The sequence below is a fragment of the Psychrobacter sp. UBA3068 genome, from assembly GCF_002366815.1.
Taxonomy (GTDB): domain Bacteria; phylum Pseudomonadota; class Gammaproteobacteria; order Pseudomonadales; family Moraxellaceae; genus Psychrobacter; species Psychrobacter namhaensis.
Map to the genome: position 1 here is coordinate 1 of NZ_DFBY01000045.1, position 108,577 is coordinate 108,577.

The following is a 108,577-nucleotide window of genomic DNA, read 5'->3' on the forward strand; positions in this document are numbered from 1 at the left end:
TCTTTTATCTTGGATTGACTATATGGGTATCTCCCGTAAAGATCTTGAATATATGCAAAGAATTGCTGGTTCTAAAAATAATAAAGAGAAACAGAAAATTATTCGTCAGATGCCAGAATGGATGCAACCGTCAGGTGAGTTTGGTATTGGCCTTCATAGTGCTTTTCTACTTATGAAAGACTTACCAGTTGAAAAGCAAAAAATAATTCTCTTTACAAAAATTCGCCTCACTCATGAAAGTTTAAAAGTAGAACTAAACTCTCCTTTGTCTGGCAAAGCAGGATACTGTTTTATAGAGAAAGTAGATGACTTAGATCATTATGGTACTAAATTAATCATTAATGTAAGAATGAAAAACAATAGTGTTTTTGAAAACGATAGATTTTTGATGGAGGAATTTGAGAGTAGAATTTATTATGAATACGATAGCGATGAATTAGTAGTGTTGAGAAAAATTCAATCAATATATAGAAATGTAAACAACAATACAGTCAGTTTTAAATTAAACTCAAATTTAAAATTTAACAGTCCTATTTCAAAAAATATAGATAATAGAGTAATATTAAATAGAAGTAATATGTATTGGGATGATGAAAAACAATCAGCTATAAAGCCTCTGTTGCTAGAGTATGGTGAAGCTTACGATAGAAAATCTTTAACTAGATTTATAAATTCGAGGTCTAGAAAAAGTATTATTACTTTCTACAAAGGTCAAATATTGAATCATAGTAGTACATATAGTATAGACTACTTTCCAACCAATATTAGAGAAAGCGTTCTACTAGATGGTTTATTTCATTTGATTATAGACATATATAGCTCTAATACTAAAGATATAGTGACTCTCAGTCGCGATGAAGTAAAAGATATAAATATTGTAAAAGATAAATTTTTAAAGTCTTATGGTAAATTGTTATATTCCATTGAACATAAAGATTATGATTCAATCCAGCTATTTGATGGAAATATAAGAAAAAACTCTCTTTTCCTTAAACTTAACGACTTCAGTACAAATGATACTTGGAAGGGTTTTAAAATTAGCGATACATATACTATTAATGACCTATTAAATAAGGAAAAAATAACTACTTATGACTCGGATAATACTGAATATTTGGAATTAGTCAAAGTAGAAGAAATAGAGATTTTAAAATCTAGAGTATTTGACAAGTTAATGACTAATAGAAATTTTAGAAAAATTTTGAATGATTATGGTTTTAATATATATTACCTACATAAAAAACCATCTTTTGGTAGTTTACTCTCCAAAAAAGACTTAGAAAATGATTTATTTTATAGGTCATTCGAGTTTGACGAAGTTTCTTTTTCTGAATCCATGTTTGAAAACTCAAAATTCAATCTAAACGATATCTTGAAAGCTTATACCCACAGGTTGAGTACTTATACCCACAAGCTAAGCTCTATAAATTATAGAGAAAACTTAACTCATAACTTACTAGCAATTGAGGATATAAAAGAGAGTTTATCGTTAAGTATTGAAAACAAAAATCTATTTCAATTTATCAAAATAGAGGTGAGTCAAAGACATTTTATTGTATTTCCTTTTGTGGTTATAGAAAATAACATAGTAGAAATAGCTAATAAAAAACTGTATGAAATTTTTAATAATATGATAACTTCAAAATTTGAGGATTATGATGAAGCTTATAATGTATTAAAAGATATAATCATTAACTATGCTAAAGATAAATACCCCAAGTGGTATGAATCCTATATTGCTGGTAAGAACTTTACACCCATAGACCTCACACGCTTAAACAAATTACATGAACCTTCCTCTAAATAAGGTATATTAGGAGGTGCGTTTTAGCCCTGATTGTAGCGGATATACTTGGTTGGTCACTGGGCTGCGAAGGCTGGGCTAGAGGTGGTCGCTCGAATGTTGGAACGCCTATAGCCTTAGCCACCGCCCCAGTGGATGACCAAGATAGTAGCGAAAAGCAGGATTGGCTCCCACTATCTTTAAATACCTAAATCTCAAACACAAAAAAGGTGAGCTTTACGCTCACCTTTTTTATGCTTACAACAATACTCTAAACCAACTTAGTCTATCTTAACCAAGCTCGCGCATTACGGAACATACGCATCCACGCGCCGTCCTCATCCCACGCTTCTGGTTTCCAGCTGTGGTTATACGCACTCAAGTTACGCTCAGGGTGCGGCATCATGATAGTGACGCGACCGTCGGTACTACATAGACCCGTGACACCGCCGAGCGAACCGTTTGGATTGAGCGGGTACGTCTCAGTTGGATGGCCTTGGCTATCGACATAACGCATCGCTAGCTGACCGTGTTTTGCCATACCGTCGATCTCAGTACTGTCTAGCGTGGCATAGCCTTCACCATGAGCGATGGCGATTGGCAAGATGCTATCTTGCATGCCTTTAAATAGGATCGACTTGGTACGCTCGATTTTTACGTTGACCGTACGCGCTTCAAATCGTGCTGACTTGTTAGCGATAAAACGTGGGAAATTTTCCGCGCCTGGGATCAGATCTTTGAGCTGCGCCATCATCTGACAACCGTTACAGACGCCAAGGCTAAAGGTATCAGGACGGGCAAAGAAGCGCACAAACTGCATGCGTAACTCGTCATGGAACAAGATAGAGTTCGCCCAGCCAGAGCCTGCACCGAGGACATCACCATAACTAAAGCCACCACAAGCGACCAGACCGTCGAAGTCACGTAGATTGATGCGGCCGCTGAGTAGATCGCTCATGTGGACATCGACCGCTTCAAAGCCCGCTTGCGTAAAGCCTGCTGCCATTTCTGTCTGACCGTTGACGCCTTGCTCGCGCAGGATTGCGACTCTTGGTTGAGTCTCACGACTGGCTAAATATGGCTCTTCCACCTTCTGATTGAGATCAAAGTTTGGCGTAGCGATCAGGCCTTTATGGCTCGCATCACTGATCAAGTCATACTCTTGCTGTACGCACGCTGGATTATCACGGCGACGCGCGATTTGATAGCTGACCTGCGTCCACGCTTGCTGCAATTCGCTACGGCTAAAGCGTAAGGTGTCATCACCCATACGTGATGGCGTTTGGATCAATAAGCTGTCTTCTTCCGAGCTTTGACCCACGAGGCTCAGCATATCGCTGACGTTAAACTCTTCTGCCAATTGCATGAGCGCCGCGACGTTTTCTGGCAATACTTGAATGACCGCGCCCAGCTCTTCACTGAACAGCTGACCAAGTAAGTTGTCATCGGTCAATGCCAGCTTGATGCCTTGGCGGCTGGTGAATTGCATCTCAGCGATGGTGGCAAGCAGGCCACCGTCACCGATATCGTGATAGGCGCTGATGACGCCTTGCGCGTTACCCGCTTGGATAAAGTTAAAGAAGTCGATTAAGTCGCTTGGCTGCGCAAGATCTGGGCAGTCATTACCAAGCTGGCTGAGGGTTTGCGCAAGGATGGAGCCGCCCAGACGCAGTTTACCTTTGGACAAGTCAATACGGTAAAACGCACTGTCACCATTGATCAGCTCAGGCGTTAGGGTTTTTGCCACATCAACGACAGGGGCAAACGCCGTCACGACCAAGCTCATGGGCGACACGACTGATTTGTCTTGGTTTTGATTATCAGCGTCCTCGTCACTCCAGTTGGCACGCATCGATAGCGAGTCTTTCCCAACTGGGATCGCAATGCCAAGGGCTGGACACAGCTCTTCACCGACAGCATGTACGGCATCAAACAAGGCTGCGTCTTCTGCATCATCGCCACATGCAGCCATCCAGTTCGCTGACATGGTGATATCAGACAACTGAGCGATACGCGCGCCAGCGATATTGGTAATCGCTTCGCCCACGGCCAGACGTGCAGAGGCTTTTGGACTGATCAAGGCAACAGGCGTACGCTCACCGATACTCATCGCCTCCCCGCTCATGGGCTGACTGTCAATCGCCATCAAACCAGATGCGGTCACCGCACAGTCTGATACAGGCACTTGATAGCGACCCACGTACTGATCGCGCACGACCATACCTGTGATCGAGCGGTCACCAATGCTGATCAAGAATGATTTGCTCGCCACCGTTGGGTGACGCAAGACATCGGTGATTGATTCAGCTAGATTAACATCACCCAATTCTAATGCTGGTAATGTATTGTCGCTACGCTCAAAGCTACGCTGCATTTTTGGCGTACCACCGAGCAATACTTGCATTGGCATATCAACAGGCTGCTCTGGGAGCAATTCATCATTGACAACCAGCTGACGGATATCCGTTGCCTCGCCTAAGATCGCATATGGGCAGCGCTCACGGGCACAGATAGCATCAAACTGATCTTTGCTCTCTGGACGAATCGCCAGCACATAACGCTCTTGCGCTTCGTTTGACCAGATGGCCATTGGCGACATGCCCGCTTCTAATGATGGAATCTTACGCAAGTTCAGATGCGCGCCCATTTCATGGTCATTGACCAGCTCTGGCATGGCATTCGATAGACCACCTGCTCCTACGTCATGTAGTGAGACAATTGGGTTGCCGTCTTTACTGTTATTACTCGTGTCTACATCGTTACCAGCTAAGGCCCAGCAGCGATCGATAACTTCTTGGCAACGGCGCTCCATCTCAGCGTTGTCACGCTGCACTGAGGCAAAGTCCAAGCCTTCATCAAGCTCACCACTATCGACAGAAGAAGCCGCGCCGCCGCCCAAACCAATCTGCATCGCAGGGCCACCAAGGACGATTAATAAATCACCTTTTTGAATGGCATTTTTTTCAATGAGGTTGCGTTTGATATTGCCGTAGCCACCTGCCAGCATGATGGGCTTGTGATAGCCACGCATCTCGCTGCCATCTTTTGCCGCAGAGGTATCCAGCTGGAAGCTGCGGAAGTAACCGCACAGATTAGGACGACCAAACTCGTTTGAGAAATTGGCTGAACCTAATGGCGCTTCGGTCATGATCTCAAGGCTGGTGGCCATACGATCAGGCGTACCATACGCTTGCGTGCTCAATTGACCGGACTGCTCCCACTTCTCGGCCAGCTCTGGAATGTGCAAATGTGACACGTGAAAGCCTGTCAGACCCGCTTTTGGCTTACCGCCGCGGCCCGTTGCGCCTTCATCACGTATCTCACCGCCAGCACCTGTCGCCGCCCCTGAATACGGAGCAATCGCGGTTGGGTGATTATGCGTCTCGACTTTCATCAAGATATCGATATTTTCTTGATGAAAGTTATAAGGATGGATTGAATCAGCATCCATCGCGTCCGTCGGGATAGGATAAAAACGCATACCATCAGATCCAGCCATCACAGCGGCGTTGTCTTTATAAGCCGACAAAATACCTTGTGGGTTTGACTGGTAAGTGTTTTTGATCATTTGGAACAGTGATTTTGGCTGCACATCCCCATCAACGGTCCACTGGGCATTAAAGATCTTATGACGGCAATGCTCTGAGTTGGCCTGTGCAAACATCATCAGCTCAACGTCCGTTGGGTTACGACCCAACTCATTGACGTACGCATTCATCAGATAGTCGATGTCTTCAACTGATAGCGCAAAGCCAAATGCCGTGTTGGCTGACTCTAGCGCCGTACGACCTTGGCCGATGACATCGATATGATGGAGCGATGCTGGCGGCTCGTCATCAAACAGTTTATTCACGTCATTTAAGTCATAGACCAGACTTTGGGTCATACGATCAAACAATAATTGCTCAGCAGCAGCGGGCAGTTTTTTGTCAACCACACTATCGGCCGCTGTATTATCAAGCGTTAGCGTATAAACAATGACGCGCTCAACGCGATTGATCTTAATTTCACAGTTGTTAAAGATATCGGTCGCTTTACTGGCCCATGGCGAAATCGTACCAAAACGCGGACTCACGATGACTTGTCGTTGGTTGTCTTGCGGCGCTGCAAGCTCAATGCGGTCACGAATCCCAAACAAGTTCAACGCTTTTTTATGCTCATCACCAGAGAGCGTGCGTGATAGCACATACACCTGCTGCGTATGGATTTGGCTAACATTTAACTCGGTTTTTTGCTGAAATTGACTGATGAGTTGCTGCGTCTGAAAATCGGTAAGTAACGGTTGTCCGGCGATGGTCATCATAAAGGCATAATCCGTAAGATCAAGGCATCACTGCCATGCTAAGTAAATGGTCTGCGTATTATAACAAGAAGCCATATAAGAAGCAGGTCTAAACCAAGATAAATTGTTGAAAGGATCGTCGTCACGCCACTATTTGATCCAAATAAAATACCGCAGTACGCCTGCTTCATATGACGCTTGTTTTCATCCATTTACACCAAAGCAGTTCGGTCTATAAAAGCGCTTTACTGCTATAAGTTCTCTCACCTTGCGACGTCGTTACAGGCAGAGGCATAGAAAACTTCAATCAGCCACCCTCACTCCTTTATTCAGGTACGTCGCCTGTAACCATGAAGGCTTTTAAAACTTAGGATGAAGGGGATGGCGTCACAATTTTTACTTAACCCTTATATTCCTTACAAACACTCACATCGCATTACTGGGCGCCTATATAAATAGCCTGCTACAAATCGGTATTCTAGAAACCAGTTGCCGATGAGCTGTTTGTTTTTACTCCTTAAGTTTTTAACTTTGTTTTTAACTTTTAAGCCATTAGCACTTTTTTCTGAACAAAAATTATTTTTCTAAAGCATTCAGATTCAATGAACACCATCCAATCATTATAAAAAAGGAAGTTCCTATGAGTAGACAAGACCATATCGATAAAGTCCAAGAGTTGGTAAAAGACGTTAAGTTTGCCATGATGACCACTCGCACACACGAAGATCATTTACATGCTTGCCCGATGACGACGAGTGAGACCAGTCTTGGGGCAAAAGAGATTTGGTTCATCGGGGATAAAACGACTGAAACCGTCAAAGACATTAAGCAAAATCCGCAAGTGAATTTGGCGTATGTCAGTCAAGATGCCAAAGACTATGTCTCAATCAACGGTAAAGCAGAGCTGGTCGATGACCAAGACAAGCTTGATGAGCTATGGTCGCCAGTTTACAACGCTTTTTATGAGCAAGGTAAAGAGGACCCAAATGTCCAACTGATTAAAGTGGTGCCACACGGGGCAGAATACTGGCTCAGTGGCAGCTCGGTTGCCAATATGTTTAAAATGACCACGGCTGCGGTTATGGAAGGCAAAAAAGCGACCAACTTGGGTGAAAACAACTCAGTCACTCTTTAATCAGCTAAATAACTAAGTTGTAAATAAGTTAAGTAAGTTAGATAGCACTATTTTTTAGTCTAACGAAGTGAGATCTCATAAAAAACGCCAGTGGCTCATGCGACTGGCGTTTTCTCTTTTTCTCATATGATACTTTTTATTCTGCTCTCTTAACACTACGTCCCATCACCTTAGGGCTAGCCACTCTGCTTTAGATACGGCCATGCTGCTTTTAAGTAAATCAGCATTGACCACAAGGTGAGAATAACGGCTGCAACCATCAACACATAGCCAATCGTTTCAAGCGATTGCCAGTTGAGTAACAGTACGGTGATCGCTATCATTTGAAACGTCGTTTTAAGCTTGCCAACATAAGAGACGGCGACACTGGTACTTTTGCCCAACTCCGCCATCCATTCACGTAGCGCTGACACAGCAATCTCACGTGAAATAATCACAATGGCGGCTATCGCCATGATGATATTGGGATGCCATTGTACTAAGACAATCAGCGCTACCGCCACCATCAGCTTATCAGCGACCGGATCTAAGAAGCGGCCAAAGGCAGACACCACGTTTAGCTTACGGGCAAAATAGCCATCAAGCCAATCGGTAATGGCCGCAATGATAAAAACACCCGTCAATAGCAAATGGCGCAATAAGCTATCACTAAACTCACTCATGCCTACTCGAGCAATGACATTGTCTGAGATGGCAGGCATGCCAATCCCCATGGCAGGTGGCCAATAGGCAATCGCTACAAACAGCGGAATCATTAAGATACGTGCAATCGTGAGGTTATTAGGCAAATTAAAAATACTTTTTTCACTTTGCCCTGGTAACGGTTTTTGCTCTGGCGTGTGCAGATGTGTACTCTCGGTCATGGCAAACCCAGTTTATAGTGGACGTAAGAATGTTGCTAGCTTAGCATTTTTCACAGATGCCGTCATGCCATCTCTGCATCTTCCTCAACACTAGCAATCTTGTGCAGCTTGTGTGGTTGCCGGATTTTTTCTTTAAAGCAGCCTTAACCGTTATTCTGTTTTAACCGCCATTTTCATCACTGATATCTATGACCCCCAGATGACCTCAATACAGTTGTACACTAGAACTTGTAAGCAGATGTAAGAATTTCTTGAATTCTGAGCGTTTGCCACTATCTTTACGGTAAGAATAATAAATTTTTATCTACTTACTTGTGGTTTTATCACCTGTTAAGTTTTCCTCAGTCCACAGTTCCTCCTCTGTGGGCTTTTTTTTGACTAAATTATGACTGTCAATCCTTAAGATTTTTTGTCCTCATTTCCCGTCTCCTGCAGTTTGTCGTCTTTCTTAAACGGTTCTGAAAATTGCAGGATTAAGAAGCCAACAACCGAGAGTATAATAGCAATCTCGTAACGATTGTATGCCACAGAAATACCGATAGCGCCCGTATTCCATAAACTGGCTGCCGTCGCTGTGCCCTTTGAGCCCTGTTCATTTTTAAAAATAGCCCCACCACCGATAAAGCCCATGCCCGTGATGATGGCATACATAATTCTCGCTTCACCTGCAGATTCATAAATATCCATACCCACCAGCATAAAGGCACACGAGGCGATGGTGACTAATGGAAATGTTCTGAGTCCTGCCCCATTGTCTTTCATCTCACGGTTCAGAGCGATCGGTAATGAGAGGATAAAGGCAACGCCCAGTTGAAAAAAGTGATAGCCCATCAGCTCTAAATCTATATCGAACCCAAACATGGTTTACCTCCCTCCCTTAACAGGCAGCACTCTCATTGTAGAAACCATGGCTTCTACCGTTTTTTGTGCCATCTGGTAGCCGCTTTCAATGTTACCTTGCCCGCACCAATCACCACTCACGATCCAATGATGCTCCTGATCCAGCAAAATACCTAGTACTTCATCATTGTCTCGGCTGTCAGTATCCAACATCGTTGCCGCATAACGCCAGCGATGACAATCAATTTGAGTGGGCGCACTGTCAGCACGCCAATTTAGTGCTTGCTGTGCGGCTTGTAGTAGGTGCGCTTTTACCGCTTCAATATCATCATCGACATGCGCTTCTGACCAATCATTACGGGCGTGAATAGTCATACTTGGTAGTAATTTATTATGCGCAGGCTTTTGGTGTTCGATAAACATTCTGTCTAGGGGCGAGTCACTCACGTAAGCCACATCCCAATTGGGCGTCTGATGGCTGATAGCCTGAGGCAATGGTTGCTCGTGATCCCAGCCTAACATCAAGGTATAGCACGCCAACATTTTCGGTTTAGAGATTTTTGTTTGCAGTCCAAAGCCACTATTTGCCATAAGCTCGGCAGCCTGTCCGTTGGGTACCGTACAAATGACCCAATCAAACCAGCCGAGACTGGCGCCACTGTCATCAAACAGTTCGGTTTTTTTATTCACACGGTCGTAGGCATCTTGATTCAATGGTGCAACACGCGTCTGAAATTTTATGGTGGTATGTCCCAATTCATCGGCTAACACCCGTCCCCAACTGGTCATTTTGGGCGTGCTGATATAGCGAGCTTGCGTGGTATTCCATTGCTCTTTATCTTGGATGTCAGGTGATTGAGTCTCGTCATTGATGGGGGTTAAGCTGACCACTTGCGCACACCACGGCTGGAGCAACCCAGTCTCTAACCAAGGCGCAATGAATTTCTGAAAATCAGCGGTCTTGGCAGTAAAAAACTGCGCGCCAAATGCCCATTGCCAATGTTGCGGACTACTAGTAGCTGTCTGGCTCTTGGTACGATAACGCGTCGCCAACCGCCCAACACTGCGTGACTTCTCAAAAATGGTAATTTGCGGAATGCGCGAGATAGCTGGGCTATCTTTTGCCTTGTGGTTTGCCGTAGGGTTTTGAGGTTGGTCTTGCTGGAACGCCCGCTCTAGTAAGGTGGCAGTAAATAGTCCCGTCACCCCCCCACCGATGATAGCGATTTTTGGTGAGGTGGTATCAGCAGGACGCGGTGCATAATTGGACATAATGACAGTGGGCCTTATAGAGCATTGAGTAAAATTGAATGTATAGTCAATTTCCTATAAATCGGATACGATGTCAGACTCGATTAGTCTACTATTTGTAGTACCTTCACTCGTCTTCCTTGTATCCAACTTATGTTGAAACGACTATGGATAAAAGTAGGTTTGCTTTACATAATATTGAACCTTGAAACCGCTGGTATAGCAATATCATCTACGTAAAAAAGCCATGCTATCGCTAGTAACATGGCTTTTTTAAGGTTAACCGTGAGGCTTTAAGGCCAGACTTTAGCGACAGTTTTTAATAATAGCCTTTGATGAGGTATAACCAAACTGTCAGCGACTTAGCCTATTCCCCACGCTCAGCCTTAACCACCTCGACCAGTTTGTTAATCACCGAGCTATCAGCCAAAGTAGATAAGTCGCCCAGCCCCACATATTGTCCTGCCGCCAGGTTACGTAGGATACGGCGCATGATTTTCCCCGAGCGCGTTTTTGGGAGCGCATTGACAATATGGATCGTGTCTAGATTGGCAATCGGACCAATCTCAGCACGTACATGTCGATTCAGCTCAGCCCTTAGTGACTCCGTCTCGTTTTCACCAGATTTTAGGATAATAAAAGCACAAATACCCGTACCGCGAATCTCATGTGGCATACCGACAATAGCGGCCTCAGCCGTAGCAGGGTGAGCGACCACGGCGCTTTCTATTTCTGCGGTACCCAGACGATGGCCTGAGACATTGAGCACATCATCCACCCGCCCCGTAATCCAATAATGGCCATCTTCATCACGCTGGGCGCCATCACCCGTAAAGTAAAAGCCTGGATACTCACTAAAGTAAGTCTGCAAAAAGCGCTCATGGTCATTGTAAATCGTCCGCATCTGTCCCGGCCAGCTACTATTAATTGCCAAGTTACCTTCAGCAGCGCCTTCTAATACCGTACCGTCGCGATCAATGATTTCTGGTTTGATACCATATAGTGGGTTCATCGCCGCGCCCGGTTTGAGAGCCACCGCACCTGGAATCGGTGCCATTAGGATACCGCCAGTTTCGGTCTGCCACCACGTATCGACGACAGGACAATGGCCGTCGCCGACGACGTTATAATACCAGTCCCAAGCCTCTGGATTAATCGGCTCACCGACTGACCCAAGTAAGCGTAGGCTTGAGCGATCCGACTCACGAACAAACGCATCGCCCTCTTTCATCATCGCTCGAATCGCCGTCGGTGCCGTATATAAAATCGTGATATTGTGCTTATCAATAATATGGCCAACACGTGCCCACGTCGGATACTCTGGCACCCCCTCAAACATCACGGTCGTCGTGCCATTGGCAAGCGGCGCGTAGGTTGAGTAAGTATGGCCTGTGATCCAGCCTACATCTGCTGTACACCAGTAGATGTCATCGTCTTTGACATCAAAGACATCTCGGAAGCTTGAGAGGGCATAAGTTATATAGCCACCAGTTGTATGCACCACGCCTTTCGGTTTGCCCGTAGAGCCCGAGGTGTATAATAAAAACAGCGGGTCTTCAGCATTCATGACTTCAGGCTCGCAATGTACCGATTCCCCATCCACCAAACTATGATACCAAACATCACGGCGGCCACTCATGGGGACAGAGTTACCCGTACGATGGACGACAATGACATTGGTAACGCTGTCCGTACCATCCATATCTAATGCCCGATCGACATTGGCTTTGAGCGGCGTACGCTTGTTACCCCGTATGCCTTCATCAGCAGTGATGACGATTTTTGAGCGGCTGTCTATCAGACGATTGCCCAAGCTCTCAGCAGAAAAACCCCCAAAGACCACGGAATGCACCGCGCCAATACGAGCACATGCCAGCATCGCAACCATCGCCTCCGGTATCATCGGCATATATAGCGTCACACGATCGCCTTTTTTGACGCCAAGCTTGCGCATTGAGTTCCCTAAGCGGCAAACCGCTTCATGCAGCTCTTTAAAAGAGATAATTTTATGGAGTGAGGGATGATCGCCTTCCCAAATAATGGCGGGCTTGTAGGGATTTTTTTTGACATGTCGATCAAGACAGTTGGTAGAGATGTTTAACTCACCATCTTCAAACCATTTGATGCGAAAATCGTCTAAATCATAGTTCACATCGCGGATCTTGGTGGGTTTTTTTATCCAATCAATCAGCTCGGCACGTTGCGCCCAAAAGGCTGCATTGGAGTCAGGCGATTCGATCGACTGCTCATACTCTTTGGCGTATTGTTCAGCTGCCGTATTGGCAGCAGCGAGGAACTCGGCGGCAATAGGAAATGATTTCTGTGTCATAGTGCTCATCCTTTTTAATTATTACAAACTGTACTCACAACCGTCGATAACGACTGTCTGTACCGGTAATAAGAGTCATCTTCCATAACGTGTAACACCTATCAGTAGTGTGACAAATAAGCAGGATGGTTGCAAGACATCAACCGCCAATCATAACAATTTCACTGCACAGGTGTACACTTGGTAACGCGCGGCCGCTTATGACCGTAGAACGAGGTTAAACACCTCCTTTACTTCAGCCTCAATATCGTGGCTACCAAGACTGAGTTGGGCTAACATTTGAATCTGGCAAATTTAACCCTTGTAACCTGATATGAAATATGGACAATAGCTACACAAACGTTATCGCTTAAAACGATCAACCCAATCTGACTTTTTAACATAAGCAATGGTTAACATACGCTATTGGCTTTATTCTTACCTTTTTATACCTGTCATTTTACGAGACCACAATGAGTAATCATCACAACACCCCACCCCTCACTCACTATGATGTCATCATCATCGGCGCGGGCGCGTCCGGGTTATACTGTGCGCTCACGGCCGGTCGGCGTGGTCGGCGCGTACTGGTGTTAGACCATGCCAATAAAGCCGGTAAAAAAATTCTCATGTCAGGCGGTGGCCGTTGTAATTTTACCAATTACTTTGTTGAGCCTGAGCACTTTATCGGCACCAACCCTCATTTCTGCAAATCTGCGCTCAGTCGTTATCCCAGTTGGGAATTTATTGCTATGGTTGAGGGTCATAAGATCCCTTATCACGAGCGTGAACACGGACAGCTTTTTTGTGATGATTCTGCACAAGATATTTTGACCATGCTACTTGATGAATGCCGCGCAGTCGGTGTACAAGTACGGCTCAACACCAAAATTGACAGCGTCAACACTGTCGAGCGGGATAACAACACCCGTTTCCAGTTAGCGACCAGTAAGGCGCTCAATAAAAAAGACATGGCGAGTGGGGCTAAACCCTCTCAAGTCAGCTATAGCTGTGAGTCGTTAGTCGTCGCTACGGGCGGGCTGTCTATCCCCACCATGGGGGCAAGCGGTTTGGGTTATGAGCTGGCACAACAGTTTGGCCACACACTGATAGCCACTGACGCAAGCTTAGTACCCTTTACCTTTACCGATAAAACAGGCGAGCTGATTCGATCGCTAGCGGGTATTAGTCTGCCCGTGATTGCCAGTAACGAGCGCATCTCTTTTAAATTGCCAGTGTTATTTACCCACCGCGGACTCTCCGGCCCTGCCATGCTACAGCTGTCAAACTACTGGCATACGGGCGAAACCATCAGCATCAATTTACTACCAGAGACCGATGTGACCGCGCTGCTGCTTGCGCACAAAAAATCGCACCCAAGACAACTGATTCGTACGGTACTGACCGAAAATACGAACAGCGCGCTACCCAAAAAACTACTGGCAGCACTGCAAACGCAACTATGGGACGATATAAAAGACACGGAACTTGCCAATATTAAAGATGAGCGGCTGCTTGAGCTGGGCACCACTCTCAACGGCTGGCAACTAAAACCTTCTGGTACAGAGGGCTATCGCACAGCGGAAGTGACGCGCGGCGGTGTCAAAACCGATGAGGTATCCTCTAAAACCATGCAAAGCAAATTGCAAGAGGGATTGTACTTTGTCGGCGAGGTGCTTGACGTTACAGGCTGGCTTGGCGGTTATAATTTTCAATGGGCGTGGGCAAGTGGTTTTGTCAGTGGTGAAGTCGTCTAACGCTAAAGCATGCATTGGTCATTGTAGAAAAAATAGAACATAAGTCGATTTTACTGTAGAATTACTAAATATTGTTGAGTTGTTGATATTTGTTTTACTTAGACTGATGAGATGAGCAATGCGTCCAATTAAAAATATACATGGTGACAAAGCGCCACACTGGGTAGGGGATGGTTTTTTTGTAAAAACCCTTATCAATCATATTGAGGATAACCCAAATTTTAATTATAGTCACACTGATCCATTTTTGTTGTTCGATTACGGCACGCCAACCACCTTTGCACCCAACCCTCATTATCAGTCGCAGCCGCACGGCATCGGGCAGCATCCACACAAAGGGTTTGAGACCGTCACTATTGCCTATTCAGGCGAAATCAGTCACGCAGACTCAACGGGTGGCCGCGGTGATATTTTAGAAGGTGATGTACAGTGGATGACCGCAGGGCGCGGTATCTTGCATGAGGAGTTTCATTCAGAGGCGTTCGGTCAGCGCGGTGGCGTTTTTAGTATGGTGCAAATGTGGGTAAATCTGCCAAGCGCCCATAAGCTTACCGCGCCAAAGTATCAATCCATCAAGCGCGCCGAGATGCCTATCATCGAGCTGATAGACAGTAGTGACGCTGACCATCAAGCGCCGATTGGTCAGGCTGCTATCATCGCTGGCGACTGGCACGGCGTCACAGGGGCAGCCAGTACGTTTACGCCCATTAATGTGTGGGATATCGAGCTGCATACCGCTGGAGCGACGACCCTGCACGTCCCCAGCACCCATAATACGCTCTTATTAGTGCAAGAAGGCGAATTGCTGGTCAATGGCACACGAGTAAATGCAGGCCGTTTGATTCAATTTGCAGCGCCCTCTCAAAGCCGCCTAGACGCTCAAAACAAGCAAGCCTCTGACGCATCCTGCCCTGCTACCGATACGATTGAATTACATTACCCCCGCACCACTGCTGACGGGCAAACGCTAGCGCCTGTCAAGCTATTGTTGCTCAGCGGCGAGCCTATTGGGGAACCAGTGGCCGGTCATGGCCCTTTTGTCATGAATACCCAAGAAGAGCTGCGCCAAACGTTTCGTGATTATCAAACGGGGAAGTTTGCAAACGAAGAAGTTTGTTAAGCGATCAATGTCTCGGTAATTGTTTCTACATAAGAAAAGCCCCCTAACTATGATAGTTAGGGGGCTTTTTACTTGTATGCTCAGGATGTTACACATTAGCCCTGAATAGTGGCTGATAAGCGATTACGCCTGATCCAAAAATGGATAGTCGGTATAGCCTTCAGTACCGCCACCATAAAATGACTCTGGATGCTGCTCATTAAGCGGCGCCCCTGTACGAATACGCTCAGCCAAATCAGGGTTGGCAATATAGTCACGACCAAAAGCAACCGCATCAATATAGCCTGCCTTGATGTTTTGTTCCGCTTTTTCGGCCGTATAGCCGCCCGCCGCGATAATCAATTGACCAAAAGCATCACGGGCGCGCTGACGGAACGCATCGCTATAAGGCGTGCCTCCTGCCCAATCAGGCTCTGACAAATGCAGATACATGATACCGCGTTTATTGATCTGCTCGATCATCCAGATATTTTCGTCTTCATTATAGCCCGCTTCTACATTATTAAACGTACCAAGCGGTGAAATACGAATACCGACATGATCAGCGTCCCAAGCAGCCACACAAGCATCGATGACATCCAGCGTTAAGCGCGCGCGGTTCTCACGGCTGCCACCATACTCATCATCACGCTGGTTGGTTTGCTCAACCCAAAACTGATGCAAGAGATAGCCATGAGCCCCATGAATCTCTACCCCATCAAAACCGGCTTCTTTGGCATTTTTGGTGGCTTGAGCAAAATCAGCAATCACTTGCTTGATCTCATCAAGCGTCGCCGGACGTGGCGGCGTCGCCTCAACACGAATGGCCTGATTGTCGCTATCGCGTAGCGAGGTGCGCACACCAACATTCACATCAGAGGCAGAAATTGGCGCTTGGCCATCAGGCTGTACGCTTTCGTGCGCCACCAGACCGGTGTGCCATAGCTGTACAACGATCTTGCCGCCTTTGGCATGGACATTATCAACGATGGTTTTCCACGCAGTGACTTGGTCTTGAGTGTGAATACCAGGCGCGCCTGCATAGCCTTTTGCCTGAAAAGAAACCTGCGTCGCCTCAGTAATAACCAGTCCGGCCCCAGCGCGTTGTGAGTAATATTCACCAGCAAGGGCGGTCGGTACATCACCAGGCTCGATCGAGCGTAGACGGGTCAGGGGTGCCATGATGATGCGGTTTTTTAGGGCTTGGGTGCCCATTTTGACGGGTTCAAATAAGTTATCGTGTGCCATAAAAAAGCCTTGTTTGTTGTTATAAAACGCTAGCAATAGGTTTATTAATCTTTTGGAAATAGCGGTCAGTTTTGTGGCTCTGATTGAATCAATCCGCTATTAATAAGCCGTGATCTTTATAGGGGTAAACGTTATTATTCCAAGTCAAATTTACAAACAAAAACACTGACTTAAGCACATCCTTGGTATTTAAGTAGCGATTAATTATCACTCCTTATAAGGCTATTAAGCTAATAAAATCAATCCGGTTTCATGCTAATGGTATTTTTTGGCACCCAGTGGCGGTTACGACGTTTTTCGAGGAGTTAGGCTGAGTTAGATGAGACCAAACTTACACACGTCCTATGAGGTCAGCATCTTTTTAATCGAAATTTCTAAAGACAGATAGGTGCCAAACAGTATCACCACCGAACCAATAATCGCTGGCGTGTCCAAGGCCTCACCAAGCAATAAGTAACCCAAAATAATCGCAAAAATAGGAATGACCAGCGTGATACTGGTCGCCCGCATCGGGCCAATACTTTTAATCAGCTGATTCATAAAGATCAGAGCGATAGCCGTCGAAAACACACCGATACAAATCACAGAAACCCAAGCCGTGAGACTGATGCTTTTGCCATAAGGGAACTCATACAACGCAATGGGTAGCATGATAACACTGGCAATAATGAGCGAGCCTGCGGTAATCGCCACTGGCGTGACATTGTCCAAGTAATTTCTGGTGATGTTTGCGCCCACGGCATAACCCACGCAAGCCAGCAGTGCGTAGCCCATCGGTAATAACCCAGATCCTGAAGTCGCACTCTGCTCGCCAAATAAGCTCTCACTCATCAAAATGACCACACCAACAATCCCAATAACCAAACCAAGAATTTGCTTCTTTGAGAGTCTGTCTTTAAAAAACGTGCTGGCGATAAAGCCACTCATCATCGGTACAGAGGCATTGAGCACCGCCAATACCCCAGCATTGACGGAGCGTGCCGCAAAGGCAAACAGCATAAAAGGTATGGCTGCTGAAAACAGACCGACCAGCGTCAACACTTTCCAATTATCACGAATGCCCTGCCTGTTTTTCTTCTTTAGTAACACAAAAACCAACATGGTCAGCCCCGCCAATACTACCCGCAGACTGGCAAAGGCTAAGGAGCCAAACTCAGGCACGCCAATACGATAAAAAATAAAAGACAGCGACCACATAAAGGACAGCGTTAAAAAAATCATGAGGTCACGGTTGGTCATGGGTACATCCTATCAAGCGTTGGACGGCATTTGTTTATAAAAAATGCTCAGTCATAAAAGTGGCATGGGCTAAAAAAACCACGATGATAACTTTTTAAACGCTCAATGGGTATGGTATTTTCTGTATTTATCGTAGGTTTTTTGGCTATAAATCAACCTTGTCCAAAATAAAGTCAATGTCCTTATCGCCGCGGCCCGATAAATTGACCAAAATGGTCTCATCTGCCGACATATCTTTGGCAACTTTCATGGCATAGGCGATGGCATGCGCCGACTCTAGAGCCGGAATAATACCCTCAAGTCGTGACAGCGCCATAAACGCCTCTAAGCACTCACTGTCTGTCGCCGACTCGTAAGTGGCCAACTGTAAATCTTTTAAATGTGAGTGCTGCGGACCAACGCCGGGGTAATCCAGACCCGAGGCGATTGAGTGCACAGGGGCGGGCTCACCTTTTTCATCCAGTAAGACGTAACATTTAAAACCGTGGATTTCCCCTTTCACACCCAGCGACATAGTGGCAGCATGATTGGGCGTCTCTAAACCCTCGCCCGCTGGCTCAACGCCTATTTTTTCAACGCCGTCATCCGCCAAAAACCCGCTAAACATCCCAATGGCGTTCGAGCCACCACCCACACAAGCCACGACTTTATTAGGCAGCTTGCCCATGGTCGCCAAAAACTGCTCCCGCGCTTCGTGCCCGACCACAGACTGAAAATAGCTGACCATCTCAGGATATGGCGCAGGCCCCAATGCGGAGCCAATCGCAAACATACTGGTATCCAGCTCGTTTAGGTACGTCTCAAAGGCACTATCGACCGCTTCTTTTAATGTCCCTGCGCCCCGTGAGACAGGCACGATGTTGGCACCCAAAATTTTCATACGGCTCACATTTGGGTGTTCTTTTTTAATATCGACAACACCCATGTGTATCTCACACGCCATGCCCATTAAGGCCGCTGCCGTTGCTAATGCGACGCCGTGTTGCCCTGCGCCCGTCTCGGCAATGACTTTGGTTTTGCCTAATTTCTTGGCTAATAGCACTTCACCCAAGCAGTGATTAATCTTGTGCGCGCCAGTATGATTTAAATCTTCCCGCTTAAAATAAATCTGCGCCCCGCCGCAGTGCTCACTCAAACGCTGGGCATGATAAATCGGACTAGGGCGGCCAACGTAAGTCTCACGCAAACGCTTCATCTCGGCGATAAAGTCATCCTCTTTGATAATCTCACGAAAACCTGTCTCGATTTCGGCCATCGCTTTGGCAAGCTCAGGATGGCCGATTTTGCCACCAAACTCGCCATATAAACCGTCGTTACTTGGTAGGATTGATTGATGTAACCCATAGCTATTGGCTGTATTGTGCTTCGTCATAGTTAAGCCTTATTATTTTAAAATGAGAATTAATATTGGCACTTTTGCCGTATTGTTTAGCATGTTTGATGATAAAAATATTTTGATGTATTTACGTTCTAGTACATTGAAACAGAGTTTAAGGTAAGTTTTAGAGCAGGTCAAGTTTCAGTATAAGAAATAGCACCTATGCCACTAACACGCCAAACCATCTCTCTACCAGACAGCCATTGAATTAAAGCCTCGCTTCGGTAAGAATAGCGTTACCGCACCATAAGCCTATTGATAAACCCTAAATCAAAGACACTCCCTAAAAAGGACAATAAATAATGAAACTACGCATTTTAAAATCAAGCGTTACCAACCCTTGGTTTAACCTCGCCACCGAGGATTGGATCTTTCAAGCACTTGACGCAAATTCACACACCCTATTCTTATGGCGTAACAGCGAAACCGTGGTCATTGGACGCTCGCAAAACCCATGGGTGGAATGCAAAATTGATAAGATGGAAGCAGATGATATCTTTTTGGCGCGGCGCCAGAGCGGCGGTGGCGCGGTGTTTCATGATTTGGGTAATACCAACTTTACCTTTTTATCGCCTAAAGACAGCTACGACCAAGACGCAAACTTTACCATCATCATCAATGCGCTAAAGAAGTTAGGCATAGAGGCGGATTTATCTGGGCGTAACGACATGCAGGTCGGTGATAAGAAAATATCAGGCAGCGCTTTTAAACATGCAGCGGATCGCAGCTTCCACCACGGGACATTATTGGTCAATGCCAACATGCAAAAGCTGGGCGATTATCTCAATCCACATCCGCTAAAACTCAAAGCCAAAGGCATCAAATCTGTACGTGCGCGCGTTGCCAACCTAAAAGAGTTTAACGAAGACATCAATCACGAGAGGTTATCCGATGCCATCATCGAGGCGTTTTGTGAACATTATGGTGACACTGCGCCAGTAGAAGAACTCGATGAAGCGAGCCTCGCCAAGCAGCCGGCGCTCAATACCTACTATCAGCAAATGGCAGACTGGGAGTGGCGCTTTGGCAAAACCCCTGAGTTTAGCCATCACATCGAGACGCGCTTTGATTGGGGCATTATCGATTTGCACCTTGATGTGAAGCAGGCAGTGGTTAGCGAGGTCGTTATTTTCTCTGATGCGTTAAACGTTGAATTGATTGATCTGCTCAAAGAGACATTAACGGGTGCTAAATACAATAAGAAAGAGATCAAAGACAAACTTGACGGATTAGCAACAGCGCGACCTGAATTGGCAGCGCAGGTGGAAGATGTTGAGAAATGGTTGGCTTCTGAGATGGAAGGTTAGAGTTACTGAGTTTGCCTGTCAGATAAGCAATCTCATCCTTCTTCTAATCCAACCAATATTTTTTTGACTTCAGTGACATACTGCCCCAAATCCGGCTCTAAATGAAAGCCTTCTACTGGAGTGGGTAAGCCTTTTTGCTTGCCCAGTCGGACAATAATAGCGTTCTCCTCCGGTAGCACTAGAACCCGTTGTCCCAAATGGCCAAGCATGGCATAGAACGGAACTGGGCTGTCCATATCCGTCCATACCGAGTGGCCGTATGTCTGAGCCTGCCCAGCTGCAAAGGCCGCTGCATTAGGAGTAATCATAAAGTCAACGTGCTCTTTGCTGAGTAGTTGCTCACCTTGCCACTCGCCACCATTCAATAATAACTGCCCAAACTTGGCAAAATCTAAAGCATGGGCGTTTAGACAGCAGTATACTTTTTCGATACTCTCTGAGCCGTCAAGCGACCAGTAAGCGTCGCCTTTCATGCCTAAGGGTTGCCAAAACTTCTCTTCTAAGTAACTAGAGAGAGTATAACCGTGAGGTTCTAACGCACGCGACAAAGCAATGCCAAGCATTTGCGTATCACCTGATGAATATTCAAACTGACCATCACATTTTTCAACAAAATCTCGATCGACCATCTGCTTAACTAAATCATGACCATAATAAGATTCAGCCGTTGGATTAATAGGAAAATAGTAGTCCTCGGTCCAATCATAGCCTGAAGTCATCGCGGATAAATCCGCTAGGGTACAATGCTGCGCGTACTTATTGTCTGTGTATTCAGGCAACCATTTGGTAATCGGTTCATCGACGCTAGCAATATAGCCATCCTCTACCGCTTTTAAATACAGCATGGTCGTCACTGTTTTTGCCATCGAAAAGCTATTGGTATGCGAATCACTGCTGTAGCCTTGCCAGTAATTCTCGTACAGTAGCTTGCCGTCTTTGATAATGGCAAAGGCCACGGTCTCATCGGTATCTAAGGCGTTTTGTAAGGTAGGCGTGAGTTTGACTTGCTCAAAATTAGCGACTCTATCCCAAGCAATATTGTCTTTTGCACGGATAGTACGATTATCAAAATCCTTATAATCGTCTATATTGGCAGTGCTTTCACCTTTAAGATAAGTGAGCTGTAAGCCGCGAAAGATATAAGCATTGCCGCTCACCACTAAACCCAGACTGATAAGAATAAGTAGGGCTAAAATAGGTAAAACGACCCATTTAAAGAGTGTTTTTAACACTATCATTGCTAAGTCCTTTTAATAAGCATTCGTCATTTAATCAAATTACCCGCAAAATCTAAAAGATGCAAAGCATCCTTCCAATCCATGATATAGATTTTGTCTCTAACCATCTCCGCACCACTTTTGCCCTCTTTTTTAACAAAGATAGTAGAATCTGAGTAGCATCCTAGTATATTGCCTGCAGAGTCAATTTTCGATCATTCCAACTCTCTAAATACCCTTCACATCACGTTACTCATGAATATATCGCTGATTATAATTATGGTTAATATTACCAGTCATACTGTCAAAGCTGATGCTTGAGATTGACGCAAGGGTTTTTAGCATACTGATAGTAATTTCAATGCGGTAATCCGCAGCCCAACTAGAAACGCAGATATAAAAAAACGGCAGGAAATTGCTCCCCTACCGTCTGATTCTCTTAACTTCAAACTTCAAGTTAACCCTTAAATCTGAGCCGCCACTTCTGCCCCATCACGAATCGCGCGTTTGGCGTCCAGCTCAGCGGCCAGTTTTGCACCGCCGATTAGATGATATTGCGCGTTTGGTGCATCACCGACGTTTGGCATCAGCTCAACCACTGATTCTTGACCTGCGCAGACCACGACACTATCGACACGCAGCAGTTGGGTTTGACCTTGATTATTGGTGATCCAAATCCCTTCGTTGGTGATTTTGTTGTACTGGGCGCCTGATACTTGGATGACACCGTGCGATTTGACATGGGCACGATGTACCCAGCCCGTGGTTTTATTGAGGCCACTACCCAAGCGTCCTTTGGTACGCTGCATGAGATAGACTTGGCGGATCGGTTGTATGGCTTCAGGCTTCGTCAGACCTCCATCGGTTTGATAATCAGTGTCCTCAGTCACGCCCCACTCTTCACGCCATTCGCTAACCGACTGGGCTTTTGGCCGGTAGCTTGGATCTTTTAACAGCTCAGGACCTAACTCATCAAGTGGCTGGCCGTGGCGCGCCGTGAGATATTCACTGACATCAAAACCAATACCACCAGCACCGATGACGGCCACGGTATCGCCGACAGATTTTTCACCAGAGAGCAACTCTGCATAGCTCATTACTTGTGGCAAATCAGCCCCTTCAAGCTTACCGGTTAGGCTTCTAGGTACGACGCCAGTAGCGACGATGACATGATGGAATTTGGCTTTCTCTAACATGGCTTTATCGACTTTGGTATTGAGTTTAATCTCAACGCCTAAGTGTTCAAGCTCATTGATATAGTAGCGAATGGTTTCAAAAAACTCTTCTTTACCAGGGATAACTTTGGCATAGTTAAATTGCCCGCCCAAGATATCTTTGGCTTCAAACAGCGTCACATCATGACCGCGCAGCGCTGCCACGTGCGCCGCCGACATGCCAGCGACACCGCCACCGATGACCGCCACCTTTTTCGGTTTCTTGGCTTTTTTATAGACCAATTCAGTCTCATAGCACGCTTGCGGATTGACCAGACAGGTCGAGCGCTTATGCTCAAAAGTATGATCAAGACAGGCTTGATTACAGGCGATACAAGTATTGATGCGATCGGCTTGACCGTTTTTGGCTTTATTGACCCAATGCGCATCAGCCAAGAACGGACGCGCCATTTGAATCATATCCGCCTGACCACTGGCGACGATATCTTCTGCTGTGTCTGGCATATTGATACGGTTGGCCGCCATCATAGGAATATTGATGTGCTTTTTAATTTCAGCGGTAAAGTCAACAAAGGCGGCACGCGGCACGCTCGTCACAATGGTTGGTACGCGCGCTTCATGCCAGCCGATACCTGTGTTCATGATGGTCACGCCCGCCGTCTCCAAGGCTTTGGCAACGGTGATCACTTCGTCCATGACATTGCCGTCTTTGACCAAATCAATCACGGATAAGCGAAACAGGATAATAAAATCCTCTCCCACTGCTTCGCGCACCGCTTTCACCACATCGACAGCAAACTTCATACGACCCTGAATATCGCCACCATATTGATCAGTCCGTTTATTCACGTGACGCGATAAGAACTGATTGAGCAAGTAGCCCTCAGAGCCCATGATTTCGACACCGTCGTAACCTGCTTGCTTGGCCAAACGTGCTGAACGCGCATAGTCTTTGACCGTTTGCTCAATATTTTTGATGCTCATCTTACGCGGTTTAAAAGGCGAGATTGGAGACTTTACCGGACTGGCTGACACCACAAATGGATGATAGCCGTAACGACCACTGTGCAAGATTTGCATGATGATTTTGCTGTCATATTTATGGGCCGCTCGGGTGACACGCTGATGATTGATCACATCAGCTTTTGTATTCATGGTACCACCAGCAGGGAGCAACCAGCCTTCGCGATTGGGCGAGATACCGCCAGTAATCATCATGGCCACGCCACCTTTGGCACGCTCTGCAAAATAGGCGGCCAATTTACCGTAATTATAAAAACGATCTTCAAGGCCTGTATGCATAGAACCCATGACCAAACGGTTTTTTAACGTGGTAAAGCCCAAATCTAACGGCTCAAACAAATGCGGATAGTGTTCGTTGGTGCGAGCGGTATCAATCATATTGGCTTGGCTGGCTGGCATATCATTTTCCTTATGAATGGGTTGTGAGACTCGGGTGTGCTCATGTTTAGTCTATTTAGATAATTATCGATTGAGTTGGGGATACGCCCTAAACAGGCTATAGGATTTAGCGTTCCTGTCATCGTAACACAACGCTATTATTAACAGCTACGCAGACAAGCGACTGATGAGTGAGCACTATGTTTGTCAAGCGACTTGCTCAGGTTAGCGGATATCAGCAAGCACTAAAAAACATACTCGCTTTTCATATGGCTTTGTCTATAATGGACGGGCAAATATTTATCGTGAACCCCCTATTAGATTGCGACAAAACAGATCAGCAAACTGTCGTCTCAATCCTGTCGTGTCAGTGGCTTAAAAGCCGTGACAGACAGCGACTCTGCCTTTTATAGCAAGTTGATAGCGTGTTCACCGAATTATAAACGCAAGATAAAGGACTATCCCATGACAGATTTTCACACAGGTCTCGGCAAAAACGCTGCCAATCATCAACCGCTCACCCCGATCGATTTTATCATCCGCAGCGCGCAGGTGTATCCTGATAAAACTGCCATCGTCTATGACGACCTAGCGCACAATAATCTGACACAAACATGGCAACAGACCTACGATCGTTGTCGGCAATTGGCAGATGGTCTGCGTAAATTAGGGATTGATAAAAACGACACCGTGGCAGTCATGATGCCGAACACACCCGCGATGGTCGAATGCGCCTTTGGGGTTCCCATGTCAGGCGGCGTGTTATGTACTCTAAACACACGCCTCGATATCAACGCGCTAAGCTTTTGCTTACAGCACTCAGAAGCTAAGGTGTTAATACTAGACAGCGAGTTTGCTGAGCACGCTGAAATGATCGCTGAAGCATTTCCAAAACTAATTGTCATTCATGCGACAGATGCCGCAGTTGATGTTGAGCGCTTTGGACAAATGAGCTACGAAGAATTGGTTGCCAGCTCTGACAGCTTGGACAATTGGGAAAAACCATCGGACGAGTGGGATGCCATTGCTCTGAACTATACTTCTGGCACCACAGGTAAACCCAAAGGCGTGGTCTACCATCATCGCGGGGCGACACTCAACGCCGTATCCAATATCCTTGACTGGGATATGCCAAAACACCCCATGTACTTATGGACGCTGCCCCTATTTCATTGCAACGGCTGGTGTTTCCCGTGGACAATCGCTGAACGGGCGGGCGTCAACGTCTGCTTGCGTAAAATTGACGCTGATTTGATTTTACAATTGATTGCCAAGCACAAAGTGACCCATTATTGCTCAGCGCCAGTGGTACACAATATGATTGCGGGCGGTAAGCCTGAATATAAAGCAGCGATTAACCATAAAGTGCGGGGCTGGGTCGCTGGTGCACCGCCTTCTGAAACTATGCTTGCTGCCATGGAAGCGATGGGCTTTCACATCTCTCACGTCTACGGTCTCACCGAAGTATATGGACCTGTCACCGTCTGCGCTGAGCAAGAAGCATGGGATGCGCTCGATGTCACCGCTCGCGCGCAAAAAAAATCACGTCAAGGTATGAATTCTCATCTCATGACAGGGTTTGAAGTGTTTAAGCAAGGCACCACTGAACCTGTGTCTGCTGATGGTGAAGAGATGGGCGAGTTGGCACTGCGTGGCAATATGGTGATGAAAGGCTACCTAAAAAGCCGTAAAGCAACCGAAGAGGCCTTCGCTGATGGTTGGTTCCGGACGGGGGATTTGGGGGTTAAATACCCTGATGGCTACATCAAAATTATGGACAGACTGAAAGACATCATCATCTCAGGCGGTGAGAACATCTCTAGTATTGAGGTCGAAAACGTCTTATACAAAATGCCTGAGATCCAAAGCTGTGCCGTTGTCGCCGCACCGCATGACAAATGGGGCGAAGTACCAGTGGCCTTTATCGAAATCCATGACGGTAGCACCTTACAGCGCGATCACGTGATGGAGCACTGCAAGCAGCATTTAGCAGGATTTAAAGTGCCCAAATACGTTATTTTTGCGGAAATACCCAAAACCAGCACCGGTAAAGTGCAAAAGTTTGAGCTGCGCCAAGCGGCCAAATCATTGGCACACGAAACCCCAAAAGTGACGGCCAGCGCTAAGTAAACTTTTATTATTAAGCGTTAATAACACTGAATGATCACTCAACAAAACGGTCAGACTAATAGCGTTAGGCTGACCTTTTTTATGTATGCTGCAATGATTCAGTCCACTATTTATTAGCCAAGTCTAGGCTCAAGCCACTGATAGACCAGCATGCCGACTATCATCGCTGGAATAAAAACATAAGCCTGCCATTGTCCCGTCCCTAGTAGCACGATACCAGGTCCTGGACAAATACCGACCAACCCCCAGCCGATACCAAACAGCATCGCGCCGATAAGAAGCTTTTTATTGATCGTTGTCTTCGTTGGCATCTCAATCAACGTGCCAATCCAGCTGGTCTGTTGACGCTGAGCCACCTGCACACCCACGATCGCTACCACAAGACCGCCGCCCATCACCAGCGCAAGAGAAATGTCCCACGCCCCAAAAACGTCCAAAAAACCTTGTACTTTAACAGGGTCAGTCATACCCGATATCAGCAGTCCAAAACCGAATAGTAACCCTGCCAGTAACCCAATTATATTTTTTAGCATTGCTCTGTCTCGCTATTATCTTGTATGACGCTATTATCTTGTATGGATAGTGCTAAATACTGTCGCCTACGCGGCTGTTAAATTAAGCTTAAGACATGGCGACCAAGGTAGACGGTCACGATACCAAAGAACATAAAGGTCACTGTCGCTGCCATCGAGCGTGGCGACAAGCGCGCATTCCCGCAGATACCGTGCCCACTGGTACAGCCTGAGCCTAAACGCGTCCCAAAGCCGACCAGTAATCCTGCGCCAATGAGCAAGGGCAAGGAGGTAGTCACCTCTATAGCAGGGAGCGGACTTATCAGACCATATAACAACGGCGACACAACCAAACCCAGTATAAATAGGATCTGCCACGCCTCTACGCGCTTGGGCTTTAGCAAACTTGAAAAAATACCACTGATACCGGCAATACGGCCAATACCCAGCAGCAGTATGACCGTCGCTACGCCCAGCAATAAGCCACCTACCAAAGATATTGGCGTAAATGCTTGCCAGTCTATTTGTACACTCATCATAGTTACCTAAACCAATTTTTATTAAAAGTGGAGTAAAATCATTTTATATAAATACATTATATTATAAAATATAATAAAAAGGTAAAAAAATACTGACCCCAGCGTGACGCTAAGGATCAGTATTGGTATTTAGGCGTTTATCACCCTAACAAACTAATAAGTGACTTAAGTTATTTAGCCAACACTTTTTCGAGTGCGGATTCAAAACGTTGTACCGCCCCGTCTACATCCGTCAGTTTATCTAGGCCAAACAAACCCAAACGGAACGTCTTAAAGTTGTCAGGCTCGCCCACTTTTAAGGGGACACCAGCAGCGATTTGCATTCCTGCTTCAGCAAAAGCACCGCCTTTATGCATATCATCGCGATCAGTATAAGCGACGACCACACCGGGCGCTTCAAAGCCTTCAGCCGCAACGCTCTTAACCCCTTTATTTGCCAATACCTTGCGGATACGATTCCCCAACTGCCACTGTGCATCACACAGTTTATCAAAACCAATTTCTTTGGCCTCATTGACCGTATCGCGGAATTGACGCAAGCTATCGGTGGGCATGGTGGCGTGGTAAGCGTGACCGCCATTTTCATAGGCTCGCATGATGTTCAACCACTGCTTTAAATCTAGGCTAAAGCTATCAGACTCTGTGCTGTCTACTTTTTTAACGGCTGCATCACTGAGCATCACTAGACCGGCGCATGGGGTGCTGCTCCAGCCTTTTTGCGGGGCACTAATAAGGACATCAATGCCCAAATCTTTCATATCCAACCACACGCAACCGGATGCGATACAGTCAATGACCAATAAGCCGCCGACGCTGTGGGCCGCATCACTCAACGCTTTGATATAATCTGCTGATAAAATAATGCCAGATGACGTTTCAACGTGCGGCGCAAAAACAATGGCTGGCTTCTCAGCTTTAATCTTTGCAACGGCTTCATCGATATCCACGGGGGCAAATGGTTTTGGCGACTCGCTTTCGTCAGTGCGATTAGCCGTTAGAACAGTTGATGATTTGGCGATTTTGCCTTTTTCTAAAATTTGCGTCCAGCGATAGCTAAACCAACCGTTACGAATAATCAGGCAGTCTTCATCATTGGCCAATTGACGCGCAACCGCTTCCATCCCATAAGTACCAGACCCTGGTACGATCACCACTGCGTCAGCGTTATACACTGACTTTAGATCGTTAGACAGATCCTTCATGACTTGTTGAAAGACCTTGGACATGTGGTTGAGGGCGCGGTCAGTATAGACCACTGAATACTCTAATAAGCCGTTTGGATCAATATCTTGACGTAATGCGGTCATTGGACGCTCCTAGTTTATTGTTAGATACTTGTATGATTTTTAAATTTTGGCGACAGAAAAATCCATATACTGCCTTCTCTACCATCGCCTTAAGCAATCTCATCCCATACTATTAGCCAATGTGACCACCCCTGTTTTCGAGAGATCACATAGCCCTTAGGTAGCCTAATCGCTAGATACCACAACAGGGGATATGAACTGGATACTAATATTGGTAAGTCATAGACGAGAGTAGGACGCAGGATTGACGATATAGTACGTTATCCTAGCGCTATTGCCCTTGGTTATTGTATTTTATGAACTGTAGTGTGATCGTACAAAACATGTGCGCCATTACAAGCGCTACATGGAGGTAGGCTAATAATAACGATCACTAACCACTGATGAGATGAATAAGTATTAGGCTAGAATAAATGTGCTAAGGCTTTTTCAAACTAGCCGATAGCGTATAACAAAAGTTTATCATCGCTTACTATATTCATAACAGTTTGATACTAGCATTGATATTGCAGGTTGACAACGATACGTTTGCGCCTTGATGGCGTTTGCGGCGTGTAGGATTTTTGGCAGTTGAATGGTGGCTATCTATCGGTGGCTACGATGCGCCTCTTGTAATCCGGATACCACAAAGTCTAACAACTCACTGTCGCCTTCGCGGGCAGCCTTACGCATCAGCTTCGATGGCGCGTGTGTCAGGGTTTGGGTCAGGCGCCGTGACAGCTCAGTGATAATGTCCTCAGGGCTAGCATTATTTTGCTGTAGCTTGGCCATGGAATCTTGCAGCAGTTTGTCCACTTGTTCATGGGTGTGCGCCCGATACTGCTGTATATCTTTGCCCACTTGTCGCACTTGAAAGCGACGATCCATCTCAACGACCAATTGACTCACGAGCAGTTCGGCATCGACTGCCGCTTGCCTGCGCTGCTCGATATTGCCCGCAATCACGTGTTGTAGATCATCGACAGAGTACAGATAAACATCGTCGATACGGCTAATGGTCGAGTCAATATCGCGCGGTACGGCTAAGTCAATCATCAGCATTGGCTGATAACGACGACGCTTGAGCGCCTGCAACGTCATGGTTTTATCAATTAATAAATCCATACTGCCACTACAGCTGCTGACAATATCGGCTTCTGCCAGCACTTGTGGCAGGGCTTCTAGGGTTTTGACTTCCACGCGGCGATTGGGATGACGCAGCTCAGCCGCTAGCGCTTCTGCCCGTTCAGGGTTACGGTTACAAATAATAACCCGCCCTACCCCAAGCCCAGCGATGTGTGTTGCAACCAAACGATTCATCTCACCTGCTGCCACGACGAGCAAAGTGCGATTGGGCAAATCGTCAAATATTTGCGTGACTAGCTTGGCCGCCGCAAAACTGAGCGACACAGCCTGTGCCCCAACTTTAGTCTCATTGCGCACCCGCTTAGCCGCCGCAAACACTTGATCGACGATCCAGCCAAGCTGATTACTCAAGGCGTGTTGGTCTTGCGCGAGGTGCACTGAGCGTTTGATTTGGCCAAGTATCTGCGGCTCACCCAATATCATAGAGTCAAGACCTGCCGCGACTCTAAGCCAGTGCGTCAATGCATGGGTATCACGATGCACGTAGAGGTGCGGGTCAATCTCCGTGAGAGATAATTGCTTAAAATTAGCCAGCCAAGTTTTAATTTTGATGATATGAGCGCTGATGGCAGCAGAGGAAAGATGGGCGCTGCTGCTAAACGTACTATTAGAAATGGTCGGTGCGGCAGTTTCAGCCACTTGTGACTCTGAAGATGATACGCCTGGATTTTGCACCGTTAAGGTATGCGGGACAAGCGCATAAATCTCAGTACGATTACAGGTAGAAACAATCACACTACCATCAGTAAAGGCCTCTAATTGTTTAAGAGCGACATTTACATCGTCACCCACAAGCGCCAAGCGCTCTCGTAGAGCGACTGGTGCAGTTTTGTGATTGACCCCAATGACCACTAATCTCATTATTGATAGACCATAAACATGACGCTCACCTGCCAACCCCACTATCTTACTATTGTGAAAAGACACTCTGGGCGACAACGCTGAAAGGAAGACCCTAAAAACCGCTCATTATATCATTATTGCCAGCTTTAATTAACATTCACCCAGCTATGAGGGTTATTTGCTTGTATCTGGGCACAGATGTAACAAAACAACTACTTATGTGATTGATAAAACCAATAGTCGAATTTTAGCGAGCGTCCCCCAAAGATACATAAACTATTCGCTTACTTCACATTAACTTGCTATATTTTCAACGTATTCATGCCAGCACTTATACCTAAGTAAAAGCGCAAATACGATCAATCATCAGCAAATGTGCTCGCCACAAACAAGACAGTAGTATTGCTATTGCCAATCTTGCAGTAACACGGGCACTATTGTTTATCGTGTCAATCTACTCATATAATGTTTGTCATGGCGACTCTTTACCAACGTTTAACATGAAATGATTAAAATAAAATTGCTTTATCTATATGGCTTTGCAAGTATCGGTGAGCAATGAGCGAATACGGCTATCTATGATTTTTTTTGGGTCATTGTTTCAATCACAGCGTCGATCACAACGTGCGCATGACGATCAGTCGCGTCTTCGTGATTTATTACACCTCGTTATTGAACGGCTGTGCCAACGTTATAAGCTAACCTTGTCGTTGGCTATTTGTCTGTGCCTATCAGCGCCAGCCACTGCCAGCCACCCCGATGATGCTCTAAAAGCAAATATTCCCATAGTGTCCATTACCCGCCAAAACGATGATGTGACTAGCAATAGTGCGGCAGTGAACGCACCTGTTTATAAAAACGTCCAACCAGTAGAGACGACCACTCATACGAACGGCTTAGCATCGGTAGGCCTATGGCAGCCTGAGTTTAGTGAGCCAAGCTTATATGCCCTATTAGATGCAGAGTTTGCAGCCGATCGTGGTGATAAACGGCGCGCGCTTACTATCTACAAGCAGCAGTCTTTCAAAGAAGATGCGACAGCAGTGTTTGAAAGAGCGCTGAGCCTGTCTTTACGCACAGAAAGAGTTGAAGACTCATTACAGTTTGCGAAATCATGGCAAGACCAATACCCAGATCACGTGCCTGCTTGGTTTTATGTGGCGCATTTGGCCCTACGCGCTCACGATTATCTCCTAGCAGGTGAAACACTAAACCGTATCTTGCGTTATGATCCGCGCGCAGATTTAAGTGAAATTCTTATTGGTATTTATCCCAATAATGATGAGGACAAGCGCGAGTTGCTCGCCGCTCTACAGCCACTCGATAGTGAACAAAACGCCTCCTTATCGGTACTAAAAGCAGGCTTGCTTTACCAGTTTAATGAGCCTGAGATTGCCATTGTCCACATCAACCGAGCCTTAGCACGACAGCCGGACTATGTGCCTTTTATTACCTTAAAAGCGGACATTTTGCGTAAAATTGTCACGGCAGAAACCGTGATCAATTACGTGAGCCAAGCGCGTCTGCGTAATCCTGATAGCAAAAGCTTGTACCTCTATGAGATTCGCTATTTATTGGACTTAAAACAAAGCCAAGAGGCATGGCAGCTATTAATTGAAGCCCATAACCGCTTCAGTGATGACGCTGAGATTACCTTGCTAGCCGCCTTGGTGAGTTTGGATAATGAAAAATACGCGAGTGCCGACCAGCTACTGAACGTACTAGCCAAATCTCCCGCTTATCTTGACCAAGCCTACTATTATCTTGGTATCAGTGCCGAGCGCCAGCAGCGTTTTGAGCAAGCCAAATACTATCTTAATGGGGTGATGCAAGAAGACTTGGTGCTAGAAGCGCGTAGAAAAGTAGTGGCATTTGAGTTGCTCAACGACAATGTTGATGCCGCCATAGCTACCCTAGAAAAACTGCGCAAAGACTTTCCCGTATTCGCTCCTGATACGTTTGTGCTACAAGCCGATATTTTATGGCAGCAAAATGATGCCGCAGAAGCGCTGCGTTTATTAACGCGAGCGGCTCGTAAATACCCTGATAATGAAGCCTTACTGTTTGCTCGCGCCCAGTTACTTGATGACCAAAGTGACTACATCGTTAAACGGACTCTGCTCAATCACTTACAAGCCCTCGATCCTAGTAATTTGTCTTATCAGCTGAGCTACGCCCAGTTATTGCTGGCCAATGAACGCAACTCTGAGCAGGGCCTAGCGCTGGCCCAAGCCATTATCCAAATTCACTACGATGACCCACGCTATGACAATGAGCTGCACCTACAGGCGCTCAACGTGCTAGCAAGTAACGCCTTAGCCAATAAAAACTACCAACAGGTCATCGACTATCTACAGACCCCTTATGATGTGTTGCCCACCCTGCGCTCAGGGACTTTACTCCTACGCGCTTATCAAGGTTTAGGGAACAACGAAAGAGTCGAGACGCTACTGGCAGATTTACAGCAGCGCTTTTCATTTGGACAGCACAATATTAATGACCGCATCCAGTTATATTAAAAGCCTCTTTTACGCTAATCACTCATTTTTACTCGAGTGTCTACTGGACAAAGCCCTTAGACGTTACGACTACAAGGCACTTATAAGACACTAACAGCCGCGCATCACTGAGTAACAAATACCCTTTATCCTGATATCTTTATTAATTTGTCCATTTTCTATTTTCGAGAAAACATTATGTCAGCCTCAATCAATTCTTATAAGCCTAATAAATTAGCCCTATTCACAGCCATGACGGCGGCGCTGGTCATCACCTCTGGCTGTCAGTCATTAAAAACCGCCAGCACCACCAATCAGCCAACCACCACCGTCCAAGGCCAAAATGCAGTGCAACCACAAAAGCTTGAAAGCTTTAATATCACGGGTAAGATAGGCGTCACAGTGCCTGCAAAGGACAACACAGCCGCTCAAGGTGGTAGTGCGTTTTATGCGTGGGGCCAAGAAAATGATCGATTTGCGATTGAATTGATCGGCGCGCTAGGCATTGGCAAAACCAATATCGAATACAACGGTCAAACCGCCACGTTAGTCAGTGAAAAAACGGGAACGTTGACAGCCGATGATCCTGAGACTTTACTTATGAAAGCCACTGGCTGGCAAGCACCTATCTCGCAAATGCCCTATTGGATATCTGGACGTCCAGCCCCGTCAGACAGCGCCCCACAACTGGATGCCCGAAACCGTTTGGTCAGCTCGGTCAATGGCGATTGGCGTGCCAGTTTTACCTATAATGGTGCTGATAAACTGCCTAATAAAATCACTGCAGTTCAGCCCCAAGGCAATAAAGTTGTCATGACCATCAACCATTAAACCCCTATAGATTTATCGTCAACCTCTGCTTTTTAAGACAGCTTTTTATGACTGAGAACCTAGCCGTGCAAGCCTCTACCATCACCCGCTTATCACCCGCAAAAATCAATTTATTTTTGCACATCACTGATAAAAGGGTGGATGGCTATCACGACCTGCAGACCGTTTTTCGCCTGCTCGATTGGGGCGATTATCTGCATTTTTTAATCAAGTTTGATGCAGCCCTGCCGGCTTCAGAGAGTCGACTAGACATCGATGAGCTTTGTCAGCAGCTACTGATATTGGCTGGTGCCGAGTCCATAACGACTTGCATCAGGGATAATCTTATCTTTAAAGCGGCGCGTGCATTGCTGTTCGCCGCCGTACAGTTAAACAGGCTACCGAAGCAACTACCGCCCGTTCACATCACTTTAGATAAGCATTTACCAATGGGTGCCGGACTAGGCGGAGGCTCTTCCAATGCCGCAACCACTTTATTAGCGTTAAATGAGATTTGGCAGCTTGACTTTACTGGCGATGAACTGATAAAAATCGGTGCAACGGTGGGTGCGGATGTGCCCATATTTATCTTTGGTCAAGACGCCATCGCTATGGGTATTGGCGAGGAGCTAACAGCGATTGTTTTGCCTGACCAACATTATTTAGTGTTAACGCCAAACGCACATGTGAATACGGCCAAGCTTTTTGCCCATCCCAAACTACAGCGAAATATCGCGCCGTTATCAGTTGCCACCATTCAAAATCAGTACAATGATTATGTCCAAAATCTCACCGCGCCTTATCAGAATGTTTTTACACCAGTCGTCACAAGCCTTGCCCCTGCAGTCGATGAGGCGCTACAGTATTTACACCGTTTAGAGCCGCAAGCATTAGGGACAGCCCGTATGACTGGCTCTGGAAGCGCGGTGTTTTTGCCGCTGGACGCGAGTGTGGTTAGCGACACGGCACTTGTGGCAAGGTGGATTTCAGAAGCACCTTGTGCCGGCTACGTGGTAGGGAATTTGCCGCAGTATTGACAGCGGTTAAACCATCAGTCATCTAAATGACGACAGTGGTAGGATTAACAGGCTTAATTTGCTAGAATAGCGCCAGCATTCACCTATTACGAATAAAAGCCAGAAAAAGGCGCAAATGACTTGCAAAATCTAAATATTTATTTATAATAGGTCGCCAATATAGGGGTATAGCCAAGTTGGTAAGGCATCAGGTTTTGATCCTGACATCCGTTGGTTCGAGTCCAGCTACCCCTGCCATTTTTAAGTTCGAAAGCGTTTGATGTGCATTTTAGGTGGTTGTCACAATAGCCACTTATCTTATGATCATTGACAACGCCATCCCAGTTTCGGTATAGTTCGCAATGGACACCGCTAGGGAAAGTTATGTTTAAGACGGTTTATCCGTTTTTTAGATAACAACCAGGTCGTAACGCCACGCTAAGAGTGACTATTACTACAAGTTACTCGTAGATATCGGACGTTCACAGCCTAGACATTACAGGGGTATAGCCAAGTTGGTAAGGCATCAGGTTTTGATCCTGACATCCGTTGGTTCGAGTCCAGCTACCCCTGCCATTTTTTACTGTAATAGTATACTTCAGCCCTTTTCACCACTCTTTTCTTAATTTGAGCAGTTTGTCACTGCTTAGCGGTCGCTGCTTGAGTCAATCAATAGGACTTCTGTCATGCCTTATTTGGCGATTTTTACGGGTAATGCCCACCCTGAATTAGCAAAAACCGTAGCCGATCATCTTCACATACCTCTTGGTAAAGCTGACATCACGCGTTTTTCTGATGGCGAAATTGCCGTGGAAATCAAAGAACACGTACGTGGTAAAGACGTGTTTATCATGCAGCCTACTTGTGCACCGACCAACGATAATTTGATGGAAATCATGATGATGGCGGACGCCTTGCGTCGCTCTAGTGCTGGCCGTATCACTGCCGTTATGCCGTACTTTGGTTATGCCCGTCAAGATCGTCGCCCGCGTTCAGCTCGTGTGCCTATCTCAGCCAAAGTCGTCGCTGATATGTTAAACATCGTCAGTATCGATCGCGTCATGACCGTTGATTTGCACTCAGACCAGATTCAGGGTTTCTTTGATATCCCTGTAGATAACATCTACGGTACGCCAGTACTCCTGAACGATCTACAAAAACAAGATTATGACAACATCATGGTGGTTTCACCTGATGTCGGCGGTGTGGTGCGTGCACGCGCAATGGCCAAGCAGCTGGGCGATACGGATATGGCAATTATTGATAAGCGCCGTGCCCGTGCCAATGAGTCACAAGTCATGCACATCATCGGTGACGTTCGTGACCGTGATTGCGTGATCGTTGATGACATGGTAGATACCGCAGGTACGCTATGTAAAGCCGCCGAAGCGCTGAAAGAAAACGGTGCGCGCCGCGTCTTAGCTTACATTACCCACCCTGTGCTATCGGGTAATGCGCTACAAAACATCAGCGAGTCGGCATTGGATGAAGTCGTCGTGACCGATACGATTCCGTTGTCTGCTGCTGCCAAAGCTTGTAGCAAAATTCGCCAAGTAAGCATTGCACCGATGCTGGCTGAAAGCTTGCGCCGTATCAACAACGAAGAATCTATTAGCGCCATGTTTGACGTTTAAGCATTCACTGTATCTTTTGATAGCGATGTTCGTTTTAACAGTCAAGCAATAGTCAAAAAACAGCGTCAAGTGACCCCACTTGGCGCTGTTTTTTGCATCCGCCTTTTGCGTAGGTCTTTATTATTATTATAAAAACACGTATAATGCGCGCCTGTGCCGACCTTTTTCTTGATTTAATCGGGTTGGCATTATCAAAAGTGCTGATCATGCTTTTAATAACGACGGTCATGCAATGACTATCATAAAGTCGTTATCAGGAGTAAATGGCTATATTTAGGTATTGTGCGTTTTATCAGCAACCATAAATCTTAGCTATCATCACGTATTAGTGGATTGGTCGCAAATCCACTTTTTTATGACCAGACACTTCATCATTCTTTTTATAGGATTATATCCATGAGCATTAATCATTTTGAACTAAACGCCGTTGATCGTTCTGCTGAACAACAAGGTAAAGGTGCGAGCCGCCGCCTACGTAAGCAGAACCTAGTTCCTGCTATCATCTATGGTGGTAACGCAGAACCAACAGCGATCTCTATCAAGCTTAACGAATTGGTAAAATCACTTGAATTCGAAGCGTTTTTCTCGCACATCTTGACCATCAATGTAGACGGCGAAGAGCATCAAGCAGTTATCAAAGACCTGCAACGTCATCCTGCTAAAGGCTTCCCAATGCATGCTGATTTTCAGCGCGTTGTAAAAGGTCAAAAAATCCACATGAATGTTCCTGTGCATTTCACTGGTCGTGAAGATGCGCCTGGTACTGCTGCTGCTGGTGTACTATCTACCCTAGTATCTGATATCGAAGTCATCTGCATGCCATCTCAGTTACCTGAATATCTAGAAGTAGATGTATCTGGTATGGAAATCGGTGATTTGTTCCGTCTATCAGACATCAAACTTCCTGAAGGTGTTGTGATTCATGAGCTTGAGCTAGAAGACGGCCATGACCGCACGATCGTTAACATGCAGCCACCAACGGTTGAAGAAGTTGATGAAGATGCTGACGACGTTGATGCCGATGAAGTACCTGCTACTGAGCAAAATGCTGATGGCGCAACTGAAGAGAAGAAAGACGACGAGTAATATACCACTTCTATGTAGCGCTTTGTTTTATGCTGCGTAGTAACAGATTCGTTTAGTCAGCAAAACAGCAGGTGATTAAAATCTCCTGCTGTTTTTGTAAGTAAGGTTTGAAAACACACTGTCTGTTGCCGTTTTCAGCCTTACGCATTACTTATCAAATTCAAGCAGGGTGTTTTTATGGCCATAAAACTTATTGTCGGTCTTGGCAATCCTGGTCAGCAGTATATGTTTACGCGTCATAATGCTGGATTTTGGTTTGTCCACCATTTGGCGCAGCAGTTTAATATTACGCTCGCCCCTGACAAAAAATTCCATGGGGTAACAGGACGTGGGCAAATTCATGGGTCTGATGTGCGTTTGTTGATGCCGCTTACCTTTATGAATAAATCCGGTCAATCAGTGGTGCCGATGGTTAATTTTTACGGCATTGATAATGATGAGTTGTTGATCGCTCATGATGAGCTCGATATTCCAGCTGGCAGTATCAAACTTAAAACGGATGGTGGCCACGGTGGTCATAATGGGCTACGTGATATCACCCCGCACATTGGCAATGATTTTCATCGTCTCCGTATTGGTATCGGCCACCCAGGTCATAAGTCTAAAGTTAGTGGACACGTTCTTTCGAAAGCGTCTCCGGATGAGCAGATCGCTATTGATAGCGCTTTAACCGCTGCTTTTGAGGCGCTACCCTTACTGTTAGATGGTGACGTTGAAAAAGCACGCTCACAAATTAATGGTTTTAAGTTGCCTGAATAATGGAATGGCTCTATTATAGTGGCCTTTTATTTTGGTAATTTTATCCCCATTAACCTTTTGATTTAGTTACTTAATATCAGTTACGCTAAGGAAGCAACTTATGCTACTTAATATGCTTAAATGCAAATTACACCGAGCGCGCGTTACCCATGCCGAGCTTCATTATGAAGGCTCATGCGGTATCGATGGTGATTTATTAGATCTTGCGGGTCTACGCGAAAATGAGTCTATCGATATCTATAATGTGACCAATGGCAAGCGCTTTCGTACCTATGCTATTCGTGCAGAAGCAGGCTCTGGTATTATCTCGTTAAATGGTGCGGCGGCGCATATGGCAGATTTGGGCGACATCGTCATTATCTGTGCTTATGCTCATTTTGATGAAGTGGAAGCGTCAACGTATCAGCCAAAATTGGTCTACTGTAACGAAGACAACACCGTTAAAGACACCGCAAACATTATCCCTGTACAAGTTGCTTAGCATGGCAAGATAACGAGGTTTTTGGGTAAAGCAAGGGTGAATAGCAAACTAAGCCGTTGAATTAATTGTTATTATTACCAAAAACCTCCATGCTAAGATGAAAGCTGAATCTTCATTTCGATTCAGCTTTTTTTTTGCCATTTTTATTGATTAAACTCACATTTTCATCATACACAAGGAATCATACTGATGTGGTTGGCAGTGATTGCAATACTGATTGGACTGGCAGTTTTAGTTTGGAGTGCCGATGTTTTTATTGATGGGGCGACCGCACTGGCAAAGAAGTTTAGTGTTCCTAGCTTCTTAATCGGTGTTTTGATATTAGGAATAGGGACGTCCGCACCCGAGATGGTGGTATCCGTGTTGGCAGCCTTAGAAGGCAGCCCTGAGTTGGCACTGGGCAACGCCTATGGCTCTAATATTATCAACATTGCCCTAGTACTGGGGGCAACCGTCCTAATCAGCCCTATTATCATCCGTAAGGCTATCATAAAGCGGGATTTACCTCTTCTATTACTGGTTACCGCTATAGCCGCGTGGCAGCTGCGTGACGGATTATTAAGCCTAACTGATGGCATCATACTGTTAGTGTTGTTAGCTATCGTATTAGGCATGCAGATCGTGCTCAGCTTACGTGAAGGTTATCATGAGCATGAGGATGAGGTGGTAGTCGCGACTGACCCAGATGAAGTAGAACTAAGCATCGCACGCGGTCTTGGTAGTTTGTTTCTTGGTATGTCAATGCTGGTCATAAGCTCGCGCGCTATCGTTTGGGGCGCTGTGGAGCTAGCCACGCTTTGGGGTCTCAGCGAGCTGATTATCGGGTTGACGATTGTCGCTGTGGGTACATCACTGCCTGAACTGGTATCAAGCTTGTCAGCAGCGCGCAAAGGCGAACATGATATGGCGCTTGGCAACATTATTGGCTCGAACATCTTTAACACATTGGGCGTTGTCGGTCTTGCCGCACTAATAACACCAATCACAGTCAATCCAATTATCTTGTCTCGTGATGTACTCGCGATGGGTCTCATCACTTTGTTACTCGTTGCGCTGTGCGGCTTTGCTTTCTTGACGAAGCGACAGTTTGGTCGTACTTCTGGCGCCACACTGCTGCTCTTTTTTGTGGGTTACACAGGGTGGCTCATTCAAACTGCTATTATGTAGATTTTAGGCCTTATAGTATTCATTGCTACGCTGTTAACTGTCATGACGTTACAGGCTTGGCCGGTGAACCGAGTTACTTGTCTTTTTTGCGGTTTTTAAAGCCACGCCATAAACCTTCATGCGCTACTTTTGGCATTTTTAGGGTAATGGTGTTGGACAGCATGTCTTGCACCGCTAAGCCGCGACGATTAAACAAGCAAAACACGTAATTGAACATCAGGCCAAAAAAAGCACCGGTTAATAATACGGCCCGTGATCCACCAACTAAGCTGCCAATAATGCCAAACAGTAACGGCATCAAACAAGCCGCCAAAATCCGTTTAAAAGACTGTCTCCACGTCAGTAGATGGCCGGCGTTATTAACCGTTTTTAAACGCCATGTTTGCATACCTAGCGTCTGCCCACCGCGGCGCCAAAATATCCCATAAAAGGCTACCAGTGTCAGTACAAAAGAGGGCGTCATAATGACGTTTTGATACCAGGTTGGCAGAGACTGTGCTTGCGATGACTGCGACCCTGTCTCCATGGTCATCAAGGTCCCAAGTACCGTGAGCACGGTGCCCACTAAAAACAGCAGCGCTAAAATCAACATGCCATCATACAGAATGGCAACGACACGCGTCATGGGCTTTGCAATGGTAGGTTCTTCAGCGGAATTTTGCTGCATAGAGGCGTTTTGAGACTTTGCTTTAACAGCAGCTTTTGACGGGCGTTTAGATAAACTCTTTGACATGGTACCAGCTCATAGCAAGCAGTGAATAGTGGCTCTATTGTACCGTAATTCCCGCTCTTATCGTACATTATCCTAAGACGCTAATGAGCCAAGCCATAAGGTTTAAAAAATTGCAGACATAAAAAAATCGCCAAATTGTCATAAGACAGGCGATTGATTTAGTATTTCTTCAGCTTGTAAACAAGCTATGATGCAAATGGTGCGCCTGGAGAGATTCGAACTCCCGACCCCTTAGTTCGTAGCCAAGTGCTCTATCCAACTGAGCTACAGGCGCGTATTTTGCACATTATCCACTGCGTTGTTAAAAATAATTGCAGTAAATTAGGTTGGTCATTATATAGATAATATCGCTTATGTCAACATTTTTATTCATTAAAACAAGATATTTTTTGATTTAACAGCTAAAAATATTTAACGCCAATATATGGCGATACCACTCTCATAACAACTGAATAAATGGCGGTGAAGGAGGGATTCGAACCCTCGATACGCTTACACGTATGGTTCCTTAGCAGGGAACTGGTTTCAGCCACTCACCCACTTCACCGAACGATATAAAACGCTTATAAGGCCATAATAAAAAAGCAGTATAAACAGAGTATCAATGCTAATGATACGTCTTATGTCGTGGGCGAGTATTATAACAAAGCCAAAACGAATTGCAAGCGTTGTCTACAGATTTAATGAAGCTTTTGGCATAATTAGTCCTTTATCTTAGCTTATCCCCTTTTAAAGCAGTCGTTTTCTCATATAAATAATCTCTACTCTGTGTAAAAGTGCCTGTAGTTATGACTTAACCCGCTAGGTGGCATTAGACTGTGATGGCTTTTTTAGCGGGAGGTGGCTATAGTATTTATTATTTACTTCACCCTACATCAATAGGAGCTGTCATGCGACCAGTGGTACTGTGTTTTTCAGGATTGGACCCATCAGGCGGTGCTGGATTACAAGCGGATATTGAGGCCATCGGACAAGCAGGCGCTCATACCACCATCGCGTGTACGGCGATCACGATACAGGACTCACAGCAAGTCTTTGGTTTTGAAGCTTGTGCCGCAAGCTTGGTAAAGGCGCAAGCAAACGCGGTGCTCGATGATCTACCTGTTGCTGTGATCAAGTCAGGGATGCTTGGTACCACAGACAATATTACGATGTTGACCCGCTTGTTTGCCGAGCGTGTTATCACTGACCAAACCCCTTTTGTATTAGACCCCGTGTTGGTCGCCAATAGTGGCGGCAGCTTAGGCGATGAGCAAACCTTAGTTGCGGCCTTTAGAGAACTGTTGCCTTATGCCACCTTAGTCACGCCTAACAGTCATGAGCTACGCGCGTTGAGCGGAGAACAAGACTTGCATATTGGCGCGCAAAAATTATGCGCACAGGGCACCTATGCCGTACTGGTGAAGACCTCACATGACTTTGATAGCGGCGATATCGAGCAGTATTTGTATGTAGAAGGTAAGATGGTGCATCAAAGCACCTTGCCGCGTTTAGACGGCGAATTTCACGGTTCAGGCTGCTCGCTGGCCAGCTTTATCGCTGGACGGTTAGCGATGGGAGACGGGCTTGTTGATGCCGTCAAAGCGGCAGACAGCTGGATTACCCAAACCTTACGCGCAGCTGACGTCCCCCACCCGAGCAACGCCACGGCCCAATTGATACCCAACCGCTTTGTTAGCTTTTAGTTTACTCTTCCCGTCCCCTATCATGAGAGCCATTTAAAAGACGACAGTGCTACGGGGATTGGCTTGTCTCAATCTCTGGAGTACCCAGCATAAAAAAAGGCGCTCTATATCAATAGAACGCCTTTTGCATAAGTATTTTATTGTGCCGCAAGTTTTATTTAAACTGACGCGACGCGCTTAGCCCAACATTGGCATAAAGTTCGCTGCAATCCCACCAATAAATATCTCAAGTAAATAAAAGGCCAGAAAAGCGACCATTGGCGATAAATCGAGCATGCCTAAGTTTGGCGTGATACGGCGAAACGGTGCCAAGATAGGTTCAGCCAGATTAATGATAATACCGATAATGGGATGCTCAGATCTGGTAAATACCACAATCCAGCTGACAATAATTGAACCAATCACCAAGTAGCGGCACATGCGTAAAAAGTCTAGAAGTAAGCTGGTTGTACCAGTGAAGAATAACGGTACAGGCGCAATGCCTTTATGCGTTAACGCCGCTTTGCCAGAGATATCAATCAGACGAATTAAAAACATCAGCACGATAGCAGCAAGACTGATACGGCCTTGTGCCACAGTTGGAAAAATACGCCCAAACACGTCGACAATATGGGTTGCTTTGTAAGCAGGCGCAATCATCGGGTTTCTTGCGTCCATGCCTGCAAACTGTAGCATAAAGCGGATAAACACCAACATCATGGCGAAGGTGGTGACCAAATCAAAGATTTGAAATAACATGTTGTTCATGAAGTGCTACTCAATATGACATTAATAACAGGTTCTAGGATGACAAATGTCATGATTAGATGCTTAACGTTACCACTCAGGTGCGTCATTCCTTGTAGAAAGTGCCACACCTGACGTGGCTGACTACTTACCCATTTCTTCACTTAAAGCTTGACTGCGATCGTAGCACGCTTGCATGGCTTCACCGATTTGGCGACCGATCTCATTGCCTTGCATCGACTCAATCGCAGCTTGAGTGGTACCATTCGGCGAAGTCACTTTTCGGCGCAGCTCAGCAGGCGCATCGTCACTACCCATCGCCATTTTTGCCGCCCCTAGCATGGTTTGCATGGCGAGCGCTGATGCCTGTTCTTTATCTAACCCTAACGCGATTGCTCCATCGACCATCGATTCAATGAAGTAAAACATGTACGCTGGCGCTGAACCTGATACGGCTGTGACCGCATGCATGTGCTCTTCGTTATCAACCCACATGACCAACCCTGAGGCTTCCATCACCGCAGTTGCCAGTTCTTTTTGTTCGGCTGAGATATCATCCGTACCATAGAGGCCAGTCGCGCCCATCTGAATCATAGCTGGTGTATTTGGCATCGCGCGCACGATATTGCGATAACCGTTCAACATACCAGATAAGATCTCAGTTGATAGTCCTGCCGCTACCGAAATGACCAATTGATTGTCCAAAGCATCAGCAAAGGCACCAACGACCGCTTTCATAACTTGCGGCTTCACAGCCAGGACGACAATGTCAGCATCGACAATAGCAGCGGTTGAATCAGCCGTAGGATCTACCGTATTCAATCCTTTAGCAGCAAGTTGTTCACGCGCATCACTACTCGGATCAGCCACCGTAATGAGATTCGGTTGGATACCGCAGCTGACCAGTCCGCTAATCAAAGCCTGCGCCATGTTTCCGCCGCCGATAAAGCTGATTTTTTTATTATCTAATACTGACATACTTGTCTCCTACTCACAAAATTCAAAAGTATTCAAACTAACATAATGCTAGGTAAAATGACACTCAGTTTACCATACTGCTACTGTCACCGTTTGCTAAATTCAAGCCGCTAATTACTGCCCTATTCTTCGAAAAACTTCTTAAATAAGAATGAACAAATAAATTGTTAGCGTGTATGATTTGAGCATAAATGACTGTCAATAAAGACAGCAAGCGTTTGCGCTTCGGTACGCATGGCCAAATCATCAGTACTTAATATCCATCTATCAAAAGGTGAGAGTAGTAAGATGGGTATCTCATTTTCTACCGTTTCTGCATTTAAAAACGTCATACTGACCACAATCAAACTCTCGCGTAACCAAATGGGAATACCCAGTGTTTGATACAGCTTTTTGCCCGATTGCGGGCGTGTAGACAATGCCGTTTTGAGGCGTTGCTGTCGATCTAATGGCCGTATTTTCCATACTGTCTGACGCCCTATCTTACCCACATGACTATCTAGGAGTCGTACCAACGCATTTGGCGCAACCTGCAATTGCCAAATAACGTCCTCGCTCGTGCGTAAATTGATGGATAAGGGCGAACTGTCCACTGAGCTCACATCAGGCAAAACAATGTGAGCCAATGTCCGCTCTTGCGCTGTTATGGGTATGTTAAGCCACGCTAGCCAGTCACTACTCAACCGATAAAGCTGCTCGCGATAGCGGCGGATGGTATACGCGTGTTTCCGGCCTTGCCAAAACAGCGCGGTTTGATGGTTGTGATCACGGCGTTGACTCAAATTTAATACATCATCTACCAGTTGCTTGGCAGGCGGCAGCGGCTCATCTTGGCCTAACCAATAATGCAGTAATTGCCGCTGACGATAAAGCGGTAGTTTGGCTAATTTATCAACACTTAACACCCGCTGTAGCGGTGGCTGTTGTCGTGAGCTAATTGTTGTCTGCTGCAAATCTTGAGCCGCTTGTGCTCGAACAGTGGTGTCAGCATCGCTTAGTAGCTGAGCGCTACGAGCAATATTATCTATAACGTTTGGATTGTATTTTGCCAATACAGGCATGATGTCACGCCGCAGGCCACTACGCACATTATCGCCAGTCGCATTGGTCGGATCATCGATATAAGGGAGCTTTAAACGTCTGGCATAGGCGCTAATATCGGCACGACGTATCGTGAGCCAAGGTCGCCATAGCACCATCCGATGCCCGCCCTGCGATTGTACGCGCCAAGGCTGCATCCCCGACAAACCACTGACGCCTGCCCCTTGAATCAGTCGCATTAATACCGTTTCTGCTTGGTCATCCGCATGATGTGCTAGTAATAAAACATCCTCTTGATTCATACATGCGCGCATGACGTCATAGCGTGCTTGCCGTGCGGCTTGCTCATCACTCCCAGTGACTTGCGCTGGTAGAATATGACAAGGCATCTGCTGCTCTTTTGCCCAGTGGGCGACGTGCGCCGCCCAATGCTGACTATCGGCTTGCAGGCCATGATCGACATGTAACATCTGCGGTAAAAATGACAACTTACCTTGACGATAGAGCTGCACACACAGCGCCGCAAGCGCCAATGAATCACGGCCCCCACTACATGCCAGCCAAATACGCCGAGCATGCAGCTGTGCGCCATACTCCGCCATACTATTCAAGAAAGCCGCTGCCAAGTGATCATCGCTTGGCAGCGCTGCTATTGGCTCAATAGGATAGGGTATAATTGCGCTGCTGGTCATAATCCGCCTTATTGATTTGATAGTGATATAAGTGAGTGGACATATAAGTGAATGGCATAAAAAAACGCGCCACTAAAAGGCACGTTTTTATTTTAACACTAAGGGTAACCCTCTATTAGCAAGGTAACATCACTTCTGAGTTAAAAGACTTGAGTTTTTCGTAGCGTAACTCGCAGCGTTCCTGTGCATCCAGATCTTTAATCTCATCTAATTGTTCGGTAATAAGCGCTTTTAAGGCATCCATGACGGGCTGCGGCTGGAGATGAGCACCCTCACCTTCATCAATGACGGCATCAATCAAACCCATTTGATACAGATTGATCGCATTTAACTTCAGTGCTTCACTGGCATCTTGGGCTTTTTCGGCGGTTTTCCACAAGATAGACGCACAGCCTTCTGGCGAGATGACCGAATAGATGCTGTTTTGGAGCATGTTGACTTTATCACCAACCCCAATGGCGAGCGCGCCACCTGAGCCACCTTCACCAATAATCGTGACGATCACAGGTACTTTTAGGCTAGAAAAAACCGCGATACTTTCGGCGATGGCTTGCGCCTGACCGCGCTCTTCTGCCCCAATACCAGGGTATGCGCCTTGAGTATCGACAAAGGTCATCACAGGGATATTAAAGCGCTCAGCCATTTTGACCAACCGGATTACTTTGCGATAACCTTCAGGATTGGCCATACCAAAGTTGTGAGCGATACGCTCACGGGTGCTGCGACCACGATGTTGACCGATGACCATCACCGGCTGGCCGTCAAAGCGGGCAAGGCCGCCAAGAATGGCTTTATCATCGGCATAGGCACGATCGCCATGTAACTCATCAAATTCGGTAAATAGCTGGTTAACATAGTCCATAAATAATGGACGCTTGGCGTGTCGTGCAAGCTGCACACTATCCCAGACAGTGCTCATAGACGCTTCCCTTTAATCATTATACTTAATGTATGTATGTTTAAGAACAATATCGTTATCGGTATTCAGATAATGAAAGTACAGTTGTAAACTCAATAGAAGCTATAGTAGCACATCTTATATAGCATGACATTACTGACAAAGCAGGTTTTGTTACGTTAATCTTTAACGCAATAATCGCAATCGTAACGGCTAAAAGCTGTCAGCCTCGACCACACTCAGCTTCACACCCCACTTAGCAAACTGATCAATCTCAGTACGCAGATCGGACAACAAGAAAGCATAATGCTCACTACTGTCAGTCACGGTGATTTGCCAACTGTTATTCTCAACAACGTTTAACTGTAATTCTGGTAACCCATGATCGCTACGGCTGTGATGCGCCAATACTGCAAGGCGCAGTAGCAAACACAGATAAACCAGCTGATCACCGCCGACATTACAAGTCTGCTCTAACATATCGGCTTTGAGCTTGCGACGATGATTGAGCATCAGCTGCGCCATACGCTTTTGATCGACTTGTGAAAACCCAGGAATGTCTGAGTATTCGAGCAGATAAGCACTGTGCTTATGATAGCTGCTATGACTAATCGCCAGCCCTATTTCATGTAAAAATGCCGCACGCCTGAGCAAATCACCGTCTTCATTACTGAGGGCAAGCTTACTCTTTACTTGCTCGAACAAATGGCGACTGGTCTTTACCACTTGTTTGGCTTGCTTTTTGTCCCCTGAGTAACGCTTGATCAGTGCCAACACACTACGGTCACGCACATCTTCACTCGCAAAACGCCCAAGCATGTCATACATGACGCCTTCACGTAATGCCCCATCCGAGTACGTAATAGTGGCTATACCCAGTACTTTCATCACCGCGCGTAGCACCGCGACGCCTGCTGGGAATACCGCTTTACGATGCTCTTTGACACCTTCTAAATCAATGTCATTCACATTACCAATTTTGGTGAGGAGTTTCTCTAGTTTTTTGACCCCTTTGTAAGTGATGCGTTCTTGCTCATCGGCCCAGCCTTTGGAGACAAGGACATTGCGCACCGCTTTAATCGTACCACTGGAGCCGATCACACTACTCCAACCCGTTTTTTGATAACGGCCACTAATCGCTAGCACTTCTTTGCGCGCGCCTGTAATCGCATTATTAAACGCCTCTTTGGTAATCAGGCCATCAGCAAAATACTTTTGGGTAAAAGCAACGCAGCCCATCTGTAAGCTCTCGGTCAATAACGGATCGAACTCTTGACCAATGATAAACTCTGTCGAACCACCACCGATATCAATGACCAAGCGTTTGTCGCTACTGGCATTGGTGTGGGACACGCCCAAATAAATCAATCGCGCCTCTTCACGTCCCGCGATAATCTCAATCGGTTTGGGCAAAATTTTATTGGCACGAGCGATAAAGTCGTTGGCGTTTTTGGCTTGGCGCAACGCATTGGTTGCCACCACACGAATACGCTCTGGTGGCACCGAATCCAAACGCGCGACAAAACGACTGAGACAGTCAAGTCCGCGTGTTTCTGCTGCGGCACTTAGGATATTGTTTTCGTCCAATCCAGCGGCAAGCTGCACCTTTTCAGACATAGAGACTACTTTTCGCACCTCACCATGGTCAAGACGCGCAATGGCCAAATGAAAACTGTTGGAACCAATGTCAATGGCTGCCATCATTTCATCATCAGTGAGTGGTGGGTTTGTAAGATAATCAATAGGCATAGGAGAGATCATTACCGTGTTGGATAAATGAGAAAAGACAGGAGTTAAAAATCAGACGTTTGCTACTCACAACCATCATCAAAAATAAATATGTGTGAGCATCGACGCAATTTTCGCCATTAAAGCATTTATGTTATAAGCTGGCAAGTGACACCCAACCCTAGCACAAAGGTAAGTCACGTATACACCGAATAATAGAGGCACGCGCGCCATCTATTACTTGTGTTAACTATATGGGTTTGCTACATTGAAAGCCATCAGTATTACACTAAATAACAGCAACTTACTGATGACTAAGCCCAATAACTTAACGACAGTAAACCTCACTTTATGTACTAAAACCTCTCTTTGATTGATATTTGATAAACGACCAGCAAGGAAGCTCGCACCATGAATCAAATCGTCACACAAAACTCGCCGAAAACAGCGGACGCCCAGACTACTGCTCACGCTAAAAATACCGTCGTAACAACCGAGCAACCAACAGAACAGGCGTTTTATGACTTCTATTTAGAGGAACATCAAAACATGGCTTGCCGCCGACTGCATTTCGCTGGTAGTAGCTTTGGGTTGTTAGGATTGGCAAAATCTATCAAAAACCGTTCACCCAAACCCTTACTTAAAGGCATCGCGGCAGGATACGCTTGCGCGTGGGTAGGCCATTTCTTCTTTGAAAAAAACGAACCTGCTTCTTTTAAGTTTCCACTAAAAAGCTTTGCCAGTGATTTTCGCATGTATGGCGATGTGCTACGCGGCAACTTAAGTTTAAAAGATCGCAAATACGACAGAGCCAGAAAAACCCAATAAGCCTTGTCATATAGCTAGCTCACTTTAAAATAGTTAACTCACTTTAAAATAGGGACAGGCGTAGGCACAGCATGCAAGGGAAATGAATACCAGTAGCACGGGGCATAGTGTGCCAATTTTATTTGGGATCGACTATGGCCACAAAAAAACCAGCACCGTAATTCTTTACGTGTGCTGGATTTTTTTAAGTATTTAAATATAATTACTTAAATGTAAGTATTTAAAATCTGATAGTTTGAACAATGAATTAGTTCTTTGCCATTTCTGCAAAAATTTCATCGGCCGCTTTAATCGAGGCGTCAATATCTTCAGCACTGTGCTTGATAGACATAAAGCCTGCTTCATAAGCAGACGGTGCCAGATAAATACCGCGATCGAGCATGCCATGGAAGAAAGTGTTGAACACGTCCATGTCGCACTGTGTGACGTCATCGAAGTTTTTTGGCGTCTCGGTTGTGGCGTCTTTGACAAAAAACATACCAAACATACCGCCCAATTTATTGGTACGAAGGTTGATGCCATGCTTGTCAGCAGCGGCTTGAAAACCCTCAATCAGTTTGTCTACTTTTGCAGCAAGCTCATCGTAAAAACCCTCAACCGTTAAATCCTCAAACATTGCAATACCAGCACGCATCGCTAGTGGGTTGCCTGATAATGTACCGGCTTGATAGACACCGCCAAGTGGTGCGATACAAGACATGATCTCTTCTTTACCGCCGAACGCCCCCACCGGCAAGCCTGCTCCGATGATTTTACCAAAACAAGTCAAGTCAGGCGTGATACCAAAATGCGCTTGCGCACCGCCAAGCCCAACACGAAAGCCTGTCATCACTTCATCAAAAATCAGCACAGCGCCGTGAGCGGTACACTGGGCACGCAGCGTGTCATGAAACGTTTGCGTCGGCATGACCATGTTCATGTTACCAGCGATAGGCTCCAAGATAACGCAAGCAATCTCGTCACCCCATTTTTCAAAACAGTCTTTGATCGCTTGTGGATCATTATAAGGAATGGTGATGGTGTGTTTGGCAAAGTCTGCGGGCACACCTTTTGACGTTGGCTCACCAATATCAAGCATGCCTGATCCTGCTTTTACCAGCAGGCTGTCTGAGTGCCCATGGTAGCAGCCTTCGAATTTGACGATTTTATCACGCTGGGTGTAACCGCGTGCCAAACGAATCGCGCTCATGGTCGCCTCTGTGCCTGAGCTGGTCATGCGAATCATCTCAACACTCGGCACGATGTCACAAATCTTATCAGCCACAGTGGTTTCAAACGGCGTTGGCGTCCCAAAGCTTAGGCCATCATCGGCGGCTTTTTTGACCGCGTCGATCACTTTTGGATGCGCATGACCCAAAATCATGGGCCCCCATGAGCCAACATAATCAATATAAGCATTGTCTTCGGTGTCATAAATTTTGCTGCCATTGGCACGGTGCATGAATATGGGCGTACCACCAACCCCTGCAAAGGCACGGACGGGCGAATTGACGCCACCTGGGATATGCTTGCGGGCTTGCGCAAAGAGCTGTTCGTTTTTTGTACTCATAGTTATTCTCTACTTATAGGTTTTATATTTTCTAAACTGACATCAGTTTTGTCGTTGTTTATCATCAAATCTTTCAAGAAAATTTGAGGTTTTAAGCTTTTTTAACCACAGACGATTTTAGTTTCATCGGACCGTAGCCATCCAGTTTACAATCGATATCATGTCCATCGGTCGCATCCGGCAATAAACGGATACTTTTTGCTTTTGTGCCGACTTTGATGATGGTAGAAGAGCCTTTGACTTTTAAGTCTTTAATCACGGTGACCGCATCACCGTCTTGTAGCTCGTTGCCGACAGCATCACGAATGACAGCGTCCTGTTCTTCTGCCTGCGCCGCATTGGTCTCAGCCGCTGTCCACTCATGAGCACACATAGGACATACCAGTAACGCACCATCTTCGTACGTATATTCAGCATCACATTTAGGGCAATTTGGTAAGCTCATCATTTCCTCGGCAGCCATCATGAATTAGGGTGGTATAGAGTCAACATTGTACCGTAACTCATCATCTTTAACCAATTTGTACCGTTGAAAACTGGCCGCGATACCCAATTTATGGCGTAACGATGACATTTTTTATGACCCTATTTTTTGTGGTACTCTTCTTAGTCTCATTTAGTGTTGTATTCGCTGTTTTTTATCGTATCAGTTTAATACCATATCTTTAATGAATAAACTTCCATTAGAAGGATAATAATAATGACTCAAGCTTCACAGACACCAGCATTACCACAGTTTGCTCAACTCACTATCCAAGGTGAGGATGCCGAAAAATTTCTTCAAGGTCAATTAACATGTGATGTTACCAAGCTCGGACTCAGCTATCAGGCAGCCGCCATCGGTAATTTAAAGGGACGCATTGAATTTGGTATTTGGATTAAAAAACAAGCAGAAAAGCATTTTGATGTGGTCATCAGCGCCGACTGCGCTGATGCTTTAAAAGCCCATCTGAATAAATACGGCGCGTTTTCAAAGTTTGATACCAGTGCACCGACCGCGATTTATCCTTGTGTGCTGGCAGACGAGCCAACTTTTAGCCACAAAGATGACCATAATACGTTTGAGGATACTCAGGCGTGGATGGAATGTAGTATCGCCACCGGTAACTATTGGATAGTCGCAGCTACCCAAGGTGAGTTCCAGCCCCAAGAGCTGCGTCTGCATCAGCGCGGCGGTATGGACTACGATAAAGGCTGTTATTTGGGACAAGAAGTCATTGCCCGTATTTATTTCAAGTCAGCACCCAAGGCGTTTTTGCACTATGTCCAAGGAAGTGGCGAGGTACCAGCAGCCGGTGACAAGCTCGATAAGATCCAAGTGGTCAATGCGATGGAAAAAGAAAACGGTTTTATTGCTCTCGTCGTCGCTCGTCCTGAACAGTTGGCAGAAAGCGCGCTGACGATATTGGAGTTACCAGCTGCACTACAAATAGATGTCGCGCGTCCAAAATAACGGGCCAGAAGTAGCACTAGTTAAAATTAGCGTCAACAAAAAGCAACCCTAGTCACCGGTCGCTGATGACAGGTTTAACAGTCACAAAAAACACAGCAGAGCGTCCTATGACACATATCGCGGTACTCGGAGCAGGCGTGGTGGGCGTGACCACCGCATGGTATCTACGTCAAGCAGGCTATGATGTGACCGTGATTGAGCGTGAGCCTGCCGCAGGCATGCAGACCTCGTTTGCGAATGGTGGTCAAATATCGGTCTCACATGCCACTCCTTGGGCCAATCCTGCCACCCCCATGAAAGCCCTCAAATGGCTGTTTAGAGAAGATGCGCCACTGCTCTATCGCTTGCGTGCTGATAAAGCGCAGCTTAAGTGGGCCATGCAGTTTTTGCAAGAATGCCGTGCTGAACGAGCCGATGCCAATCTGGTACAAATGGTGCGTTTGGGACTGTATTCAAGAGATGCTTTGCAGCAGCTACGAGCGGATATCGGTATCAATTACGAGCAGCAAACACGCGGTATTATGCACTTTTACACCAGTCAGGCAGAGTTTGAGGCTGCTATTGCTCCCACTGAGCGCATGCAAGCACTCGGTTGTGAACGCCATGTGATTGACATCAATAACGCGGTCAACTTAGAGCCAGCGCTCTATCCGATAGCTCACAAGCTTACTGGTGCGACTTATACCAGCCGCGATGAGTCCGGCAATGCCCACTTATTTACGCAACGGCTCGCACAGCGCTGCATAGAGGCTGGCGTACATTTTTTGTATGACACTGAGATCTTAGCACTCAATACGGATGCGCATACTACGCGCCCGCACGTACACAGCGTTACCATTCGCCCAGCCGGTGAAAATGTGCAAACCTTTAGTGCTGACAGTCATGTCATTGCGCTTGGTAGCCATAGCGTGTCACTGCTAAAACCATTGGGGATTCACGTGCCTATTTTTCCTGCAAAGGGCTATTCCGCCACTTATGCTGTTAATCCTCGTGCCCCGCATTTAGCGCCTTTTGTTAGCTTGATTGATGATGAATTTAAGCTGGTCACCTCGCGGCTGGGAGATAAACTACGGGTGGCGGGAACAGCCGAGTTTAATGGCTACAATTTAGAGTTAAATCCGACGCGCTGTGCGGCCATTACACGCCGCGTACAGCAGTTATTTCCAAAAGGCATCATCGCAAGTTCGGTGCAATACTGGACAGGACTGCGTCCGATGACGCCATCGAACGTGCCGTTGATTGGTCGCGCGCACTGCGGTCAAATCAAACATGGTAGTCACAACGCTTCTGCCACCTTTGACAATCTATGGCTCAATACAGGACATGGTACGTTAGGTTGGACCCATGCTTGTGGCTCTGCCAAAGCCATCAGCCTGCTGATACAGGGTGAGACGCCCACCGTCGATTTTGATTTTGTTGGAGCCACAGCATAAAAAAGGCGCTTTATATAAACGCCCTGCTTATTCAAACTTATTCAAATTAAATAGCTCTCATGCAGTTTACGCCGCATTGCTGGATTCGGCATCAGACTTGGCTGTTTCTAAATGGTCCGTTGCTAAATCAAGCGCGGCTGGCGCGATTGCCTCTAGCTGTACTGGCACGCCATTGACTGCCGCGTTACCGCTTAATTGATCGATAAAAGCATCATCTGTCAGATCGTTGACGCTCACCCCCGCATGCGCTTGAGCAATCCTCTGCTGCACATCTTTACGGCCGTGACCAAATCCATGCGGGATACTAACTACGCCTGGCATCAGCTCATCGGTTACTTCTGCGGCAATGACCACGCTGCCCACTCGAGAAGTGACTCTGACGTTTTGACCGTCTTTAATACTGTGCTGCTCTGCCGTTTTCGGATGCAGCATTAGCGTACAACGGGACTTTCCTTTTACCAATCGGTGGCTGTTGTGCAACCATGAATTGTTGCTGCGCACATGGCGACGACCAATGAGTAAGATCTCATTATGATCATACTGCTGCATCATCTCTTTGACACGTGCCACATCTGCCTGATAAAAATCAACATTGAGATTGATTTGCTTGTCGGCGTGTTTGATGGCCTCCGGCAACATGCGGTGCAATGGCCCCAAATCCATGCCGTGTGGGTTGTCTATCAGCGTATCCAATGTGACTTCTTTATAAGGCCCATATTTAAGACCCTGCTCAAGCAAGAACTTCGGCCCAAACGCTTTTGTCGCGGCACGTTCTTTTTGTGTTGCTTCTGGCGCGTCTTTATCTAGGCGGTCTGCCAGTGCTAGATAAATCTCCCAATCGTGCTTTTCATTGTCCTTTTTGCTAAATAAGGCAGGCGAGTACTTAGCAACATTGTGCACGGCAAAGCCATTAAACGTGACGTCATAATGATCACGCTCGAGTGGTGATACGGGCGGTAAAATAATATGGGCATGACGACTGGTCTCAGTCACAAAGTAATCAAGCGACACCATGAACTCTAGCTCTGACAATGCGGCGTCTAGTTTCTCGCCGTTAGGGGTACTGAGGACAGGGTTACCGGCCACACTCATAAAACCTTTTAACTGCCCCTCCCCTTCTACCAACATCTCATCCGCCATCGCAACAACTGGATACTCGCCATTAAAATCAGGAAGATTGCTCACGCGGCTGTGGCGTTTGCCCAAATAGCCTGGGCCCGAGCTATTCACCACATCGACGGCAGGGTTGGGGAACATGAGTCCGCCCACTTCATCTAAACGTCCCGCCACGATGTTAATGACCATAGACAGATATTGACTTAACAAGCCAAACGCTTGCACCGATATACCCATGCGACCATAACAGACCGAGCTTTCGGCTTCACAAAACTCTTTAACCAGTCGTTTGATCTCGTTTGCAGTAATGCCCGTAATACCTGCCACGGACTCAGCATTATAGTCTTTGGCAAAGTCTGCGATGCGCCCAATCTCTGGTGCCAACATCGCCGCTCTACTGTCTACCTTGGCATAGCCTTGCGCATAAATCTCATTGAGCATGGCCAGTAACAGTAATACGTCTGTTGCAGGGCGAATAAAGTGATGCTCGCTTGCGATATTTGCCGTTTCGGTACGCCTTGGGTCAATCACAACCACTTTACCATCACGGGCTTTGATGTCTTTTAGCTTTTGGCGCATGTTTGGCGCGGTCATGATACTGCCGTTAGAGGCCAGTGGGTTACCACCAATGATGAGCATATATTGTGTGCGATTCACATCAGGGACGGGAATACGCAGCATATGGCCAAACAAGTGCATACTGACGATATGGTGCGGCAACTGATCAATCGAGGTCGCAGAAAAGCGACTACGCGTTTTTAAGCCAGTAAGTAGCTGCTTAACGGTCAACATACCGCCCATGTTGTGTACGTTAGGATTACCCAAATACACGCCAAACGCATTTTGGCCGTATTTTTGCTGTATAGACTGAATGCCTGTAGCAACTTTATCTAAGGCTTCTGACCAACTGATTGTTTTCCAACCATCCGCCGTTCTTTCGACAGGCTGGCGCAAACGGTCAGGATCTTCATGCAAATCCTGCAAGGCTGTCGCCTTGGGACAAATATAACCTTTGGAGAATGGGTCACCTTTATCCCCTTTGATCGATAAAACTTTGTCACCATCGTGTTTTATTTCGACACCGCACATCGCTTCGCATAAGGTACAAGTTCTAAAATGTGTCTGTTCATTGGCCGAGGTTGTAGCCGTTGTGATGGTCATAGTCATGCTCCCTTTTTTTAAAATCCTAGCTTTCACGATCTACGTCATGACTCACTAGGGTTGCGTCCTTGCAAAAATTGGCGAACAGCGTATCAAAACTTGTGCTCAATGTGGCAATCGCTTGTTGCCTTGAATAACGCTGCTGATGACAGCCCACAATCAATTCGTGAACTTGGGCAGCCGCGCTATCGACACAAAGATTGACAGCACTACGTTCAAAAGAGCGGTTGGACAACCGTAATCCCTGAATAAATATCTCTGTCCACTCTGCTTGTATCTCTATGATGAGATTGCCTAGGCCCGTGTTTGAGGAGGTCTGGTTTTCTGGATTGGTACTAAAACGGTTGGCACTAAATCGCGGACGATCTTCGAGCAAATGCTGGAACAGCGCGATATTTTGAAAAGCAGAATCAAAAATCATAGTAAGGCACTGCTGACAACGCTGGGTAAACTGCTCATTAGTAAGCGTTGCATAGTCCTTTAGCATGTTTATCCACGCCATCCGCATGGGCGATAGATAGCTGTCTTTTAACTGGGCACATAACTCGTTTTCCAGCGCCTCTACACTCTCAAAATGATTATAAAAACTTGGCTGAGCAATACCCGCCCCTTTCGCAATTTTGTTCATGCTCATGCCTTGAGCCCCTTCTAGGCTGTACAACTGCAACGCACTTTTTAGTAAGGCACGGCAAGTTCTGGCTTTTGCTTGCTCACGCTTGGTTTCTTTAGGTGCTTCGATCATAGTATCGGTCAAATCCATTGGGTTAAGGGCCTCCACTATCGATCTATCCTAGCTTTATAAAGCGACCATTAAAAATCATTATTATTTCAGCTATAAGCTTATAGCCATTTAACTGTTAAGTCTATGATTAAGTTTTTAGCGCTACTCCTCCCTCTAAAGGCCATGCGCTTAATGGCGCTCATGACAGCAGCGTTTCTGACGCAGTTCGTTTACGCTCTTTACCTACTTTATCTAGAAGAGCGCTACGGATTACATAAATAGGCGGCCCATAACACAGTCGTGCAGATTCCTATAATGGTGCAACACTCTAAACACTGGGTATACAGACAAGGCAATTAGGAGTGCCTATATTAGAGATCACCAGCTAGATTAAATCGATAGCTGCTGAACAAAGCGTTCGTGAAAAAATTCATACTAAATGACATAATAAAATAAGGATTACAATAATGAATGAACATACTCTAAAAGGCGAATGGAACCAAATGAAAGGCGCGGTTAAACAACAATGGGCTGATCTGACAGATGATGATATGACCCATATCGAAGGTAGCCGTGATAAGCTGGTCGGCCGCGTACAAGAGCGCTATGGTCATGCGAAAGAAGATGCTGAACGTGAAGTCGATGATTGGCGTCGTGAAAATAACTACTGATTACTAAGGTAGCGAATTGCTGACTCATAAATTTTGAGTGGTACCGTTTTATATATTGTTTAAACAGTTAACGTAAAAAAACCGCATGGAGCGCCATGCGGTTTTTTATTGGTGTCGACCCTCTCCTAAAGATTCCTTTCCTAGAGATAAAGAGAAGATACGCTTGGTGTAAAATATTTGCGTCATTGTGTTAGAAGACCAATGAGCACCTCCCAGACACGATAAAACCGCATAGCAACGAATGTTATGCGGTTTTATTGTTAACTATCCATGTTACCTATCACCACTGCGTCCTATGCATCCTTGCATAATAGTCAGTACATTGTGATACTGGGCATCCTGCCCTTTTTACTACGTCTAGCAGTATTTACTACTGCTATCAGCACAGGTTATGTGTCTTTACTTCATTTACTTTTATCATCCTGATGCCAGTAAATGAATCATTATCCTTAATGCGGTCAACTCAATCCTTGAGTCACATTCCCTAATGCCGTGTAGCTATAATGCCTAATTCTTGTTCTGCTGTTAAGTCGCGTAAGCGTCATTGAATGTAAGCATATGCTTACAAGACTTACATTTTATCAATCAATTACAACTTATTAACGCAAACGACACTTACTATCAATCTTTGTCCCTTATCATAGATAATGTAAGAAAACGTTTCAAAGTTTCCAAGTACTCCATGATAGGTTTTGAAGAAAGGGCTGTCACTACTGTACGCTGTCAAATAAACAATAGCGTCGTCGTTCTACAAATCCTACCGTACCAGAAACTCACAAAGTGCCTTACGCTTTTCGCTGACACAAGAAACCATCATAGCGAGCAACTTGAAAACATAATAGGATATTGAATTATGGACATTCTAAAGTCTTTCTCATTTAAGACAGTGATATCTACTGGCCTTGTGGCCATATTATTAGGCACTACCGTCGGCTGTACCGTTGTAGGTCCAGGTTATGACAACCGACCTATATATCGTGATAACAATAACAGCACTGTGAATTACAATCGTGTCAGTCAGCAGCTGCGTCAGGACTTACGCCGTAAAGGCTATCAGGTTATGGATATCAAGTCTGATGACTATCGTGGTAATCGCGCCCTCATCGCCCATGCCAGAAAGAACAATCAAAACTATGAGCTTAGGTACACTTATCCTAGTCTCAGACTTATCAACTCAAATAGAACCTCTTGGTCTAATAATGGACAAAAAGATAGATATAAAAAAGACCACTACAAAAAAGACAAACATAAAAATAGTGGCAAACATAAAAGCAAGTATAAGCACAATAAGCATCATTGATTTAAAAAGAAGTTGAGATTTTGACATCACCAACCTAGTGATGACTTTTGGTCAAATATACCAGCCCCTGGTGTATTTGATCTTTTTTTTACCTTATTAAAAAGGTAGATACTCAAAAGCGTCAGAACTCTTAAAAATCTAGGACGTTTATCACATCATAAGCGGGCGTCTCATAAGGATGTGCTTTTTTTAATGCAGTGATGACAGCATGAATCGCTGCTTTCTCAACAACCATCTCAACCCGCCATTCAGCGACGTTTTCGAGTCTATCATGCGCGCCGATATGCGGTGTACTGCCCGCCAAGGGCTTAAACTGTCCTGTTCCCTGTACTTGCCAACAGCACTGCTCATAGTTGCCAATCGTGCCAGCACCAGCGGCAAACAGAGCCGACTTTACTGGGTCTAATGCCTCATGGGGGATAAAAACCGTCAGCTTATACATAGTTTGTCTCCTAAAATACGGCTAGCATAAAATTATCATAGATCGCGCTTACTACTTTTTAGATAAAGATGGGTGATCAGTCCATGTATAGCGTAATAGCCAATCTTTGGCGTCACCAGCATAGTCGATACCAATGCGTGGACGCAATGATATCGGCGGCGCACAGCCATCATCTTCTATCCACACTCCTGAAATAGGTGCGACAGGTTTGCCATATAACTGCCGATCAATCTGCAACCGCTTGGTCAGTTTGCCTGGACCGGCAAACTGCTTGAGATGAGTGAGCTGTTTGTCTAATCTTAGCAATTGCTCATCTAGCAGACGGTCACTATCATCCAGCAAAAACCCAGCTCGTATCAGCACGGACTCAGGAGATTCTGCGGTAGCAGTGATGACGTTGAGCATATGATGGATACCGTAAGTCAAATAGACATAAAACACGCCGCCTTGCTTATACATAATTTCAGTACGCGCTGTCCGGCTACCCGCATGCGAATGACAGGCAGGGTCACCCTCTCCAACATAAGCTTCGGTTTCTGAGATACGCATACGCAATACTTTAGGTACGCCATCGGTATCTACCAGCTTCCTACATAGCACTTTACCCACCAAATCAGCAGCAACCACACAGGTGGGTCGAGTAAACCAAATCGGCTCAAGTACTGTTTTGGTTATAGTCTTAGAGAGTGTAGGGTTAGACATAGAAGCTGAGTCTCCTAGCTGAGTAATGAAGCTTTATTATAAAAACAGTGCGCCGCCTATATCGTGCACATTTCATAACGATTCAGTAATTTTTTGCATAAAAAAACCGAGCACACGGCTCAGTCTTTTTATTTTATTGGCAAAAAGCTCAAATAAAACGCTTAGCTTAATGGCACACCAATACGGTTAGCGACTTCTTCATAAGCTTCGATCACATCGCCCAATGACTGGCGGAAACGGTCTTTGTCTAACTTTTTCTTGGTAGTCTTATCCCAAATACGGCAGCCATCTGGTGAGAACTCATCGCCTAAAACGATACGATCATGGAATACCCCAAACTCGAGCTTAAAGTCTACCAAAATTAAATCGCCTGCATCAAACAGTGCTTTTAACACATCGTTGACTTGATAAGTCAGTTCTTCCATCTTTGCCAATTGCGCTTTTGTTGCCCAACCCAAAGAGACAGAAAGGGACTCATTCACCATCGGATCACCGAGCGCATCATCTTTATAGAACAGCTCATAAGTAGACGGTGTCAACGCTTGCCCTTCCTCCAAGCCCAAACGACGAACCAAACTACCCGCTGCAAAGTTACGAACCACGCACTCAACGGGAATCATGTCTAAACGCTTGACCAACACTTCGTCTTCAGACAGCTGTTTTTCGAAATGCGTTTCGATACCAGCATCAGCCAATTTTTGCATGATAAAGGCGTTAAAGCGATTGTTGACGACGCCTTTGCGGGCTAATTGTTCGATACGCTTACCATCAAGCGCTGAGGTATCATCACGAAAGTGTAAAATCAAAAGATCGTTGTCTTCTGTTTCATAGACAGACTTGGCTTTGCCTTTATACAGCAGTTGTTGCTTTTGCATTGTAGGGGTTCCTGTTCGTTCAAGCTTATGTGGTAAAAACGCGCAGCTACCACTAAGGTCTTATATTACTGCATCAATCACAGTGTAATGAATAACAGTAAAAAGGCAGTGGTATAAATAGAGAAATAGGTTTAATTTGAAGGATTACTGACAGCACGTTGAGGCTTTGGCAGTTGATACTGGCTACCTGATTCGTTTTGTAGTTTGAGTGTGTTCGCACCCGCATTAGGGGTTGGGTACAAAGGTACAAAAGGCGCGGTTTCTTGATCCGCCGGCAGCTCTACGGGCGCAAGCTTTTTGCTTTGCTGATACTCTAAGCTACCATTGTCACGTTTACCAAGTAAGTTTTTCGTTGCTTGGCAACCACTCAATACTAAGGTGCTTCCCATGATTATGGTGAGCATGACAGGGAATATCTTTGTAGTCGTTGATGATGTCTTCATCATGTTATCTCTCTGAATTAGCAAGTATTGCTTATTTGGGCAATGGACTTATCGTTTGATAAAATCTTATAAGCGGTTGCTAAGCCTACGTCATCACTAACTGACTTAGCATTTATCAGCAAAATTTTTATAGTAAGTTTGCACGTACTAGGGCGTCATCGATGGTCGCATGATGTTGCTCAGCCAACCAGACTAGTGGCAGGCGAATACCCGTATCTATCATACCCATTTTATTGAGGGCATACTTTGCGGGAATAGGGCTTGACTCGATAAATAAGTCACGGTGTAAATGCTTGACCACATCATGTACTTTATTAGCCGTGTCAAAATCGCCGCGCAAGCCTGCACCAAAGGTCTCACTCATGGCTTTTGGCGCCACATTGGCTGTCACTGAGATATTCCCTTTGCCGCCAAACTTCATTAGCTCAAGTGCCGTGCCATCATCTCCAGATAACACCACCATTCTGTCACCAACGGCTTTGATCAATTGCTCACCGCGGACCACTGAACCTGTCGCATCTTTAATCGCTACGATATTGTCTATATCGGCTAAGCGCTCAACGGTTTCTTGAGCGATATCAACGACCGTACGACCAGGCACATTGTAAAGCATCTGCGGGATATTCACCGCTTTTGCGATTGCTTTATAATGCTGATATAAACCTTCTTGGGGCGGCTTATTATAATAAGGCGCGACCAATAACGCGCAGTCTGCACCAGCATCCGCCGCATCTTGAGTCAACTTAATGGCTTCCATCGTGTTGTTAGCACCTGTACCAGCGATGACCGGTACACGACCTTTGACATGCTGTACAAAATAGCGAATAACATCGCTATGCTCTTGCATAGACAATGTCGCCGACTCGCCAGTGGTACCGACCGCAACGAGACAATGGGTGCCTTGCTCAATCTGCCAATCTATGAGGTCTGCCAGACGTTTATAATCAACCGTGCCGTCAGGATGCATGGGCGTTACCAAAGCTACCATTGAGCCTTGTAGTCGGGTTTTGATCTCGTCGTATGCTGTGCTCATAACCGTGCCTTACTGTATTATCCTAGCTTTTTTCAAAGCTGTCACATGATAGGTCGTTTGCAAGTGCCGATTCCCGTGTTTATGTCGGCACTCATCATAGGTGCATTCATAAACAATATGGCCGTTATCTTGCTTGATAGTAATGCTAAATGTTTGCTTATTATTATGGCGTACGCTGCATAAATTTTATGCGCTCAAATCGGTATTGACGTTATTTCCGTCCGTTACTGATCATAGCGATTAAATAATAAACATATAATAATAAAAACGCCTGCTAGTGTAGCATATTTTGATTTGACCGCTATCAATCAATTAACGTTCAATATAATCAGTGAATAACAAATCAAGCGTCTTTTTTATTGTTTATAAATTATAGATACTGGGCTTTAACCTTGCAACGTAATAGATTAAACCCTTGGTCATTAGTAAGCCCAATGCAAATATACATCAGAATCTTGGACACGGTTAACGAATTTTCAACACATCGATCGTGGGACGATACAAACGAAAAGGCAATCCTCGCGTGCCGATTGCCACTATCGCTATGAATAATTCTATGGGCACACCTGTTTGAATACTGCCACGCTGTTTTTACCGGTCATCTTTATACCTGTACCATATCACTGTTACTCAATACGGAGGCCGATAATAGCAGGGATGCCTTGGCGAATCACCTCAATGGTCACCACACCTTTTTTGGGCAATGATGAGATAGCACTGGAAAAATCAGTGACTTTCTGAATCGGCTTTTGGTGAAAATTGGTAATCACATCCCCTGCCAAGATACCTGAGCGCGCCGCCAGCCCCGTCGGATCAACCGCGGTAACCAAGATACCCGTTTTATTGTCCACGGCGATTTCTGCTTGCTCATCAGCAGTCAAATTACGCAAACGCAGGCCTAATTGTATGTCATCATTTTGCTGATCGCCGCCTTGGGCTCTGACATCATTGGGCGCATAAGTGAGTTTACCGCTGACGATCATCTGCTTACCATTACGCTGAATCTGGGCACGAAATGTATCGCTAGGTTTGGCACGATTGAGCAAGTTCAATAAATCTGAGGCGCGCATAATTTGCACATTGTTATATTGTAAAATAATATCACCAGGTTTTAGCCCGGCTTTTTGTGCGGGTGAGTCCGGCGATACCCGTGTCAATAAAGCGCCTTGCGGACGGTCTAAGTTATAAGCTTCGGCCAAATTACGATCGATATCTTGTGGATAAATTCCTAAATAGGCCCGTACCACCTCTCCCTCTGTCTTTAATTGCTCATAGATGTCCATGGCAGCGTCAATCGGAATGGAGAACGACAGACCCATATAACCGCCCGTCCCACTAAAAATACGTGAGTTAATACCAATGACTTCACCGCGCTGGTTAAATAGTGGGCCGCCTGAGTTGCCCGGATTTAGTGCCACATCTGTTTGGATAAACGGCACACTAGTCTCACGAGAAAAGCTGCGGGACTTGGCACTGACGATACCAGCAGACGCTGAATAATCAAAACCAAATGGTGAACCAATCGCTAGCACAGGCTCCCCGACTTTCAAGGCATTTGAATCACCAATAGGCAGCGCTGGGAACTGACTACCTACTACTTTTAGTACCGCCACATCTGAGCGCTCATCACTACCAACCAAGGTCGCATCAAGCTCCGTTCTATCATTGAGCGTGACAGTAATATTATCAGCGCCGGCTACTACATGATGGTTGGTCAGCATATAACCATCGGGTGTGACAAAAAATCCAGTGCCATAAGCGTGTTCAATCGCAGGCGTGGTGGCCTGATCGGGGATGCGCAGACGATCACCAAAGAACTGCCGCAGTAACTCTGCCGTCTGCGCCTTGGCAAGCTCGGCCTCACTCACCGTTTTTGTAACATTCACGCGAGCAACCGCTGGCGTGACTTGTTGTACCAAGCCAGAAAAGTCTGCCGTGGTTACTGCTGCTTGTGCATTGGTTATGGTCGTGGCAGTGATGCCAGAAACCATCGCCGTGCTGACGGCAAGCGCCAACGCGCCACGTTGCAACCAATGCTGTATTCCAAATTTAGCGTGCGCTGTAAACATATTGATAGGCATATCGTCTTCCATATGAGTGGTTAATTATTATTGTTAAGGGCCATTTTTGGCTATTATTGGTAGTAATTTGTATTAAATAATCTTAAAAAGTATGGCCTTAAACGCTATGAGTCAGTTTACTACCGTTCAAACGCTTTAAAAGCGACATAGTACTACTGGGATAAAGTTTTCACAGCGGCGGTATCCAATATCCAATCACGCAAAGACGAGTGTTGTACTCGAACGTGCAGGATAAACACGGCTACTGTATGATAAATAGTAACGTAATCTTGTCATGGTTTCGACAGCACAAGAGCACCTAGAGCGCAGTTATTTCATCATTACCTGATCCCGTTTTATAACTGAACGACGATATCGTAGTCAGAGCAGCCATGATAGGTATGAAATAAAACCATGTTATGATAGCAAGCCAAATAACTTTATAAACAAACAAAAGTTAATCTTACTAACTATAAGTTTATCAGATTGGCAATCATTACCCTTATTTTTCATCTTTTGCATTTCTAACGTGACTCTATATATCTAGATGTATTTAGGAATGCTTTTGTCTTTACTACTTTATAGTATATATATCATATCTAGCGCCTGTTTTACCTCATGACGGCTAGCGTTACTGTAGCTCAAACTTTATAAAAAGTACTGGTATCTCATTGATGACACTGCCGGCCCTTTTTATAAAAGCGATTGATAGATATAAAATATGACAAGATTACAAAAGGATTAACTTATGGATACCGCCCTATTATTATCCGGCGTGGTTGGGATTGGCATTGCCGCCCAATGGTTGGCTTGGTATTTAAAGCAACCGTCCATTTTATTTTTATTACTGATTGGTATTATCGTTGGGCCAGTGCTCGGTGTATTCGACCCTGATTTGGTACTGGGGGAGCTGATGTTCCCTTTCATCTCTTTGGGGGTGGCGATTATCTTATTTGAAGGCTCGCTAACCTTAGAGTTTGATGAGATTAAACAACACGGTACTGTGGTGCAAATGCTGGTATCAGTTGGCGTCCTGATCACCATTGCTATCGTCGCGTTATCGACTTATTTGTTATTCGATGTCGACCCACTGATCGCCTTATTGTTTGGTGCCCTAGTGTGCGTCACTGGTCCGACCGTGATCATGCCGCTACTGCGTAGTGTGCGCCCTAATAAGACGATCTCCAATATCCTAAAGTGGGAAGGAATTATTATTGACCCAATCGGCGCTATCGCTGTGGTATTGGTCTATGAGTATATTATCTCAGGTGGTGAAGCCAGCAGTATCTTACTGTTTGCCAAAATTGTGATACTGGCGACGGCTCTTGGTATGGCGGGTGCTTGGTTACTGGCGTTTTTGATGCGCCGTCATATGATTCCAGAATTTTTGCGTAATGTGTTTACCCTTGCCTTCGTCTTGGTGTTGTTTTCTATCTCCAACCATTTAGAGCACGAGTCTGGCCTATTGACCGTGACTGTGCTGGGTGTGGCCTTAGCGAACTGGCCAAAGTTCCCCCGCGAGACGATTTTAGAGTTTAACGAGTCATTAACCATCCTACTGATTTCTGTGCTCTTTATTATTTTGGCCGCCCGTGTGGAGCTGGCAAGTTTATTGAGCGTTGGTTTCGCAGGCTTGGTACTACTTGCTATCGTGATGTTTGTGGCACGCCCCTTATCGGTGTGGGCATCGGCTATTGGCTCAAACCTCAGGACCAATGAAAAACTGATGATCAGCTGGATTGGACCTCGCGGTATCGTCGCTGCTGCGATTTCATCATTGTTTGCCATTCGCTTGCAAGAGTATGATATCCAAGGGGTTGAGCTACTAGTGCCTTTGGTATTTATGGTGATCATTGGTACGGTGATGATTCAGGGCTTGGGTGCAAAAGTGATCGGCAATTTACTTGGGGTCCGTGAGCCTGAGACCAATGGTATCCTTATCGTTGGCTCAAACCCAATCGCCCTTTTGATCGCCACCTCTTTAAAAGATCAAGGGTTTGACGTCATCGTCGCCCACAATAACTATACCAATATTGCTCGTGCCCGCATGAGTGGTTTGCGTACTTATTTTGGTAACCCCATCTCTGATCATGCAGATCATCATCTTGACCTTATCGGTATTGGACGCCTGTTTGCCATGAGTATGGATAAAGAGATGAACACCTTATCTGAGATTCATTACCGTCATGAATTCGGTGAGCGTAAATTATACCGTCTCAAATTTAGTGATGAAAAAGTCAGAAGCGAGCGTGAGGACAAGCAGTCAAACTTCCACTCACAGTGGCTGTTTGGCAAAGACGTCACTTACACCAAGCTTGCCAGCATGCTGTCAAAAAAAGCCCGTATCAAAATTACCAACATCACCGATAGCTACAGCTTTGAGCAATACAAAGCCGACAACAAACAGTTTGTGCCGCTTTATACCATCGACAAAGAAGGTAAGCTGCATGTCTTTACCGATAAATTTGATGGTACCGTGCCACGTGATCGCAAGCTTATCTCGTTAGTGGTAGAGGATGAGGTGCAGCCAAAGCCAGTAGATGTAACGGCTAAGCAAGAACAAGCCCGTCTGACCGCAGACGCTAACTTTGAATCCAATTCAAAAGCACCTGAAAAACGCAAAGAAAAGGAGCTGAGCGATGATAGTAATAATGCTATCAAACCAGAGGCGCTAGTAGACAGCGAAAAAGACACGGCGCCACATGCGGTTAGTGACTCGTCAACTAAACCAAACGACAGCTCGGAGTCTAAATCCCCTAGCGCAGCAAAAGTGGCTAATGACAAAGCGACAGAGCCAAAAGAGGCCTTAACTGATACCGCGAATAAAGGGGTGATGTCAGCCAATGCGACGGCAACATCAAAGAACAAAACGGCCAATAACAGCAGTACCAATGGCAATGGCAGCGCCCCTAAAAACAAAAAAGGTTCGCTTGACCCAAATCGCCTACCCGACTCTAGCCAAGACCATGCTGTCAGCTCTGACGTCGATATCACGAAAAATGCTGAGCGTCAAAACACAGACAACAACGTAGACAAGTAATAACTGATAGACCGTTAGCGGCCGTCTAAACGGTAATAAAACGTAAAAGCCCCAACGCGATGTTGGGGCTTTTTCAATGCTTCAGTGATTTTTGAGAGTACATTTCAGTTAGGGAGCCGCTAACTTGTCCTGCACCGTTTGCCATACTCGCGCGCTAACGTCATCAGCAGTGCCTGATGCATCAACACGCTGTATCCGCGCAGGGTACTCAGTAGCAAGGGTACTAAACCCCTTATGTACCCAAGTAAAAAACTCCGTAGCCTGCTGCTCAAATCGATCGGCAGCACCGCGTTTGTTGGCGCGTGCCATCCCCTCTAATACGGGCAAGTCCAACCACAAGGTCAAATCTGGTAACTGCGGCACAAACTGGTTGATAAGTGTGTCAATCTTAGCACGCATCCCATCATCACCATGCGCGCGACCAAAACCTTGATAGGCAATGGTCGAGTCGGTAAACCGATCACATATCACCCATGTACCGCGTTGCAGCGCTGGCTGAACCACTTGCTGCATATGGTCGCAGCGCGCCGCAAATAGTAACAATAGCTCTGTATCGTCATTAATATCGGTCGTAGGGTCTAATAATATAGCACGCAACCGCTCCGCAAACGGGCTACCACCTGGCTCACGGGTCCGCTGGTATTCGATACCGCTGTCTTGTAAACGCGCGCACAGCTGCTCAATAGCCGTCGTTTTACCCACGCCTTCGGTACCCTCAAAACTGATAAAGCGCCCGTGATTGGGCGCAGTGTCATTGGTTGATGTAGGCAAGATTGTTTGAGACACACGCTCTTGTACAGATGCTGACATGATATGACCTTATGTCACTCATGAGCATTATATTTATAACACTCATTAAGTGATAAATTGCTTAATGAACAATACGCAAAAAGTAACTTACTGCGGCGGCGTTTGTGACTTTTTCTCACGCATGACGCTCAAATACTCTTTTACCGCTTGATTGTGCGCAGCCAAGCTACTGGTAAACTTGTGACCACCTGTACCAGTCGCCACAAAGTATAGCGCGTCACTATCTGCTGGATGCAAAGTCGCTTCGATAGAAGCGGCAGAGGGAAGCGCGATCGGCGTTGGCGGCAAACCATCGATTTGATACGTATTATATGACGTTTTTTCGTCAATGTCTTTACGGCGAATATTGCCATCATAGCGGCTACCCATCCCATAGATAATGGTTGGATCTGTTTGCATACGCATGCCTTTATCCAAGCGATTTTTAAACACCGCAGCGACCAATGGACGCTCTTCCACCACACTGGTTTCTTTTTCGATAATGGACGCCATAATCAGCGCTTCATAAGGCGTCTTATAAGGTAGGTCTGCTGCCCGGTTTTCCCACGCTTCGGTCAGTGTTTGCTGCTGACGTTTATACAAGTCTGTCAGCACCTGCTTATCACTGGTGCCTTCACCATAATAATAAGTATCAGGCGCAAACCAGCCCTCCAGATTGTGATTGACAATGGGATCGCTACTATTCACCACCGCAGCTGGCAATATACCGACCAAATCTAGCGCTTGGGCAATACTGGTGTTATCGCTATCAGCGGTTAGGACTTCTTTTTTGATCCCATTATTGTCCCGTAGTGTTTGATATAAATCTTGAGAGGTTTTCCCTTCGATAATCTGCACTTTTACCATCGCTGCTTTTGCGCCCTGCTCTAACACTTGCAGCGCCTCAGCCATGGTGGGGTTTTCTGGTAACTGGTAAATACCTGCATGGAGTGGGGCATCAACTTGTGACTTGATATACAGCTTGGCAACGCTAGCAGAAAACAGCGGAATCTGCTGTTGCCACTGCGGTAGCAAACCATAATAGGTCTGGCCCTTCTCAATGGTGACCATCTGCGCTGGCTGCTCAATACGCCCAAACAATGTTTGATAGACCATCACCAACAAAAACGCGGCAATAAGCCCAAGTACGAGCAACACCTGATAACCACGCTGCATAAAGAACGAGGGGTTGTCCACTTTATACTCACGCGGCTTACCCTCTCCGCTGATGAGCGAGACATCTGTCGCAGGCGCTTCTTTGACTGGCTGTGGGTCCGGTTGCGCGGTGTCGACACGTTCTCCCACAGTGCTATCTTGTTTATTGGGTGGTGACTCATTAGGGCGTTCAGGTGTAGGCTTACTCATGGCAACTCGCGAGGCAGATGTTTGCTAGAATTTAGCACTGAACTGTGCCATTTTCAATGGTATTTGCTTAGCTTATGAACTAACTTGTCGTTGGTGCTTATTTATCTGCCTTAAAACTCATCGCTTTTGTGGGTATTGCTAGCGTGTCTATTTGTCGATAACAAACTTAGTTTTTCGAATAATATTAAATAGGGGCAAAATCCACAATATCACCTGACAATAACCTCAAGCTGCTCATTGGCATGATACCGCGCAGCGCATTGCAAAAGAAAAACTGAGTTACTCTGGGTAAATCCTCATCTTGTAACGACCTTATCACGACGGGCCGTTCAGTATCAGATAAAGCATCAATAATCACCTGCCGCATGACGCCTGCGACACCTGATTGTGCCATAGAAGGCGTATACCACTGACCAGTGGTTAAATAATTAGGAGCGTCTATATCGATGTTAATACTGGGTGTTGGCTCTGACAGTTGATAGAACACATTACTCATCGTGCCCTCAACCCAGTTACCGCTCATATCACGTAGCAGTCCTTCATCAAGACGCGTGACGATGCCAGCCGCTAATGGCTCAGCCTGCATGCGCTGTAACTCACCACTCGCCAGCACATTATCGAGCCGATTGAGACTTTTGAGTCCTGCCAGTGATGATGGCAGGCAGGCAATTTTTGAAGACAGACAAACAGCAGTGCTAGTAGGCTGTACAGGGATGAAGCGTCCATCAGACAGAGGTAGTTGCTTACCAGTATTAAGAGTCATTGCGAAGGTTTTTAGCCACGCCTCACAAGCGCTCCCAGAGGTGCTGGGCGTATAGCCATAACCTTGAACGTCTTGCACGGCACGAGTCACCACAAGCTTGAGCATGCCCTGCGCCAATTGCTGAGCATGGCCTTGTAAGGTGGTCAGTAGTGAGTGGCTGTCTAGTTTGAGTTGCAAGGCTTTAGCATGGGAAATAAGGCGCTGATGATGATAGTCTGACCACAGTATTCGCCCATCAATGACGCCCATGGTCGTAAAAAAACCATCACCATATGCCAAACCACGATTGTCCGGTGATATGGTGGCCACCGAGGCCTCTGTCATATCGTCTGACGCAGGTAAACGTAGCCAATTATTAGACGGCATGACAGCTACCACACATTAGTTATTGTCTGTTTGGGCGGCAGATTTATTGATGACCAACATACAGCTATAAAACTCGCATTTTGCCAGCTCTATTTTTTGTCCACCGACCATTTTATTTTTGACGATTTGACCGTTGAGCATGTCAGCAATCAATGTACCACCCTCCTCGCCCATCAGCTGCCGCGCGAGTTTATAAGCTTTTTTGGCATGATTTTGACTCAGCTCTTTTTCTTTATCAGAGTCGGTAGGATTGGCATAATACCAGCCAAGTTCAAGATATTTCTCAGAGTCGATAATGTCTAAATAAGGCGCATCCGTGTTCATAAAACGGTATTTGGTTGCTGGGTTGCTGGCATAGTCTAAGCTGTTTTCATCGGTGCTGATCACTTTACCAAAAGTCGATCTGATACTGTCTAAATCGTCCACATTAACTGACTCTACGTTATCAGTATGCCATGCCGAGACATCGTATCTGACTGGTGTGCCTTGCTGAGCCGTCGCACCATCTAAGTCAGCCTTGGTCGGCGTGCTAGCCGGTACGGCCGTATTAGCAGCATCTGTCTGTTCACTGGTTTGCGCGTTAGCGTCTTGATTTTGGGCATCACCTTGGCTACTATCACAGCCACTGATAGACACACCAACGGCCATTATCGTACCGACCAGAAGCGTCTGTAGGGTATTATTCCACATGGACAATTTACTCACATTTTCAGATTGGTCTCAAAATATTATTAACGAGCTGACAGATAGATGCCGCGGTTAATAAAGACTGTTTTTATTAATAAGCTTGCTTATCACTGAGCACGTTATCCCTCAGTTTTTATCATTTAGCCATCGTTAGTGGCCTATTGATACAAAAATGACATACCAATTTCATGCTCCCTAGGGCGTGTCCACATTTTAAAAATGGTGATAAAAATAAGATAAATTGCCGTCAAACAAGAAAAATAGGGCAGATAATATCGAGATATTAACCAACTATTTGCCGCTATTTGGCAAAATTTAGCTATTTTTAGTCCATTTAGAGGATAATCGATTGAACTGAGGACACGCCCTAGTGTACCCAACTGCTTAACACTTGACTACCCTTTACGTTACGCGTACCACTCCCAGAGAGGACAAATTTGTTAAAGTTCTAACGTGAAAAACGCTCGCCTGCGTTAACTATTTATTCATTAAGCTGCGTTTGTTAAATGTGGCAGTATCCCTTATGATGAATGCGCTTTGACCCCTCTTTTAAGCATGATTTTTTGCCTTTTACCGCCAATGGACCATTTATGACTCAGCATTTTATCGTTATTGGCAATCCGATTGCCCACAGTAAATCTCCTGAAATCCATACGCGATTCGCCGAGCAAACGGGCATTGATATTAGCTATCAACGTCAGTATTGCCCCGTTGATGCTGCCAGCTTTACCGCGGTGATTGAGGCGTTTTTTCATGGTAGCGGCATCGGAGCCAACGTTACCGTACCCTTCAAGCAAGTGGCTTATGACTGCTGCCTAGCGCGCGGCGGTTTATCAGAGCATGCCAAGGTTGCCGGTGCGGTCAATACGCTATTGTTAAATAAAACGTGGCGGGAGAACGGCACACCGATAGCAGAGGCCATCTATGGTGATAACACCGACGGTCAAGGGTTGGTCAATCACATCATGAGTTTGCGCTGGCCGCTCGCGGGCGCACGCGTTGCACTCATTGGCGCAGGCGGAGCAGCCCGTGGTGTGGTACTGCCACTGATAGAAGCGGGGATTGCATCACTTACCATCGCTAATCGCACCCTAAGCAAGGCGACGGATTTGGTCCATGAGCTGAGTGCCGCCAGTCCTACTATTGATAAGCAACCGATTGACACTTGTCGCACGGCTGAATTAAATGGACAGTTTGATATCATCATCAATGCCACGTCTATTGGCTTATCAGGTGATACGCTACCCCTTAGCGAAGCACTCGACTGTCACTATGCTTACGATATGATGTATGGTCGCCCGCTGCCGTTTTTACAGCGTTTTAGCGCCCGTGGCGCGCAGGTATCCGACGGCTATGGCATGCTTATCGGACAAGCCGCATTAAGTTTTGAGCGCTGGACAGGTCAGCACATTGATGTGGCGAAAGTCACTCATACTTTGCTCAATCATTAATGAAAAGCGTGCATGAAAAAGGCGTATAACTCTGGTTTATACGCCTTTCACTATTCATTACTATTTACTCACAACACTTTATGTAAAGGGCGTCATTTACCCAAAACGAGCCAGCAGCCAGTTTTCCATACGCCGTAGCGGCACTCGTAAATTGGTTGAATGCATCACTACGCCACCACCCAGACCGACTAAGCAACCAATCAACGTATCAAACAAGCGCGCAAGAATCACTGTCTGATAGGCTTGCTCAGAAAGTGGTAAACCACTGCCATATTCAGCGATAAATATCGTCAACGGCGTGATAAATATCACTGCCAGTCCATAATGTCGATCGACCAAGGACTCAATACAGAGCATCATCGTCAGGATTGACACTGCCACTCCCCATATCGATAGCCCCCAAGATAACATCCAGCCCGCCAGACTCACGCCCACGATCGTTCCTAACAAGCGATGAATTTGCTTAATCCACATGGTACGCAAATGAATACCTTGAATAATAAGAAAGCAGCTGACCGCCGCCCAATAGGGATTGGTCAGATTGAGGCCTAATGCTATGAGCAGGGCTAAACTGACAAAACCCGCCACGATAACACTCTCAGTGATCGTGTCCGGCTCGTAGCTATAAGTGGGCGTAGGAGTCGATGGGCGCGTCGCTAATAGAAACAAGGAATACGCGAGCGCCATGACGAGCGCGAAACCACTACCCAGCATCACCAAACCTATGGCTGGCATAATGGTCTCTAAAGGCAGTGGTATAAATAACGCAATAGCGCCAGCCATCATCACAAACAATCCTGCTGGCGGCGGCTGTCGATAATAACGCCCAAAAATGACGATACCAAAAGCCATCAAGGTAAATATTGGCAATTTTAATAAAGGAACTTGCTGGGCAATCAAACCCAGCGCAAAGCACAGCGACATAGCAAACCCCCACGCCATCACCGTAACCAATCGGTAGGACAGCTTACCCGCTAATGGGGTATTTAAAATCACCATCGCACCCAAAGACGCCTTAATGCCTGATGGCAAAGCGCCAAAATAAGCCCCCACAAACACAGGAAAGCTGATGGCGATCGTCGCGATAATCGGCATATGCCAAGGTCTTTTGCTACGATTCACTGTCAACAGATGGGTCAGCTCACCATCCAGTAAAATTTTTATGCGAGCCAATAACTTTGTCAGCCAAGATGCTCGCTTTGTCTTGCGCGTTGATGCGCTCATGGTTGGCCCTCCTTATTACTATAAATGCGCTTAAACGGGATTTTTTATACATGAATATTGATGATAAACCCGCGCTTAATCAGCAGCACTAGAGAAAATTTAACTTACATTGCAACACTTAAAGTTTTAATTATATATATAAATCATGAATATTAGTTATTAGTTATATATTTGTCGCTATAGAAGACTTATACTGACCTTAACGCCTGAACAGCTGTTTTTTATCAAGGACGCCTTAACGGCCATCAAAATGGACACGCTGTTTTTCATATAGCTGAGTGACGACCAGTACTATTGACCACCTTTACCCCAACTCATTAAATAACCGTTTATGTAAACCGTGGCTCCATTGTGACGAGCCAACAGGCTACGATAGCGAATAACTAAAGAGAGCGACTATGTTAACTTACAAAGCCCCTTTGCGTGATATCAAGTTTTTGATTAATGATGTTTTTGACTTCCAAACTCATTATAAAGATTTGGACAACGGCGAAAACGCCGATCCTGAAACGATCGATATGATTTTGCAAGGCATGGCAGATTTTGCCGAAAACGTCCTTGCCCCTATCTATCAATCAGCTGATGAAGAAGGCTGTCATTTTGACAATGGTGAAGTGACTACGCCAAAAGGTTTTAAAGAAGCTTATAACCAGTTTGTCGAAGGCGGCTGGCAAGGCATCTCCTACCCTGAGGAATACGGTGGTATGAACTTGCCAACCTCAATCAACCTCATCAAAGCTGAGATGATTGGTACGGCTAACTGGCCGTGGGCGATGTACACGGGTTTATCAACCGGTTGTATCAACACCCTACTCCAGTACGGTACGGACGAGCAAAAAGAGCTTTACTTACCTAAATTGGTCGAAGGTTCTTGGGCCGGCACCATGTGCTTGACTGAACCGCAGTGTGGTACCGACTTAGGACAGGTCAAATCAAAAGCCATCCCGCAAGATGATGGCACGTATAAAATTAGCGGTACCAAAATTTTCATCTCAAGCGGTGAGCATGACCTAACAGACAATATCATTCATATCGTCTTAGCCCGCCTGCCAAATGCACCAGAAGGCACACGCGGTATCTCGCTATTCATCGTACCAAAATTCACCCCAAATGCTGACGGTGAGTCTGGCGAGCGTAACGCGGTAGTCTGTGGTTCAATCGAACACAAAATGGGTATCAGCTCATCTTCTACCTGTGTGTTGAACTTTGATGGTGCGACAGGTTACTTGATTGGTGAGCCGCATAAAGGGCTAAAAGCCATGTTCACTTTTATGAACACGGCCCGTATCGGAACGGGTATCCAAGGATTGGCGCACACTGAGCTGTCTTTCCAAAACGCGCTACCATATGCAAAAGAGCGCCGCTCGATGCGTGCTTTATCAGGCACTAAAGACCCTGAAAAAGTGGCTGATGCCATCATTCATCATGCGGACGTACGCCGTATGCTATTGACGCAAAAAGCCTTTGCTGAAGGTGGCCGCTCAATGATTTATCATTCAGCGCGCTATGCAGATAAAATGGCACAAGGCATCGCAAACGGCAATGATGAAGAGTTCGAAAAATGGGATGATAAACTGGGATTCTACACCCCTATTTTAAAAGGTTTCTTAACCGAACTGGGCATCGAAGCTGCCAAACATGGTCAGCAAATCTATGGTGGCCATGGCTATATCAAAGAATGGGGTATGGAGCTCATCGCTCGTGATGCTCGTATTGCCACTCTATACGAAGGTACGACTGGCGTACAAGCGCTTGATTTATTAGGTCGTAAAGTGATCTTGCAGTCTAAAGGTAAAATCATCCGCGATTACACCTCAAGCATCATGAAGTGGTGTGGCGAGTATGCCCTTGATAAAGACATGCGTAAATTCGTTTGGGCCCTAACCAAGCTGTGTGCTGAGTGGAACACCCTAACCGTACGTTTGATGCTCATGGCACGTAAAGACCGTGAAATCATCTCTGCTGCCTCAGACGATTTCTTGATGTACTCAGGCTATGTGATGATGGGGTATCATTGGGCACGTATGGCCGCTGTCGCTTATGAAAAGCTAAAAAATGGCGGAACAGAAGCACCAGAATTCTACCAAGCGAAAATCCAAACGGCCGAATTCTACTTTGATAAGCTGTTACCACGGACTTCCGGTCATGCCGAAGCCATGGTAGCACCAAGCGAAAGCATGACATCAATGGAAATTGACCACTTCTCTTTCCTCGATTAGCATTTGGACTAAGTGTGAATCACACCTAGTCGATCATTGTTAAAAGATTAGCTGTCATAAAAAGTGCCTATCATTTAGGCACTTTTTTATGCTTAACTAAATATCAAGCGATTCAAATTAAGAGTCCTAATAGGTAGTAGGCAATGAATAACGAATAGAAAATCACAGGAGTCAATCATGTTACCCATAAAACATCAGACCGCTTCGCTAGCCAAGCACTGTGGACGAGCCCTACTGCTTAGTACCGCGCTTGTCAGTATGGCTAACAATAGCGCGACTGCGAAAAGTAGCGACACCACTATTCACTTTGCCAAAGGCGCGGTGAGTAGCACGACTACTGGGAAGCTAGCTTCTAGTGAAAAAGAGCACTGGTACCGTTTTCAGGCCGAAGATGGGCAATACGCCGTGGTCAACATTGCCCCACTGGCAGGCACGCCTGAGACCGCGAATGTTGGTGTGCTATATATGCCAAATGGCACTTATGATGGCAGCAAAGGCGGTATTGTTTATCAAGACTGTTTACCGGGTACGGGGGAGTACCGATTACGTGTCGCGCGCAATTTGATGGCAACCCATAGTAAAACCGCAGGCTACAAAGTAGAAGTGGTAATATTACCAAAGTATGCCAGTAAGCCACTGTGCGAGCACTCATAGTTTGTCATGACTAGAGAGGTTAAAGAGACCAGTGTCTTTATATAATACCTTTAGACAATGCCTTTAACGACCAAGCATTTTTTTATGATAAACCGCACTGATCTCTTCAACCTCTACACATATCTGTAACGCCGCTCGCCCTGACTGCTCTGCGTTTAGTATTTCCTCTATGGTTGACATCAATAGTTCAGCCAACTGATTACGCGTCTCCAAAGTACGTCCTGTCATGATTTTTAAATGCGCATAGATAAAGCCGTTAGTTTGTTCGTCATCTTCTGTACCCACTAAAAACGTCTCAACGGGTACGATGCGTGCTTTGATATCGGTCTGCTGACCAAAATGGCCACTGTCCCACAGCACCTTGTTCAAAGATTTGAGGAAGGCTTCTTCGTGTGAAATACTGACATTAGGCGTCACTTGAATGGTTAAATGTGGCATAAGTATGTCCTTGTAACATATGATTGAGGGAACGATCAGGCGGTTTAGTCATCAGTAATCGCATCGAAGCAAGCCGCCAATGTTTCTGCTAATTGGGCAGGTGGCAGCTCAATCTCCAGACCACGGCGACCGCCACTCACATAAATCGTTGGCTGAGCTTGTGCTGAATGATCTATCACAGTTTTTAAGCGCTTTTTTTGTCCTAACGGGCTGACACCGCCCAGCACATAGCCAGTACTACGTGCTACTTGCTTGGGATCTGCCATTTGAACTTTTTTGCAGGGTAGCAATTTATTAGCAGATAAGCCTTTGGCCATTTTCTTAAAGTTGAGCGTTTTATCGACTGGTAATATTGCCACAGCGAGCGCGCCTGTGTCTGTCGATACGACCAAGGTCTTAAAAACTTGGGTCACGTCCACCCCTAGCTTTTCAGCGGCTTCTAGCCCAAAAGAGGGGGCACTACTGTCATGAGTGTATTCGTGCACTTGATAATCAAGTCCACGTTGTTTGGCAAGATCGATGGCTGGCGTCATAATATTTTAGCTTCATTCAGTGACGTTAATGAGTAAGTAGACCTACAGTTTAGCGTATTTTGTGCCAATATATTATTATGCTTAGCCCCTGAATACTCAAATAATTGCGTGCGCCTCATAGAGCTCGATGTCGTGTGTGATCACGAGACCCTATGAATATTAGCAGTATATACAGACACTATATATCGCTTTGATGGCTTTTATGGCATCATAAGCGCAACATATTTGACTATTTTTGATACTGATTATGATACCGAAGTTTCTAAAAAAACGGATTTTTAAAGCGCCAGTCGTCACTGATAACGCTTCTCCAACTGACGTCAATCCAAGCGTACCCACGCCTTATGCTAACGCCCCGATCAATCAGCTGTATCGTAAGCTGTCAGGTCAGCTGCTTGACGTTGCTGTCAAACCTAAGCTTTTAGGGGAGTTGCCTGAATTCGATGCTGACGATCAGACACTAAGATTTTATGTGTTGCAAGATTACTCACGCTCTAACAGTATTTTGATTGATTTGCAGACGCAAGAGCACAACTTACCACCAGCATTGGTTGGCGTAAATGATGCTGCCCACAATATCAAAGAAAATGCGGCCATCATATTTTTAAATCACCCAAGTGCCAAAGACAGTCAATTATCACCGCGCCTTGGCCGTTTGGTGTCAGCGGTCTTGCAATACCCAGAGCTAAAGGTCCGGTTGGTGCCAGTGTCTATTTTATGGGGACGCGCACCAGAGAAAGAGGATTCTTTATTCAAACTGCTGACCGCTGATAATTGGGAAGACCCAAGTATCACTAAGCAACTGTTTAATATTGGGGTGATGGGGCGTGATACCTTTGTCCAATTCCACCCACCACAAGATTTGCGCACCCTTATTACGGACCATCTTCAAGAAAACCCAGAGAATGCGGCTGTTTTTGAATCAGGGGCCATTGATTCAGCAAACACCGACTCAAAAAACACGAAAAATGACACTAAAAATAAAGCCGACATCGTGCCAAATTATGCATTGGTAGCAGCAGCTGATGGCAATCGTGAGCTGGTACGCATGTTACAGCAGCATCTCACGACTTATTTAGACAAGCAGCGTGCCAGTATGCTCGGCCCTGATTTGTCAGATCGCCGCAACTTGGTAGACAAATTGGTGTACTCGCCAGCGATCAAACACGCGATAGAGACTGAAGCCGCAGAAACGGGCACCAGTGTACGTGAGGCTCGTGTCTTGGCGAAAGGTTATGCCAATGAGATGGTCAATGATTACTCACACTCTATCATTCGCGGTTTTTATAAGTTTTTAACGTGGTTATGGACACAATTATACGATGGCGTAGAAGTTCATCATTTCGAGCGTGTGCGCGATCTTGCCACAGACTATGAGCTGGTTTATGTCCCGTGTCATCGTAGCCACGTTGACTATTTATTATTGTCTTACGTCATCTACAAGCGAGGGCTAAGCATTCCTTATGTCGCAGCCGGTGACAACTTAGATGTGCCAGTATTAGGTCCACTATTACGCGGTGCAGTGGCCTTTTATATTCGCCGCAGCTTCCGTGGTAATGCGCTTTATACAGCGGTGTTACGCGAGTACATGCACACCCTCATCACTCGCAACACGCCCATTGAGTACTTTATTGAAGGCGGTCGCTCGCGTTCAGGCCGCCTGCTGCCACCGAAGATGGGGATGCTGGCGATGACCGTCCACAGTCAATTGCGCCAGTCCAATAAGCCTGTGGTCTTCATCCCGACGTACATTGGTTATGAGCGCATTATGGAAGGCGGTACTTATATTGGTGAGCTAAAAGGTAAGCCAAAAGAGTCAGAGTCTTTGATGGGACTGCTCAAAGTTGGTCGTAAAATTGAGCGTATCTTTGGTAATGTACACTTGAGCTTTGGCACGCCACTGTACCTCAGCGACTTTATGCAAAAGTTCGATGTACCAGCCAATAGCCTACCTGCCGATCGTACCGACACCCCACTGGACGATAAAGCCAGTGCGATGGTCGATAATATTGGCGTAAAAGTCATGCAGCACATCAATAAAGCCGCGGTGGTCACGCCAGTGTCATTATTGTCATTAGTACTGCTGTCCGCACCCAAAGCCGCGTTAGATGAAAATAGTTGCCGCGAGCAAATCGCACTTTATCAAGGTCTTGCTCAGCAGCTGGCCTATTCAGATGACACTGTCATCACTGATATGACTCCGCAGCAAATCATTGATTATGGCATTAAATTAAAGCTCATCGAACGTACGCCGCACATCTTAGGCGACATCATTCAGGTTGCGGGCAAACAGGCGGCACTCCTTAGCTACTTCCGTAATAATATTCTGCATGTCTTCATCTTACTGTCTTTCTTAGCAGCTTTAGTTGCGCGTAATGGCCGCATAGAGCGCAGCCGTCTAAATAGTATTACTGAGCAATTGTATCCCTTCTTACAAAGCGAGCTATTCTTATATTATCCAGCGCATGGCTTAGCCGAAACCCTCAACAAAAAAGTCGATAGTCTGCTCTCTCATGGACTGATTGTAGAATTGGGTGATGGCGTACTCAGCGCTCCTGAGTCAAACAGTAAGTACTATCAGCAGCTGCAAGTACTGGCGACCCCAGTGGGACAGAGTCTTGAGCGTTACTTTATGACCCTTGCCCTACTCGCCCAGCAAGGCTCAGGAAATTTGACCGAAAACGAAGTCGTTGACTTGTGTCATCTGCTTGGTCAGCGCTTGTCTGTGCTCTATGCGGACGATATTCCTGACTTCTTCGACCGTGCTTTATTTACCAGCTTCATCAGTGCCTTGACTCGTCTCAATTACTTACAAAAAGATGATGAGACTGGCGTGTTAACCTTTGATCACCGTATTAACGACATTGCCCATCATGCCAAGTATGTCCTCACGCCTGATATGATGCAAATTTTGCAGCAAGTGGCAAGCTTAGATGAGACTGAAATCACTCATGCTATCACTGAGATTAAGAATAAAAAACAGCGCAAATTTGGACGTAAGCGTTAATTGATAAAGAGCGAGTCCGTGGTATTAAGCATAAAAAAAGACCTCTAATCGTTAGAGGTCTTTTTTATTGTGTCAGATTAAAGCTTTCATTTCAGCTTTTAAGCCGACACTCTAGTTAGAAATCTTTTTGTACTTCATGCGCTTAGGACTGGCGTCATCACCCATGGTTTTTTTGCGATAGGCTTCAAATTCAGTATAGTTGCCATCGAACCACACGGGACCCTCTTCTTCAAATGCCAAGATATGGGTTGCAATACGGTCAAGGAACCAGCGATCATGCGATACGACCATTACTGTACCTGGGAATACTTGAATCGCATCCTCTAGCGCACGTAAGGTTTCGATATCCAAATCGTTTGATGGTTCATCAAGAAGCAAGACGTTTGCCCCCTGCTTTAGCGTCTTCGCCAACTGCAGACGGTTACGCTCACCACCTGATAGTTGTCCAACGTGTTTTTGCTGGTCTGAACCTTTGAAGTTAAAGCGGCCAATATACGCACGGCTTGGCGTGGTGTAGTCGCCAACGGTTATGATATCAAGGCCATCAGACACTTCTTCCCACACGGTTTTATTATCATCTAAGTGATCACGTACCTGACCGACATAGGCCACTTTGACACTTTCGCCCAAATCGACTGAGCCGGTATCTGGGGTATCGCGCTCAGTAATCATGTTAAACAGTGTGGTTTTACCCGCACCATTTGGACCGATAATACCAACGATAGCACCAGCTGGCACGTTAAAGCTTAGGTTTTCATACAGTAAACGGTCGCCAAATGATTTGGAGATATCGTTTACTTCAATGACTTTATTACCTAGACGTGGGCCAGGTGGAATATAGATCTCAGAGGTCTCATTACGTTTTTGGAACTCTTGCGAGTTTAACTCTTCAAAACGCTGTACACGAGATTTGGATTTCGCCTGTTGGCCTTTTTGGTTTTTACGAATCCACTCAAGCTCTTTTTTCAGGGCTTTAGCAAAAGATTCTTCTTGCTTATTCTGCTGCTCAAGTCGGTTGTTCTTTTGCTCTAGCCACTCAGTATAGTTGCCTTCATACGGATAGCCATGGCCACGGTCAAGCTCCAAGATCCACTGAGCGACATTGTCTAAGAAATAGCGATCATGGGTAATAGCCACGATGGTGCCGCTATAGTTTTGCAAGAACTGCTCAAGCCATGCGACAGACTCGGCGTCCAAATGGTTGGTCGGCTCGTCCAGTAATAGCATATCAGGGCGTGACAATAACAAGCGGCATAGTGCCACACGGCGTTTTTCACCACCTGATAGTTTGCTGACATCCGCATCCCACGGTGGTAGACGTAGCGCCTCAGCGGCTTTTTCTAGCTGCGTATTTAAATTATGCGCGTCCCACGATTGGATGATGTCTTCCATCTTGCCTTGCTCTTCTGCAAGCTTATCAAAGTCAGCATCAGGTTCAGCATATTCTGCATAAATGGCATCGAGACGTGCGAGCGCATCTAATGCTTCGCGCATACCGTCTTCGACATTACCACGGACATCTTTGCTGTCGTCAAGCTGTGGTTCCTGTGGCAAATAGCCAACTTTGGTGCCTGCTTGCGCGCGCGCTTCACCGCTAAACTCAGTATCGACGCCAGCCATGATACGTAGCAACGTTGATTTACCTGAACCATTGATACCTAAAACACCAATTTTGGCACCAGGAAAAAATGATAGGTTGATATTTTTTAAGATTTCACGCTTAGGGGGAACAAGTTTTGACACGTTGTTCATCGTGTAAATATATTGAGCCATTAACACTCCGATAGACTGCATAGAAGAGAACAGCAAACGCAACTTAGCGATGCTGCTAAGCGTGCCGTACCTCAAAATCAGGGTTACAAATTATCAGTCATTATCGCATTGTGGCGCATACCCTGCAAGCTGACAGTTGCTTTACCCTGTGTTTTGCTCATTTTGTCATAGAGCCGCTTATTTTTTCTATTCAAGCTACCTGTTTTATTAACGCTGTCTGAGATCTAGGGCTAAACGATTAAACGGAATATTTTGACACACGGCAGTTTTTAACGACCATAAAAATAGCGCTAAAATTTTGCCAATGTAATCAATAGACATTAAGAATCTTAACAGTTGCCCTATCTACTCTTACGCTAAGCGTCTAGATTGTTGGCTACTGATACGCCATACTGGCCGTACTACCTAGCGTACCCTGACGATATCGCAATTGTCATAAAATGTCATGGTCGACTAAATAAACGATAAAAATTCGATAATAATAACCAATAACGGAGTGCCCTTATGAGCAGCCACATTTCTAAATCAAATCTAAATATTATTCACAATCAACCCGCAAAGCGTTTTGAGACCTCTATTGAGGGTCAGACTGGTTATATCAGCTATCAAGACCGTGATGGCAAACTGGTATACGATCACACGATCGTGCCACAACAACTTGGAGGCCGCGGGGTCGGTTCAGCTTTGGTCAAACATGCACTAGACTATGCACAGGAGCAAGACAAAAAGGTGATACCGCAATGCTCTTTTGTCTCTTCATATATCCATAAGCATCCTGAGTATCAGAATTTGCTGTAGCGCCTGATTACCTTATAAGCGTCTATTGAGTGATTGATACCCTAGGGGTTGATTGAAGTGTAAGCACTAATACGACATTGCTCTCCTATAAGTTGGCTTTCTATCCATGTGTATATTTATTCTTACACCTATGGCAAGATAGCACTATAGGCGGGCCTTCTTTTATGCGTTGCTCATGACAACAGCGGTGATTGTATTTGATAGCGCTAACACCGTTGATTTTCACCCCATATAATTTTAATAAACCAATCCACCATAACAATAAAGGTTATTAACATGAGTAGTTTATCTGACAAACAAATCAATCTGCAGTTAGAAGATCTAGCAGGATGGCAGCGTGATGGTAACAGCATCGTCAAAAGCTATCATTTTAGCGACTTTATTGAAGCCATGAGCTTTATGAACCAAGCGGCCTTTCACGCTGAAGCACTTGAACATCATCCTGAGTGGCAAAACACTTATAACGTGGTAAATGTACGACTGACCACGCACGATACAGGTGGCATTACCAGTTTGGATATTCGATTAGCGAAACGTATGGAGTACATTATCCAGCCCAAACGCTTATAGTGACGCGTTTAGACGGTTTATTTGCAACTTCCACAACTGTTTCAAAACCTGCTCTAGTAAAAAACCTGTTCCAATAAAAACTGCCTCAATAAAAAAGTCCTCAAATCAAATTGAGGACTTTTTGTTTTCTAAAAATATGTGCTCTGCCCTTACATCTTGCGACTTACAAACGCTACGATGAATAGGATGACGGCAACTGCCAATAAGATATAAGCCAAGTTAGCAGATAAGCCAGCGACGCCGCCGAAACCTAACAAACTTGCTAATAATGCGATTACGGCAAAAATAATAGCCCAGCGAAACATAATATTCTCCTCAAATTATTGTTAAAAAACCAGATGGATAAGCTTACACAGCAAATTTTAATCAAAATACGCGACTCAAATCATGCCTAGTAGACACTTACTACTGTCAGCTATTTTAATCCCTCTAATATCTATTAATACATCTACTAATACTTTTGATTAATACCGTCAATTTTTGTTTTTTTAATACTCGTTACGACTGCTTACGTCCATAGATTAGCAATGTTTATCTTCAGAAAACGTTCATTTTGGTAATAATGTCGGTGGGTTATGTAAAGTTTGTAGCAAACCTTAATATTTACCAGCTTATCTCGCTCTTTATAGCGCTTGTGTGTAGAGATGGTTAGCTCCTACTGAATAATTGTCACCTCTACCCTATAATCTGCTATAAATGTTGCTAGTCAGTTATGCCTGATACTGCTTAAGGACGTTACTTGCAGACGTTACTGACAGAAAGTCTCTGAAACTATGAAGGCAAATCAAAACCAAGCTGATAATGGCAATAGACCGAATAGATAAAGGTTTAAACCCCATGAGTATCTTAGCTCACGACTTAATTATCTATTCAAACACTTGCCATTAAAATACTTAATAAAGAAGGATGATAAATATGGATAACAATACGGACAGCTCAAAAAATATGGCAAAGGACAATATGGCAAAGAGCAATGATAAAAACCGTCCTTACGCAGTCGTGTTATATGGTGCGACAAGTTTTGTGGGTAAGATCACGGCGCATTATTTAACAGAATTTTTATCGAATGCTAAAGATAAGAGTGGTGCAAACGTTACTTGGGCGATCGCTGGTCGCGATGAGGAAAAACTGAATGAGTTACAGTCCAAGCTCGCCAGCAAAGTAGACATTATTATTGCCAACAGTAATGATGAAGCCAGCCTTGATGATATGACCAAGCAATCTCAAGTCATCATCTCTACCGTCGGTCCTTATCTCAAATATGGTGAGCCTTTAATCAAATCTTGTGCGGCCAATGGCACAGATTATGTCGACCTCACAGGCGAAGCTATTTTTATCAAAGACATGATGGACAAATATCAAGATATCGCTAAGCAAAGCGGCGCTCGTATTGTCAACTCGTGTGGCTTTGACTCTATTCCCTCAGACTTAGGTGTCTACTTTACTCAAACCCACGCAGAAGAGACGTTTGGTGAGACCTGTGATGTGATTCACATGCGCGTAAAAGCAGCAAAAGGCGGCCTATCTGGTGGTACCATCGCGTCGATGGCCACTATCTTTGAAGAAGTGGGAGAGGACAAATCACGTCGTAAGCAAGTGGCAAACCCTTATCTTCTGAACGATGATAAAGACGCCCCAAATGTGCGCCAAGACAATGTCAGTAAACCAGAATATGATAGCGAGCATAAACGCTGGTTGGCCCCTTTTGTCATGGCAAGCATCAACACCCGTATCGTACATCGCACCAACCAGTTGCTGGACTACGAATATGGCCGCGACTTTAAGTATGATGAAGCGATGTGGATGAAAGATGGGGTAAAAGGTCAACTATCAAGTTACGCGATGAGCGCAGGCTTATTTGGCTTTGCCACAGCGATGATGATCAAACCAAGCCGTGAATTACTGTCTAAGCATGTACTACCCAAGTCAGGCTCTGGACCATCGAAAGAAGAGCAAGAAAACGGCTACTTTGATATTCGCCTCTTTGGGCAAACCGCCAATAAAGAAACCATTCATACCAAAGTCACTGGGGACAAAGATCCTGGTTATGGCAGTACCTCACGCATGTTGGCACAAGCGGCATTGTGTTTGGCACAAGATGTCAGCAAAGATGATGTGGGTGGTGGTTTCTGGACGCCAGCTTCCGCAATGGGCGACAAGCTTTTAACCCGTTTAAAAGCGCATTCAGGTCTTAGCTTTGAAGTGGTTGATGAATAGAAGTTTCTAAATCATGACGCCGTATATTTTAATATTTATCCTTTTAATGACCGTATCTTGCTTACAAGATGCGGTTTTTTATTAAGAAGATTTTTGGTTTTCTACGTCTGATGTTAACAAATAATAATAACGTACTTTTTTGGTGAATGATGTTGCCCGTTTTCGATTTTTTAATACATTATGCTACACATTCCTAGCCTAATGTCACAGCCATATTGCAGCGAGTGCAGTAGGATTAAACAGGTTATGGCATTATTTTTACATCGTTACATTGTTACGTTGAACACCTTATTTTTGGTGAGTAGATCTATTCTGCAAAAGGTAGAGTCACCCTCCAAAAGTAAGTGTCTAAAAATAATCCACCGACTTTGTATCAATCAATGCCAATAAAATACGCCTGATAAAAAACATACTTTAAAACAACCAGCACTGTGTCAACTGAGCTGGTTGTCCTTGTAAAATTCGACAATCGGAAAATTCATTTATCATTGAGAGGGAACTATTATGAAACTCAACCTATTAACAGCTGCAATAATGACCTCAGGTCTTGCTATGTTTGCCAGCTCAGCCAATGCAGCCATGACCACTGATGGCCATGGTAATGTCGGTTATGACACCTATGAAGAGTGCGTCACAGCCGTCAAAGACGGTTCAGCCAAATTTTATACACCTTACACCTATCAAAACCCTAAACTACAAGCGGGTGAAGCCACCATCAAAAAAATGCGCTTGTCAGAAGTAACCATTCCTCAGCGGGTGGTTGATAACAACAGCTTGCGTACAAGCGACTACTCGGCAGGAGCGTGTGACTTGGGCGTTGGTCAATCAAACGGTCGTTATGGGGTTTCAGGGGCCTTAGTGGGTACATATGTCCCTATCGCAGCCGACATGCCAGTCAACGTTTATATGGATGCCGCTGGCAACCCAGTACGTCTAAGCATGCAGCAATGCGACAACCACTTTGGCAGTAAATTCCCCACACCAGTGGTCAGTGAAGTCAAAGCTCCAGAAGCCCAAATTGCTGTCACCGAAGTACGGACTGTAGAGCCTGTTGTCATCGAGACCACTCGGGTCATTCGTCCGGCTAAGTATAGTGTTAAAGAAGTCATCATTGCCCCAGAAGATCAGATACAACGTGTCAATACCACGCAAGGCACTGCCGTCGCTGTTGAAGGCGTAAATCGTACTGTTATCGTTGGTGAAGAAGCCGAGGCAGGCATCCTTGATAACACCGAAGTGGATCAAACTTTCCCAGTTATTCGTGTTCCGGATACCGATACCCAACAACGTGTGGTTGATCCAAACACTGGTAAATATATTATTGTTGAATAAATATTTAACAATAAGTTTAGTTTGAGTTTATGCAGATTAAGACAGCAATCGTTGCATAACGACACATTCACACATCAAACTGTTAGAAATTTAATGAGTTTACCACTGAAATATCAGCTGCATAGCTGATATTTTAAAAATAGTAATAACAATAAAACCAGTATAAAAAGGATGGCGTCAATGTACCCATTCATGGTTTAGACATTTATTCTCTTTACATATTTTGGAGTTATACTATGAAAACGAATACTTTATCGCTCATTATGGCCGCTGCTCTTGTTCTACCAAGTCTGGCTATGGCAATGCCTGTTAATAAAACAGAAGTGACGCCAGCAGATAAGCGGGTGTTACCAGTAGATAACACCCTACAAGCTAAAATCGAAGGCCCTAATGGTGAGTTACTTGCCACCCAACCGGGTGCAGTTGAGGTCAATAACGGCTCTGCGTTAGGAATGACTGATACAGCTACCTCAGCATCCGTCAATACAGGTAAAGTCACTCCTGCTGACATGCGCACCACACCTGCCCCAAATACATTAAAAGCTAAAATCCAAGGACCCGATGGGGAATTAATCGCAACCCAGCCGGGTGAAGTGGAGTTAAACAATGGCTCTGCGTCAGGAATGACTGATACAGCTGCCGCAGCATCCGTCAATACGGGTGAAGTCACCCCTGCTGATATGCGCAGCACACCAGCGCCAAACACATTAAAAGCTAAAATCCAAGGTCCCGATGGTGAGTTAATTGCTACCCAGCCGGGTGAGGTTCAGCTCAATGAAAGTCGCCGTCTTGTCGTACGATAACCTGTTTTGGTATTAACAGCACCTAAGCCAGTAACTATAAGCGGTTAGGTCTTTATAAGTTATCATGACGAATTAAAAAAGGCAGCCATAAGGCTGCCTTTTTGATTGCCCGTAATATTCATATATAAATATCACAAGCCACGAGCAGTAGTCATTATTTCTTCGCTTTAGTCACGCCCGCTTCTTTTAACAATGCCCCAAGGGTACCCATTTTGCTAGGCGCTTCAGCTTTTTCCGCTCTTGGCGCTTTGCTACGATGGTTAGCACTGTCTTTATCCTGAGCTTTACCACGCGGTTTGGACTGACGCTTGTCAGTTGCAGGGCGATTGCTGCGTGGACGGCTGTTATCCTCATTACCCGCACTTGCCGCAGAGGCCTTCGCTGCTGGACGCGCTGATTTTTCCGCTTCAGGTTTCATACTAAAACCGATACGACCACGTTTTTCATCAATGGAGATGACCCGCACTGAAACGATATCACCTGGTTTTACGCGGTTCATCGGGTCTGCGACAAAGTCATTGGCCATCTGGGAGATATGCACCAGCCCATCTTGATGGACACCAACATCGACGAAGCAACCAAAGGCGGTGACGTTAGTAACCACACCTTCTAACGTCATGCCTTCGCTCAGATCTTTAATACTATTTACATCATCACGGAAGTTAGCGGTCTTAAACTCTGGACGTGGGTCGCGTGCAGGTTTGGCCAGCTCTTCAACGATGGCTTTTACACTGACGTTATCGTCGTGAGCCACGAGCGCTGTTGTATCGATGGCATTTAATACCCCATCATTACCGATGACTTCTGGCAACGGCTTACCCGCTTGCGCCAACAAGCTATCGACGAGCGCGTAGCTTTCTGGATGGACGCCTGTTGCATCCAATGGATTGCTACCACCATAAACACGTAAAAACCCTGCTGCTTGTTCAAAGGTTTTTGCTCCTAAGCGCGGGACGTTTTTTAGTGACTCGCGACTATCAAAGGCACCATGCTCTTTGCGGTAAGTGACGATTTGCTGGGCGACATTGCGATTCAGGCCAGCAATATGCGCCAAAATAGCAGGACTGGCGGTATTTACATCAACACCCACAGCATTCACGCTGTCTTGCGTCACTTTATCCAAACTATCTGCCAACTGGTTTTGGTTGACGTCGTGCTGATACTGACCGACACCGATAGCCTTTGGATCGACCTTAACTAGCTCTGACAGTGGATCTTGCAAACGACGAGCGATAGAAACTGCCCCGCGAACGGACACATCTAAATTCGCCAACTCATCACTAGCCAGCTCACTGGCTGAATAGACGGAGGCACCCGACTCGTTTACGATAACCGCTTTGGCTGTGAGCGCATCGTTCGCGGCCAAAATCTCTTTAACCATCGCATCTGTTTCGCGACTCGCGGTCCCATTACCAATAGCAACCAAATCGACATGGTAGGTGCTTAACAACTTATCGATGACGGCTTTGGCTTCCTCCATTTTATTGTCAGGGGCAAACGGATAAACCGTCGCGACGACAGGCTTATCTTCGCTGTCTAACATGACATGACCTTGGGCATCGACGATGGCCATTTTTACGCCGTGACGGATACCCGGATCAACGCCTAAGATAACCTTGCGACCAGCAGGCGCTGACATCAGTAAATGCTGTAAATTATTGGCAAAGACCTCAATAGCATCTGCTTCAGCGGTCAAACGCTTCTCTGTTAATAAACGATGCTCAATGTGTGGACGCCATTTGTCTTTCCACAAGCTACCGGCCGCTTCTGCTAAAAACTCACGACGGGCGGCAGGCGCTTTGGCATCGACGTCGAAATGACTGATGATTTTTTCGATAAAGGGGGCATCTTCGCCCTCAATCTTTAGTCCCAAGACGTTTTCTTGACGGCCGCGTAGCATCGCAAGCAGGCGATGATTGGGTAGACGCGCAAGACTCTCGCTATGTTCAAAGTAGTCTTTGAATTTCTCACCGACTTCACGTTTTTCCTCACTGGCCACGCTCGATACGATACTGGCCGTTTTGGCAAAACCACTGCGCAAATGGTCCAGCAAGTCCAATGCTTGTGTCCATTCATCCACGATGATGGCCTGTACGCCAGCGAGCTGCTTGTCGATATCGCTGAAGTCAACTTCAATCTCATTACCACTATCATCGGTAATGCTAGATTGTGCTTGATAGTCGGCTAGCGCGTCCGTTGGGGTAATCTCTTGTGTGAGGATTGCTTGGGCGGCAACGTCTAGGCCGGCTGCACGTGCTTTGGCCGCTGGTGAACGGCGACGCGGACGATAAGGCAAGTAAATGTCTTCAAGCTCAAGTTTAGAGGTCGCATTATCAATGCGCGCCTGTAGCTCGGCGGTCAAATTGCCTTGCGTGCTCAGCAGCTCAGTAATTTTGAGGCGACGGGTGGCCAGGTCGCGCTCATAGTTAAGAGACTTCTCTAACGCTCGCAACTGGGCATCGTCAAGATTCTGCGTCTTTTCTTTGCGGTAACGGGCAATAAAGGGAACCGTCGCGCCTTCATCGTAAAGTTTGACAAACGCATTGACTTGAGCAGTCTTAATGCCAAGCGCGCGAGCAAGCTTGTCGTGAATATTCGCGTGTGTGGTTGCATCCAAAACCTGTGCATTTGTCGAGGTTTGAAATGGCGTTAAGGTATCAGTGCTACTCATATACGTATCAATCGTTGAGAAATGTAGTTTTGCATTATAGCAAAAGCTGCATGAATAAAAATCCTTTTTATCTTTTCGTTATTTATCACCCGTTTTATCGCAAAAATCGTCTGATATCATTAGTTTTGAAGCCCTGTTAAACAAACGCATACAGCATTTATCCTTATGAATGGTGCAATTATGACTGCAATCTTATACACTAAAGTATCAATAGCATAAATATTGGTCGCAGCTGACGCGTTGAACAATAGTACTCAAATTTTTGAGGTACTGAGATGGATCTTCATTTTTGGCTAATAATTAAGTAATGGCACTGTGTTTGCTCATGATTTTTTATACGTGATTTTTACCGATGACTTTTAACTATAATTGCTACTAATAATAATTTTTATAAGAGGATGCCTGTATGACAGATAACAATAGCCCTGACACTTTGACTCAGCGTATTTTAGTCGTCGATGATGATGCCCGTCTGCGCTCCTTGTTGCAGCGCTTTCTAGAAGATGACGGTTTTGTCGTTCGTACGGCACACGATGGCAGTCAGATGGATAAGTTGATGCAACGTGAGCTTTTCTCATTGGTGGTGTTAGATTTGATGCTTCCAGGCGAAGACGGCATCAGTATCTGTAAGCGTTTGCGTGAAGATAATGGTGATATTCCCATCATCATGCTCACTGCCAAAGGGGGTGATGCCGATCGTATCGCTGGTCTTGAAGCGGGTGCGGATGATTATCTGCCAAAACCCTTTAATCCAAAAGAGCTGCTGGCTCGTATCAAAGCGGTATTACGTCGCCAAAATCGTGAGCTGCCTGGTGCCCCAAGCCATCAACTTGAAGTGGTTGAATTTGGCCCATGGACACTTGATCTGTCAACTCGTACCCTCAAACGCGATGGCAACGTCGTCACTTTAACGACCGGTGAGTTTTCGGTGTTGAAAGCTTTGGTTCAGCATCCACGTGAGCCGTTGACTCGTGATAAATTAATGAACCTGGCGCGTGGTCGTGAATGGGGGGCAATGGAGCGCTCTATCGACGTACAAGTCTCACGTCTACGTCGCCTGATTGAAGACAATCCTTCGCAAGCACGTTATATCCAAACCGTGTGGGGAGTGGGCTATGTATTCGTCCCTGACGAAGCCGAAATTGACACGGATAAAAGTGAGTAACTACTTAATATCACCTTCTTTTAACGTCGCCTTCGCTTAGTACTGTGAATATATTAAAATCGTTAAGGTATTAGTAACATTAATATCATGAGCGCCCCTTTGAAAAAAACGACTGTTTTCCAAAACATACCCTGCACCTTGGTGACAGGGTTTTTGGGTGCGGGTAAAACCACGGTGATTAACCAGCTACTGGCTATCAAACCTGCCGATGCGCGCTGGGCGTTATTGATCAACGAATTTGGTCGTATCGGGATTGATGGCGCCCTGCTGGCAAGCTCGCAAGACAGGACGATTGAGCAAAATGACATTGCCATACGAGAAGTCAGCGGTGGTTGTATCTGTTGTACCAGCCAGCTACCCTTACAGATCGCTATTAGCCGTTTGCTTAGTGACCATCATCCACAGCGATTACTCATTGAACCCACAGGGCTTGCCCATCCACGTGAGCTAATACGCCAACTTGGGGCGCCGCATTGGCAGACAGCGCTAAAGATGCAGGCGGTGATCACCGTGCTGAGTGGCATGCAATGGCAGCAAGACAAGTATCGCAATCATAAAGGGTTTCAAGCGCACGTCCGTGATGCGGATGTATTGGTGATTAATCGTTACGCTCAATTAAGTAGTAGCGAAAAACACGCATTACAACAGTGGATAGCCAAGCTAAATTCGCAGGTAAACATCATTTGGGCAGTCTCTGAGCAAATTCCTTCTGATACCACAAACGCCTCAAATGCCTATCTAGCAGCGCTAGGCACTCAGTTGAACGCACCAAGCCATATTCTCGCCCAGCACCGCACTGTGAATATCAGCCGCCCTCAACCATCTTCTGTCAGCTTTCAGCCACTGAACACGGCTTTGTCGTCTATTTCGCCATTAAATCCTGCGCAAGCTAATAACGATGCTGAGACCAGCTCAGATCTTGAGCTGCCTTATCGTTATCATGAAAAACAGCAAGACCTACAATTAGCAGGTTGGCGGTTGCCAGTACAGTATGTGTTACAGGCAGAAGATCTACAAGAATGGTTGTTAACGCTACCAAGCTGGCAACGTATCAAAGGTGTCGTGCACACTTCTGATGGTTGGCTACAAATCAATTTTACCCCTGATAGCTTAACCACAAGCACCATCAGCCCGCAGGTTGATAGCCGACTAGAGGTTATTCTACAGCTAGATGACAGCGATAATCACGCAAGCAACACCGCTTTGGAGAATGAAGGAATAGAAAACACGCTGACTTCGCCCACGTTACCAGAATTATCGTCTTCTATAAATTGGGAAGCCTGTGACCGTGAACTGATGGCCTTGGTTATATAGTTTATAGGCAGAATACAGACGCTCGCCACAGCGGAAATACGAGATCCATTACAGAAAAGCAATTACAAAAAAGCACCCTGCTATGTAGATTAGCAGGGTGCTTTTTGATTAACGTAATTGGCTGTCTTTACTACCACGTCGATTGAACAACTCCGCAGCTCTTGCCTCTTGCTCAAGCTCAGTTTGACAACTGACGCAGTGTTGTATGCCCGGCACTGCTACGCGCCGCGCTTCTGGAATGGGATTGCCACATTCATCACAAAACTCCGCGCTTTCGCCCTTGGGTATCGCACTACGCACACGATCTAACGCATCATTGACCGTTGCATCCATTTGTTCGTGCTCAGCACCATCTCTTGACCAGCCACCTGCCATAATCCCATCCTATTTATTTTTTAATGATCATTGCTTTATAGATAAATTCTTTAATAACAAATAGATGGGGTGGTTATTGCTAATTACAATATGCAAATAACAAATGTGTTTGAACGATTAGTGAGAATTATATTTAGGGTATTTACTTTTTAAGAGTGTATGCCTAAAACCTTCTACTCAGCGTTGCCACCCTTCTGTTTTCATGATTTTTTGTCCTTTTTTAGTGATTAAAAAGTTAAGAAAATCTTTTGTTTGAGGATCAGCTTTTGGTGATACAACGATGTTTAAATCACGCCAGATAGCTCGATCCTTATCTATACTAACCATGTCCATATCTTTGGAATTATTAAGCGGCCAATTCGGCCAAGTTATCCAAGCATCTGCTTTTTCATCTTTAAATGCTTTAAAACTGGCTCCAGATCCTAAAGAATACGCTACTATATTATCTCGAAAACGAGCAATATCGTTTAAGCTTCCTTTGCGTCCTGCGAGATCCTCCCAAACTCCAGTACCCGAAGTGTTATATGTTCCTTTACCTTCGGTCACAACTATTTTAATCCCCTTAGCTAATAAATCATCAAAGCTACGTATATTTTTAGGATTTCCTTTTTGTACAGCTATGATTGCTGGTCGGATATAAATGGGTTCAACTTTTTCATGATCAAAAGTTTCGTATGTCTCAAGAAATGCAGTCATTGATTGCTCAGAAGTTCCCCACAGAGCATCGGCATCAGCTTGAGCGTCAGCCGACCATTTGTCTTCAGGTCCTGCTATTAATTCTACCTTGGTACCACCTTGCTTTTCCCAGACATCTGCCACTTTTCTTAAAGCGGTATGTGGGCCACCTGCTCCATACAGCTTTATGACACCATCCTGAGGATTGTGCTCGATGGAAGGATCAAAAAGCGTGGTTTGCGCAAAAGCTGAAGTACAACTTAGCAGCACACATGCAGCAGCAATGGACTTATTCATAAGTATTATCCTAAGTAAAAATCATTGGTAGTTTTGACAAAAAACAGAGTCGTATTTACTATAAAACAGATATCTTGCTGTTGGTATATATTTTTTGTAGCTTCTATTAGCACATCAAGCAACTAAAGAAAATTTATACCAGTTTCGCATCCTAGTACGACGCATCTATTTCATTTAGTATCAACTATAGCTACCCAAATTACTTTTACGCTTTGTATTCATGCAAGTTTAAGTAACACCTCTTAATCTTTTGGCTGTAGCTCAACCACTTGCCCGCGTACACCAATACTTTCGTTACTCATCAGACAGACGTAGCCTGCCATGATGTCTTCAGGCGTTTTTAGGCTCATAGGATTCTCACCAGGATACGCATGGGCGCGCATATTGGTACGCGTGCCACCAGGATTGACGCAGTTAAAGCGTAAGTTTGTGGTATTTTGCGTTTCTTGAGTAAATATATCGCTCATACCTTCCACCGCTTGCTTTGAGAGCGCATAAGCACCCCAAAAAGCGCGAGGATGTGTACCAACCGTGCTAGACGTAAAGACGATAGAGCCATTAGCAGCGTCTTTAAGTAGCGGTAGTAGCGCTTGGGTGAGCATAAAGGTCGCGGTAAAGTTAACCTTCATCACTTGGGCAAACGTGTCAACGTCGTACATCTCAAGCGGTGTCAGCTGTCCTAGCATCCCAGCATTGTGCAAGATACCATCCAACTGTCCGACTTCTTTGTGTATCAGGCCTTCTAGCTGTTGCATTTCGGCATAGGTGGCGCCTTCTAAGTTCATCGGCAGCATGGCTGGTTGCTTGCCACCAAAGCTCTCAATTTCATCATAGACGTACTCAAGCTTACTGCTGGTACGTCCCAATAGCAAAACAGTAGCACCATAACGAGCATAGGTTAACGCTGCTACACGACCAATACCATCACCTGCACCCGTCACCAAAATAGTTTTACCATCTAGACAGTTATTAGGTGGCACAAAACTACGAATGTCCTCATGAGTTAAAGGTTGCACAGAGTTTTGGGCGGTTTGTTGATTGTCGGCCTGCTGAGCTGGCGGATTGGTAGGGTTACTCATGTTGTCACTCATGTTATTACTCACGGCTTATCGTTTCATGGTTGGGATGCAAAATAGCGATGGCAGCTAATGGAAAATACGGATTTATAGCAAACTGTTTTATAGATATTCAAACTTACCAGAAGACAGCAATAACGTATTTAACTGTGCAGGAGTATCGACAATATGGTCAGCGCCCCATTTCTTTAGGTTTTTTTGATCTTCAGAAGGAATATAACCATAAGCGGCTAAAATCGTTGGCATGCCTGCCGCATTACCCGCTTCAATATCCCGTATATGATCGCCGACATAAAGGACGCAACCAGCCGCTCCGCGAGGGATACCAAGCTTCTCTAAGGCCATATACATCGGCTCTGGATCAGGTTTGGAGCGCGACACATCATCAGGGCAGACCAAAGCAGCACAGCGCTCATCTAGCTGCATGATGCTTAGTAGCTGCTCTGCCAAATAACGCGGCTTGTTGGTGACGATACCCCATGGCACGCCTTTTTCTTCAAGAGTCGTCAGTACCTCTTCTAACTCACTAAACACACAACTATCGACACATATCGCAGCTTCGTAGTCGTCTAAAAACTGCTGGCGAAAATTAAGTAACGCGTCCTCACTGACCTCAAGCTGGTCGTTGTGTCGTAGCATCAACTGCACCATGGCCGACGCACCCGCCGAGACTTGCTCACGGATCTCTACTTCAGACGGCGCATGCCAATCATTTTCGCGACTCATGTTACCAATGATACGGACAAAGTCAGCAGCCGTATCGATCAGTGTCCCATCAAGGTCAAATAAAACCGCTTTTACAAATTGGGCCATAATGAGTACTCTTAAAATTGATAACGTGTTTAATGAAATATGATGGCGTACAAAGGATTAAGTACAGCCTTAAGCCAGAGGTTTTTGTACTGCCAGCATATAATTGACATCGACATTCTGTGCCAGCCAATAGCGTTTGGTCAGTGGATTATAATGCAGACCAATGATATCTTGCCGTGTAAAGCCAGTATTGATAGCCATCTTATCTAGCTCAGCTGGGGTAATAAATTTGGCATAGTCATGTGTACCCCGATCAAGCAAGCGTAAGACATACTCTGCGCCAACGATGGCAAACAGATATGATTTAGGGTTACGATTAATCGTTGATAACACGCAAACGCCGCCTGGGGCTAATAGATCAAAACAAGCCTGCACAATCGAGCTTGGATCAGGCACATGCTCTAGCATCTCCATACAAGTCACCACATCAAATTGACCCGCATGCGTTTTTGCCAGCGTCTCAACTGGAATGTGCTGATAGCGTAACGTGTGCTCTAAACCGCTTTGCTCTGCGTGCAGCGCCGCCGCTTTTAGGTTTTCAGTACCCAAATCAATACCCGTGACATCCGCACCGCGACGTGCCATTGATTCCGACAATATACCGCCGCCACAGCCAACATCAAGCACCTTTTTGCCAGTAAGTCCCGTCGTCGCCGTTTTATGGATATCTTGACGAGCGTTGTCGTGTTGATAACCACGCTTAACGTTTTCCTCTATCCAATTTAAACGGAGCGGGTTGATTTCATGCAAGGTCGCAAACGCGCCAGTATTGCTCCACCACTCACTAGCCAACTTGTTAAATTTTTCAACTTCGCTAGGATCTACATTAATGGCAGTTGTTGTATGATCTGTATCATTGAGATTGCTGTTCGCTGGCTCCTCCGAAGAAGGCGCAGAAGATAGAGCTGAGCTCATAGCGTTTTTCCTTTATGGTCATTATCATTATTATCATATAAAGTGCACAATTATGTGAGCAATATTAGCATGAGAGCGGCCACTTTGTCGTGCGTACATCGTCACCGATTGTGAATAGCTTAAACGTTTATAACGTCTGTCACGCTTATAAGAAGTACGCTAGAAAAAATCGTACCAGTAGTCGGTTTCTATCAATATATTGATTTTAGCGGTCTTCGGCTATAGTGACTCTCTGACACCATTCCAATGCTAGACAATAAAGTATATGAAAAAATACGATCATAAACGAGCAAAACTCAGGCTTAATCAAGGTAAGAGACCGTAAGAAACGTACCTTAAATAATAGCTCACAGCTTTACAACCATCAGTTAAGAATCGGATTCACAAGCGCATAGGTTTTACGTTATCATAGGCAGCACACTATTATCGTTTTGATACGCTGTTTATCGCTCGATAATACTTGACGCTCTATCGTTTATGCATTTAAACCCTAACGAACCCTAAGTCTTCACACCTCAAGGATAAAGTATGAAACGTGTCATCACACTGACTGGTCTGGCCATGGCCATTGGACTTGCCACTATGGGCGCACAAGCTGCGGACTATGTCGCTGGAAAAGACTATCGCGTGCTAGACAATCCAGAAAAAATCAGCGGTGATGCTATCATTGTTCGTGAGTTTTTCTGGTACGGTTGCCCCCATTGTAATGTTCTGAATCCGCATATGGAAAAATGGGCAAAAACCAAAGACAAAGATGTGGCATTTTTTAAAACGCCAGCCGCGCTCAATCCTGTTTGGGAAGCCAACGCTCGTGGCTTTTATGCCGCTCAGCTACTAGGGTACGAAGACAAAACGCATGACGCCCTATTTGATGCCATTCACAAAGATGGCAAAAAGCTGTTTGATCAATCCTCATTAAGCAAATGGTATGCATCAAAGGGTGTTAATGAAAAGAAATTTAACAGTCTTTATAACTCATTTGCTGTGGGGACAAAGATTGGCCGCTCACAAGCAGGGGCTAAACGCTACCAGCTTTCTGGCGTACCAGCAGTAGTCGTCCAAGGCAAATACGTGGTGACTGGTGAAAGTGCTAAAGTACCCAAAGTCGTTGATTATTTAGTCGATAAAGCCCGCGCTGAAAAGAAATAATTCAGCCTTCCTCAAGTACTTGAGACACGTTTATCAGCCAAGGTCAAAAAAGCCAATCATTCAATGATTGGCTTTTCGTATTTTAGTACACCAGCAACAGTCATGAGGTCATCTGGCTAAATCGCAAACCAAACCACCGTAGCATCTAATCACTGGCATTTTATCGCTACTTCTTTAATTGCGATAAAATAGCCACTTCACGAATATAACTCGCCAAATCTTCTTTTGACTCTGCCATGAGCTCATCATCTTGCGTGTGTTTGGCGTATTCAATCCACAGCAGCAACTGATACATACTGTTGTGCTCAGAGGCTTTGTACTGCTTGACAAACTGTTTGAGCGTTCCTTCATCATTGATGTTGAGGCGCTCATACCAGCTTTCTATCTTTGAGATTTGCTCTTTTGGAAAATATGCATCAAACAACGCTTTTACCAATTCGTGGCGATTTTCTTCGCTGATAAGCTTGCCGACCCGCTTGGTCTGGCGATTACGCGCATTGGCACTGGTAATATCAGCCAACGCCATCAACTCTGCCATAAAATAATCACTAGCTGGCAAGTTTTTTAGCTGTTTTTTCGATAAGCTGGCAAGCGGTATCGACAATTGTTGCAAGCGCTCATGGGCTTTTTTGAGTTCTGTGCGCGAAACGCGCATATCCTGTTCTGACCAGTCAATCATAAAAGCTTTCCAAAATAATAAATAATAAAATTAATAGTTTTTGATGACTACCAATAACTACCAACGATCTTTTTCACGGTGTTTTGCCAGCACTTTTATACCTTGCGGCATAGTGTCGGCAAGACGACGTTGTAAATTATCGGTGATGAATACTGAACGATGCTTACCACCTGTGCAACCAATCGCCACTGTCACCGTGTGACGATTATTGTGTAAAAACTCTGGTAACCAACGTGTTAAAAATTTATCGATATCATCCGTCATCTCCGCCACTTCTGGACAATCTGCAAAAAAGGCGGCAACTTCTGCATCCAGACCTGTCGCCGTACGTAGCTCAGGATTCCAATGCGGGTTGGGCAAAATCCTCACATCGAACACAAAATCAGCATCGATAGGACTGCCGTATTTAAAGCCAAAAGACAGCAAGTTAATGACAATCTGATTGTCGACACCGACATATTCACGTAAGTTATTTTTTAACTGGTGGATATTCAGATTACTGGTGTCAATTCTGATATCGGCGTATCCGGCGATCGGTTCTAACAGCTCACTCTCTTTTTTGATCGCCGCAGGAAGATTAAAAGCCACATACTTTGCGATGTCGCTATTCTCCTCTTGCAACATCAAAGGATGTACACGGCGAGTCGCACTAAAGCGTGCTATCAACGTACTCTCTTGGGCCGTCACGTATATCATATTTACCGCATGTGTCCCATATGTCTGTCTTAGGGACTCATGCATCTCTGCAAAGCTGGACAGATCAGCACGTGGTGTGCGGATATCGACGCCGAGTGCCACACGGCGAATCCCACTTTCATTGACCAGTTTATGGGCAGCGCTGGGTAATAAAGATAATGGCAGATTATCAATAGAGTAATACCCTAGATCTTCTAACACATTCAGTACTGAGGTCTTACCTGATCCTGAAAGACCTGATACGACTAAAATACTGAGCGCATCGGCAGGTGCGGACGTGTCTGCTACCTGCCTGTCCTGATCGTTACTGTTATCCTGACTTACGTCCATGATCCACCCACCCTAGTCCATTGCATCCTGCAAGTTACTCTGTCACAACGACTGATTTATTACCACTAACTGACTAACTGGTTGTCTAACAAGCGTGCCCGTCCTAACCAAGCAGCAACCAGAATAATCAAATTCTTATTTTCTGCATTAAACATCGCACCAGTATTAACCAGCGAATCTAGCGCGTCGGTTTTTATGTCTAGATAATCAATCGTAAAACCTGCATCAGTGATACGGTTACGAGTTTCTGTTAATAAGGACTCAACCGCTTGCTGACTGTGCGCATTATTTTTTAACTGCTGTGCCAAATGTTGTAGCTCTTGATGTAACACAGGTGCTATTTGACGCTCAGCTACACTTAAGTACTGGTTGCGCGATGATAATGCCAATCCATCAGCAGCACGAACAATAGGGGCACCAATAATCTCAATGGGATAGCTCAAATCACGCACTAATTGCTTGATAATCGCTAACTGCTGATAATCTTTTTGTCCAAAAACAGCAACATCCGGTTGGACGATATTAAACAACTTAGAGACCACAATACCAACGCCATCAAAATGTCCAGGACGCGACTGACCACATAACTGTGTCGTAATAGCACCAGCCAGCACAGACGTCGGTGGTGGCAAGACAGGATACATCTCATCGACAGTGGGAGCAAAAACATAGTCGGCATCTACCGTTGCCAGTTTTGCAACATCCTCATCTAGCGTACGTGGATAGCTATCAAAGTCTTCGCCCACGCCAAACTGAGTGGGATTGACAAAGATACTGACCACCACGATATCAGCCTGCTGCTTGGCAATTTTGACCAGCTCAAGATGGCCATCATGCAGATTACCCATCGTTGGCACTAAAGCGATACGCGTAGGGCTAGCCTGTCTGTCATTTTGTATACCACGATAAGACTGCAAGGCTGTGCGCAGTGCTGAGATGTGCTGATAAATCATTGGCATGGTTCAATATTCTTCTATTTCAAATCTTGCATCAGATTAGCTAAATTGGTGCTGTTCAGTGGGAAAAGAGCCTTCGCGTACGGACTGCTGATAAAGCATGAAGGCCCCTTCGATACTGCGTTCAGCATTACGCTCATCCGTCAAAAAATCATGTACAAAGCGTGGGACACGGCCATGGACCATGCCCAGCATGTCATGCATCACCAGTACTTGACCATCTGTGTCTGCGCCAGCGCCAATCCCAATCACAGGTACGGCTACCGCCTCTGTCACTACTTTAGCAAGCTCAGCTGGCACGCATTCTAGTACCAGTAATGCTGCACCAGCAGCGACGACCGCTTTGGCATCCGCTAGTAACTTATCAGCCGCTTCGTCACCGCGACCTTGGATTTTATAACCGCCAAAGACATTGACCGACTGCGGCGTCAAGCCTAAATGCACACAAGTTGGCGTGCCCGCTTGTGCTAAGGTCGTGACGAGTTCACAAAGCTCACTACCACCCTCGACTTTAATCACATGGGCGCCGGCTTGCATCAACCGGCGACTATTGGTCACGGCTTCTGGCAGCGTCACATAACTCATAAAGGGCAGGTCCGCTAAAATCAATGCGTGCTTATTACTACGGGCAATATTGGCAGTGTGATAAGCCATATCGTCGACGGTCACGGGCAACGTTGAATCGTGACCTTGTACCACCATGCCCAAACTATCACCAATTAAAATCGTATCAATCTGCGCCTTGTCCATCATTCGTGCAAACATTGAGTCATAGCACGTCAAGCAAGTAAACTTGGTACCGTCTTTTTTAAATTTATTTAAAGTAGATAACGTCGTCATATGACCCTCAATTAATCTGTGCTGCCTTGAACTATCAATACCCTAACTGTAGGCCGCTTATTTTAAAACCGATACAGCGCGACTGGAATGTATTTTCTGTCGCTTCTGTGATAGCAGTCGAGCGTGGCTACTAACATATCGATTTTATTTCGAACGGACTATAGCATTTTTCCTATGATTAAGAAGCTGCTCAGGAACTTGATAACCGTTTTAAGTCTGTCCAATCTGTACTCTTTGGATACTCATCTATTGATTTTCCTGCAATGGTTAGATTTGGTGCCAACTCTAAGAGCGGTATCAATACAAAATTACGCTCAGGCAATCCAGCATGCGGTATCGTTAGCTTAGGATCCATCATTTGTGTGTCGCCGTACAACAAAATATCCACGTCAAGACTACGCTCGCCCCAACGTCTCAAGCGCGCACGCTTTGCCTGCTGTTCTAACTGCTGGCAAAACGCAAGTAACTCAAACGCTGTCAGCGTCGTCTCAAAACCAGTCACTGCATTGATAAAATCAGGCTGATCTTGCGGCCCCATAGGTGCTGATGCATAAAATGAAGACACGCTAACTTTTCGTATCTGCTTATGGTCTCGCATGCCTGCCACTGCTTGCTGCAAGTGCTCTATAGGTGAACCCAGCTCATTAGATAGATTACTACCCAAGCCGACATAGCAGGTTACCCAAGTACCATTAACCGCACTACTACCGCTAACGAAAGCAGGTTTTTTATTGCCAGGCATGGCACTATTATCAAAGCTACTCATCGTTTCACCACCTTACTCACCTATCTGTACTCTACACTAATAACATTACGCCTTCTCAGGGCTGGGTTGGCGACGGCGACGCTTTGATGGCACAGGGCCTTTATTGCCGTTCGCCTTTATAGCCGCAGTCTGAGTACGAGCCGCTTGATTGGTTTTAGCAGATTTTGCGGTGGTTGCTTTGGCGGATTTTTTAGCGTCAGCTTTATCAGTCGGTTGCACCGCGGGCTTAGGTTGCTTTTTTGCATACTTCGTAGGCGTTTGCGCTTGCTTGTCATCACCTGGCGTCTCGACACTGCTCGTACTATCGACAGAGGGCTGACGACGGCGGCGCTTATGCGGAATCGGCTCGTTATTCATGCTGACTAGTGCAGGCGATCTTGCTACCGAACGCGTCGTAGGTGCCGGTTTAGCCGCTGACTGCTGGTCGTTAGACAACTGGGCAGTATTTGAGCGTTCACTTTTAGTAGCAGATTTTGCCATCTGACTATTTGGCTCTTTTTCAGCCGGTGCCTGCTGAGTGGCTGCTTTTTTCTGCGTTGTCGCCTGATTACGCTTGGGCTGTGAGTCTTTGTCATTAGGTAGTTGCTTTTGCAGCGGTGGTACGACTTTTTCATGCTCTATGACAAACAAGGGCGCAGGCTTTGCATCACGGCGTTTGTTTGCCGATTGGTTACTGCTAGCTAGAGACAACTGCTGTAGCTGAGCAAGCTCACTACTGTCTTGTTTTACCTGCTGCGTCATATGCGCTTTGCTATCATTACGACTAGCGTTAGATTGGCTTGCAGCGCGGCGACGGCGTGCTGGGACATTTGCTGGATCGTTTAGCATTGTCTGTTTATTCCCACTCTTCTCCATACTATCCTTAACTTGGTTTGGCTTTGTACTGCTTTGATGAGAGGTGGAATTATCAGTGGTATTTACTTCTGGTTTTTGCCGATTGCGACCACGACCACGCTGCCCCTTTTTATAAGCGCCTCGGCGAATATTTTCATCAAACTCATCAATCGCTTGCTGTTGTTCTTGTTCAGACAAGGTCTGATACGTTTGCCACCAGTCGCCCATGCCATTGGTCGACTCTGACAGGGGATGCTCGGCATCACCGCACTGCTCACGCAATAACAAAAAGTCAAAACCCGCTCGGAAGCGTGGGTGCTCAGAGAGTTGGACAATTTGTTTGCTACGCGGGGCGGCAAGTCTCGGCTGCAATATCCAGATATCACGGATAAACTGCTCAGCAAATTTGGGAATCGCCGTCTTAATACGTTGACGATCGATGACTTTGGTAGCGGCATGCATCTGTGCTTCAGCGAACGGCATATTGCGCTTTTTGGCTTTTGCCAATTGATGCAAGTAATTTTCCCACAGTAGCGCCGCATAAAAGAACGCAGGATTGATGCTCTTGCCCGCCGCAATACGTTTGTCGGTATTAATCGCTACTTGGTTCACTAAGGCGCTTGGCTCAGACGGGGGATAAATGATTAAGCTATCAATCGCACCCGACTCAAACAATAATGGCAATAACGGCACCAGATAGCCGCCCGTAAACATTTTTTGCGTCTCATCATAGAGACGATGCGGCGATATCTGCTCAAGCAGCGCCCAATTACCATCATGAAACTGCGATGCCAGCGCGTCATCAAATTCAAAGCCCAACTTGGCTTTAAAACGTAGCGCACGTAACAACCGTACTGGATCTTCTTCAATCCGTACAGGCGCGTTGCCCAACAGACGAATGATTTTATTATCAATGTCTTCAAGCGCACCGCAAAAATCGTGAACCACCCCTTTGAGCGGCTGATAATAAAGCGCATTGATAGAAAAGTCGCGACGAGAGAAATCTTGTTTGATGTCCCCCCAAACGTTGTCACGCAGGATCATACCGTCTCGATTGGTATTGGCATCACTGGTTGGTGGGCCACGAAAAGTCGCCACTTCAATCAATTCTCTGCCTGAATACACATGCGCTAATTGAAAGCGGCGACCGATAATACGGCAACGCTTACCAAAAACATCTTTGATTTCATGCGGCTTGGCGTCGGTGACGGCATCAAAGTCTTTCGGGCGTAGACCCAATAAGGTATCGCGCACACCACCACCGACGATATAGGCATCAAACCCAGCTCGGGTCAATGTGGCAATCACTTCAGTAATGGAATTGGGTAATTCAGATTTATTCAGTTCTAACTGCTTGGCGGCACGCTCGGCCATGCATCTACTCCTCGCCGGTATTCTTTGACCACCTCTGACGAACACAGCGTTTATCAGGCGGATGTACCTGCTAGTTTAACAAATTTTGGGCGTGCTGGGTGTGTTATGACATCTACTTACGTGCTATTTTGTCAATATTGGGCTGATTGCTGCAAAATAGGGCGATCAATCCTGCACGCTTAAACGTTCTCGATTTTTCTCGACGGTTTTTGTACCGATCCCTTTGACTTTTGTTAATTCATCGAAGGTTTTAAAATCGCCAAACATCTCACGGTATAAAACAATTGCCTGTGCTTTACTGCTGCCAATACCGTTTAAAGACACCAACTCACCTTCGCTAGCACGATTGATGTTAATGATCTTTTGCTCACGCGCTTGTATGGCTGACGCTTCTTTTGCGAGCAAATAGTCATAGGCACGCTGAGGACTATCGAAACAGGGCGCAGCGTTAGCACTAATAGGCATCATAGCGACGCATATGAGTCCCACAAGACCAAGAGCCATGGTGAGTGTCACCGTCGTTGTTGAGCTAACAGACGAGGCTTTATGATGAACGTTCATGTCGTTTGGCCGCTTCCCACAATGCATCCATCTCTGTGATATCGCTGTCCTCTAAACCCTTGCCAGCCACTGCTAGCTGCTCTTCGATGTAACCAAAACGTGATTTAAACTTATGCACGCAGGTCAAGGTGGCGGTTTCTGCATCTAGGTTCAGTTTACGAGCGACATTGACGAGCGCGAACATACAATCGCCCAGCTCTTTTTCTATTTCTCTGATGTTGGCTTTGATTTCAACGTTGGACTTATTTGTGAGCTCAGCCTTTAACTCAGCAACCTCTTCATCCAACTTATCAAAAGCCCCGCTGACACCGTCCCAATCAAAACCCAATGCTGATGCCTGCTTTTGTACATCCTGTGCTTGCATCAAAGCGCTACCTGCTTTGACTTCATCTAAACGGCGTGGCGTTTTGCCGCGTGCTAGGCGGGCTTGCTGCTCCTCTGCTTTAATCTCATCCCAGCGTACTTTTACCGCAGCATCATCTTTGAGCGTTTCGGCTTCAAACACATGCGGATGCCGGCGAATCAGCTTCTCTTGTAAAGTGGTAATGACGTCCTTCATATCAAAGCGGCCTTGCTCAGCGTACATCTGACAATGAAAAACCACTTGCAGTAGCACATCACCAAGCTCACCTTTGATATCCTCATCGTCATCGCTCTGGACAGCCTCGCCCAACTCATAGGCCTCTTCAATGGCATACGGAATTAAGCTATGATTGGTCTGTTTTTTATCCCATGGGCAATCGGCACGCAGCCGCGCCATCAACGCTAGAAGATCTGCCAGTTGCCCGCTTGCGTCTGGCGTCCCTTGCGCGGGTTTGGGTGCTTTAGTGGTATTGTCTATTATACTCATAAGGGTTGCTCTTATAATTTAACGTTTTTTCAGACAGTTAATGATAGTGTATCATTGAACCCTGATAGACTTATCATTGTGCTATTTACTTCTTCATTTTACCATTGCTCACACGCAAGGAAACTTATCATTATGTCCACTTCAGCGAACACTGGCTATCAACCAGCAGCGGAATTCAGTCCCATTACTATCGATTCGTTTAAGGCTTATGATATACGCGGTGAGCTTGGGGTCAATCTCGATGAAGACATTGCTTATCGTATAGGACGAGCCTTTGCACAGATATTGTCTAGGCGCTATGACACCATGGCTGACACCCAAGCCAGCGACATGAGCAGTCTACAGCCTGTTATCGTTATTGGTAGCGACATTCGCCATTCAAGTGAACCATTAAAACAGGCCACTATTACTGGTATGCTAGACGCTGGCGTTGATGTCATCGATTTGGGTATGACCGGTACAGAAGAGGTGTACTTTGCCACCAGTCATTATAAAGCGTTAGGCGGCATTGAAGTCACAGCAAGTCACAATCCCATTAATTACAATGGCTTAAAGTTGGTGAAAGAGTATTCAAAACCAATCAGCGCCGATGATGGTTTGGCAGAGATTCAAGCACTGGCAGAGTCTGGATTGTTTACTACGGATAAGCCATCCGGCAACTTGCAGCTATTGACAGATAAAAGCCCTTATATCAATCACGTGATGAGCTTTATCGATACTGATAAACTCAAACCGCTAAAACTGGTGATTAATTCAGGCAATGGCAGCGCGGGTCCCGTGGTTGATTTATTGACCGACAAGCTGAGACAAGCGGACGCACCAATTGAGATCATTAAACTCCATCATACCCCTGATGGTAGCTTCCCTAACGGTATTCCCAATCCAATGATTGCAGCCAATAGAATCGCAACTCAGCAAGCCGTGTTAAAAAACAATGCCGATCTTGGTATTGCCTTCGATGGCGATTTTGACCGTTGTTTCTTGTTTGATGAAAATGGCGAGTTTATTGATGGCAGCTACGTGGTGGGTATGCTGGCACAAGCATTTTTGAATAAATACCCAGCTGAGTCGATCGTCTATGACCCAAGAGTGATCTACAATACCGAGGCGGTGGTTAAAGAATACAAGGGTAAGGCCGTTATCAGTAAGTCTGGACACTCCTTTATCAAGCAAGTCATGCGTGATTCTGGGGCAGTGTATGGGGGCGAGATGTCCGCTCATCACTATTTTCGTGACTTCTTCTATTGCGACAGCGGTATGATTCCATGGCTACTCACCATTGAGTTATTGTCTATTACAGGTAAAACATTGTCTGAGTTGGTCACAGGCTATATCCAAGCTTACCCCAGCTCAGGCGAGCGAAACTTTCGCCTCACCACTCACGATGCGCCCACCATTATTAGCGCTATTGAAAGTAAGTTTGGCCCAGAAAACCCCACTAAATCGACACTGGATGGCCTCAGTCTCAATTTCGGTGATTGGCGTTTTAACTTACGCGCGTCGAATACTGAACCGCTTATCAGGCTCAATATAGAGAGTCACGGCGATGCAGCATTGTTAGCCACCAAGACTCAAGAGATTGAGCAGTGGTTGGCAGTACAAGGAGCCATACCAGCTTAAAGTTATACAGTCAGTTCAAGATAAAAAACCCTTTAAACAGTATTTCTAAAGGAATTGGCTAACTAATTTATTAAACGGCTATGTTTGGTTGCAAATAAAAAAGGCTCGCTATGAACCGACCCCCATAAGTTGGA

At 45.7% G+C, this 108,577-nt stretch carries 87 protein-coding genes and 4 tRNA genes; 36 read left to right on the forward strand and 55 right to left on the reverse strand.

Features of this window, described 5'->3' with window-relative positions:
- Positions 1 to 1,807 (forward strand): hypothetical protein (locus tag B2P60_RS10350; RefSeq protein WP_422662603.1); only part of this gene is annotated, 1,807 nt, incomplete at its 5' end.
- A gap of 262 nt (positions 1,808 to 2,069) precedes the next feature.
- Here the strand turns inward: B2P60_RS10350 and purL are convergent.
- Positions 2,070 to 6,086, reverse strand: coding sequence for a phosphoribosylformylglycinamidine synthase (gene purL, locus B2P60_RS10355; protein ID WP_286741234.1), 4,017 nt, complete (start codon positions 6,084 to 6,086; stop codon positions 2,070 to 2,072).
- A gap of 619 nt (positions 6,087 to 6,705) precedes the next feature.
- Here purL and B2P60_RS10360 point away from each other — a divergent pair.
- Positions 6,706 to 7,200, forward strand: coding sequence for a pyridoxamine 5'-phosphate oxidase family protein (locus B2P60_RS10360; protein ID WP_193006294.1), 495 nt, complete (start codon positions 6,706 to 6,708; stop codon positions 7,198 to 7,200).
- Between the two features lie 176 nt (positions 7,201 to 7,376).
- On the opposite strand, the gene pgsA is transcribed toward B2P60_RS10360, so the two are convergent.
- From pgsA to acs, 4 genes are all read right to left on the reverse strand, one after another.
- The gene (gene pgsA / locus B2P60_RS10365) at positions 7,377 to 8,063 is read right to left on the reverse strand and encodes a CDP-diacylglycerol--glycerol-3-phosphate 3-phosphatidyltransferase (protein WP_193006293.1); all 687 of its coding nucleotides are present in this window, start codon (positions 8,061 to 8,063) and stop codon (positions 7,377 to 7,379) included.
- Positions 8,064 to 8,462: 399 nt separating this feature from the next.
- Positions 8,463 to 8,924 carry an MgtC/SapB family protein gene (locus B2P60_RS10370; RefSeq protein ID WP_198334891.1) on the reverse strand — a complete coding sequence of 154 codons (462 nt, stop codon included), beginning with the start codon at positions 8,922 to 8,924 and terminating at the stop codon, positions 8,463 to 8,465.
- A gap of 3 nt (positions 8,925 to 8,927) precedes the next feature.
- Positions 8,928 to 10,175 (reverse strand): NAD(P)/FAD-dependent oxidoreductase, encoded by a 1,248-nt coding sequence (locus tag B2P60_RS10375; protein ID WP_286741235.1) that lies wholly within the window; start codon positions 10,173 to 10,175, stop codon positions 8,928 to 8,930.
- Positions 10,176 to 10,521: 346 nt separating this feature from the next.
- A complete protein-coding gene (gene acs / locus B2P60_RS10380) occupies positions 10,522 to 12,483 on the reverse strand; it encodes an acetate--CoA ligase (protein ID WP_286741236.1) in 1,962 nt (653 codons plus the stop codon).
- Between the two features lie 452 nt (positions 12,484 to 12,935).
- Here acs and B2P60_RS10385 point away from each other — a divergent pair, with 452 nt between their 5' ends.
- Positions 12,936 to 14,219, forward strand: coding sequence for an NAD(P)/FAD-dependent oxidoreductase (locus tag B2P60_RS10385; RefSeq protein ID WP_193006289.1), 1,284 nt, complete (start codon positions 12,936 to 12,938; stop codon positions 14,217 to 14,219).
- A gap of 118 nt (positions 14,220 to 14,337) precedes the next feature.
- The gene (locus B2P60_RS10390) at positions 14,338 to 15,339 is read left to right on the forward strand and encodes a pirin family protein (protein ID WP_286741237.1); all 1,002 of its coding nucleotides are present in this window, start codon (positions 14,338 to 14,340) and stop codon (positions 15,337 to 15,339) included.
- A gap of 123 nt (positions 15,340 to 15,462) precedes the next feature.
- Here the strand turns inward: B2P60_RS10390 and B2P60_RS10395 are convergent, their stop codons facing one another.
- The 3 genes from B2P60_RS10395 to trpB all read right to left on the reverse strand — a co-directional run bounded on the left by B2P60_RS10395 (position 15,463) and on the right by trpB (position 19,177).
- Positions 15,463 to 16,566 (reverse strand): alkene reductase, encoded by a 1,104-nt coding sequence (locus tag B2P60_RS10395; protein ID WP_230708770.1) that lies wholly within the window; start codon positions 16,564 to 16,566, stop codon positions 15,463 to 15,465.
- Positions 16,567 to 16,908: 342 nt separating this feature from the next.
- Complete coding sequence (locus B2P60_RS10400; RefSeq protein WP_193006286.1) at positions 16,909 to 17,805, reverse strand: DMT family transporter; 897 nt, start codon at positions 17,803 to 17,805, stop codon at positions 16,909 to 16,911.
- 145 nt (positions 17,806 to 17,950) lie between these two features.
- Positions 17,951 to 19,177 carry a tryptophan synthase subunit beta gene (gene trpB / locus B2P60_RS10405; RefSeq protein ID WP_286741239.1) on the reverse strand — a complete coding sequence of 409 codons (1,227 nt, stop codon included), beginning with the start codon at positions 19,175 to 19,177 and terminating at the stop codon, positions 17,951 to 17,953.
- A gap of 308 nt (positions 19,178 to 19,485) precedes the next feature.
- On the opposite strand from trpB, the gene B2P60_RS10410 reads away from it, so the two are divergent.
- Positions 19,486 to 20,490, forward strand: a complete 1,005-nt coding sequence (locus B2P60_RS10410) for a lipoate--protein ligase (RefSeq protein WP_286741241.1) — start codon at positions 19,486 to 19,488, stop codon at positions 20,488 to 20,490.
- 32 nt (positions 20,491 to 20,522) lie between these two features.
- Here the strand turns inward: B2P60_RS10410 and B2P60_RS10415 are convergent, their stop codons facing one another.
- Together B2P60_RS10415 and B2P60_RS10420 are read right to left on the reverse strand one after the other, a co-directional pair.
- Positions 20,523 to 21,728, reverse strand: coding sequence for a serine hydrolase domain-containing protein (locus B2P60_RS10415; protein ID WP_286741242.1), 1,206 nt, complete (start codon positions 21,726 to 21,728; stop codon positions 20,523 to 20,525).
- 443 nt (positions 21,729 to 22,171) lie between these two features.
- Positions 22,172 to 24,304, reverse strand: coding sequence for an NADPH-dependent 2,4-dienoyl-CoA reductase (locus tag B2P60_RS10420; protein ID WP_286741244.1), 2,133 nt, complete (start codon positions 24,302 to 24,304; stop codon positions 22,172 to 22,174).
- Between the two features lie 444 nt (positions 24,305 to 24,748).
- Here B2P60_RS10420 and B2P60_RS10425 point away from each other — a divergent pair, with 444 nt between their 5' ends.
- A complete protein-coding gene (locus tag B2P60_RS10425; protein ID WP_286741245.1) occupies positions 24,749 to 26,413 on the forward strand; it encodes an AMP-binding protein in 1,665 nt (554 codons plus the stop codon).
- 113 nt (positions 26,414 to 26,526) lie between these two features.
- Here the strand turns inward: B2P60_RS10425 and B2P60_RS10430 are convergent, their stop codons facing one another.
- From B2P60_RS10430 to hemA, 4 genes are all read right to left on the reverse strand, one after another.
- On the reverse strand, positions 26,527 to 26,946 hold the full coding sequence (locus B2P60_RS10430; RefSeq protein WP_230708783.1) for a DUF6691 family protein: 420 nt from the start codon (positions 26,944 to 26,946) through the stop codon (positions 26,527 to 26,529).
- Between the two features lie 77 nt (positions 26,947 to 27,023).
- Positions 27,024 to 27,461, reverse strand: a complete 438-nt coding sequence (locus B2P60_RS10435) for a YeeE/YedE family protein (protein ID WP_230708785.1) — start codon at positions 27,459 to 27,461, stop codon at positions 27,024 to 27,026.
- A 173-nt stretch (positions 27,462 to 27,634) separates the two neighbouring features.
- Positions 27,635 to 28,771, reverse strand: coding sequence for an aminotransferase class V-fold PLP-dependent enzyme (locus B2P60_RS10440; protein WP_193005938.1), 1,137 nt, complete (start codon positions 28,769 to 28,771; stop codon positions 27,635 to 27,637).
- Positions 28,772 to 29,356: 585 nt separating this feature from the next.
- Positions 29,357 to 30,757 carry a glutamyl-tRNA reductase gene (gene hemA, locus B2P60_RS10445; protein ID WP_286741247.1) on the reverse strand — a complete coding sequence of 467 codons (1,401 nt, stop codon included), beginning with the start codon at positions 30,755 to 30,757 and terminating at the stop codon, positions 29,357 to 29,359.
- A gap of 560 nt (positions 30,758 to 31,317) precedes the next feature.
- Here hemA and B2P60_RS10450 point away from each other — a divergent pair.
- From B2P60_RS10450 to B2P60_RS10495, 10 genes are all read left to right on the forward strand, one after another.
- Positions 31,318 to 33,258: a tetratricopeptide repeat protein gene (locus B2P60_RS10450; RefSeq protein ID WP_230708790.1), complete on the forward strand. Its 1,941-nt coding sequence runs from the start codon at positions 31,318 to 31,320 to the stop codon at positions 33,256 to 33,258.
- A gap of 177 nt (positions 33,259 to 33,435) precedes the next feature.
- Positions 33,436 to 34,068, forward strand: coding sequence for a lipoprotein insertase outer membrane protein LolB (gene lolB, locus B2P60_RS10455; protein WP_286741249.1), 633 nt, complete (start codon positions 33,436 to 33,438; stop codon positions 34,066 to 34,068).
- 47 nt (positions 34,069 to 34,115) lie between these two features.
- Complete coding sequence (gene ispE, locus B2P60_RS10460; RefSeq protein ID WP_286741250.1) at positions 34,116 to 35,084, forward strand: 4-(cytidine 5'-diphospho)-2-C-methyl-D-erythritol kinase; 969 nt, start codon at positions 34,116 to 34,118, stop codon at positions 35,082 to 35,084.
- 161 nt (positions 35,085 to 35,245) lie between these two features.
- A tRNA-Gln gene (locus tag B2P60_RS10465) sits at positions 35,246 to 35,321 on the forward strand.
- Positions 35,322 to 35,563: 242 nt separating this feature from the next.
- Positions 35,564 to 35,639, forward strand: a tRNA-Gln gene (locus tag B2P60_RS10470).
- Between the two features lie 110 nt (positions 35,640 to 35,749).
- Positions 35,750 to 36,697 (forward strand): ribose-phosphate pyrophosphokinase, encoded by a 948-nt coding sequence (locus B2P60_RS10475; RefSeq protein ID WP_193005928.1) that lies wholly within the window; start codon positions 35,750 to 35,752, stop codon positions 36,695 to 36,697.
- Between the two features lie 396 nt (positions 36,698 to 37,093).
- Positions 37,094 to 37,783 (forward strand): 50S ribosomal protein L25/general stress protein Ctc, encoded by a 690-nt coding sequence (locus B2P60_RS10480; protein WP_198335124.1) that lies wholly within the window; start codon positions 37,094 to 37,096, stop codon positions 37,781 to 37,783.
- Positions 37,784 to 37,960: 177 nt separating this feature from the next.
- Positions 37,961 to 38,542, forward strand: coding sequence for an aminoacyl-tRNA hydrolase (gene pth / locus B2P60_RS10485; protein ID WP_198335123.1), 582 nt, complete (start codon positions 37,961 to 37,963; stop codon positions 38,540 to 38,542).
- Between the two features lie 100 nt (positions 38,543 to 38,642).
- The gene (gene panD, locus B2P60_RS10490; protein WP_010196068.1) at positions 38,643 to 39,023 is read left to right on the forward strand and encodes an aspartate 1-decarboxylase; all 381 of its coding nucleotides are present in this window, start codon (positions 38,643 to 38,645) and stop codon (positions 39,021 to 39,023) included.
- Between the two features lie 189 nt (positions 39,024 to 39,212).
- Positions 39,213 to 40,190 carry a calcium/sodium antiporter gene (locus B2P60_RS10495; RefSeq protein WP_193005922.1) on the forward strand — a complete coding sequence of 326 codons (978 nt, stop codon included), beginning with the start codon at positions 39,213 to 39,215 and terminating at the stop codon, positions 40,188 to 40,190.
- Between the two features lie 73 nt (positions 40,191 to 40,263).
- On the opposite strand, the gene B2P60_RS10500 is transcribed toward B2P60_RS10495, so the two are convergent.
- The 3 genes from B2P60_RS10500 to B2P60_RS10510 form a co-directional block, all read right to left on the reverse strand.
- A complete protein-coding gene (locus B2P60_RS10500) occupies positions 40,264 to 40,923 on the reverse strand; it encodes an RDD family protein (RefSeq protein ID WP_286741253.1) in 660 nt (219 codons plus the stop codon).
- Between the two features lie 197 nt (positions 40,924 to 41,120).
- Positions 41,121 to 41,197, reverse strand: a tRNA-Arg gene (locus B2P60_RS10505).
- A gap of 183 nt (positions 41,198 to 41,380) precedes the next feature.
- Positions 41,381 to 41,470, reverse strand: a tRNA-Ser gene (locus B2P60_RS10510).
- 343 nt (positions 41,471 to 41,813) lie between these two features.
- Here B2P60_RS10510 and B2P60_RS10515 point away from each other — a divergent pair.
- Positions 41,814 to 42,608, forward strand: a complete 795-nt coding sequence (locus B2P60_RS10515) for a hydroxymethylpyrimidine/phosphomethylpyrimidine kinase (RefSeq protein WP_286741254.1) — start codon at positions 41,814 to 41,816, stop codon at positions 42,606 to 42,608.
- A 177-nt stretch (positions 42,609 to 42,785) separates the two neighbouring features.
- Here the strand turns inward: B2P60_RS10515 and B2P60_RS10520 are convergent, their stop codons facing one another.
- The 5 genes from B2P60_RS10520 to ppx form a co-directional block, all read right to left on the reverse strand.
- Positions 42,786 to 43,355, reverse strand: a complete 570-nt coding sequence (locus tag B2P60_RS10520) for a YggT family protein (protein WP_286741256.1) — start codon at positions 43,353 to 43,355, stop codon at positions 42,786 to 42,788.
- A 123-nt stretch (positions 43,356 to 43,478) separates the two neighbouring features.
- Positions 43,479 to 44,312, reverse strand: a complete 834-nt coding sequence (proC, locus tag B2P60_RS10525) for a pyrroline-5-carboxylate reductase (RefSeq protein WP_286741257.1) — start codon at positions 44,310 to 44,312, stop codon at positions 43,479 to 43,481.
- A 167-nt stretch (positions 44,313 to 44,479) separates the two neighbouring features.
- Positions 44,480 to 46,045 (reverse strand): tRNA lysidine(34) synthetase TilS, encoded by a 1,566-nt coding sequence (gene tilS / locus B2P60_RS10530; RefSeq protein WP_286741258.1) that lies wholly within the window; start codon positions 46,043 to 46,045, stop codon positions 44,480 to 44,482.
- Positions 46,046 to 46,160: 115 nt separating this feature from the next.
- Positions 46,161 to 46,964 (reverse strand): acetyl-CoA carboxylase carboxyltransferase subunit alpha, encoded by an 804-nt coding sequence (locus B2P60_RS10535; protein ID WP_193005911.1) that lies wholly within the window; start codon positions 46,962 to 46,964, stop codon positions 46,161 to 46,163.
- A gap of 192 nt (positions 46,965 to 47,156) precedes the next feature.
- Positions 47,157 to 48,692 carry an exopolyphosphatase gene (gene ppx, locus B2P60_RS10540; RefSeq protein ID WP_198335119.1) on the reverse strand — a complete coding sequence of 512 codons (1,536 nt, stop codon included), beginning with the start codon at positions 48,690 to 48,692 and terminating at the stop codon, positions 47,157 to 47,159.
- A 390-nt stretch (positions 48,693 to 49,082) separates the two neighbouring features.
- Between ppx and B2P60_RS10545 the strand changes: the two genes are divergently transcribed.
- A complete protein-coding gene (locus B2P60_RS10545; RefSeq protein WP_286741259.1) occupies positions 49,083 to 49,499 on the forward strand; it encodes a DUF962 domain-containing protein in 417 nt (138 codons plus the stop codon).
- 247 nt (positions 49,500 to 49,746) lie between these two features.
- Here B2P60_RS10545 and hemL read toward each other — a convergent pair whose 3' ends face one another.
- Complete coding sequence (gene hemL / locus B2P60_RS10550) at positions 49,747 to 51,048, reverse strand: glutamate-1-semialdehyde 2,1-aminomutase (protein ID WP_193005908.1); 1,302 nt, start codon at positions 51,046 to 51,048, stop codon at positions 49,747 to 49,749.
- Positions 51,049 to 51,139: 91 nt separating this feature from the next.
- Positions 51,140 to 51,493, reverse strand: coding sequence for a zinc ribbon domain-containing protein YjdM (locus B2P60_RS10555; protein WP_286741306.1), 354 nt, complete (start codon positions 51,491 to 51,493; stop codon positions 51,140 to 51,142).
- Positions 51,494 to 51,748: 255 nt separating this feature from the next.
- On the opposite strand from B2P60_RS10555, the gene B2P60_RS10560 reads away from it, so the two are divergent.
- Both B2P60_RS10560 and B2P60_RS10565 read left to right on the forward strand, forming a co-directional pair.
- A complete protein-coding gene (locus tag B2P60_RS10560) occupies positions 51,749 to 52,501 on the forward strand; it encodes a YgfZ/GcvT domain-containing protein (protein WP_193005907.1) in 753 nt (250 codons plus the stop codon).
- A 107-nt stretch (positions 52,502 to 52,608) separates the two neighbouring features.
- Positions 52,609 to 53,934, forward strand: a complete 1,326-nt coding sequence (locus B2P60_RS10565; RefSeq protein ID WP_193005906.1) for a D-amino acid dehydrogenase — start codon at positions 52,609 to 52,611, stop codon at positions 53,932 to 53,934.
- A 66-nt stretch (positions 53,935 to 54,000) separates the two neighbouring features.
- On the opposite strand, the gene B2P60_RS10570 is transcribed toward B2P60_RS10565, so the two are convergent.
- Both B2P60_RS10570 and B2P60_RS10575 read right to left on the reverse strand, forming a co-directional pair.
- Positions 54,001 to 56,211 carry a molybdopterin oxidoreductase family protein gene (locus tag B2P60_RS10570; protein ID WP_286741260.1) on the reverse strand — a complete coding sequence of 737 codons (2,211 nt, stop codon included), beginning with the start codon at positions 56,209 to 56,211 and terminating at the stop codon, positions 54,001 to 54,003.
- Positions 56,212 to 56,236: 25 nt separating this feature from the next.
- Positions 56,237 to 56,989, reverse strand: coding sequence for a TetR/AcrR family transcriptional regulator (locus B2P60_RS10575; protein ID WP_230708810.1), 753 nt, complete (start codon positions 56,987 to 56,989; stop codon positions 56,237 to 56,239).
- Between the two features lie 410 nt (positions 56,990 to 57,399).
- On the opposite strand from B2P60_RS10575, the gene B2P60_RS10580 reads away from it, so the two are divergent.
- Positions 57,400 to 57,603, forward strand: coding sequence for a CsbD family protein (locus B2P60_RS10580; protein WP_193005902.1), 204 nt, complete (start codon positions 57,400 to 57,402; stop codon positions 57,601 to 57,603).
- An 853-nt stretch (positions 57,604 to 58,456) separates the two neighbouring features.
- A complete protein-coding gene (locus tag B2P60_RS10585; protein WP_230708812.1) occupies positions 58,457 to 58,903 on the forward strand; it encodes a hypothetical protein in 447 nt (148 codons plus the stop codon).
- A gap of 130 nt (positions 58,904 to 59,033) precedes the next feature.
- On the opposite strand, the gene B2P60_RS10590 is transcribed toward B2P60_RS10585, so the two are convergent.
- The 6 genes from B2P60_RS10590 to B2P60_RS10615 form a co-directional block, all read right to left on the reverse strand.
- Positions 59,034 to 59,345, reverse strand: coding sequence for a YqfO family protein (locus B2P60_RS10590; RefSeq protein WP_193005897.1), 312 nt, complete (start codon positions 59,343 to 59,345; stop codon positions 59,034 to 59,036).
- 51 nt (positions 59,346 to 59,396) lie between these two features.
- Positions 59,397 to 60,047 (reverse strand): DNA-3-methyladenine glycosylase, encoded by a 651-nt coding sequence (locus B2P60_RS10595; RefSeq protein ID WP_286741261.1) that lies wholly within the window; start codon positions 60,045 to 60,047, stop codon positions 59,397 to 59,399.
- 161 nt (positions 60,048 to 60,208) lie between these two features.
- Entirely contained in the window at positions 60,209 to 60,922 is a 714-nt protein-coding gene (purC, locus tag B2P60_RS10600; RefSeq protein ID WP_193005893.1) for a phosphoribosylaminoimidazolesuccinocarboxamide synthase, read from the reverse strand.
- A 131-nt stretch (positions 60,923 to 61,053) separates the two neighbouring features.
- Positions 61,054 to 61,389: a hypothetical protein gene (locus tag B2P60_RS10605; protein WP_198335110.1), complete on the reverse strand. Its 336-nt coding sequence runs from the start codon at positions 61,387 to 61,389 to the stop codon at positions 61,054 to 61,056.
- 103 nt (positions 61,390 to 61,492) lie between these two features.
- Positions 61,493 to 62,398: a 4-hydroxy-tetrahydrodipicolinate synthase gene (dapA, locus tag B2P60_RS10610; RefSeq protein ID WP_193005889.1), complete on the reverse strand. Its 906-nt coding sequence runs from the start codon at positions 62,396 to 62,398 to the stop codon at positions 61,493 to 61,495.
- 626 nt (positions 62,399 to 63,024) lie between these two features.
- Entirely contained in the window at positions 63,025 to 64,389 is a 1,365-nt protein-coding gene (locus B2P60_RS10615; protein ID WP_286741308.1) for a Do family serine endopeptidase, read from the reverse strand.
- Positions 64,390 to 65,206: 817 nt separating this feature from the next.
- On the opposite strand from B2P60_RS10615, the gene B2P60_RS10620 reads away from it, so the two are divergent.
- Positions 65,207 to 67,498 carry a cation:proton antiporter gene (locus tag B2P60_RS10620; protein WP_286741262.1) on the forward strand — a complete coding sequence of 764 codons (2,292 nt, stop codon included), beginning with the start codon at positions 65,207 to 65,209 and terminating at the stop codon, positions 67,496 to 67,498.
- A gap of 108 nt (positions 67,499 to 67,606) precedes the next feature.
- Here B2P60_RS10620 and tmk read toward each other — a convergent pair whose 3' ends face one another.
- The 4 genes from tmk to B2P60_RS10640 form a co-directional block, all read right to left on the reverse strand.
- A complete protein-coding gene (gene tmk, locus B2P60_RS10625; RefSeq protein ID WP_286741264.1) occupies positions 67,607 to 68,308 on the reverse strand; it encodes a dTMP kinase in 702 nt (233 codons plus the stop codon).
- 87 nt (positions 68,309 to 68,395) lie between these two features.
- On the reverse strand, positions 68,396 to 69,652 hold the full coding sequence (mltG, locus tag B2P60_RS10630) for an endolytic transglycosylase MltG (RefSeq protein ID WP_286741266.1): 1,257 nt from the start codon (positions 69,650 to 69,652) through the stop codon (positions 68,396 to 68,398).
- Between the two features lie 184 nt (positions 69,653 to 69,836).
- Positions 69,837 to 70,781 (reverse strand): aminotransferase class IV, encoded by a 945-nt coding sequence (locus B2P60_RS10635; RefSeq protein ID WP_286741267.1) that lies wholly within the window; start codon positions 70,779 to 70,781, stop codon positions 69,837 to 69,839.
- Between the two features lie 15 nt (positions 70,782 to 70,796).
- Entirely contained in the window at positions 70,797 to 71,471 is a 675-nt protein-coding gene (locus tag B2P60_RS10640) for a hypothetical protein (RefSeq protein WP_286741268.1), read from the reverse strand.
- A gap of 587 nt (positions 71,472 to 72,058) precedes the next feature.
- Here B2P60_RS10640 and aroE point away from each other — a divergent pair.
- Complete coding sequence (gene aroE, locus B2P60_RS10645; RefSeq protein ID WP_286741269.1) at positions 72,059 to 72,919, forward strand: shikimate dehydrogenase; 861 nt, start codon at positions 72,059 to 72,061, stop codon at positions 72,917 to 72,919.
- Positions 72,920 to 73,015: 96 nt separating this feature from the next.
- Here aroE and B2P60_RS10650 read toward each other — a convergent pair whose 3' ends face one another.
- Positions 73,016 to 74,143: an FUSC family protein gene (locus B2P60_RS10650; protein ID WP_286741270.1), complete on the reverse strand. Its 1,128-nt coding sequence runs from the start codon at positions 74,141 to 74,143 to the stop codon at positions 73,016 to 73,018.
- A gap of 398 nt (positions 74,144 to 74,541) precedes the next feature.
- Here B2P60_RS10650 and B2P60_RS10655 point away from each other — a divergent pair, with 398 nt between their 5' ends.
- A complete protein-coding gene (locus tag B2P60_RS10655; RefSeq protein ID WP_193005872.1) occupies positions 74,542 to 76,362 on the forward strand; it encodes an acyl-CoA dehydrogenase C-terminal domain-containing protein in 1,821 nt (606 codons plus the stop codon).
- A gap of 177 nt (positions 76,363 to 76,539) precedes the next feature.
- On the forward strand, positions 76,540 to 77,016 hold the full coding sequence (locus B2P60_RS10660) for a hypothetical protein (RefSeq protein WP_286741271.1): 477 nt from the start codon (positions 76,540 to 76,542) through the stop codon (positions 77,014 to 77,016).
- Positions 77,017 to 77,079: 63 nt separating this feature from the next.
- Here B2P60_RS10660 and B2P60_RS10665 read toward each other — a convergent pair whose 3' ends face one another.
- Both B2P60_RS10665 and ybaK read right to left on the reverse strand, forming a co-directional pair.
- Positions 77,080 to 77,454 carry a 5-carboxymethyl-2-hydroxymuconate Delta-isomerase gene (locus B2P60_RS10665; RefSeq protein WP_286741272.1) on the reverse strand — a complete coding sequence of 125 codons (375 nt, stop codon included), beginning with the start codon at positions 77,452 to 77,454 and terminating at the stop codon, positions 77,080 to 77,082.
- A gap of 44 nt (positions 77,455 to 77,498) precedes the next feature.
- Positions 77,499 to 77,987 (reverse strand): Cys-tRNA(Pro) deacylase, encoded by a 489-nt coding sequence (ybaK, locus tag B2P60_RS10670; protein ID WP_286741280.1) that lies wholly within the window; start codon positions 77,985 to 77,987, stop codon positions 77,499 to 77,501.
- Between the two features lie 247 nt (positions 77,988 to 78,234).
- Between ybaK and plsB the strand changes: the two genes are divergently transcribed.
- Positions 78,235 to 80,994: a glycerol-3-phosphate 1-O-acyltransferase PlsB gene (gene plsB / locus B2P60_RS10675; protein WP_286741282.1), complete on the forward strand. Its 2,760-nt coding sequence runs from the start codon at positions 78,235 to 78,237 to the stop codon at positions 80,992 to 80,994.
- Positions 80,995 to 81,105: 111 nt separating this feature from the next.
- On the opposite strand, the gene ettA is transcribed toward plsB, so the two are convergent.
- Positions 81,106 to 82,767, reverse strand: a complete 1,662-nt coding sequence (ettA, locus tag B2P60_RS10680; protein ID WP_193005863.1) for an energy-dependent translational throttle protein EttA — start codon at positions 82,765 to 82,767, stop codon at positions 81,106 to 81,108.
- A 504-nt stretch (positions 82,768 to 83,271) separates the two neighbouring features.
- Here ettA and B2P60_RS10685 point away from each other — a divergent pair.
- Together B2P60_RS10685 and B2P60_RS10690 are read left to right on the forward strand one after the other, a co-directional pair.
- Positions 83,272 to 83,565 carry a GNAT family N-acetyltransferase gene (locus B2P60_RS10685; RefSeq protein WP_230708853.1) on the forward strand — a complete coding sequence of 98 codons (294 nt, stop codon included), beginning with the start codon at positions 83,272 to 83,274 and terminating at the stop codon, positions 83,563 to 83,565.
- A 276-nt stretch (positions 83,566 to 83,841) separates the two neighbouring features.
- Complete coding sequence (locus B2P60_RS10690; RefSeq protein WP_193005859.1) at positions 83,842 to 84,135, forward strand: 4a-hydroxytetrahydrobiopterin dehydratase; 294 nt, start codon at positions 83,842 to 83,844, stop codon at positions 84,133 to 84,135.
- A 149-nt stretch (positions 84,136 to 84,284) separates the two neighbouring features.
- Here B2P60_RS10690 and B2P60_RS10695 read toward each other — a convergent pair whose 3' ends face one another.
- Positions 84,285 to 84,440 carry a DUF1328 domain-containing protein gene (locus B2P60_RS10695; RefSeq protein ID WP_193005858.1) on the reverse strand — a complete coding sequence of 52 codons (156 nt, stop codon included), beginning with the start codon at positions 84,438 to 84,440 and terminating at the stop codon, positions 84,285 to 84,287.
- A gap of 610 nt (positions 84,441 to 85,050) precedes the next feature.
- On the opposite strand from B2P60_RS10695, the gene B2P60_RS10700 reads away from it, so the two are divergent.
- The 3 genes from B2P60_RS10700 to B2P60_RS10710 all read left to right on the forward strand — a co-directional run bounded on the left by B2P60_RS10700 (position 85,051) and on the right by B2P60_RS10710 (position 88,487).
- Entirely contained in the window at positions 85,051 to 86,352 is a 1,302-nt protein-coding gene (locus B2P60_RS10700) for a saccharopine dehydrogenase family protein (RefSeq protein WP_286741287.1), read from the forward strand.
- A gap of 504 nt (positions 86,353 to 86,856) precedes the next feature.
- A complete protein-coding gene (locus B2P60_RS10705; protein ID WP_230708857.1) occupies positions 86,857 to 87,684 on the forward strand; it encodes a hypothetical protein in 828 nt (275 codons plus the stop codon).
- A 236-nt stretch (positions 87,685 to 87,920) separates the two neighbouring features.
- Positions 87,921 to 88,487: a hypothetical protein gene (locus tag B2P60_RS10710; protein ID WP_286741289.1), complete on the forward strand. Its 567-nt coding sequence runs from the start codon at positions 87,921 to 87,923 to the stop codon at positions 88,485 to 88,487.
- Positions 88,488 to 88,641: 154 nt separating this feature from the next.
- Here B2P60_RS10710 and B2P60_RS10715 read toward each other — a convergent pair whose 3' ends face one another.
- Positions 88,642 to 91,158, reverse strand: a complete 2,517-nt coding sequence (locus B2P60_RS10715) for a Tex family protein (protein WP_286741290.1) — start codon at positions 91,156 to 91,158, stop codon at positions 88,642 to 88,644.
- A gap of 406 nt (positions 91,159 to 91,564) precedes the next feature.
- On the opposite strand from B2P60_RS10715, the gene ompR reads away from it, so the two are divergent.
- Both ompR and B2P60_RS10725 read left to right on the forward strand, forming a co-directional pair.
- Entirely contained in the window at positions 91,565 to 92,323 is a 759-nt protein-coding gene (gene ompR, locus B2P60_RS10720; protein WP_193005849.1) for a two-component system response regulator OmpR, read from the forward strand.
- 87 nt (positions 92,324 to 92,410) lie between these two features.
- Positions 92,411 to 93,637: a CobW family GTP-binding protein gene (locus B2P60_RS10725; RefSeq protein ID WP_286741291.1), complete on the forward strand. Its 1,227-nt coding sequence runs from the start codon at positions 92,411 to 92,413 to the stop codon at positions 93,635 to 93,637.
- A 108-nt stretch (positions 93,638 to 93,745) separates the two neighbouring features.
- Here B2P60_RS10725 and B2P60_RS10730 read toward each other — a convergent pair whose 3' ends face one another.
- From B2P60_RS10730 to ubiG, 5 genes are all read right to left on the reverse strand, one after another.
- Entirely contained in the window at positions 93,746 to 94,012 is a 267-nt protein-coding gene (locus B2P60_RS10730) for a DksA/TraR family C4-type zinc finger protein (protein WP_286741292.1), read from the reverse strand.
- 177 nt (positions 94,013 to 94,189) lie between these two features.
- Positions 94,190 to 94,984 carry a substrate-binding domain-containing protein gene (locus tag B2P60_RS10735; protein WP_025651116.1) on the reverse strand — a complete coding sequence of 265 codons (795 nt, stop codon included), beginning with the start codon at positions 94,982 to 94,984 and terminating at the stop codon, positions 94,190 to 94,192.
- 242 nt (positions 94,985 to 95,226) lie between these two features.
- Entirely contained in the window at positions 95,227 to 96,063 is an 837-nt protein-coding gene (locus B2P60_RS10740) for a YciK family oxidoreductase (RefSeq protein WP_286741295.1), read from the reverse strand.
- 99 nt (positions 96,064 to 96,162) lie between these two features.
- Positions 96,163 to 96,873, reverse strand: coding sequence for an HAD family hydrolase (locus B2P60_RS10745; protein ID WP_193005846.1), 711 nt, complete (start codon positions 96,871 to 96,873; stop codon positions 96,163 to 96,165).
- A gap of 69 nt (positions 96,874 to 96,942) precedes the next feature.
- A complete protein-coding gene (gene ubiG, locus B2P60_RS10750; protein WP_286741296.1) occupies positions 96,943 to 97,788 on the reverse strand; it encodes a bifunctional 2-polyprenyl-6-hydroxyphenol methylase/3-demethylubiquinol 3-O-methyltransferase UbiG in 846 nt (281 codons plus the stop codon).
- A 528-nt stretch (positions 97,789 to 98,316) separates the two neighbouring features.
- On the opposite strand from ubiG, the gene B2P60_RS10755 reads away from it, so the two are divergent.
- On the forward strand, positions 98,317 to 98,937 hold the full coding sequence (locus B2P60_RS10755; protein WP_193005844.1) for a thiol:disulfide interchange protein DsbA/DsbL: 621 nt from the start codon (positions 98,317 to 98,319) through the stop codon (positions 98,935 to 98,937).
- A gap of 166 nt (positions 98,938 to 99,103) precedes the next feature.
- Here the strand turns inward: B2P60_RS10755 and yjgA are convergent, their stop codons facing one another.
- The 8 genes from yjgA to mazG form a co-directional block, all read right to left on the reverse strand.
- Positions 99,104 to 99,616: a ribosome biogenesis factor YjgA gene (gene yjgA, locus B2P60_RS10760; RefSeq protein WP_198334561.1), complete on the reverse strand. Its 513-nt coding sequence runs from the start codon at positions 99,614 to 99,616 to the stop codon at positions 99,104 to 99,106.
- Between the two features lie 57 nt (positions 99,617 to 99,673).
- The gene (gene rapZ / locus B2P60_RS10765) at positions 99,674 to 100,642 is read right to left on the reverse strand and encodes an RNase adapter RapZ (protein WP_286741299.1); all 969 of its coding nucleotides are present in this window, start codon (positions 100,640 to 100,642) and stop codon (positions 99,674 to 99,676) included.
- Between the two features lie 65 nt (positions 100,643 to 100,707).
- Positions 100,708 to 101,601 (reverse strand): pantoate--beta-alanine ligase, encoded by an 894-nt coding sequence (panC, locus tag B2P60_RS10770; RefSeq protein WP_286741300.1) that lies wholly within the window; start codon positions 101,599 to 101,601, stop codon positions 100,708 to 100,710.
- Between the two features lie 36 nt (positions 101,602 to 101,637).
- Positions 101,638 to 102,438 carry a 3-methyl-2-oxobutanoate hydroxymethyltransferase gene (gene panB, locus B2P60_RS10775; protein WP_286741302.1) on the reverse strand — a complete coding sequence of 267 codons (801 nt, stop codon included), beginning with the start codon at positions 102,436 to 102,438 and terminating at the stop codon, positions 101,638 to 101,640.
- Between the two features lie 190 nt (positions 102,439 to 102,628).
- Complete coding sequence (gene folK, locus B2P60_RS10780) at positions 102,629 to 103,180, reverse strand: 2-amino-4-hydroxy-6-hydroxymethyldihydropteridine diphosphokinase (RefSeq protein ID WP_286741309.1); 552 nt, start codon at positions 103,178 to 103,180, stop codon at positions 102,629 to 102,631.
- Positions 103,181 to 103,249: 69 nt separating this feature from the next.
- On the reverse strand, positions 103,250 to 105,412 hold the full coding sequence (gene pcnB / locus B2P60_RS10785) for a polynucleotide adenylyltransferase PcnB (RefSeq protein WP_286741303.1): 2,163 nt from the start codon (positions 105,410 to 105,412) through the stop codon (positions 103,250 to 103,252).
- A gap of 165 nt (positions 105,413 to 105,577) precedes the next feature.
- Positions 105,578 to 105,973, reverse strand: coding sequence for a ComEA family DNA-binding protein (locus B2P60_RS10790; RefSeq protein WP_349678348.1), 396 nt, complete (start codon positions 105,971 to 105,973; stop codon positions 105,578 to 105,580).
- Complete coding sequence (gene mazG / locus B2P60_RS10795) at positions 105,957 to 106,823, reverse strand: nucleoside triphosphate pyrophosphohydrolase (RefSeq protein ID WP_286741304.1); 867 nt, start codon at positions 106,821 to 106,823, stop codon at positions 105,957 to 105,959. Before mazG ends, B2P60_RS10790 begins: the two co-directional genes overlap by 17 nt.
- A 132-nt stretch (positions 106,824 to 106,955) precedes the next feature.
- On the opposite strand from mazG, the gene B2P60_RS10800 reads away from it, so the two are divergent.
- Complete coding sequence (locus tag B2P60_RS10800) at positions 106,956 to 108,443, forward strand: phosphomannomutase CpsG (protein ID WP_286741305.1); 1,488 nt, start codon at positions 106,956 to 106,958, stop codon at positions 108,441 to 108,443.
- The last annotated feature ends 134 nt before the right edge of the window (positions 108,444 to 108,577 follow it).

Coding starts and splice junctions, on each gene's coding strand:
- dapA (WP_193005889.1), bottom strand. CDS start 62,398: ATGAGCACAGCATACGACGAGATCAAAACCCGACTACAAGGCTCAATG.
- B2P60_RS10430 (WP_230708783.1), bottom strand. CDS start 26,946: ATGCTAAAAAATATAATTGGGTTACTGGCAGGGTTACTATTCGGTTTT.
- B2P60_RS10395 (WP_230708770.1), bottom strand. CDS start 16,566: ATGGCACACGATAACTTATTTGAACCCGTCAAAATGGGCACCCAAGCC.
- acs (WP_286741236.1), bottom strand. CDS start 12,483: ATGACACAGAAATCATTTCCTATTGCCGCCGAGTTCCTCGCTGCTGCC.
- B2P60_RS10400 (WP_193006286.1), bottom strand. CDS start 17,805: ATGACCAACCGTGACCTCATGATTTTTTTAACGCTGTCCTTTATGTGG.
- ubiG (WP_286741296.1), bottom strand. CDS start 97,788: ATGAGCTCAGCTCTATCTTCTGCGCCTTCTTCGGAGGAGCCAGCGAAC.
- B2P60_RS10685 (WP_230708853.1), top strand. CDS start 83,272: ATGAGCAGCCACATTTCTAAATCAAATCTAAATATTATTCACAATCAA.
- B2P60_RS10590 (WP_193005897.1), bottom strand. CDS start 59,345: ATGTATAAGCTGACGGTTTTTATCCCCCATGAGGCATTAGACCCAGTA.
- ppx (WP_198335119.1), bottom strand. CDS start 48,692: ATGCCTATTGATTATCTTACAAACCCACCACTCACTGATGATGAAATG.
- B2P60_RS10360 (WP_193006294.1), top strand. CDS start 6,706: ATGAGTAGACAAGACCATATCGATAAAGTCCAAGAGTTGGTAAAAGAC.
- B2P60_RS10545 (WP_286741259.1), top strand. CDS start 49,083: ATGAATCAAATCGTCACACAAAACTCGCCGAAAACAGCGGACGCCCAG.
- B2P60_RS10495 (WP_193005922.1), top strand. CDS start 39,213: ATGTGGTTGGCAGTGATTGCAATACTGATTGGACTGGCAGTTTTAGTT.
- proC (WP_286741257.1), bottom strand. CDS start 44,312: ATGTCAGTATTAGATAATAAAAAAATCAGCTTTATCGGCGGCGGAAAC.
- B2P60_RS10715 (WP_286741290.1), bottom strand. CDS start 91,158: ATGAGTAGCACTGATACCTTAACGCCATTTCAAACCTCGACAAATGCA.
- B2P60_RS10450 (WP_230708790.1), top strand. CDS start 31,318: ATGATTTTTTTTGGGTCATTGTTTCAATCACAGCGTCGATCACAACGT.
- B2P60_RS10410 (WP_286741241.1), top strand. CDS start 19,486: ATGAAACTACGCATTTTAAAATCAAGCGTTACCAACCCTTGGTTTAAC.
- panC (WP_286741300.1), bottom strand. CDS start 101,601: ATGCCAATGATTTATCAGCACATCTCAGCACTGCGCACAGCCTTGCAG.
- B2P60_RS10375 (WP_286741235.1), bottom strand. CDS start 10,175: ATGTCCAATTATGCACCGCGTCCTGCTGATACCACCTCACCAAAAATC.
- trpB (WP_286741239.1), bottom strand. CDS start 19,177: ATGACGAAGCACAATACAGCCAATAGCTATGGGTTACATCAATCAATC.
- hemL (WP_193005908.1), bottom strand. CDS start 51,048: ATGAGTACAAAAAACGAACAGCTCTTTGCGCAAGCCCGCAAGCATATC.
- B2P60_RS10520 (WP_286741256.1), bottom strand. CDS start 43,355: ATGAACAACATGTTATTTCAAATCTTTGATTTGGTCACCACCTTCGCC.
- B2P60_RS10735 (WP_025651116.1), bottom strand. CDS start 94,984: ATGAATAAGTCCATTGCTGCTGCATGTGTGCTGCTAAGTTGTACTTCA.
- B2P60_RS10385 (WP_193006289.1), top strand. CDS start 12,936: ATGAGTAATCATCACAACACCCCACCCCTCACTCACTATGATGTCATC.
- hemA (WP_286741247.1), bottom strand. CDS start 30,757: ATGAGATTAGTGGTCATTGGGGTCAATCACAAAACTGCACCAGTCGCT.
- purC (WP_193005893.1), bottom strand. CDS start 60,922: ATGCAAAAGCAACAACTGCTGTATAAAGGCAAAGCCAAGTCTGTCTAT.
- tilS (WP_286741258.1), bottom strand. CDS start 46,045: ATGACCAGCAGCGCAATTATACCCTATCCTATTGAGCCAATAGCAGCG.
- B2P60_RS10700 (WP_286741287.1), top strand. CDS start 85,051: ATGGATAACAATACGGACAGCTCAAAAAATATGGCAAAGGACAATATG.
- B2P60_RS10390 (WP_286741237.1), top strand. CDS start 14,338: ATGCGTCCAATTAAAAATATACATGGTGACAAAGCGCCACACTGGGTA.
- B2P60_RS10725 (WP_286741291.1), top strand. CDS start 92,411: ATGAGCGCCCCTTTGAAAAAAACGACTGTTTTCCAAAACATACCCTGC.
- B2P60_RS10740 (WP_286741295.1), bottom strand. CDS start 96,063: ATGAGTAACCCTACCAATCCGCCAGCTCAGCAGGCCGACAATCAACAA.
- B2P60_RS10635 (WP_286741267.1), bottom strand. CDS start 70,781: ATGCCGTCTAATAATTGGCTACGTTTACCTGCGTCAGACGATATGACA.
- B2P60_RS10755 (WP_193005844.1), top strand. CDS start 98,317: ATGAAACGTGTCATCACACTGACTGGTCTGGCCATGGCCATTGGACTT.
- rapZ (WP_286741299.1), bottom strand. CDS start 100,642: ATGGACGTAAGTCAGGATAACAGTAACGATCAGGACAGGCAGGTAGCA.
- B2P60_RS10415 (WP_286741242.1), bottom strand. CDS start 21,728: ATGATAGTGTTAAAAACACTCTTTAAATGGGTCGTTTTACCTATTTTA.
- ompR (WP_193005849.1), top strand. CDS start 91,565: ATGACAGATAACAATAGCCCTGACACTTTGACTCAGCGTATTTTAGTC.
- B2P60_RS10535 (WP_193005911.1), bottom strand. CDS start 46,964: ATGAGCACTGTCTGGGATAGTGTGCAGCTTGCACGACACGCCAAGCGT.
- B2P60_RS10660 (WP_286741271.1), top strand. CDS start 76,540: ATGTTACCCATAAAACATCAGACCGCTTCGCTAGCCAAGCACTGTGGA.
- B2P60_RS10425 (WP_286741245.1), top strand. CDS start 24,749: ATGACAGATTTTCACACAGGTCTCGGCAAAAACGCTGCCAATCATCAA.
- B2P60_RS10555 (WP_286741306.1), bottom strand. CDS start 51,493: ATGAGCTTACCAAATTGCCCTAAATGTGATGCTGAATATACGTACGAA.
- ettA (WP_193005863.1), bottom strand. CDS start 82,767: ATGGCTCAATATATTTACACGATGAACAACGTGTCAAAACTTGTTCCC.
- B2P60_RS10790 (WP_349678348.1), bottom strand. CDS start 105,973: ATGAACGTTCATCATAAAGCCTCGTCTGTTAGCTCAACAACGACGGTG.
- B2P60_RS10580 (WP_193005902.1), top strand. CDS start 57,400: ATGAATGAACATACTCTAAAAGGCGAATGGAACCAAATGAAAGGCGCG.
- B2P60_RS10565 (WP_193005906.1), top strand. CDS start 52,609: ATGACACATATCGCGGTACTCGGAGCAGGCGTGGTGGGCGTGACCACC.
- B2P60_RS10695 (WP_193005858.1), bottom strand. CDS start 84,440: ATGTTTCGCTGGGCTATTATTTTTGCCGTAATCGCATTATTAGCAAGT.
- B2P60_RS10730 (WP_286741292.1), bottom strand. CDS start 94,012: ATGGCAGGTGGCTGGTCAAGAGATGGTGCTGAGCACGAACAAATGGAT.
- B2P60_RS10585 (WP_230708812.1), top strand. CDS start 58,457: ATGGACATTCTAAAGTCTTTCTCATTTAAGACAGTGATATCTACTGGC.
- B2P60_RS10475 (WP_193005928.1), top strand. CDS start 35,750: ATGCCTTATTTGGCGATTTTTACGGGTAATGCCCACCCTGAATTAGCA.
- panB (WP_286741302.1), bottom strand. CDS start 102,438: ATGACGACGTTATCTACTTTAAATAAATTTAAAAAAGACGGTACCAAG.
- B2P60_RS10620 (WP_286741262.1), top strand. CDS start 65,207: ATGGATACCGCCCTATTATTATCCGGCGTGGTTGGGATTGGCATTGCC.
- yjgA (WP_198334561.1), bottom strand. CDS start 99,616: ATGATTGACTGGTCAGAACAGGATATGCGCGTTTCGCGCACAGAACTC.
- B2P60_RS10800 (WP_286741305.1), top strand. CDS start 106,956: ATGTCCACTTCAGCGAACACTGGCTATCAACCAGCAGCGGAATTCAGT.
- B2P60_RS10560 (WP_193005907.1), top strand. CDS start 51,749: ATGACTCAAGCTTCACAGACACCAGCATTACCACAGTTTGCTCAACTC.
- B2P60_RS10570 (WP_286741260.1), bottom strand. CDS start 56,211: ATGACCATCACAACGGCTACAACCTCGGCCAATGAACAGACACATTTT.
- lolB (WP_286741249.1), top strand. CDS start 33,436: ATGTCAGCCTCAATCAATTCTTATAAGCCTAATAAATTAGCCCTATTC.
- panD (WP_010196068.1), top strand. CDS start 38,643: ATGCTACTTAATATGCTTAAATGCAAATTACACCGAGCGCGCGTTACC.
- ybaK (WP_286741280.1), bottom strand. CDS start 77,987: ATGACGCCAGCCATCGATCTTGCCAAACAACGTGGACTTGATTATCAA.
- pcnB (WP_286741303.1), bottom strand. CDS start 105,412: ATGGCCGAGCGTGCCGCCAAGCAGTTAGAACTGAATAAATCTGAATTA.
- plsB (WP_286741282.1), top strand. CDS start 78,235: ATGATACCGAAGTTTCTAAAAAAACGGATTTTTAAAGCGCCAGTCGTC.
- mltG (WP_286741266.1), bottom strand. CDS start 69,652: ATGAGTAAGCCTACACCTGAACGCCCTAATGAGTCACCACCCAATAAA.
- B2P60_RS10710 (WP_286741289.1), top strand. CDS start 87,921: ATGAAAACGAATACTTTATCGCTCATTATGGCCGCTGCTCTTGTTCTA.
- B2P60_RS10440 (WP_193005938.1), bottom strand. CDS start 28,771: ATGACCGCATTACGTCAAGATATTGATCCAAACGGCTTATTAGAGTAT.
- pth (WP_198335123.1), top strand. CDS start 37,961: ATGGCCATAAAACTTATTGTCGGTCTTGGCAATCCTGGTCAGCAGTAT.
- B2P60_RS10640 (WP_286741268.1), bottom strand. CDS start 71,471: ATGTGGAATAATACCCTACAGACGCTTCTGGTCGGTACGATAATGGCC.
- purL (WP_286741234.1), bottom strand. CDS start 6,086: ATGATGACCATCGCCGGACAACCGTTACTTACCGATTTTCAGACGCAG.
- B2P60_RS10705 (WP_230708857.1), top strand. CDS start 86,857: ATGAAACTCAACCTATTAACAGCTGCAATAATGACCTCAGGTCTTGCT.
- mazG (WP_286741304.1), bottom strand. CDS start 106,823: ATGAGTATAATAGACAATACCACTAAAGCACCCAAACCCGCGCAAGGG.
- tmk (WP_286741264.1), bottom strand. CDS start 68,308: ATGTCAGCATCTGTACAAGAGCGTGTGTCTCAAACAATCTTGCCTACA.
- B2P60_RS10655 (WP_193005872.1), top strand. CDS start 74,542: ATGTTAACTTACAAAGCCCCTTTGCGTGATATCAAGTTTTTGATTAAT.
- B2P60_RS10650 (WP_286741270.1), bottom strand. CDS start 74,143: ATGAGCGCATCAACGCGCAAGACAAAGCGAGCATCTTGGCTGACAAAG.
- ispE (WP_286741250.1), top strand. CDS start 34,116: ATGACTGAGAACCTAGCCGTGCAAGCCTCTACCATCACCCGCTTATCA.
- B2P60_RS10480 (WP_198335124.1), top strand. CDS start 37,094: ATGAGCATTAATCATTTTGAACTAAACGCCGTTGATCGTTCTGCTGAA.
- aroE (WP_286741269.1), top strand. CDS start 72,059: ATGACTCAGCATTTTATCGTTATTGGCAATCCGATTGCCCACAGTAAA.
- B2P60_RS10515 (WP_286741254.1), top strand. CDS start 41,814: ATGCGACCAGTGGTACTGTGTTTTTCAGGATTGGACCCATCAGGCGGT.
- B2P60_RS10690 (WP_193005859.1), top strand. CDS start 83,842: ATGAGTAGTTTATCTGACAAACAAATCAATCTGCAGTTAGAAGATCTA.
- B2P60_RS10745 (WP_193005846.1), bottom strand. CDS start 96,873: ATGGCCCAATTTGTAAAAGCGGTTTTATTTGACCTTGATGGGACACTG.
- B2P60_RS10420 (WP_286741244.1), bottom strand. CDS start 24,304: ATGCCAGCCAGCCAAGCCAATATGATTGATACCGCTCGCACCAACGAA.
- B2P60_RS10595 (WP_286741261.1), bottom strand. CDS start 60,047: ATGTCTAACCCTACACTCTCTAAGACTATAACCAAAACAGTACTTGAG.
- B2P60_RS10500 (WP_286741253.1), bottom strand. CDS start 40,923: ATGTCAAAGAGTTTATCTAAACGCCCGTCAAAAGCTGCTGTTAAAGCA.
- B2P60_RS10615 (WP_286741308.1), bottom strand. CDS start 64,389: ATGGTTTCTGGCATCACTGCCACGACCATAACCAATGCACAAGCAGCA.
- B2P60_RS10370 (WP_198334891.1), bottom strand. CDS start 8,924: ATGTTTGGGTTCGATATAGATTTAGAGCTGATGGGCTATCACTTTTTT.
- pgsA (WP_193006293.1), bottom strand. CDS start 8,063: ATGACCGAGAGTACACATCTGCACACGCCAGAGCAAAAACCGTTACCA.
- B2P60_RS10665 (WP_286741272.1), bottom strand. CDS start 77,454: ATGCCACATTTAACCATTCAAGTGACGCCTAATGTCAGTATTTCACAC.
- B2P60_RS10435 (WP_230708785.1), bottom strand. CDS start 27,461: ATGAGTGTACAAATAGACTGGCAAGCATTTACGCCAATATCTTTGGTA.
- folK (WP_286741309.1), bottom strand. CDS start 103,180: ATGCCTGGCAATAAAAAACCTGCTTTCGTTAGCGGTAGTAGTGCGGTT.